At 68.3% G+C, this 114344-nt stretch carries 109 protein-coding genes and 4 tRNA genes (2 of these 113 cut by a window edge); 25 read left to right on the top strand and 88 right to left on the bottom strand.

Annotated features, from left to right (window positions below):
- Positions 1-1908: the 5' portion of an acetyl/propionyl/methylcrotonyl-CoA carboxylase subunit alpha gene (locus ACQ5DX_RS17505; protein ID WP_430333774.1), read on the bottom strand. The gene continues 126 nt to the left of window position 1, outside the view; 1908 of the gene's 2034 nt are visible here — the first part of the coding sequence; its start codon is at positions 1906-1908; its stop codon lies beyond the left edge, outside the window.
- An 8-nt stretch (positions 1909-1916) separates the two neighbouring features.
- Complete coding sequence (locus tag ACQ5DX_RS17510) at positions 1917-3395, bottom strand: carboxyl transferase domain-containing protein (RefSeq protein WP_430335721.1); 1479 nt, start codon at positions 3393-3395, stop codon at positions 1917-1919.
- Positions 3396-3592: 197 nt separating this feature from the next.
- On the opposite strand from ACQ5DX_RS17510, the gene ACQ5DX_RS17515 reads away from it, so the two are divergent.
- On the top strand, positions 3593-4249 hold the full coding sequence (locus ACQ5DX_RS17515) for an SACE_7040 family transcriptional regulator (RefSeq protein WP_430333775.1): 657 nt from the start codon (positions 3593-3595) through the stop codon (positions 4247-4249).
- Positions 4250-4258: 9 nt separating this feature from the next.
- Here the strand turns inward: ACQ5DX_RS17515 and ACQ5DX_RS17520 are convergent, their stop codons facing one another.
- From ACQ5DX_RS17520 to mftA, 22 genes are all read right to left on the bottom strand, one after another.
- Complete coding sequence (locus ACQ5DX_RS17520; protein ID WP_430333776.1) at positions 4259-6190, bottom strand: acyl-CoA dehydrogenase family protein; 1932 nt, start codon at positions 6188-6190, stop codon at positions 4259-4261.
- 203 nt (positions 6191-6393) lie between these two features.
- Positions 6394-6657, bottom strand: coding sequence for a GlsB/YeaQ/YmgE family stress response membrane protein (locus ACQ5DX_RS17525; RefSeq protein ID WP_430333777.1), 264 nt, complete (start codon positions 6655-6657; stop codon positions 6394-6396).
- A gap of 117 nt (positions 6658-6774) precedes the next feature.
- Complete coding sequence (locus tag ACQ5DX_RS17530) at positions 6775-7887, bottom strand: NDMA-dependent alcohol dehydrogenase (protein WP_430333778.1); 1113 nt, start codon at positions 7885-7887, stop codon at positions 6775-6777.
- A gap of 38 nt (positions 7888-7925) precedes the next feature.
- Positions 7926-9425: an aldehyde dehydrogenase family protein gene (locus tag ACQ5DX_RS17535; protein WP_430333779.1), complete on the bottom strand. Its 1500-nt coding sequence runs from the start codon at positions 9423-9425 to the stop codon at positions 7926-7928.
- A 106-nt stretch (positions 9426-9531) separates the two neighbouring features.
- Complete coding sequence (locus tag ACQ5DX_RS17540) at positions 9532-11169, bottom strand: sigma-54-dependent Fis family transcriptional regulator (protein WP_430333780.1); 1638 nt, start codon at positions 11167-11169, stop codon at positions 9532-9534.
- An 18-nt stretch (positions 11170-11187) separates the two neighbouring features.
- Complete coding sequence (locus ACQ5DX_RS17545; protein ID WP_430333781.1) at positions 11188-12843, bottom strand: AMP-binding protein; 1656 nt, start codon at positions 12841-12843, stop codon at positions 11188-11190.
- Positions 12844-13000: 157 nt separating this feature from the next.
- Positions 13001-14323: an MFS transporter gene (locus tag ACQ5DX_RS17550; RefSeq protein WP_430333782.1), complete on the bottom strand. Its 1323-nt coding sequence runs from the start codon at positions 14321-14323 to the stop codon at positions 13001-13003.
- Positions 14324-14439: 116 nt separating this feature from the next.
- On the bottom strand, positions 14440-15096 hold the full coding sequence (locus tag ACQ5DX_RS17555) for a YoaK family protein (protein ID WP_430333783.1): 657 nt from the start codon (positions 15094-15096) through the stop codon (positions 14440-14442).
- 63 nt (positions 15097-15159) lie between these two features.
- A complete protein-coding gene (locus tag ACQ5DX_RS17560; RefSeq protein WP_430333784.1) occupies positions 15160-15708 on the bottom strand; it encodes a hypothetical protein in 549 nt (182 codons plus the stop codon).
- 110 nt (positions 15709-15818) lie between these two features.
- Entirely contained in the window at positions 15819-17342 is a 1524-nt protein-coding gene (gene exaC / locus ACQ5DX_RS17565; RefSeq protein ID WP_430333785.1) for an acetaldehyde dehydrogenase ExaC, read from the bottom strand.
- 110 nt (positions 17343-17452) lie between these two features.
- A complete protein-coding gene (locus ACQ5DX_RS17570) occupies positions 17453-18778 on the bottom strand; it encodes a GAF domain-containing protein (RefSeq protein ID WP_430333786.1) in 1326 nt (441 codons plus the stop codon).
- 62 nt (positions 18779-18840) lie between these two features.
- Positions 18841-20319: a mycofactocin dehydrogenase MftG gene (gene mftG / locus ACQ5DX_RS17575; protein WP_430333787.1), complete on the bottom strand. Its 1479-nt coding sequence runs from the start codon at positions 20317-20319 to the stop codon at positions 18841-18843.
- Positions 20320-20321: 2 nt separating this feature from the next.
- The gene (mftF, locus tag ACQ5DX_RS17580) at positions 20322-21719 is read right to left on the bottom strand and encodes a mycofactocin biosynthesis glycosyltransferase MftF (protein ID WP_430333788.1); all 1398 of its coding nucleotides are present in this window, start codon (positions 21717-21719) and stop codon (positions 20322-20324) included.
- 73 nt (positions 21720-21792) lie between these two features.
- Positions 21793-22473 carry a mycofactocin biosynthesis peptidyl-dipeptidase MftE gene (gene mftE / locus ACQ5DX_RS17585; RefSeq protein ID WP_430333789.1) on the bottom strand — a complete coding sequence of 227 codons (681 nt, stop codon included), beginning with the start codon at positions 22471-22473 and terminating at the stop codon, positions 21793-21795.
- A 37-nt stretch (positions 22474-22510) separates the two neighbouring features.
- The gene (locus ACQ5DX_RS17590; RefSeq protein ID WP_430333790.1) at positions 22511-22738 is read right to left on the bottom strand and encodes a hypothetical protein; all 228 of its coding nucleotides are present in this window, start codon (positions 22736-22738) and stop codon (positions 22511-22513) included.
- A gap of 17 nt (positions 22739-22755) precedes the next feature.
- Positions 22756-24714 (bottom strand): mycofactocin system FadH/OYE family oxidoreductase 2, encoded by a 1959-nt coding sequence (locus ACQ5DX_RS17595; RefSeq protein ID WP_430333791.1) that lies wholly within the window; start codon positions 24712-24714, stop codon positions 22756-22758.
- Positions 24715-24725: 11 nt separating this feature from the next.
- Positions 24726-25538 (bottom strand): mycofactocin-coupled SDR family oxidoreductase, encoded by an 813-nt coding sequence (locus ACQ5DX_RS17600; protein WP_430333792.1) that lies wholly within the window; start codon positions 25536-25538, stop codon positions 24726-24728.
- A 9-nt stretch (positions 25539-25547) separates the two neighbouring features.
- Positions 25548-27479, bottom strand: coding sequence for a mycofactocin system FadH/OYE family oxidoreductase 1 (locus tag ACQ5DX_RS17605; protein ID WP_430333793.1), 1932 nt, complete (start codon positions 27477-27479; stop codon positions 25548-25550).
- Between the two features lie 25 nt (positions 27480-27504).
- The gene (mftD, locus tag ACQ5DX_RS17610) at positions 27505-28683 is read right to left on the bottom strand and encodes a pre-mycofactocin synthase MftD (protein ID WP_430333794.1); all 1179 of its coding nucleotides are present in this window, start codon (positions 28681-28683) and stop codon (positions 27505-27507) included.
- Positions 28684-28771: 88 nt separating this feature from the next.
- Positions 28772-29989: a mycofactocin radical SAM maturase gene (mftC, locus tag ACQ5DX_RS17615; protein ID WP_430333795.1), complete on the bottom strand. Its 1218-nt coding sequence runs from the start codon at positions 29987-29989 to the stop codon at positions 28772-28774.
- A 97-nt stretch (positions 29990-30086) separates the two neighbouring features.
- Positions 30087-30407, bottom strand: coding sequence for a mycofactocin biosynthesis chaperone MftB (gene mftB / locus ACQ5DX_RS17620; RefSeq protein WP_430333796.1), 321 nt, complete (start codon positions 30405-30407; stop codon positions 30087-30089).
- The gene (gene mftA / locus ACQ5DX_RS17625; RefSeq protein WP_107983694.1) at positions 30392-30484 is read right to left on the bottom strand and encodes a mycofactocin precursor MftA; all 93 of its coding nucleotides are present in this window, start codon (positions 30482-30484) and stop codon (positions 30392-30394) included. The genes mftB and mftA overlap by 16 nt, the downstream gene beginning before the upstream one ends.
- Positions 30485-30608: 124 nt before the next feature.
- Between mftA and mftR the strand changes: the two genes are divergently transcribed.
- From mftR to ACQ5DX_RS17650, 5 genes are all read left to right on the top strand, one after another.
- Positions 30609-31250 (top strand): mycofactocin system transcriptional regulator, encoded by a 642-nt coding sequence (gene mftR / locus ACQ5DX_RS17630; protein ID WP_430333797.1) that lies wholly within the window; start codon positions 30609-30611, stop codon positions 31248-31250.
- Positions 31240-32043, top strand: a complete 804-nt coding sequence (gene mftM / locus ACQ5DX_RS17635; RefSeq protein WP_430333798.1) for a mycofactocin oligosaccharide methyltransferase MftM — start codon at positions 31240-31242, stop codon at positions 32041-32043. The genes mftR and mftM overlap by 11 nt, the downstream gene beginning before the upstream one ends.
- A gap of 159 nt (positions 32044-32202) precedes the next feature.
- Positions 32203-33258, top strand: coding sequence for a 2Fe-2S iron-sulfur cluster-binding protein (locus ACQ5DX_RS17640; RefSeq protein WP_430333799.1), 1056 nt, complete (start codon positions 32203-32205; stop codon positions 33256-33258).
- Between the two features lie 266 nt (positions 33259-33524).
- Positions 33525-33887, top strand: a complete 363-nt coding sequence (locus tag ACQ5DX_RS17645) for an SPW repeat domain-containing protein (RefSeq protein ID WP_430333800.1) — start codon at positions 33525-33527, stop codon at positions 33885-33887.
- Positions 33888-33939: 52 nt separating this feature from the next.
- Complete coding sequence (locus tag ACQ5DX_RS17650) at positions 33940-34548, top strand: TetR/AcrR family transcriptional regulator (protein ID WP_430333801.1); 609 nt, start codon at positions 33940-33942, stop codon at positions 34546-34548.
- Between the two features lie 15 nt (positions 34549-34563).
- On the opposite strand, the gene ACQ5DX_RS17655 is transcribed toward ACQ5DX_RS17650, so the two are convergent.
- Positions 34564-35331: a glutamate racemase gene (locus ACQ5DX_RS17655; RefSeq protein WP_430333802.1), complete on the bottom strand. Its 768-nt coding sequence runs from the start codon at positions 35329-35331 to the stop codon at positions 34564-34566.
- A 46-nt stretch (positions 35332-35377) separates the two neighbouring features.
- Positions 35378-36580, bottom strand: a complete 1203-nt coding sequence (locus tag ACQ5DX_RS17660; RefSeq protein WP_430333803.1) for an NAD(P)/FAD-dependent oxidoreductase — start codon at positions 36578-36580, stop codon at positions 35378-35380.
- Positions 36581-36800: 220 nt separating this feature from the next.
- Here ACQ5DX_RS17660 and ACQ5DX_RS17665 point away from each other — a divergent pair, with 220 nt between their 5' ends.
- From ACQ5DX_RS17665 to ACQ5DX_RS17690, 6 genes are read left to right on the top strand one after another with little or no spacing between them, the layout of a single operon-like run.
- Entirely contained in the window at positions 36801-37289 is a 489-nt protein-coding gene (locus tag ACQ5DX_RS17665; RefSeq protein ID WP_430333804.1) for an Asp23/Gls24 family envelope stress response protein, read from the top strand.
- Complete coding sequence (locus ACQ5DX_RS17670) at positions 37286-37612, top strand: hypothetical protein (RefSeq protein WP_430333805.1); 327 nt, start codon at positions 37286-37288, stop codon at positions 37610-37612. The genes ACQ5DX_RS17665 and ACQ5DX_RS17670 overlap by 4 nt, the downstream gene beginning before the upstream one ends.
- A complete protein-coding gene (locus ACQ5DX_RS17675; protein ID WP_127915643.1) occupies positions 37609-37788 on the top strand; it encodes a DUF2273 domain-containing protein in 180 nt (59 codons plus the stop codon). The genes ACQ5DX_RS17670 and ACQ5DX_RS17675 overlap by 4 nt, the downstream gene beginning before the upstream one ends.
- Positions 37781-38740: a DUF6286 domain-containing Asp23/Gls24 family envelope stress response protein gene (locus tag ACQ5DX_RS17680; protein WP_430333806.1), complete on the top strand. Its 960-nt coding sequence runs from the start codon at positions 37781-37783 to the stop codon at positions 38738-38740. The genes ACQ5DX_RS17675 and ACQ5DX_RS17680 overlap by 8 nt, the downstream gene beginning before the upstream one ends.
- On the top strand, positions 38737-39354 hold the full coding sequence (locus ACQ5DX_RS17685; protein ID WP_430333807.1) for a hypothetical protein: 618 nt from the start codon (positions 38737-38739) through the stop codon (positions 39352-39354). Before ACQ5DX_RS17680 ends, ACQ5DX_RS17685 begins: the two co-directional genes overlap by 4 nt.
- Before the next feature lie 13 nt (positions 39355-39367).
- Entirely contained in the window at positions 39368-39991 is a 624-nt protein-coding gene (locus ACQ5DX_RS17690; protein WP_430335722.1) for a pentapeptide repeat-containing protein, read from the top strand.
- Here ACQ5DX_RS17690 and ACQ5DX_RS17695 read toward each other — a convergent pair.
- Positions 39988-40365, bottom strand: coding sequence for a YybH family protein (locus ACQ5DX_RS17695; protein ID WP_430333808.1), 378 nt, complete (start codon positions 40363-40365; stop codon positions 39988-39990). The two genes, ACQ5DX_RS17690 and ACQ5DX_RS17695, sit on opposite strands and share 4 nt — an antisense overlap.
- Before the next feature lie 104 nt (positions 40366-40469).
- On the opposite strand from ACQ5DX_RS17695, the gene ACQ5DX_RS17700 reads away from it, so the two are divergent.
- Positions 40470-41354, top strand: a complete 885-nt coding sequence (locus ACQ5DX_RS17700; RefSeq protein WP_430333809.1) for a LysR family transcriptional regulator — start codon at positions 40470-40472, stop codon at positions 41352-41354.
- A gap of 98 nt (positions 41355-41452) precedes the next feature.
- On the opposite strand, the gene tuf is transcribed toward ACQ5DX_RS17700, so the two are convergent.
- From tuf to ACQ5DX_RS17735, 7 genes are all read right to left on the bottom strand, one after another.
- Complete coding sequence (gene tuf / locus ACQ5DX_RS17705) at positions 41453-42643, bottom strand: elongation factor Tu (RefSeq protein WP_430333810.1); 1191 nt, start codon at positions 42641-42643, stop codon at positions 41453-41455.
- A gap of 89 nt (positions 42644-42732) precedes the next feature.
- Entirely contained in the window at positions 42733-44835 is a 2103-nt protein-coding gene (gene fusA, locus ACQ5DX_RS17710; protein WP_430333811.1) for an elongation factor G, read from the bottom strand.
- Positions 44836-44985: 150 nt separating this feature from the next.
- Positions 44986-45456: a 30S ribosomal protein S7 gene (gene rpsG, locus ACQ5DX_RS17715; protein ID WP_005518273.1), complete on the bottom strand. Its 471-nt coding sequence runs from the start codon at positions 45454-45456 to the stop codon at positions 44986-44988.
- On the bottom strand, positions 45456-45830 hold the full coding sequence (rpsL, locus tag ACQ5DX_RS17720; protein WP_003937662.1) for a 30S ribosomal protein S12: 375 nt from the start codon (positions 45828-45830) through the stop codon (positions 45456-45458). The genes rpsG and rpsL overlap by 1 nt, the downstream gene beginning before the upstream one ends.
- Before the next feature lie 320 nt (positions 45831-46150).
- Positions 46151-46678 carry a DUF3558 domain-containing protein gene (locus ACQ5DX_RS17725; RefSeq protein WP_430333812.1) on the bottom strand — a complete coding sequence of 176 codons (528 nt, stop codon included), beginning with the start codon at positions 46676-46678 and terminating at the stop codon, positions 46151-46153.
- Entirely contained in the window at positions 46675-47211 is a 537-nt protein-coding gene (locus ACQ5DX_RS17730) for a DUF3558 domain-containing protein (protein ID WP_430333813.1), read from the bottom strand. The genes ACQ5DX_RS17725 and ACQ5DX_RS17730 overlap by 4 nt, the downstream gene beginning before the upstream one ends.
- 17 nt (positions 47212-47228) lie before the next feature.
- A complete protein-coding gene (locus ACQ5DX_RS17735; protein WP_430333814.1) occupies positions 47229-47855 on the bottom strand; it encodes a TetR/AcrR family transcriptional regulator in 627 nt (208 codons plus the stop codon).
- Positions 47856-48075: 220 nt separating this feature from the next.
- Between ACQ5DX_RS17735 and ACQ5DX_RS17740 the strand changes: the two genes are divergently transcribed.
- Entirely contained in the window at positions 48076-48204 is a 129-nt protein-coding gene (locus tag ACQ5DX_RS17740; RefSeq protein WP_430333815.1) for a hypothetical protein, read from the top strand.
- 58 nt (positions 48205-48262) lie between these two features.
- Here the strand turns inward: ACQ5DX_RS17740 and ACQ5DX_RS17745 are convergent, their stop codons facing one another.
- The 12 genes from ACQ5DX_RS17745 to ACQ5DX_RS17800 form a co-directional block, all read right to left on the bottom strand.
- Positions 48263-49057 carry an enoyl-CoA hydratase family protein gene (locus ACQ5DX_RS17745; RefSeq protein WP_430333816.1) on the bottom strand — a complete coding sequence of 265 codons (795 nt, stop codon included), beginning with the start codon at positions 49055-49057 and terminating at the stop codon, positions 48263-48265.
- 11 nt (positions 49058-49068) lie between these two features.
- Positions 49069-50232, bottom strand: a complete 1164-nt coding sequence (locus ACQ5DX_RS17750; protein WP_430333817.1) for an acyl-CoA dehydrogenase family protein — start codon at positions 50230-50232, stop codon at positions 49069-49071.
- Positions 50229-52235: an acetyl/propionyl/methylcrotonyl-CoA carboxylase subunit alpha gene (locus tag ACQ5DX_RS17755; RefSeq protein WP_430333818.1), complete on the bottom strand. Its 2007-nt coding sequence runs from the start codon at positions 52233-52235 to the stop codon at positions 50229-50231. Before ACQ5DX_RS17755 ends, ACQ5DX_RS17750 begins: the two co-directional genes overlap by 4 nt.
- 9 nt (positions 52236-52244) lie before the next feature.
- Positions 52245-53843, bottom strand: a complete 1599-nt coding sequence (locus ACQ5DX_RS17760) for an acyl-CoA carboxylase subunit beta (RefSeq protein WP_430333819.1) — start codon at positions 53841-53843, stop codon at positions 52245-52247.
- The gene (locus ACQ5DX_RS17765) at positions 53840-54988 is read right to left on the bottom strand and encodes an acyl-CoA dehydrogenase family protein (RefSeq protein WP_430333820.1); all 1149 of its coding nucleotides are present in this window, start codon (positions 54986-54988) and stop codon (positions 53840-53842) included. The genes ACQ5DX_RS17760 and ACQ5DX_RS17765 overlap by 4 nt, the downstream gene beginning before the upstream one ends.
- Positions 54985-56733 carry an acyclic terpene utilization AtuA family protein gene (locus tag ACQ5DX_RS17770; RefSeq protein WP_430333821.1) on the bottom strand — a complete coding sequence of 583 codons (1749 nt, stop codon included), beginning with the start codon at positions 56731-56733 and terminating at the stop codon, positions 54985-54987. Before ACQ5DX_RS17770 ends, ACQ5DX_RS17765 begins: the two co-directional genes overlap by 4 nt.
- Positions 56730-57530, bottom strand: a complete 801-nt coding sequence (locus ACQ5DX_RS17775) for a TIGR03084 family metal-binding protein (RefSeq protein ID WP_430333822.1) — start codon at positions 57528-57530, stop codon at positions 56730-56732. Before ACQ5DX_RS17775 ends, ACQ5DX_RS17770 begins: the two co-directional genes overlap by 4 nt.
- A gap of 110 nt (positions 57531-57640) precedes the next feature.
- A complete protein-coding gene (locus ACQ5DX_RS17780; protein WP_430333823.1) occupies positions 57641-57994 on the bottom strand; it encodes a hypothetical protein in 354 nt (117 codons plus the stop codon).
- Positions 57995-58156: 162 nt separating this feature from the next.
- Positions 58157-59695 carry a DHA2 family efflux MFS transporter permease subunit gene (locus ACQ5DX_RS17785; RefSeq protein ID WP_430333824.1) on the bottom strand — a complete coding sequence of 513 codons (1539 nt, stop codon included), beginning with the start codon at positions 59693-59695 and terminating at the stop codon, positions 58157-58159.
- Positions 59692-60162 carry a MarR family winged helix-turn-helix transcriptional regulator gene (locus tag ACQ5DX_RS17790; protein ID WP_430333825.1) on the bottom strand — a complete coding sequence of 157 codons (471 nt, stop codon included), beginning with the start codon at positions 60160-60162 and terminating at the stop codon, positions 59692-59694. Before ACQ5DX_RS17790 ends, ACQ5DX_RS17785 begins: the two co-directional genes overlap by 4 nt.
- A gap of 151 nt (positions 60163-60313) precedes the next feature.
- Entirely contained in the window at positions 60314-61279 is a 966-nt protein-coding gene (locus ACQ5DX_RS17795) for an NADPH:quinone oxidoreductase family protein (protein ID WP_430333826.1), read from the bottom strand.
- A 72-nt stretch (positions 61280-61351) separates the two neighbouring features.
- Positions 61352-63046 (bottom strand): FAD-dependent oxidoreductase, encoded by a 1695-nt coding sequence (locus tag ACQ5DX_RS17800; protein WP_430333827.1) that lies wholly within the window; start codon positions 63044-63046, stop codon positions 61352-61354.
- 205 nt (positions 63047-63251) lie between these two features.
- Between ACQ5DX_RS17800 and ACQ5DX_RS17805 the strand changes: the two genes are divergently transcribed.
- Entirely contained in the window at positions 63252-64055 is an 804-nt protein-coding gene (locus ACQ5DX_RS17805; RefSeq protein WP_430333828.1) for an acyl-[acyl-carrier-protein] thioesterase, read from the top strand.
- 30 nt (positions 64056-64085) lie between these two features.
- On the opposite strand, the gene ACQ5DX_RS17810 is transcribed toward ACQ5DX_RS17805, so the two are convergent.
- The 17 genes from ACQ5DX_RS17810 to rplJ all read right to left on the bottom strand — a co-directional run bounded on the left by ACQ5DX_RS17810 (position 64086) and on the right by rplJ (position 85910).
- Positions 64086-64739 (bottom strand): pyridoxamine 5'-phosphate oxidase family protein, encoded by a 654-nt coding sequence (locus ACQ5DX_RS17810; RefSeq protein WP_430333829.1) that lies wholly within the window; start codon positions 64737-64739, stop codon positions 64086-64088.
- A 121-nt stretch (positions 64740-64860) separates the two neighbouring features.
- Entirely contained in the window at positions 64861-65061 is a 201-nt protein-coding gene (locus tag ACQ5DX_RS17815) for a hypothetical protein (RefSeq protein ID WP_430333830.1), read from the bottom strand.
- A 147-nt stretch (positions 65062-65208) separates the two neighbouring features.
- On the bottom strand, positions 65209-69168 hold the full coding sequence (locus ACQ5DX_RS17820; protein ID WP_430333831.1) for a DNA-directed RNA polymerase subunit beta': 3960 nt from the start codon (positions 69166-69168) through the stop codon (positions 65209-65211).
- Between the two features lie 133 nt (positions 69169-69301).
- A complete protein-coding gene (rpoB, locus tag ACQ5DX_RS17825; RefSeq protein ID WP_430333832.1) occupies positions 69302-72808 on the bottom strand; it encodes a DNA-directed RNA polymerase subunit beta in 3507 nt (1168 codons plus the stop codon).
- 404 nt (positions 72809-73212) lie between these two features.
- Positions 73213-74022 carry a mammalian cell entry protein gene (locus ACQ5DX_RS17830; protein WP_430333833.1) on the bottom strand — a complete coding sequence of 270 codons (810 nt, stop codon included), beginning with the start codon at positions 74020-74022 and terminating at the stop codon, positions 73213-73215.
- 73 nt (positions 74023-74095) lie between these two features.
- Positions 74096-74725 carry a mammalian cell entry protein gene (locus ACQ5DX_RS17835; protein WP_430333834.1) on the bottom strand — a complete coding sequence of 210 codons (630 nt, stop codon included), beginning with the start codon at positions 74723-74725 and terminating at the stop codon, positions 74096-74098.
- Between the two features lie 40 nt (positions 74726-74765).
- On the bottom strand, positions 74766-76016 hold the full coding sequence (locus ACQ5DX_RS17840) for an MCE family protein (protein WP_430333835.1): 1251 nt from the start codon (positions 76014-76016) through the stop codon (positions 74766-74768).
- Positions 76016-77254 carry an MCE family protein gene (locus ACQ5DX_RS17845; protein ID WP_430335723.1) on the bottom strand — a complete coding sequence of 413 codons (1239 nt, stop codon included), beginning with the start codon at positions 77252-77254 and terminating at the stop codon, positions 76016-76018. Before ACQ5DX_RS17845 ends, ACQ5DX_RS17840 begins: the two co-directional genes overlap by 1 nt.
- A 5-nt stretch (positions 77255-77259) precedes the next feature.
- The gene (locus tag ACQ5DX_RS17850) at positions 77260-78498 is read right to left on the bottom strand and encodes an MCE family protein (protein WP_430333836.1); all 1239 of its coding nucleotides are present in this window, start codon (positions 78496-78498) and stop codon (positions 77260-77262) included.
- On the bottom strand, positions 78498-79505 hold the full coding sequence (locus ACQ5DX_RS17855; protein WP_430333837.1) for an MCE family protein: 1008 nt from the start codon (positions 79503-79505) through the stop codon (positions 78498-78500). The genes ACQ5DX_RS17850 and ACQ5DX_RS17855 overlap by 1 nt, the downstream gene beginning before the upstream one ends.
- Complete coding sequence (locus ACQ5DX_RS17860; protein ID WP_430335724.1) at positions 79502-80566, bottom strand: MCE family protein; 1065 nt, start codon at positions 80564-80566, stop codon at positions 79502-79504. The genes ACQ5DX_RS17855 and ACQ5DX_RS17860 overlap by 4 nt, the downstream gene beginning before the upstream one ends.
- 8 nt (positions 80567-80574) lie before the next feature.
- A complete protein-coding gene (locus ACQ5DX_RS17865) occupies positions 80575-81906 on the bottom strand; it encodes an MCE family protein (RefSeq protein WP_430333838.1) in 1332 nt (443 codons plus the stop codon).
- The gene (locus ACQ5DX_RS17870) at positions 81903-82763 is read right to left on the bottom strand and encodes an MlaE family ABC transporter permease (protein WP_430333839.1); all 861 of its coding nucleotides are present in this window, start codon (positions 82761-82763) and stop codon (positions 81903-81905) included. Before ACQ5DX_RS17870 ends, ACQ5DX_RS17865 begins: the two co-directional genes overlap by 4 nt.
- A 4-nt stretch (positions 82764-82767) precedes the next feature.
- Positions 82768-83562: an MlaE family ABC transporter permease gene (locus tag ACQ5DX_RS17875; RefSeq protein WP_430333840.1), complete on the bottom strand. Its 795-nt coding sequence runs from the start codon at positions 83560-83562 to the stop codon at positions 82768-82770.
- 10 nt (positions 83563-83572) lie between these two features.
- A complete protein-coding gene (locus tag ACQ5DX_RS17880; protein ID WP_430335725.1) occupies positions 83573-84622 on the bottom strand; it encodes an ABC transporter ATP-binding protein in 1050 nt (349 codons plus the stop codon).
- Positions 84623-84884: 262 nt separating this feature from the next.
- A complete protein-coding gene (gene rplL, locus ACQ5DX_RS17885) occupies positions 84885-85268 on the bottom strand; it encodes a 50S ribosomal protein L7/L12 (RefSeq protein WP_430333841.1) in 384 nt (127 codons plus the stop codon).
- A gap of 84 nt (positions 85269-85352) precedes the next feature.
- Positions 85353-85910, bottom strand: a complete 558-nt coding sequence (gene rplJ / locus ACQ5DX_RS17890) for a 50S ribosomal protein L10 (RefSeq protein ID WP_430333842.1) — start codon at positions 85908-85910, stop codon at positions 85353-85355.
- 416 nt (positions 85911-86326) lie between these two features.
- Here rplJ and ACQ5DX_RS17895 point away from each other — a divergent pair, with 416 nt between their 5' ends.
- On the top strand, positions 86327-87928 hold the full coding sequence (locus tag ACQ5DX_RS17895) for an MFS transporter (RefSeq protein WP_430333843.1): 1602 nt from the start codon (positions 86327-86329) through the stop codon (positions 87926-87928).
- An 87-nt stretch (positions 87929-88015) separates the two neighbouring features.
- On the opposite strand, the gene rplA is transcribed toward ACQ5DX_RS17895, so the two are convergent.
- The 12 genes from rplA to ACQ5DX_RS17955 form a co-directional block, all read right to left on the bottom strand.
- A complete protein-coding gene (gene rplA / locus ACQ5DX_RS17900; RefSeq protein WP_430333844.1) occupies positions 88016-88729 on the bottom strand; it encodes a 50S ribosomal protein L1 in 714 nt (237 codons plus the stop codon).
- Between the two features lie 123 nt (positions 88730-88852).
- Positions 88853-89287, bottom strand: coding sequence for a 50S ribosomal protein L11 (gene rplK, locus ACQ5DX_RS17905; RefSeq protein ID WP_031937663.1), 435 nt, complete (start codon positions 89285-89287; stop codon positions 88853-88855).
- A gap of 114 nt (positions 89288-89401) precedes the next feature.
- Positions 89402-90205 (bottom strand): transcription termination/antitermination protein NusG, encoded by an 804-nt coding sequence (gene nusG / locus ACQ5DX_RS17910; protein ID WP_430333845.1) that lies wholly within the window; start codon positions 90203-90205, stop codon positions 89402-89404.
- A 60-nt stretch (positions 90206-90265) separates the two neighbouring features.
- Complete coding sequence (gene secE, locus ACQ5DX_RS17915; RefSeq protein WP_430333846.1) at positions 90266-90778, bottom strand: preprotein translocase subunit SecE; 513 nt, start codon at positions 90776-90778, stop codon at positions 90266-90268.
- Between the two features lie 34 nt (positions 90779-90812).
- Positions 90813-90885 (bottom strand) — tRNA-Trp (locus tag ACQ5DX_RS17920).
- Positions 90886-91047: 162 nt separating this feature from the next.
- Positions 91048-91473 (bottom strand): (3R)-hydroxyacyl-ACP dehydratase subunit HadB, encoded by a 426-nt coding sequence (hadB, locus tag ACQ5DX_RS17925; protein WP_430333847.1) that lies wholly within the window; start codon positions 91471-91473, stop codon positions 91048-91050.
- Entirely contained in the window at positions 91460-91945 is a 486-nt protein-coding gene (gene hadA / locus ACQ5DX_RS17930) for a (3R)-hydroxyacyl-ACP dehydratase subunit HadA (protein WP_430335726.1), read from the bottom strand. The genes hadB and hadA overlap by 14 nt, the downstream gene beginning before the upstream one ends.
- A 153-nt stretch (positions 91946-92098) precedes the next feature.
- Entirely contained in the window at positions 92099-92266 is a 168-nt protein-coding gene (gene rpmG, locus ACQ5DX_RS17935; RefSeq protein WP_031937658.1) for a 50S ribosomal protein L33, read from the bottom strand.
- Positions 92267-92329: 63 nt separating this feature from the next.
- Positions 92330-92402 (bottom strand) — tRNA-Met (locus ACQ5DX_RS17940).
- A gap of 45 nt (positions 92403-92447) precedes the next feature.
- Positions 92448-92520, bottom strand: a tRNA-Thr gene (locus ACQ5DX_RS17945).
- 241 nt (positions 92521-92761) lie between these two features.
- Positions 92762-94258 carry an aldehyde dehydrogenase gene (locus ACQ5DX_RS17950; protein ID WP_430333848.1) on the bottom strand — a complete coding sequence of 499 codons (1497 nt, stop codon included), beginning with the start codon at positions 94256-94258 and terminating at the stop codon, positions 92762-92764.
- A gap of 201 nt (positions 94259-94459) precedes the next feature.
- A tRNA-Tyr gene (locus ACQ5DX_RS17955) sits at positions 94460-94545 on the bottom strand.
- A 168-nt stretch (positions 94546-94713) separates the two neighbouring features.
- Between ACQ5DX_RS17955 and ACQ5DX_RS17960 the strand changes: the two genes are divergently transcribed.
- On the top strand, positions 94714-95205 hold the full coding sequence (locus tag ACQ5DX_RS17960) for a YajQ family cyclic di-GMP-binding protein (protein WP_430333849.1): 492 nt from the start codon (positions 94714-94716) through the stop codon (positions 95203-95205).
- A gap of 87 nt (positions 95206-95292) precedes the next feature.
- Here ACQ5DX_RS17960 and htpX read toward each other — a convergent pair whose 3' ends face one another.
- Entirely contained in the window at positions 95293-96198 is a 906-nt protein-coding gene (gene htpX / locus ACQ5DX_RS17965) for a zinc metalloprotease HtpX (RefSeq protein ID WP_430333850.1), read from the bottom strand.
- Between the two features lie 124 nt (positions 96199-96322).
- Positions 96323-97351: a polyprenyl synthetase family protein gene (locus ACQ5DX_RS17970; protein ID WP_430333851.1), complete on the bottom strand. Its 1029-nt coding sequence runs from the start codon at positions 97349-97351 to the stop codon at positions 96323-96325.
- Positions 97352-97464: 113 nt separating this feature from the next.
- Between ACQ5DX_RS17970 and ACQ5DX_RS17975 the strand changes: the two genes are divergently transcribed.
- Complete coding sequence (locus ACQ5DX_RS17975; protein ID WP_430333852.1) at positions 97465-98751, top strand: geranylgeranyl reductase family protein; 1287 nt, start codon at positions 97465-97467, stop codon at positions 98749-98751.
- 6 nt (positions 98752-98757) lie between these two features.
- On the opposite strand, the gene ACQ5DX_RS17980 is transcribed toward ACQ5DX_RS17975, so the two are convergent.
- From ACQ5DX_RS17980 to menD, 4 genes are read right to left on the bottom strand one after another with little or no spacing between them, the layout of a single operon-like run.
- On the bottom strand, positions 98758-99456 hold the full coding sequence (locus ACQ5DX_RS17980) for a demethylmenaquinone methyltransferase (protein ID WP_430333853.1): 699 nt from the start codon (positions 99454-99456) through the stop codon (positions 98758-98760).
- Positions 99457-99479: 23 nt separating this feature from the next.
- Positions 99480-100217: a phosphatase PAP2 family protein gene (locus ACQ5DX_RS17985; protein WP_430333854.1), complete on the bottom strand. Its 738-nt coding sequence runs from the start codon at positions 100215-100217 to the stop codon at positions 99480-99482.
- 36 nt (positions 100218-100253) lie between these two features.
- The gene (locus ACQ5DX_RS17990; protein WP_430333855.1) at positions 100254-100685 is read right to left on the bottom strand and encodes a DUF3592 domain-containing protein; all 432 of its coding nucleotides are present in this window, start codon (positions 100683-100685) and stop codon (positions 100254-100256) included.
- Between the two features lie 7 nt (positions 100686-100692).
- A complete protein-coding gene (menD, locus tag ACQ5DX_RS17995; protein ID WP_430333856.1) occupies positions 100693-102339 on the bottom strand; it encodes a 2-succinyl-5-enolpyruvyl-6-hydroxy-3-cyclohexene-1-carboxylic-acid synthase in 1647 nt (548 codons plus the stop codon).
- A gap of 65 nt (positions 102340-102404) precedes the next feature.
- Here menD and ACQ5DX_RS18000 point away from each other — a divergent pair, with 65 nt between their 5' ends.
- A complete protein-coding gene (locus ACQ5DX_RS18000; protein WP_430335727.1) occupies positions 102405-103001 on the top strand; it encodes a flavin reductase family protein in 597 nt (198 codons plus the stop codon).
- Positions 103002-103066: 65 nt separating this feature from the next.
- Complete coding sequence (locus tag ACQ5DX_RS18005; protein ID WP_430333857.1) at positions 103067-103891, top strand: siderophore-interacting protein; 825 nt, start codon at positions 103067-103069, stop codon at positions 103889-103891.
- An 84-nt stretch (positions 103892-103975) separates the two neighbouring features.
- On the opposite strand, the gene ACQ5DX_RS18010 is transcribed toward ACQ5DX_RS18005, so the two are convergent.
- Genes ACQ5DX_RS18010 through ACQ5DX_RS18020 form a run of 3 tightly spaced genes read right to left on the bottom strand, consistent with a single transcriptional unit; the run spans position 103976 to position 106112 of the window.
- Positions 103976-104422 (bottom strand): DUF6918 family protein, encoded by a 447-nt coding sequence (locus tag ACQ5DX_RS18010; RefSeq protein WP_430333858.1) that lies wholly within the window; start codon positions 104420-104422, stop codon positions 103976-103978.
- Between the two features lie 47 nt (positions 104423-104469).
- Positions 104470-105411: an o-succinylbenzoate synthase gene (locus ACQ5DX_RS18015; protein ID WP_430335728.1), complete on the bottom strand. Its 942-nt coding sequence runs from the start codon at positions 105409-105411 to the stop codon at positions 104470-104472.
- 56 nt (positions 105412-105467) lie between these two features.
- A complete protein-coding gene (locus ACQ5DX_RS18020; protein ID WP_430333859.1) occupies positions 105468-106112 on the bottom strand; it encodes a PaaI family thioesterase in 645 nt (214 codons plus the stop codon).
- Positions 106113-106195: 83 nt separating this feature from the next.
- Here ACQ5DX_RS18020 and ACQ5DX_RS18025 point away from each other — a divergent pair, with 83 nt between their 5' ends.
- Positions 106196-107089 (top strand): 1,4-dihydroxy-2-naphthoyl-CoA synthase, encoded by an 894-nt coding sequence (locus tag ACQ5DX_RS18025; RefSeq protein ID WP_430333860.1) that lies wholly within the window; start codon positions 106196-106198, stop codon positions 107087-107089.
- A 67-nt stretch (positions 107090-107156) separates the two neighbouring features.
- Here ACQ5DX_RS18025 and ACQ5DX_RS18030 read toward each other — a convergent pair whose 3' ends face one another.
- Positions 107157-108944 (bottom strand): molybdopterin-dependent oxidoreductase, encoded by a 1788-nt coding sequence (locus ACQ5DX_RS18030; protein WP_430333861.1) that lies wholly within the window; start codon positions 108942-108944, stop codon positions 107157-107159.
- 153 nt (positions 108945-109097) lie between these two features.
- Between ACQ5DX_RS18030 and ACQ5DX_RS18035 the strand changes: the two genes are divergently transcribed.
- The 4 genes from ACQ5DX_RS18035 to ACQ5DX_RS18050 all read left to right on the top strand — a co-directional run bounded on the left by ACQ5DX_RS18035 (position 109098) and on the right by ACQ5DX_RS18050 (position 113040).
- Entirely contained in the window at positions 109098-111314 is a 2217-nt protein-coding gene (locus ACQ5DX_RS18035; protein WP_430333862.1) for an acyltransferase family protein, read from the top strand.
- Between the two features lie 74 nt (positions 111315-111388).
- On the top strand, positions 111389-112012 hold the full coding sequence (locus ACQ5DX_RS18040) for a dienelactone hydrolase family protein (RefSeq protein ID WP_430333863.1): 624 nt from the start codon (positions 111389-111391) through the stop codon (positions 112010-112012).
- Between the two features lie 181 nt (positions 112013-112193).
- Positions 112194-112643, top strand: coding sequence for a hypothetical protein (locus ACQ5DX_RS18045; protein WP_430333864.1), 450 nt, complete (start codon positions 112194-112196; stop codon positions 112641-112643).
- 16 nt (positions 112644-112659) lie between these two features.
- Complete coding sequence (locus ACQ5DX_RS18050) at positions 112660-113040, top strand: VOC family protein (protein ID WP_430333865.1); 381 nt, start codon at positions 112660-112662, stop codon at positions 113038-113040.
- 57 nt (positions 113041-113097) lie between these two features.
- On the opposite strand, the gene ACQ5DX_RS18055 is transcribed toward ACQ5DX_RS18050, so the two are convergent.
- The 3 genes in view from ACQ5DX_RS18055 to ACQ5DX_RS18065 are tightly spaced (at most 8 nt apart) and all read right to left on the bottom strand, a layout consistent with a single transcriptional unit that may run on beyond the window.
- Complete coding sequence (locus ACQ5DX_RS18055; protein ID WP_430333866.1) at positions 113098-113451, bottom strand: hypothetical protein; 354 nt, start codon at positions 113449-113451, stop codon at positions 113098-113100.
- Positions 113452-113453: 2 nt separating this feature from the next.
- Complete coding sequence (locus ACQ5DX_RS18060) at positions 113454-114185, bottom strand: ABC transporter ATP-binding protein (RefSeq protein ID WP_430335729.1); 732 nt, start codon at positions 114183-114185, stop codon at positions 113454-113456.
- A gap of 8 nt (positions 114186-114193) precedes the next feature.
- On the bottom strand, positions 114194-114344 hold the 3' portion of the coding sequence (locus tag ACQ5DX_RS18065; RefSeq protein WP_430333867.1) for an ABC transporter ATP-binding protein. Its footprint extends 593 nt past the window's final position; 151 of the gene's 744 nt are visible here — the last part of the coding sequence; its start codon lies off the right edge, out of view; the stop codon is at positions 114194-114196.

Below are 114344 nucleotides of genomic sequence, written 5' to 3' on the forward strand. Positions count from 1 at the left end.
GTCGATCGGCGCGGTGAGCGTGTGTTCCATCTTCATGGCCTCGACGACCACGACGGCGGTCCCGGCGGCCACCGCGTCACCCGAGGACACGGACACCGCGATGACCGTGCCGGGCATGGGACTGGTCAGCTCGGCCTCGCCGGCGTGTGCGTCGGCGCCCCGGACGCTGGCCTCGCGCAGTTGCGAGACGATCCAGGTTCCCCCGTCGCCGGCCAGCCACAGGGTCCCGTCGTCTTCCGCGAGGCGGTAGGTCGTGCTGCGGCCGTCCAGCACGACGGTGAGGTCGTCGCCGTCGAGTCTGGCTGCGAGCGTGTGGTTCTCCCGGTCCTCGATCCGCACGACGGCGTCCTCGGGTGTTCCGGTGACCAGGACGTGCTCGGTGCGCTCCCCTGCCCGCAGGCGCAGCGACAGCGGATGCGCGCCCCCGACGCGCCACCCCGTGGGCGCGTCCCACGGATCGGCACCGGGGCGGGTTCCCAGGGCCCACAGCCCGAGCCAGTGGTGTGCGGCGGCCGCGAACAGGATGTCGTCGCCGACCTCGGACGCGTGGAAGTCGGCGACCCGGCGGTCGAGCAGGCCCGTGTCGAGGTGCCCGGCGCGGACGTCCTCGTCGGCGAGCAGGAACCGAAGGAAGTCGATGTTGGTCACCACACCGAGAACTGCGGTGTCCGCCAATGCTCGGTCGAGGCGTCGCAACGCCTCGGCGCGGTCGTCGCCGTGGGCGATCACCTTCGCCAGCATCGGGTCGTAGTCGCTGCCGACGACGGTTCCGTCGCGCAGTCCGGAATCGACACGCACTCCGATACCGGACGCATCACGGAGCCCCAGGACCGTGCCGCCGGTGGGCAGGAAGCCGCGGGCGGGATCCTCGGCGTAGACGCGGGCCTCGATCGCGTGGCCGGTGAGGGTGACGTCGTCCTGGGTGAAGCCGAGCGGCTCCCCCGCGGCGATCCGCACCTGCCACTCGACGAGGTCGAGGCCGGTGACCATCTCGGTGACCGGATGCTCCACCTGCAGACGGGTGTTCATCTCCATGAAGAAGAACTCGTCGGGCCGGTCGGCGGAGACGATGAACTCCACGGTTCCAGCCCCGGCATAGTCGACGCTGCGGGCGGTGTTGCACGCGGCGGCGCCGATCCGGGCGCGGGTCTCGGCGTCGAGCAACGGCGACGGCGCCTCCTCGATCACCTTCTGGTGCCGGCGCTGCAGACTGCACTCGCGCTCGCCGAGATGGACGACATTGCCGTGCGTGTCCGCGACGATCTGCACCTCGATGTGCCGGGGCCGCAGCACGAACCGCTCCAGGAAGAGGGTGTCGTCGCCGAACGCCGACGCCGCCTCCCGGCGCGCGCTCACCAGCGCGTCGGCGAGGTCCGCGGGGTCCTCGACCAGCCGCATGCCCTTGCCGCCACCACCTGCGGACGGCTTCACGAGGACCGGGTAGCCGATGTCGTCGGCCGCGGCGATCAGATCGGCGTCGGACAGGCCCGGCTTCGCGATACCCGGCACCACCGGCACGTCGAACGCGGCCACCGCGTTCTTGGCGGTGATCTTGTCGCCCATCACCTCGATGGCCCGTGCCGACGGACCGAGGAACGCGATCCCCGCGGCCTCGCACGCCGCCGCGAAAGCGGTGTTCTCGGAGAGGAATCCGTAACCGGGATGGATCGCCTGCGCGCCCGTGCGCTTCGCGGCGTCGAGCACCCGATCGATGTCGAGATAGCTCTCGCGCGCCGCGGCGGGCCCGATGAGCACCGCGGTGTCGGCCTCGAGCACGTGCCGAGCGCCGGCGTCGGCCTCGCTGTAGACGGCCACCGAGCGGATGCCCATGCGGCGCAGCGTGCGGATGACCCGGACCGCGATCTCACCGCGGTTGGCCACCAAGATCGTGTCGAACTGTGTAGTCATGTGTCCCCTCACATCCGGAAGACGCCGTAGGAGACGGGCTCGAGCGGCGCGTTCGCGCACGCCGACAGCGCCAGTCCGACAGCGGTTCTGGTGTCGGCCGGGTCGATCACACCGTCGTCCCACAGCCGTGCGGTCGAGTAGTACGGGTTGCCCTGGGCCTCGTACTGGGCCCTGATGGCGTCCGGGTCCTTGCCGGATCCGACCGCGCCGAGCACCGACGCGGCCTGCTCGCCACCCATGACGGAGATGCGCGCGTTGGGCCACATCCACAGGAAGCGCGGCGAGTACGCGCGCCCGCACATCGAGTAGTTGCCCGCCCCGTACGAGCCGCCGATCACGACGGTCAGCTTCGGCACCCGCGCGCATGCGACCGCGGTGACCATCTTGGCCCCGTGCTTGGCAATGCCGCCGGCCTCGTACTCGCGGCCGACCATGAAGCCGGTGATGTTCTGCAGGAACAGCAGCGGGATGCTGCGCTTGTCGCACAACTCGATGAAATGGGCGCCCTTCATCGCGGACTCGGCGAACAGCACGCCGTTGTTCGCGACGATCCCGACCGGGTGGCCGTGGATGCGGGCGAACCCGGTGACCAGCGTCTTGCCGTACTCGGCCTTGAACTCCTGGAAGTCCCCTCCGTCGACCAGGCGCGTGATCACCTCACGCACGTCGTACGGGATGCGCGGGTCCGTCGGGACCACGTCGTACAACTCACTCTGGTCCGCGACCGGCGCGACCGTCTCGGCCACATCCCACGGCCGGGGTGCGCGCGGACCGAACGTCGACACGATGTTCCGCACGATGCGCAGCGCATCGCGGTCGTCCTCGGCGAGATGGTCGGTGACACCGGAGACCTTCGAGTGCAGGTCGCCGCCACCGAGTTCCTCGGCGGTGACCACCTCACCGGTGGCCGCCTTCACGAGCGGCGGACCACCCAGGAAGATCGTGCCCTGGTTGCGGACGATCACCGCCTCGTCGCTCATCGCCGGTACGTACGCGCCACCCGCGGTGCACGATCCGAGGACTGCCGCGATCTGCGGAATCCCCTTGGCGCTCATGGTCGCCTGGTTGTAGAAGATGCGGCCGAAGTGCTCACGGTCCGGGAAGACCTCGTCCTGCATGGGCAGGAACGCGCCGCCCGAGTCGACGAGGTAGATGCACGGCAGGTTGTTCTGCAGCGCGATCTCCTGCGCCCGCAAGTGCTTCTTGACCGTCATGGGGTAGTAGGTGCCGCCCTTGACGGTGGCATCGTTCGCGACGATCACGCACTCCCGTCCGGAGACGCGACCGACGCCGCCGATGACGCCGGCGCCGGGGCACTCGTCGTCGTACATGCCGTTCGCGGCGAGTGGGGCCAGCTCGAGGAACGGGCTGCCCGGGTCGAGCAGCGTGTCGACCCGGTCCCGCGGCAACAGCTTGCCGCGGGCCACGTGGCGTTCGCGTGAGCGTTCACTGCCGCCACGCGATGCGATTGCGAGGCGCTCGCGCAGCTCTGCCGTGAGCTCGAGGTGCTGATCCCGATTCGCGGACTGCGACGGGGTCGACGAGAGGGTGCTGGGGCTTGTCACGGCACCGTCCTTCCGGAGGTTCCCGATACACTGATTTGAGTTAATCCCGACTAACTGAAGCTTAGGTTATCCGTGATTAACTGAGTTGTCCAGACCACATTGCACAGGGAACGTGACACATGACCGATCTCGGAGCCCGACCGGGCGAAACGGAAGTCGACGACGACCGGCCGACGAACCGTCGCAGCCGCGCGAAGGCCGACCGACGGCGGGAACTGCTCAGCGCCGCGGCGCGGCTGATCGCCGAGCGCGGCTTCCCCGGCGTGCGGCTCGAGGACCTCGGTGCGGCGGTGGGCATCAGCGGGCCGGCCGTCTACCGGCACTTCCCCAACAAGGACGCCCTGCTGGTCGAGCTGCTCACCGACATCAGCGAACGACTGTTGGCCGGAGGCACGGACGTGGTCGAGCGGGTGCCCGATCCCGTCGCGGCGCTCGGGGAACTCGTCGAGTTCCATCTCGACTTCGCGCTCGGGGAGCCGGACCTGATTCGCGTCCAGGATCGTGACCTGCACTCGCTGCCCGACGACGCGCGGCACAGCGTCCGGCAGACCCAGCGCCGGTACGTCGAGATCTGGGTGGACGTGCTGCGCCGGATCGACCCGGGACTGGATGCGACCCGCGCCCGGATCGCCGCGCACGCGACGTTCGGGCTCATCAACTCCACCCCGTACAGTGCGGTGGCCCCGTCCGCCGAGGGGAAGGCGGACGGGGACCCCACCCGCGCGGTGCTGCGGCGCATGGCACTCGCGGCGCTGTCGCCGGGCACCGAGTCGTGACGAGCGTCGTCACCGTGCCGGTGGGATGAACCGCCGCGCCACGTTCTCCTCGGCCGAGGGTCCGGGCTCCCACCGTGCGATCCAAGGCCCGGTGCCCTCGCTCTGATCGACGACCCCGGCCTCGAGCCAGGTGTAGCTGTCGTCGAGCACGTTGCGGCTGAGCCGGGCGTCCGAGTCGTCGCAGTTCTTCCACAACGCGGAGAACAGCGCGTCCACGCGGAGCCTGGACTGCCGGCAGAACGCGTCGGCCAGTTCGTGGGCCGTCTCCCCGCCGCCGAGGTCGGCGTCGGGTTGCGTCTGCGCCCGCACACACGCGGCCGACATGGCGAACAGTTCGGCGCCGATGTCGACGATCCGCCCGAGGAAGCCCTGCTTCTTCTCGAGCGCGGCCTGCCAGCGCGCCATGCCGTAGAAGGTGCTGCGCGCGAGTCTGCGGGACTGCCGTTCGATGTACCGCAGGTGCGTGGCCAGCCCGCCGAACTCGCCGTAGGACGTGGGCACGGTGCCCTTCCCGACCACCAGTTGCGGCAGCCACCTGCCGTAGAACCCACTCGCGCCGGCGGCCGCGCGAACCTTGGTCCGTAGATCGGACTTCGGGTCCGCCAGGTCCCCGGCGGCGGCCAGGTGGGGATCCACCGCCTCACGGGCGATCAGCAGACGCATGATCTCGCTGGAGCCTTCGAAGATCCGGTTGATGCGCACATCCCGCACCACCTGTTCCACGGGCACGGCCCGTTCCCCGCGCGCCGCAAGGGATTCCGCGGTCTCGTAGCCGCGGCCGCCGCGAATCTGCACCAATTCGTCCGCGATGATGCCACCCATCTCGCTCGACCACAGCTTGGCGAGCGCGGCCTCGATGCGGATGTCGTTGCGCCCCTCGTCGGCCATCTGCCCGGCCAGCTCGAGGACCGACTCCAACGCGTACGTGGTGGCGGCGATGAACGCGATCTTCTTCGCCACGGACTCGTGCCGGCCGACCGGCTTGCCCCACTGGACCCGCTCCCGGGACCACTCCCGCGCGATCTTCAGACTCCACTTGCCGGTGGCGGTCGCCATGGCCGGGATCGCCAACCGGCCGGCATTCAGGGTGGTCAGGGCGATCTTGAGGCCCTCGCCCTCTCGGCCGATCAGGTTCTCGCTCGGCACGCGCACCTTGTACATGCGGGTCACGCCGTTCTCGATGCCGCGCAGGCCCATGAAGCGGTTGCGGCGTTCGACGGTGATGCCGGGAGAATCCGCCTCGACCACGAAGGCCGAGATGCCGCCGCGGTGTCCGTCGCTCTTCGGCACGCGGGCCATCACCACCAGCAGTTCGGCGACCACCCCGTTGGTGGTCCACAACTTGACGCCGTCGAGTTCGTAGGCGGCACCGTCCTCGACCGGGATCGCGGTGGAGGCCAGCCGCGCCGGATCCGACCCGACGTCCGGTTCGGTGAGCAGGAAGGCCGATACGGCGCCCCGCGCACAGCGAGGCAGGAAGACCTGCTTCTGCTCCTCGGTGCCGGCCAGTTTCAACGGCTCGGGGACGCCGATCGACTGGTGCGCCGAGAGCAGGGCGGCGAGGCTCGGGTGCACGGAGGAGACCAGCATCAGCGCCCGGTTGTAGGCCACCTGGGACAGCCCCAGCCCGCCGTACTTCCGGTCGATCTTGAGCCCGAAGCAGCCGAGGTCGGCGAAGCCCTTGACGTACTCGTCGGGGATTCGCTCATCGCGTTCGATCACCGCGCCGTCGAGGGTTCGGCAGTACTCCTGCAACCGAACCAGGAACTCCTCCGTCCGCGCGTTCTCCTCGCGGGTCGGCCGCGGAAAGGGATACACCAGGTCCAAGGGAAACCGCCCGAGGAACAACTCACCGGCGAACGACGGTTTGTCCGTACCCGCCCGCGCCTCCTCGGCGACCGCGCGCGCCTGTTCCTCCGTCACCTGTACGGGCTGCGTCATGACCTGCCTCCTTGCCGAGTACTCCTGGTAGTCACTGGTTACCCGGCAGTAGGGGTTCGAAACCTCGGCGTCGACCCCGTAAAGTGCGGTGGCCCCGTCCACCGAGGGGAAGGTGGACGGGGATCCGACCCGCGCGGCGGTGCGGCGCCTGGCATCGGCCGTACTTCCGCCGGGGCACGACCTGGCGATCAGGGGCGTTCGGGTCAGGTCCGCCGACTGGTGAACGACGTGTATGCCAACGTCAGCACCACCGCGACCGCGATGCTGATGATCCAGCGCCACCAGTCGATGCCCGGGGTGTTCCCCGTGTCGCTGATCAAGCCCCACACCCAGTAGCCGATCAGGGCACCGATGATCCCGATGACGACGGTGACTATCCAGCCCATCGCCTGTTTGCCCGGAATCACGAGGCGGGCGAGCACGCCGATGACCGCGCCGAAGATGATCGTGCCGATGACCTCACCCATGTGGGGCTCCTTCCATCCGCCCCCATCGGTGCGGAGACACTTCCGCCCTGGTTCGACGGTACGTTTCCCGACGAGCCAGGGCGAAAGGTCACGAAGATCGTTGCGCGAGCGAGTCCGTCACTGCCCGTGCACGATGACTCCGCGGATGTTCTTGCCGTTACGCAGGTCCTCGTAACCCTGGTTGACGTCCTCGAGGGAGTAGCTGGTGGTGACGAGCTCGTCGAGCTTGAGCTCGCCCTGGTCGTACATGCGCAGCAGTCGGACGATGTCGTACTGCGGATTGGCCGAGCCGAACAGAGTGCCCTTGATCGTCTTCTCGTTGAGCGTCAGATCGGCGCCTGAGACGTGCACCGTCAGCTTGGTCGGGTCGGCCAGGCCGGTGATGACGACGGTGCCGCCCTTGCCGATCACGGCGGTCGCCGCCGCGACCACTTCCTCGTCGACCGTGCCGGTCAGGATCAGGGCCTGATCGGCACCCTGACCCCAGCTCAACTCGTTGACCTTCACCGCGGCTTCCTCCGCGGTCGCGAAGGCGTGTGTGGCGCCGAACTTCAGCGCGGTCTCCCGCTTGAACGCGAGCGGGTCGACGACGACCACGTACCGGGCGCCGGCCTGTACCGCGCCCTGCACGGCGTTGATACCGAGGCCACCGATGCCGTACACGACGACGATGTCACCGGCCCGGACTCCGCCGGCGTACACCGCGGTCCCCCACCCCGACGGGACGCCGCAGCCGACGAGGACCGCGGTCTCGAGGGGCAGCCAGTCGTCCACCTTGACGACCGAGTGCTGCGAGATCGTGGCCCGCTCGGCGAACGTGCCCAGCATGCACATGGCACCGAAGTCGCTTCCACCGGAATGGAATCGGAACGTCCCGTCGGGCATCGAGCCCTCCAGGATCGTCGCGCCCATGTCGCACAGGTTCTGGCGTCCGGTGGCGCAGTAGCGGCAGGTTCCGCAGTTGGGGATGAAGCTGCACACGACGTGGTCGCCCGGCTTGACCTTGGTGACGCCGGGGCCGACCTCCTCGATGATGCCGGAGCCCTCGTGTCCGCCCACGATGGGATAGCGCGGCGGCAGGTCGCCGTCGGTCAGGTGCAGGTCCGAGTGGCACAGTCCCGCCGCGGTGTACTTGATGAGCACCTCACCGGGGCCGGGGCCGTCCAGGTCGAGTTCCATGATCTCGAACGGCTTTCCGGCCTCGAGCAGAACAGCGGCCTTGGTCTTCATGGGTTCTCCTTGAGAGTTCGAAGGTGCGGGCGGAAACGTCAGAGCGCGACGTTGACGGCTTTGGTCTGAGTGAAGGCATCGATGCCGGACGCGCCGAGTTCGCGCCCCCAGCCGGACTGCTTGTAGCCACCGAACGGCATCGCGGTGTCGAAGCCGTTGTACTGGTTGATCCACACCGAGCCGGCCTGCAACCGGCGCGCGGTGCGGTGCGCCTTCGAGATGTCGCGGGTCCAGATACCGGCGGCCAGTCCGTAGATGGAATCGTTGGCCGCACCGACGATTCCGTCGTCGGCATCGAACGGCATCGCGGCGACGACGGGCCCGAAGATCTCCTCCCGGACCACGCTGAACTCCGGCTTGACGTCGACCAGCACGGTCGGCTCGACGAAGTATCCGGTGTCGCCCCAGCGCTTGCCGCCCGTCAGTGCCCGCGCACCGTCGGCGAGGCCGTCCCGGAGGTACCCGGTGACCCGTTCGAACTGCTCCTGCGAGACCAGCGGACCGAGCTCGGTCGCGGGGTCGAGTCCGGGGCCGATCTTGACCTTACTCGCGGCCTCGGCCACCGCCTCCGTGAAGCGCTCGAAGATGCTGTCCTCGACGTAGAGTCGGGTGCCGGCGACGCAGCACTGTCCGTGGTTGAACAGCCAGGCGTTCAGCGAACCCTGCACCGCCGCATCGAAATCCGCGTCGGCGAACACGATGTTGGGACTCTTGCCGCCGAGCTCGAGGGACACCTTCTTCAGATTGCCCCTGGCGGCGTCGACGATCCTCTTGCCGACCTCGGTGGACCCGGTGAAGGCAACCTTGTCGACGTCGTCGTGCGCCGACAGCGCGGCGCCGGCGTCGCCGAAGCCGGGCACGATGTTGACGACGCCGGGCGGGAATCCGGCCTCCTCGAAGACCTCGGCGAGCATCAGCGCGGTGAGCGGCGTCTGCTCGGCGGGCTTGAGGATCACCGTGTTGCCGGCAGCGAGTGCGGGCGCAAGCTTCCACGACGCCATGAGCAGCGGGAAGTTCCACGGCACGATCAGCCCGCACACCCCGACGGGCTCGCGCAGCGTGTAGGCGTGGAACTCGCCGCCCGGCGCGAACGGCATCGACACGTTGACCGTGCTGCCTTCGATCTTGGTGGCCCAGCCCGCGTAGTAGCGGAAAACGTCGGCAGCCCACGCCGTGTCGACCGCGGATGCGATCGCGGCGGACTTGCCGTTGTCGAGAGCCTCGAGCTGCCCGAACTCGGCCGCACGCTCGGTGAGCAGGTCGCCCACTCGCCAGATGAGACGCTCACGCTCGTTGGGCTTCATCGAGGCCCACGGCCCCTCGTCGAATGCGCGGCGCGCGGCCCGGACGGCGCGGTCGATGTCGGCGGCCTCGCCGTGTGCGACGTCGGCGAGGCGCTCGCCGGTCGCGGGATCGTGCGTGACAAACGTGCGGCCGGACGCCGCGTCGACGAACTCACCGCCGATGTACAGCTGCTTGGTGCCGGCGAGGAACTCGCGCACCCGCGGTGAAACCGACTGCTCGGCAACGACAGTCATGCCACAACCTCCTGAACGATGCATGTGATGCGGAACACATCCATCGTGCTTCGGGTGGGCGGTCGTCAACTGTTCAAGGTTTGGACAGCGATTCGGCGCGAAGCGGTCAAACGGTGATGTCGAGGGCCCGGATCCGGCTGTAGAGCGTGGTGCGGCTGATCCCGAGCCGCGCCGCGGCGTGCACCTTGTTGCCGTGGCTCTCCCGGAGCGCCTCGATGATCGCGTCGCGCTCGGCACGATCGCGGCCGCCGAGGCGAGCCACCCGTCCGGGCGCGCGGTAGTCCTCGGGGAGATCCTCGATCCGGACCGCCGCCCCGCCCCGATCGGGAAGGCTCGCGAGGACCGCGCGCAGCTCGACCAGATTGCCCGGCCAGGTGTGCTCGGACAGCGCAGTCATGGCGCCGGGGCTCAAACGCATTCCGCCGCGGTCGATCTCGGTGGCGATCGATCCGACGAGCGCCGCCAGCTCACGGAATCGCTGACGCAACGCCGGAACCGTGACCTGTGCGCCGCAGCGCGCGAGCAGGTCCCGCACGACCGGGCGAACCGTCTCGACCGGGTCGGACGTGAACACCGGTCGCGGTCCGTCGGCGCGGGCGGCGAGCGAGGCCAGCAGCGCGACGACGGGATCCGGGGCGAGGTGGACGTGTTCGACCAGGAGGTACCCGGATTCGGCCTCGGCATGCGCGAGCAACCGCGCACACCAATCCCGCTCCCCCTCCGCGACGATGTGCGCAGCGTCCACCGTCACGATCGGTCCCACCGCGAATTCCCTTGCAGCCCAGCTTCGCCCACTACCGGGCTCCCCGACGATCGCGAGAGCACCGGCACTGGATCGCAGCTCGTGCAGCCGGGCACGCAGACGCGACGTCGCATCCTGTGGCGTGGCCCTGCGCCGCACGGGCGGCCGGGTCTCGTCCACGTCGAGCAGGAACAGCGCACCGCTCTCGGCGCCGGCGACCCGGTCGATGCGCAGCCCGGTGCGTCCTCCAGCGGACAGCATGAAATCCAGGCTTCTCGACTCGCCCGCGGGCACGTTGGCCGCGAGTGTGCGCAGCGCAACATGATCGCTCGCGTCGAGCAGTTCGACCGCGGCCTTGTTGGTGAGCATGATGTCCTGGCCCATCGCGGCCACGGCGACACCACGCTGCCGGGCCGCGATCTGGAAAGCGTCCACCACGCGCCGATCCGATTCCCGCGCGCCCTCGAGAAGCCTGGCCTCGATGTCCCGGACCGCCCGCGCCATGAAGGGCACGAACAACGGATTCGCCGTCTTCTCCGTCGCGGTGATGTCGAGGATGCCCTCGATCCGGCGGGTGACCGGATGCACGATCGGTTGTCCGTAACAACTGAACTGGCGAAACGACTCGAGGAAGTGCTCGTCGCGGTGGACGACGATCCCCTGACGCACCTCGAGCGGCGTTCCGAGCGCGTTCGTGCCGTACGTCTCCTCGGAGAGCGCCACACCGGGTAGAACCCCGACACCCTCCATCGCAGCCTTCATGGCATCGGAGTCGAACACCCGTGACACGACGCGACAGTCTCGGTCGACCAGCAGGATGCCGCATCCGGTGCCGGACAGCTGCACTCGCAGCTCGTCGAGCACCGGCCGGGCGGCCTGTAGGAGCCGCCCGGCCGAGTCCGACGGATCGAGCAGCGTCGGTTCGGGCACCCGCGCCGGGTCGATGCCACTGAGCTGTGAACGCTTCCAGGACAGTTCGATTTCCGGCCGCAAACCGTGCACCGCCGCTACTCCTTCCGGTCAGGCCCGATCGATCAGTTCGATCGACATCTCCCGCATCTCGATCTTGCGGATCTTGCCGGTGACGGTCATGGGGAACTCGTCCACGAGGTGGACGTAGCGGGGGATCTTGTAGTGGGCGAGCTTTCCGGTGCAGAACGCGCGCAACGACTCGGCGTCGAGGGGCGCTGCGCCCTCGCGCATCCGGATCCACACCATCAGTTCCTCCCCGTACTTGTCGTCGGGGACGCCGATCACCTGGGCGTCGAGGACGTCGGGGTGGGTGTAGAGGAATTCCTCGATCTCGCGTGGGTAGACGTTCTCACCACCGCGGATCACCATGTCCTTGATCCGGCCGGTGATCGCGACGTAGCCGTCGGTGTCCATCACCCCGATGTCGCCGGTGTGCATCCACCGCGCGGAGTCGATCGCCTCGGCGGTCTTGTCCGGGTTGTCCCAGTAGCCGAGCATCACCGAGTACCCGCGGGTACACAACTCACCCGGCTCGCCGCGCGGCACCGTCAACCCGGTCGCGGGGTCGACGATCTTCACCTCGAGATGCGGCCCCACCCTCCCGACGGTCGATACCCGCTGGTCGATGGTGTCGTCGCGGCGGGTCTGCAGCGACACCGGCGACGTCTCCGTCATCCCGTAACAGATGGACACCTCGGCCATGCCCATCCGCTCGATGACCTGTTTCATCACCTCCACCGGGCACGGCGAGCCGGCCATGATCCCGGTCCGCAGGCTCGACAGGTCGTAGGCTTCGAAGTTCGGGTCGGCGAGTTCGGCGATGAACATCGTCGGCACCCCGTACAGCGACGTGCAGCGTTCGGCCTGCACCGCCGCCAACGTCGCGGAAGGGTCGAACGATAGACCGGGAATCACCATCGCGGCCCCGTGGCTGGTGCAGGCGAGGTTGCCCATCACCATCCCGAAGCAGTGGTAGAACGGCACCGGGAGGCACACCCGGTCCTGTTCGGTGTACCCGCACAACTCGCCGACGAAATAGCCGTTGTTGAGGATGTTGTGGTGACTGAGCGTCGCACCCTTCGGGAAACCCGTTGTCCCCGAGGTGTACTGGATGTTGATCGGGTCGTCGGCGGAGAGCGTGGCCTGCGCTCGGGCAAGCACGTCACGGCCGTCGCCGAGGGCCCGGCGCCCGTTCTCGAAGAGCTCGTCCCACTCCGCGTCGCCGAGCAGCACGACGTGCTCGAGCGCGGCGCACTCCGGCCGCACCTGCTCGATCATGGCGCCGTAGTCCGACGTCTTGAACGACGGCGCCGCGATCAGCATCCGGATCCCGGCCTGGTCGAGCACGTACTGCAACTCGTGCGACCGGTAGGCGGGGTTGATGTTGACCAGGATCGCGCCGATCTTCGCCGTCGCGTACTGCACCATCGTCCACTCCGCGCAGTTCGGCGCCCAGATCCCGACCCGATCGCCCTTCCCGATCCCGATGCCGAGCAGCCCGGCCGCGACCGCGTCCACGTCCGCGGCCAACTCGCGGTAGGTCCACCGGCGTCCCGAACCCCGATCGATCAACGCATCCCGGTCGCCGTGCGCGGCGACCGTCCGATCGAAGTTGTCACCGATCGTGTCGCCCAGCATCGGCGCATCCCACGTTCCCGACGTGTAACTCGGCAGTGGTGCGTGCAGCGAAGCGGTTGTGGTCATCGTTTCCTCTCCAGGCGCCGGGGCCCGGCACCCACGGGGAAGCCCGGCGGCACCGGCCTCCCCAAAGTACTCGCGGAGTGTGATCTAGGACATAGTCGCGGGTCGGGGGCGTCGCCAACTGTTCAGAGTTCGAACACCCCCGACCCGGAAGGGTGGGTCAGAGCGCGCGGTCCTTGGTCTCGACCAGCGCCTTGGTGCACACGAAGCTGATGACACCCAGCACCGCGAGCATCAGTCCGATCGCGAAGCTGCCGAAGGACGAGGCCAGCGGTGCCGCGATCAGCGGCGGGATCGCGCCGCCGAGCACCCCGGCGAGGTTGTAGCCGAGTCCGGCGCCGGTGTAGCGGTAGCGGGTGTGGAACATCTCCGGCAGCAGGGCTCCGCACGGTCCGTAGGCCATGCCGAAGATGGCGAGCGTGACGCACATGCCGACGACGAAGGCTGCCGCGGACCCGGTGTCGAGCAGCGGGAACAGCACCAGCGCCCAGATCACCGCGAGCACGCAGGAGATCATGATGACCCGGCGCCGGCCGATCCGGTCGGAGTACAGCGCCGAGACGACGATGGCGCCGCCGAAGACGATCGCCGCGACGATACCGACCGTGAGCACGAACGGGCGGCTGAAGCCGAGCGTCTTGGTTCCGTAGCTGGTGAGGAACGCGGTGCCCATGTAGAAGAGCGCGAACAGCGTCGCGAGCGCACCACCCGAGAGCAGGATCTCCTTGGTCTGGTACCGCCACGCGTCGAGGAAGGGCAGCGTGCGGGGACCCGATGCGGCGTCGTCCGCCTGCTGCGCCCGGAACACCGGCGTCTCCTCGATGGCCAGTCGCATGTACAGCCCGATCGCGACGAGGACGATGGAGAACACGAACGGCACCCGCCAGCCCCAACTGAGGAACGTCTCGTTGGCGTCACCGAAGACCGCACCCGTGATGATGAATGTGCTGCTGGACAGCACGAACGCGACGGCCGGACCCAACTGCGGGAACATCGCGTACAGCCCGCGCTTGCCCGGCGGCGCGTACTCCGCGGTGAGCAGGGTCGCGCCCGCCCACTCCCCACCGACGGCGAAGCCCTGACCGAAGCGCAGCAGCACGAGGATGATCGGCGCCGCGACCCCGATCGTCGCCGCGCCCGGGAGCAAACCGATGAGCAACGTCGAGATGCCCATCAGCAGGAGCGTCGAGACGAGGGTCTTCTTGCGACCGATCCGGTCGCCGTAGTGCCCGAACAACATTGCGCCCACGGGCCGGGCGACGAACGCCACCGCGAAGGTCGCGAACGACGCGACGGTACCGGCGGTGGAACCGAGCGCAGGGAAGAACACCGTCGGGAAGACCAGTGCTGCAGCGGTTCCGTAGATGAAGAAGTCGTAGAACTCGATCGTCGTTCCGATACAACTCGCGACGGCCACCCTGTGCACGCTGGTGCGCGGGGAGGCTGCGATCGCCGAGCCGACCGATGGCGACACTGTCGTCATGGATCCCTCTTCTCGAGCCGAGCGCGACGCCCCGATTGGCGTCAGCGACTGCGAGGAAAGGTAGTGATCTGGGTCACCTACCAACTACCCCCGAAAGGGGGTGGAAGTGATCCGGGTCACCCCCGGGTCGGGACGGGAGGTGACATCCGGGCGAGGAGAAACGCGAGTACCGCTGCCCACAACGCCGCCAACCACAACGCGTTCAAGCCGAGGAAGCGATGCGCGACCGCCCCGAGAGTGGCGCCCAGAACCATGGCCGACCACAGCAGAAAGTGCCGGACCCACCCCCATCGTTCGCCGCCCGTCAGGGCGGTGACGAGACGCTGTCCCATCTTCACGAGAGTGCCGGTCATGTAGGTGAGGCTGATGCTCACCTCACCCTCGCGCTCGAACGTCGCGTTCTCTGCACCCATCGCGAGCACGATCAGCGCGATCGTGACGGGGGTGGCATCCAGAAGGTGGGCCGTCGCGGCAAGGACGAGGAAGGTGGTGACGAGCGCCAGCACCGCCGGACGGTGACGGCGCCCGGCCGTCCGGCCTGTGAAGGATCCGGCCATCACACCGAGCACGAACAGTGCGACGATGCCGGCGCCGGTGAGCGCGGTACCCACCAATCCGTCGCCCAGCGAGACCGCCAGCTTGGTGGAGTTCCCACTCATGAACGACACGAAGTATCCACCGAGCGTGATGAATCCCATCGCGTCCACGAACCCCGCCAGGGCGGAAAGGAATACCGCGACGACCGCGACGCCGCGGGGGTAGTGCAGCACCATGCCTGGAACATAGTCCCGCACCCGCCCGGTGACGGGCGGGTGGTCACTGTGTCGGGCGGCGGACTACTCCTCGTCGAGTCCGCACGCGCCGCGCAGCTCACGCGCGATCTCGCCCCACACGGTGGCGTACGAGGCGATTCCCGGGGCGGCGATCCACTCGGTCTCGCCTGCCTTCACCTTCAGCAGCGCCTCGGCGAACAGATCCTGGTAACGCGACAGGCGCGGCACGAACGCCGAGACGTCGTCGAACACGTCCTGGGCCTGCTTGTCGAGCGCCGCGAGGGCGTCGACGTCGGCAGCGGCGGTGGCCTCGCGCAGCGGCCCGTCGAGCTCGAGGAAGCGCTCGTGGATCTCGGCGATGGAGTCCTCGTCGATCGAGACGCGCTCGGCGTCGAGCTGATCGCCGAGTTCGGTCAGGCCCGCGTCGGTCAGCGCGAACGTGCCGTCACCCGTCTGCTCCGCCTTGCCCTGCGTGAGCAGCGCGTCGCGTGCCGCCTCCGCGGACGCGACGGCGACCCCGAGTTGCGCCGCGAGGACGTCGGCCGTGACCTGTCCCTTCAACCGGATCGTCTGCAACAGTGCCAGTTCGTCGACGTTGCCCGCGAAGGCCATCGTGTACTCCTCGTGTTCTCGAAACGTGTCCCTCGAGAACCTACGCGAAGTCCAGCACTGTGCGGCCGTCGACCACAGCCAGGCGTCACCGACCCGTCCGCGCGGGTGGCTCAGAAGAAGCCCTGCGACTTCGACGTGTAACTGACGAGCAGATTCTTCGTCTGCTGGTAGTGGTCGAGCATCATGTGATGGTTCTCGCGGCCGATACCGGACTGCTTGTATCCGCCGAACGCCGCGTGCGCCGGATAGCGGTGGTACGTGTTGGTCCACACCCGGCCGGCCTGGATGGCACGTCCGGCGCGGTAGGCGACCGTCCCGTCGCGGGTCCACACCCCCGCCCCGAGCCCGTAGACGGTGTCGTTGGCGATCTCGATGGCCTCGTCGAAGTCGCTGAACGACGTCACCGACACGACCGGACCGAAGATCTCCTCCTGGAAGATCCGCATGTCGTTGGTACCGGTGAAGATCGTGGGCTGGACGTAGAACCCGCCGGCGAGGTCGCCGTCAAGCTCGGCTCGCTCGCCGCCGGTGACCAGACGAGCGCCCTCGTTCTTGCCGATCTCGATGTACGACAGGATCCTCTCGAGCTGAGCGCTCGACGCCTGCGCGCCGATCATCGTCTCGGTGTCGAGCGGATTGCCCTGCCGGACGGCCTTGGATCGGATCTTCGCGAGCGCGAGGAAGTCGTCGAAGATGTCATCCTGGATCAGCGCGCGCGACGGACACGCGCACACCTCACCCTGGTTGAGCGCGAACATCGTGAAGCCCTCGAGCGCCTTGTCCTGGTAGTCGTCGGCGGCGGCGAGGACGTCGGAGAAGAAGATGTTGGGGCTCTTGCCACCCAGTTCGAGGGTGGCCGGGATCAGGTTCTGCGCGGCGTACTGCATCACCTTCCGGCCCGTGGTGGTCTCACCCGTGAACGCGACCTTCTTGATCCGGGGGCTCGCCGCGAGCGGCCGACCGGCCTCCGGCCCGAATCCGTTGACGACGTTGAGGACTCCCGGCGGGATCAGGTCGCCGATGATCGACAGGAGGTAGAGCACCGAGGCCGGCGTCTGCTCGGCGGGCTTGAGCACGACCGCGTTTCCCGCCGCCAGGGCCGGCGCAAGCTTCCAAGCCGACATGAGGATCGGGAAGTTCCACGGGACGATCTGCCCGACGACGCCGAGCGGCTCCCGGAAGTGGTAGGCGACGGTGTCGGCGTCGATCTCCGACAGCGTGCCCTCCTGCGCCCGGATCGCGCCCGCGAAGTACCGGAAGTGGTCGATCGCGAGCGGAATGTCGGCGCGGAGGCATTCGCGGATCGGCTTACCGTTGTCCCACGATTCGGCCAACGCGAGCCGCTCGAGGTTCTGCTCCATCCGATCGGCGATCTTGTGCAGGATCAGCGCCCGCTCGGCCACCGACGTCCGCCCCCATGCGGGCGCCGCGGCGTGGGCCGCATCGAGTGCGAGTTCGATGTCCTCGGCGGTGGAACGCGGAACCTCACAGAACGTTTGACCGGTCACCGGAGTCGGATTCTCGAAGTACATTCCCTTCACCGGCGCGACCCACTCGCCGCTGATCCAGTTGCCGTACCGCGATTCGAAGGACATCAGGGCGCCGGGCGAACCGGGACGCGCATAGATGGTCATCGAGGCTCCTGTCTGTGCTGCCACCCCGCCGAGGTGGTGTGGCACAGGAACCCTAGTCGGACATACGTTGCAAATACGTTGCCGAAGCGGTCACGACCGCGCGGCGGCCGCTAGCGCCACGCGCTCCCGCCGAACCGCCGATCGAGCAGACGCACGTGCGCCTCGACCTGCGCGTGCAGCGCCGAGGCGGGGTCGAGCGTCAACAGGTACGCCGCCCACGCCGCCAGGTCCTGGCGGCCGTGGATCGAATTGGTCCACTTCGAGAGCAGCTGGGTGTCCCCCGCCCGCAGCACCGTCGCCCGCATCCGCGCGCGCAGGTCGTCACGGACCTCGGTGACACCGGGCGCGTCCGATCCGGCCAGGACCGGACCGTCGTACAGGCGCAGCGCCGACGAGACGTCGCCGCGGTCGAGGTACGACCGCACCTCGCCGACGTCGGACTCGAGTGGCGTGAGCAGACGGTACGGCCGCGAACCGAGCCGCTCCGCCCCGAAGACCTTTCGTAACCTCGACATCTCGGCGCGGACGGTCACCGCGTCGAGTTCGTCCTCGTCGAGCAGCACCGCGAGATGATCCGCGCCCAGCCCCTCGGGATGCTCGGCCAACAGCAGCAGGATCTCGGCGTGACGCCGCGGCAGTTCGTGACGTTCGCCGTCGACCACCAGTGCGGGGCGCTGTGACCCCAGAACCTCGAGCCGCGGGGTCGACGTCGTCGCCGGCCGCGGCAACGCGAGTGCCTGTAATCGGAGTTCGGCTTCGACCGCCACCGCCGTCGCGCGAACGAGGGCGAGCGCCTCGGGCACCGCGACCCGCGGGCCGCCGGTGATGTCGAGCGCACCGATGATCCGACCGGTTTCCGGATCGTGGACGGGCGCTGCCGAGCAACTCCATGCGTGCATGGCCCTGTTGAAGTGCTCTGCCGCGAAGATCTGGACGCTGTGGTCGAGCGCGAGTGCGGTGCCGGGCGCGTTGGTGCCCACGCGGTCCTCGCTCCAGTCCGAGCCCTCGACGAAGTTGATGTCCAACGCCCGATCCTTGGCCGAGGAATCACCCTCGATCCATAACAAGCGACCGTTGGCATCGCTCATCGCGACGAGGAGACCGGTGTCGGTGGCGTCCTCGACGAGCAGCTTGCGGACGACCGGACGGATCGCTGCGAGCGGATGCCGGGCGCGGTACTCTTCGAGCGCCGTCCCGTCGAGCACCACCTCGTCGTCGATGAGGTCGGGGCTGACGCCGTTCCCGCGGCTGCGCACCCACGACTGATGGACCACGTCACGCACGGTTTCGGCCTCGGCCTGGGGTTCCGTGTCGACCTGCGTGGACTCGACGAACTGCTGGTGGGCCCACGAGTTGCGTTCGGCGAGCACGGCGACGTCATCGCCGGGCCGCACCGCAATCCACGGATTGCGCGGCCCGGGTTCACGCTGTGCCATCGGCGCCTCCGTCTCGCACCAATCCCGCCTACCACCTCAAAGTTGCGCCAACTGTAGCGCTTTCAGAGGAAGGTACTGGCACGTTCGGCCACCATGACGGCGGTGGCGTGTGGTCCGCGGCTCGGGACCGACGGCAGGATCGACGTGTCGACCACGAACAGCCCGTCGATTCCGTGCACTCGGCACCGATCGTCGACCACCGACGAGTCCTCGCCGGAACCCATTCGACAGCTCCCGGACAGGTGCAGCGAGGTGCCCAGATGATCGGACAGCCACGCATCGGACATCTCGATCGGTTCGGGGTCCAGGAGTCGACTCATCGGTCCCCTGGACATGAGGTCGGCGGCGTGGATCACCGCCTCGCGCAGCGCCCGCCGGTCGTCGGCGGACTCGAGGTAGCGGTACGACACGCGCGGCGCATCCGCCGGGTCGGCCGATACGAGGCGGATCTCGCCGCGGCTCTGCGGTTTCATCAGCACGACGCCCAGGCACGGCTGGCCGATCCCCGACCCCGGAATGAGGTCACCGAACGACGCTGTGTAGGGGCGTATCTCGATGTCGTCGGTGTTCAAGGTCACCTGCAGGGCGGGCGTCTGCCGGGTCCGCGGGACCGGACGCCGGTACCGGTACGGCACCACCACCTCGGGGTGATCGGTGAACTGCGCGCCCACCGCCGGTAGGTCCGCGACCACCGGGATCCCCAGCTCCGACAGGTGCCGAGCGTCGCCGACACCGGAGAGCATCAACAGGTGTGGGGTCGCGACGGCGCCGGCGGTGAGGATCACCGTCGACGTGTGGATCATGCGCACGGTGGAGTCGGTAGCCACCTCGAGCCCCACGACCCGGGCGCCGGAGAACAGGACACGGGTGACGGTGGTGTCGGACCGGATGGTGAGGTTGGGCCGGTCGAGGTTCGGCAGCAGGTAGGCCGACGCCGGTCCCACCCGGACGCCTCCCCTGATGTTCAACGGCACCGGACCGATCCCGTGCGAGCCGGGGGCGTTCTTGTCGGGGTCGTCGGGATGGCCGGCGGCGTGGGCGACGTCGGCGAAGGCGGCACTGATCGGATGCCACTGTTCCGGTGGTTCGCGCCGGACCGGGATCGGACCGCTCGCACCGTGATAGGGACCGGCGAAGTCCGCATCGGTCTCGATCGCCTTGAAGAACGGCAGGACGTGCTCGTACGACCACGACTCCGGCCAGTGGTCGAAGTCCTCCACCCGCGCCCGCTGGAAGTAGCCGCCGTTGACCGCGCCCGAACCACCGAGCACCCGGCCGCGGGCGATCCATCCCGACCGGCCGCTGGTCAACTCCACGGGGTACGGCCAGATCCAACGGCTGTCCGGCCCCACCGGCAGCACGCCCGCGTCGACCAACTCGGGCGGGAACTCCGCGGGAATGCGATGGCCCGGGCCCGATTCGACGAGTACGACGGTGCGGCTGGGGTCCTCGCTGAGCCGGCCGGCGAGGACGCTTCCGCAGGAGCCGCCGCCCACCACGACGACATCCGCCGATTCCGGGACCTCGGTGGTCGATACCACCGTCAGTTGCCGATGCGGGGCTCGAGCGCCCGCAGGTCCCGGGCGCGGATGGCACCCTGCCAGAGCCCCGTTCCGTACGCGACGTCGTCGAGGCGCTTGTACACGGTGTGGCGCACCGGGCCCAACCCGCCCGGCTCCCGGTGCGTCGCCCAGTCGACGACGCCCTCGGTGACGGCCACCGCCACCGCGAGTCTGCGGACGCGTCGGGAGACCAGCATCGCCAGCAGGGTGATCGGCCAGTACGAGCGCCACATGGCGGACGCGAGTTGCCACGCACCGTTCCCGAAACCACGCGCAGCCAACGCCGTCGCGATCCGGGTGGGCTGGTCGAGATCGGCGAACGTGCGGCGCAGGCGCAGCACCGTGATCAGGACCGTCGCGAGGCCGGACAGGAGCCCGATCCGGGTGCAACTCGCGGCGGCCAGAACGGACATCAGCGTCCACTTCGACATCGCGACCGGCGGAACCATGCCGTCGTGCCGCGCCGCGAGCGGGGCCGCGCCGGTGCCGTAGAACATCTTGCGGGTGAACCACTTGCGGAACGAGACGCGATGGTCGTGCGCAACGTGCGCGACCGGTTCGTAGCGCAGCCGCCAGCCGGCCTCCTGCAGCCGCCAGCACAGGTCGACGTCCTCGGCGACGTGCATCGACTCGTCGAATCCCCCGGTCTCCACCAGCACGTCGCGGCGCACCAGCATCGCTGCGCTCGGCACGTACGACACCGGGCTTCCGGACCGGACCGCGGCCTCCTTGCGGCCGAGGTCGAGGGACGACCGCGTGTGCTCGTAGCGGGCCAGCGCAGCGCCCTCCGGCTCGAGCGCGACGATGCGCGGCGCCACCAAGGCGACGGCCGGATCGCTGAAATGTCCCAGCATGCGCTCGAGCCATCCCGTCCGCGGGACCACGTCCGAGTCGAGGAACGCCACGAACGGCGTTTTCGCAGAACGGAATCCGGTGTTGCGTGCCGCGGCGGGGCCGCGGGACCGCTCGTGCCGCAGGAGCGTCACGCGCGCGGAGCACTCGGACAGCTCGGGCAGCTCGACCGGGACGGTCGATCCGTCGTCGACCACGACGACCTCGAGGCCGCGGAGCACGCGGATGAGGCGCGCAATGCCCTCGACGTTGTCGCGCAGCGGCACGACGACCGTGACGTCGCTCGGGGACGGCGTGCTCATCGGTCGCGGGTTGGCGATCCCGGAGTCGAGCAACCGGCGCGCGACGACGGCCGACTGCGAATCCACGACTTCGAGGTAGCCGTCGCCGATCATCCGGGCCGCGGCCGGTGCGAGCTTCAGCATACGTGTGGGCGAGCCGCCGATGAGGACCCGACCACCGGAGTAGGCGCGCACCTTGGGATCGATACGGATCCCGAACCCGTCGGGCAATCGCGGTTCGTGCATCACACGATGGTAAGGGCGAATCGGACGTTGGGCAGAACTTGCCGCAAAAAGCCCGGACGTATCACCACACCCGTCACACGATTCGCCCGTCGGGCCGCGGCGACCAGCCCGAGACCGCCCTGCGGGCCCGGACGATGAGGTCGTCGAACAACCGCCGCCCCTCCTCCGCGGAGGCGCCGGTGGGATCCCCCAGGACCCCGTTCGCGGTGGCCGCGAGCATGCCACCTGCCCGCAACGCCGGCATCAATTCGGCGATCGGCGCGGTGTTGCCGACCTCCGCGCGGCCCAGCTCGACGTCGTCGGGTGAAAGATGCAGCAGCAGGGATGTTTCTGTCCGCCCGGCATGCGCGTCGGCGCCCGGCACCGCGCACGGAAGCCAGGCGACGTCGCGCCCCTCGTACCGCAGCAGTTCGACGGCCTTCACCAGCGCGGGACCGTTGCCGCCGTGCCCGTTGACGAACACGACACGCCGCGCCCACCGACACGCCGACCGGCCGTACTCGACGAGCAGCATTTCCAGCGCGGCGCTGCCGAGCGAGATCGTCCCGGCGAACCCCTCGTGCTCGCCGCTCGCGCCGTACTCGATCGCCGGCGCGACCACGACACCGGTGAGGGCGCGTGCCACCGCCGACGCGATCCGGGTGTCGGTGTCCAGCGGAAGATGAGGACCGTGTTGCTCGAACGAGCCGACCGGGACCGCGACCGTCAGTTCGTCGCGCGCGACATCCGGCCACGGGGTGCGGGCGAGGTGCATCGCACGATCGTATGCGGGCGCGCCGTCCGGGACGGATTCAGTCGTGGACGTTGTCCGCGAGCAGCGTTCGGAAATCGGGAGCGAGTTGCACGACCGCGTTGCCGTTGTCGTGATCGACGAGCCGAACCGTTCCGTCGGCGGCAATCCACATGGGGTTGCCGGAACCGTCGTCGGCGATCACGACACCGTCGACGAGGGAGCCGTATGCCTCACGCGCCCAGGCGGTCAACTCGAGGCAGCTCTCCCGTCCGAGAAGCGCAATCACCGCGCAGCCCGAACCGTCTACACCGAGACCGCGACGCGATGCCCTTCGAGCACCGCGGCATGCGATCGCCGAGGCGTCACCGCATCCCCGATCCGGTGCACCTCGAACGGCAGTGAATCGCTGCCCGACAACGCCTTCCACAATCCGTCCTCGGGTTCCTGATGGATCGCACAAACCACCCAGTCGAACGCGGCTTCGAACTCGGTACCGGTCAAGTGGTTGGCCAACGTCACCGGCACGCCGTCGGCTCCCCCGTCGGCCCCGCTCACCGCGACGTCGGTCCACTGCTCGATGCCGGCGCGGTGCGCGCGCTGCAGCCACCCCTCCATGTCCAGGGTGATCCCGAGGTCCTGGCCGACGATCATCCCCGGAGTGCAGATCGTCACCGCACAACCGCGGGCCGCCAACGTCTCCGCCACCGACGGTCCCTGCTGGAAGCCCAACTCGTCGACCACCAAGACCCGGCCGGCCGGCGCCGCCGCACCCTCGAGCACCTCGCGGGCATGCACCACACGCGGGCACTGCCCCGCCCACCAGGGACGCACCGGACGCGCACCCGTCGCGACCACCACGACGTCCGGTGACTCCCCGAGCAGCGATTCGACCGTCGCCTCGGTGCCCGTCACGACCTGCACGCCGCGGTGCGCACACTCGCGCTCGAGATTCCGCACCAGATCACCCAACTCGCCACGGCCCGCCGCCGACGACGCCACTCTGATCTGCCCGCCCACGACATCCGCCCGCTCGAACAGCGTCACGTGGTGCCCGCGCTCGGCCGCGGTCGCTGCCGCCGACAGACCGGCCGGCCCACCACCGACCACGACCACTCGACGGCGGCGCAACCGCGGCGTCGGGAGCGGCACCGATTCTCTTCCCGCACGCGGATTCTCGACACATCCGAGCCAGCGGCCCAGCCCCATGCGGCCGACGCACTCCTGATTGCACGACAGGCAGGTCCGGATCTCCTCGTCGGCGCCGCGCCGCGCCTTGTCCACGAACTCCGGGTCCGCGATCTGGCCGCGCACCACACCCACCAGGTTGCAGCGACCGTCGGCGAGCGCCCGTTCCGCCTCGGCCGGCTCCTTCAGTCGTCCCACGCCGATCACCGGCAGTCGGACCGCGTCGCGGATCGCCTCGGAGATGTGCAGCGCGTACCCGCGCGGTGTCGCCATGGACGGCTCCACCAGGTGCAGCGTCGCGGTGGCCATCCCCATGGTGGTGTTGACGTAATCGACGGCGCCCGTCGCCTCGACCAGGCGTGCAGTCGCGGCGGCCTCGTCCAGCACGACACCGCCGGCCACCTGCTCGTCGCCCGAGAGACGCACGCCCAGAACTGAATCCGACCCGATCTCCGCGCGTATCGCGGCGATCACCTCGAGCAGGAACCGCGCCCGGTTCTCGATCGGGCCGCCGTAGTTGTCGGTGCGCTGATTCGTTCCCGACGCCAGGAACCCACGGATCAGCGACGACTGCGAGCACTGCAACTCGACGCCGTCGAACCCACCGTCCCGGCAGTGCCGCGCCACCGCCGCGTAGCCGTCGACCAGTTCGGCGATCTCGGCGCGGTCGAGGGCCTTGGGCACCTCGCGGAACAGCGGATCGGGCACGGGGCTCGGCGCCCACAGCGGGCGCCGCGAGTACATCCCCGAACCCTGCCCGCCGTTGTGGTTGAGCTGCGCGAGGATCACCGCGCCGTGACTGTGCACGGCGCGGGTGATCGCTCGATAGCCGTCCACCACCTCGGGCCGGTAGCCGTGAATCACCTTCTCGTACGGCCAGTCCGACGGGTGGACACACTGCTCCTCGGTGATGATCATCCCCACCCCGCCCGCAGCCCGCGCCGCGTAGTACGCGGTGTGCTGCTCGGTCGGCAGGCCGCCGCGCGCGCTGTTGGTCAGGTGCGCGGTGAACACCAACCGGTTCCGCAACACATGCGGCCCGAGGCGGAGCGGGGAGAACAACCGTGGATGACGCATTCGGCTCGGCGTCAGACCTTGGTGTTGCCCTGGTCCAGCGCGACCTGGCTCGCGGTGACCGTCTTGGAGCCGTCACCGGCCAGCCACATCACCGCATCCGTGATGTCGTCGGGATCGGCGATCGGCTTCTCGGTGAGGATCGGAGCGAAGCTCGCGCCGTAGTGCGGGTGCTTCTGCAGGATCACCAGGCTGCCCTGATCGGTACCCATGGGCGTGTTGACACCGTACGGGTGGATCGAGTTGACGCGGATGTTGAACTCGCCCAACTCCTTCGCCGCGGCCTGCGTAAGACCGACCAGACCGAACTTCGACGCCGCGTAGTGTGCCTGCCCCGGCAGACCCTTCATACCGGCCACCGAACTGACCAGGATGATCGAACCACCACGGCCGCCCTCGATCATCGCCGGCACCGCCGCCTTCAGGGTCTTGAACGCGCCCGTGAGATTGATGTCGATCAGGGTCTCCCACTGCTCGTCCGACATCTCCCAGAAGCGGTTCCAGTTGCAGATGCCCGCGTTCGCGATGACGACGTCGAGCCTGCCGAACTGCTCCACACCCGCATCGACAACGGCCTTCAGCGCGGCGCTGTCGCGGACGTCGGCCTCACGGGCGTAGATCTTTGCACCCTCGGCCTCGACGAGGCGGACGGTCTCCGCGAAGTCGTCTGCCGTCGCCGCATCGTAGGTGCTGTCGTCCGTGACGCTCTTGCACACGTCCACCGCGATGATCGCGGCGCCCTCCCGCGCCAAGCGCACCGCGTGCGAGCGGCCCTGGCCGCGCGCCGCACCGGTGATGAAGGCGACCTTGCCGTCGAACTGTCCCACAGTGATCTCCTATCCCGTGACTACCTCGTATTGCGACATGGATATCGCCGCGAGACGTCCCTCGCGGACGGCTTCGAGGACGGTCCGGGGCGCGATGCAGTCGCCCACCCTCGCCACATCCTCGCTGTCGGTCAACTGTTCGTTCGGCAGCGGATGCGAACAGTCCACCATCACCGAGCACGGTACGCCGAAACGTTCACCCGTGAAGCGGTTCTCCAGCAACACTTCTCCGGCCGCCGCCGACACCGGGATTGCGGCGAGATGCACCCCGATCCCGGCGCTGCGCACCCGCCGATTCGCACCCACCAGATCGCCGGTGGGGCCGAGCCGCGATCCGATCAGCTGGTCGGGCGTCGCGATCGCGACGTCGCGGCCGCACCGCGCCGACGACAACGCGACGGACACCGCAACGGGGCCGCCGACCGGATCGAACACGAGCACCGGGCCGGGCGCGAGCACCACCGATCCGGAGAGCACCTCCGAAGCCGTCGTGGCCTGCACTCCCGGTCCCACGGGACACGGTGCCGGACGGGGCCTGCTGCCCGTCGCGAGCACGATCGACGTGTCGGTCGCGGCGTCGAGATCCCCGGCACCCACCTCGAGATCGACACGGACCTCCACGCCGAGCCGACGACACTCCGCCTCGAGCCAGTCCGCGAGCATCGCCAGGCGTCCGCGGCCGGCCGCAGCGGCGGCCGTTCGGAGCATGCCACCGAGCCGATCAGTCTTCTCCGCCAACGTGACCCGGAAGCCGCGCTGCGCGAGCACGCGGGCGGCCTCGAGTCCGGCGGGCCCGCCACCGACCACCAACGCGGGACCCGCGGCGGCGGTCTCGAGCGGCTCCGGATCGACCGTCTCGAACCCTGCCGACGGGTTGCCGATGCACGTCACCACCGGGTTACGCGGATCGCGGACCAGGCACGTCTGGTTGCACAGCACACACGGACGCGGCGACCGCCCCTCCCGCACCCGGGTGACCAGGTCGGGGTCGGCGATCTGCGCACGCGTCATCTCGACGAGGTCGGCGACACCGTCGTCGAGCGCCTGCCGCGCGAGATCGGCGTCGACGACGCTGCCCTGCAGCACCACCGGCACCCGTCCGTCGACGGCGGCGCGGACGTTCCGGCACAGATCGACGATGAAGCCCGGTTCGGTGTGGCCGTCCGGCCGGTAGGACGCCGACGAGTACGGCCCACCGCGCACCACCACGAGCAGGTCCAGCGAATCGGCCAGCGCGCGAGCCTGATCGGCTGCCAGCTCAGGGGTCACGCCGTCCCACGGTGCCTGCTCGTCGCAGCTCAGCCGCAGGGCGAGAATTCGGTCGTCGCCCAGTTCGCTGCGGACGGCCGCGATCACGTCGCGGGTGAGACGCAGCCGATCGGCGCCGTACGCGTCGGCGCGGCGATTGGTCAGGCCCGAATGGAACTGGCGCAGCAGCGACGACGCCCCGGCGTCGATCTCGACGCCGTCGACGTCCGACGCCGCCGCGAGTGCCGCGGCCGCCCGGAATCCCTCGATCACGGCCGCGATCTCGGCGGGTTCCATCTCCATCGGCAGTTCCCGCGAGACCGGATCGGCGAACCTCGACGGCGCCCACAGCGCCGATTGCGACCACGCGCTCGAGCCCTGCAATCCGGTGTGCCCCAGCCCCGCGAGGACCAGAGCGCCGTGTGGACGGCACGCCGCCACCACGTCCCGCCAGCCCGAGCCACAATCCGCTGCCAGCGGCGCGCGCTCGTACGGCCAGTCGCTCGGGTGGACCGACGCGGCCTCGGTGACGATCAGTCCGGCACCACCGCGGGCACGTCGCGCGTAGTACGCGACGTGCCGCGGTGACAGCGTGCGGTCGTCACCGAGGTTCGTCTCGTGCGGACCGAACAGCACCCGGGACGGGGCGGTGCGCCCGGCCAGGGTGAACTGCTCGGTGAGCGTGCTGCGCATCGCGTCAGGTTCGACGCGTGCAGGTCTAGCCGACGCCCAGGTCGCGGCGGAAGCCCTCGGGGACCACCAGGTCGTTCGGGCTCAGGTCGTGAATCGACTTGTGGCCCAAGCCCAGAATCGCCGAGTCGATGCCGCCGCGCAGGATGTCGAGGACGTTCTCGACACCGGCCTGACCGTTCGCCGAGAGGCCCCACAGGTAGGCGCGGCCGATCATGACGGCCCTGGCGCCGAGCGCGAGGGCCTTGACGACGTCGCTGCCGCGGCGGATGCCGCCGTCGAGCAGGACCTCGACCTGGTCGCCGACGGCCTCGGCGATGGCCGGCAGCGCACGGATCGGCGCCGGAGTGCCGTCGAGGTTGTTGCCGCCGTGGTTCGACACCGAGATCGCCGAGACACCGGCGTCCACGGCGCGCTTGGCGTCGTCGACGCGCATGACGCCCTTGAGCATGAAGGGCCCGCCCCACTGCTCACGCAGCCACGCGACGTCCTCCCAGGTGGGAAGGGGCGTGCCCATCCACTGCCCGTACGCGCCGAAGAACGTGGGCGCCGCCTGGCCCGGAGCGGTCAGGTTCGGCGTCGTCAGATCCGGCACCTTGCCCGTCTTGGCGAACTCCCACAGCCACTTCGGGCGGGTGATGCCCTCGGGGGCGAACTGGAACATCGCCTTGAGGTCCATCTTCTCGGGGATGGACGGGCTGCCCCAGTCGCGACCGTTGGAGAAGGACCAGTCCAGGGTGATGATCAGGCCGGTCGCGCCGGCCTTGCGGGCCCGCTCCATGCGCTGCAGGAGGGTGTCCCGGTCGCCCACCCAGTACATCTGGAAGAAGGTCTGCGGGTTGGCGGCCGCCACCTCCTCGACGGACTTGCTGGCGAACGAGCTCAGTCCGATCGCGGTGCCACGCGCCGCGGCGGCGCGGGCGACGGCGACCTCGCCGTCCGGGTGCACTGCCTGCACGCCGGTCGGCGAGATCATCACGGGCATCGAGATGGGCTGCCCCATCACGGTGGTCGACAGATCGCGCTCACCGGACAGGCCGGCAACGTGCGGGGCGAACCCGAGCTCGGAGAAGGCCGCGATGTTGTCGTCGACGGTCAGCCCCTTCTCGGAACCGGCGACCAGTGCCGCGTACACCGACTTGGGCAGGCGCTTCTTCGCCCGCCGTTGCGCCTCGGCGACCGTCTCGAACCACGTGCTCTTGGCCATAACACACTCTTCTTTCGATCAGGGGGTGTGGCCGAATGTCACATGCGTTCAATTGGACTGAACGCATGTGACATTCGGCCATCGGGAACTACATCCCGGCAAGCGGATTTTCGTCGCAGATCTTGGCCGGAGGACGGGTCAACAGGGTGAGCGGCACCGGCGCCTGGGGCGTGCGACGCTCGGCTCGCTTTCCGGTGCGTGAGTGGTCCTGGCTGGACTTGGGCACCGTCCGCTCGGCCTCGAGAGCCGACGCGCCGTAGCCCTGCACGCACTCGGGGTCCGGGCCGTCCATCGGCAGGCCCGTGAAGAACTTGGCTGCCATGCAGCCGCCACGGCACGAGTCGTAGTGGTCGCACTTGCTGCAGGCTCCCCCGGTCTGCGGCGACCGCAGATCCTGGAAGAGCTCGGAGTGCTGCCACACCTGCTGGAAACCGCCGTCCGAGACGATGTTTCCGGCGAGGAACTGGTCGTGGATCGCGAAGGGGCACGCGTAGACGTCGCCGATCGGGTCGATCAGGCACACCACGCGGCCGGCGCCGCACAGGTTCAGGCCCGGCAGTGCGTCACCGTAGGCCGACAGGTGGAAGAACGAGTCACCCGTCAACACGCCCTCGCCGTTGGCGACCAGCCAGTTGTACAGCTCGCGCTGCTGCTCCTGGGTGGGATGCAGGTCGTCCCACACGTCGGCACCGCGGCCGGACGGACGCAGCCGCGTAATACGCAGCGTCGCACCGTACTTGTCCGCGAGCGCCTTGAACTCGTCGAGCTGGCTCACGTTCTCGCGGGTGACGACGACCGAGATCTTGGCGTCCCTGAACCCCGCCTCGGAGAGGTTCTCGAGCGCCCGGACCGCCATCGCGAACGAACCCGGCCCGCGCACAGCGTCGTTCACCTCGGCGGTGGCGCCGTCGAGCGAGATCTGGACGTCGACGTAGTCGCTCGCCGCCAGGCGCTCGGCCACCTTCTTGTCGATCTTGACGCCGTTGGTGGAGAACTTCACGCCCACCTGATGTGCGGTGGCGTAGTCGACGAGCTCCCAGAAGTCCGAGCGCACGGTCGGCTCGCCGCCACCGATGTTGACGTAGAAGACCTGCATGCGCTGCAGCTCGTCGATGATCGACTTGCACTGCTCGGTAGACAACTCGCGTGGGTCCCGCCGCCCCGAGGACGACAGGCAGTGCACGCAGGACAGGTTGCACGCGTAGGTGAGTTCCCACGTGAGGCAGATCGGCGCATCGAGGCCGAGTTCGAATTGGTCGACCAGTCGCCCCACCTGGGGGGCCGGCGGCTCGAGAACTGAGGTCATGGCTGAAATCCTCGAATCAGGCTGAATCCGCGGAACAGAAGGTCTGGAAATTCAGTGATGTCTGGTTGGGTGCAGAACGTGAATGGAAGGTCGCAGATCAGGACGGCACGATCATGTGCGAGTCGGCCAGCGTCTGGAGGGCGCGCAGATACGGCGGTGCCGCATCCTCCTCGACACCGTGGGCCTGGAGCGCTGCCCGGACATTCGGGTGCTCGGGCAGGGCTTCGACGATCGCGACGATGGTCCGGTTCTTCAGGAACGAGAGCTTGCGCGTTCCGAAGTGGTAGAGCAGCGCCCCGAAGGGTTCGGGGCGCAGCGCCACCTGCGGGTGAAGCTTCCACGCCGCGTCGAGATCGATCGTGCCAACCGACGAACTGCTGCCGGCGGCTTGTTCGGACACGATCAGTACACGCCGCACATGCCGTCGATGGAAACCTCTTCGACGAGCGACTCCTCGACGAGCTGGCTCTCGGTGACGTTGTCGCGATCGGACATCGATTCCTCCTCCAAAATCGGACCCCGGAACTGGAGTCAGAGCCCAAAGTGACTGCTTCACTGTGACTCGGTTCACCACTGTAATGGCATCCGGTGCACAATGACTAGTGAAGGAGGTCACAGAGTGCGCACCCGTAGGAACCCGTCGTCGCGAATCGGTCGAAGACCGACGACCACACGCGACCGCATCGCCGCGGTCGGGATCGACCTGTTCGCCGCCCGCGGGTTCGACGACACCAGCGTCGACGACATCGCCGAGGCCGCCGGTATCGCACGTCGTACGTTCTTCCGGTACTTCCCGTCCAAGAACGCGGTCCCGTGGGGCGATTTCGACGCGCACCTGTCCGAGATGCGCACTCTGCTCGCGGAGATACCCGACGACACACCGCTTCTCGACGGCCTGATCTCGGCGCTGTTGGCGTTCAACACGTTTCCACCCGAGGTGGCCGCGGCCCACCGCGAACGGATGCGACTGATCTTCGTGGTCCCGGCCCTGCAGGCGTACTCGGTGGTGATGTACGACGGCTGGCGCCGGGTGATCGCCGAGTACGTCGCACGCCGCATGCGACTCGCTCCCACCGATCAACTCCCCCGCACCGCCGGGTACCTGCTGCTCGGCGTCGCACTCGGGGCCTACGAGACGTGGCTGACGGACGACTCGCTCGACCTGCTCGACCTGCTCGCCGAGGGCAGCCGCATCCTCTACACCAGCCTCAACGACATCGACGCACCTCTGCCGAACGGGACCGCCCACCATGACGCTTGATTCGCTCGCCCCCTGCGCACCCGGCCTGTGGTCACACGACCACGTCACCGTCGAGCGCATCCCGAGCGGCCCCATCACACTCACCCGCACGGGCGACGCCCTGCACGTGCGGCACTCGCTCGGACCCGAGTCGCTCAGCGAACGCCTGGTGGCGGAGGTGACCGCGTCGATCGGCGACGCCGACTTCGGCCAGACCGAGTTCGAACTGACGATGGTGGGACTGGTCCGCTCGACGGTGCCCGACGCCCTCGAGTCGTGGACCGTCTACTACCGCAACTCGCTGGGCGAGCTACTGGACGGCACCGCCGACTTCGCCCCGATCCACGACAAGGCCGCCGAACTGGTCCGCGGCAGCGTGCTCGACCTGGGCTCCTGCTTCGGCTTCCTGCCGCTGCGCCTGGCCGGCGCCGGCGTCCCGGTCACCGCGACCGACATCCTGCCGGGCACGATGACCCTGCTCGACGCCGTCGCACCTGCCCTCGGACTGAACGTCGACACCGTGGTGTGCGACGCCGCGAACGTGCCGGTGCCCGACGACAGCGCCGACACCGTCACCGCGATCCACCTCCTCGAGCACGTCGACCCCGACACCGGGGCCGCCGTCGTCGCCGAGGCGTTGCGGATCGCTCGCGAGCGCGTCGTGGTCGCGGTGCCCTACGAGGACGTGGCGACGGCGTGCCACGGCCATGTGCGTACATTCGACGCCGCCGCCCTGCGGGCGCTCGGGGCCTCGACCGGTCGCCCGTTCGAGGTTTTCGATCATCACGGCGGCTGGCTCGTCCTCGAGGCCTGAGTTCTCGAGCGTCCGATTCGGGCCTCGAGCACGCTCCCGATCAGCGGGAGCCGGAATCGGAGAATTACGATCGCCCCGGTAGCGTCGCTACGCTGCTACGCTGAAACTAGAACACGTTCTAAACGTTCTAGGCTGATCCACGAGAGGACCAGAGTTCGCATGACCACTATCGATGTGCCGCACAGCTCTCGATCCGCGGTGCTCACCGTGTCCGGGGTGATCGAGGAGACCCCCGACGCGCGGTCGCTGGTCTTCGACGTCCCCGCGGACATGAAGAGCAAGTTCCAGTACAAGCCCGGCCAGTTCCTGACGCTGCGCATCCCGAGCGACCAGACCGGTTCCGTCGCCCGCTGCTACTCGCTCGCGAGCTCGCCGTTCACCGACGACGCGCCCAAGGTCACCGTCAAGCGCACCGCCGAGGGCTACGGCTCCAACTGGCTGTGCGACCACGTCTCGGTGGGCGACCAGATCGAGGTGCTGCCCCCGGCCGGCATCTTCACGCCGAAGTCGCTCGACCACGACTTCCTGCTGTTCGGCGCGGGCAGCGGCATCACGCCCGTCATGTCGATCCTCAAGTCGGCGCTGACCGAGGGCAAGGGCAAGGTCGTCCTGGTCTACGCCAACCGCGACGAGAACTCGGTGATCTTCGCCGCCGAGCTGCGCGAGCTGGCCGCCAAGCACTCCGACCGGCTGACGATCATCCACTGGGTCGAGTCGCTGCAGGGCCTGCCCACCGCCGCGCAGTTCGCGTCGCTGGCGGCACCGTTCACGTCGTACGAGGCCTTCATGTGCGGCCCCGGCCCGTTCATGGACACCGTCCACGCGGCGCTCGCCGACGCCGGCATGCAGCGCGCGCAGGTCCACGCGGAGATCTTCAACTCGCTCAGCGGTGACCCGTTCCAGGACGTCGAGCTCGAGGAAGTCACCGCGGAAGAGGCTGCCGACGCCGCGACCGTCGAGATCGAACTGGACGGCGAGACCCACAGCCTGAGCTGGCCGCGCAAGCAGACGCTCGTCGACATCATGCTGTCGAAGGGCCTGGATGTGCCGTACTCCTGCCAGGAGGGCGAGTGCGGCTCGTGCGCCTGCACCGTGCTCGAGGGCGAGGTCTCGATGGAGCACGCCGGCGTCCTCGACGAGGACGACATCGCCAACGGCTACATCCTGGGCTGCCAGGCCAAGCCGGTGAGCGATCACCTCAAGATCGAGTTCTGACACTCGGCATTCGTTTCGTAGCAGGGCCCGACTCCGCCGTCCGGTGGGGTCGGGCCCTGCTGCATGCGCCCATCCCGGGTGTGGCCGAATGTCACACCGGTTCAGTCCAACGGAACGCATGTGACATTCGGCCACACAACCGTGGCTCGAACGGCACAAACCCGTGATCCGAGTGCAATCCGGACAATATTGATCGGCCGGTCAGTCAGCGTGACACTGAAGCCGAGGACACGATCCTCTGTCACTCACTCCCGAGGAGGCGGGTCATGAAGGCATCAACTCGTTGGCAGGATTACGCGGCCGTCATCATCGGCGCGTTCGCTGCGCTGTCACCGCTGTGGCTCTCGACCAACACCGGCGCCCGATGGTCACTGATCGTGCTGGGCGTGCTGGTCGCTCTCGCCGGCCTGGCGCACATGGCCCGGCCCGGCATGGCGGCGGTGGATTACGCCATGGGCGTGCTCGGCGTTCTGCTGTTCATCTCCCCGTGGGTCATGAACTTCCACGCGATGAGCGGGGCAGCATGGACGGCCTGGGTCGTCGGCGCGCTGACCGTGGTGGTCTCCGTCGTCGGAATGCCCGCGATGAGCGCACGCATGCACGGACACGGAGGGCTGGCGGCGCATTGACGGCACGAACGACACGCGAACGCACGACCCACTGACAGCAGGGAACCTCGCCATGCCGCACCGTCGGCGGAGCGCCCGGATCGGCGGGGACGCGCGCGAGAAGATCCTCAACGCCGCCGAGACCCTGATCGCCGACCGCGGCTTCGACGCCACCTCGACAGCCGCGGTCGCCGCGGCCGCCGGGGTCCCGAAGGGCCTCGTCTTCTACTACTTCCCCACCAAACCCGACATCCTCACGGCACTGCTCGCCGAACGGCTCCCCGCCGAACCCCTCGACGACATCACTCCCCTGGTCGCGCCGGGCGATCCGGCGCGGAGTCTGGTGAACCTCGACGACGCACTGAACCTGCGCTACCACGACTCGTCGGTGATGCGGGTGATCATGTGGCGCGAGGCCGAGACCCACCCCGACGTCCGCGACTACCTGCGCCGGTTCCGCTCGTACATGCACGACGTGACCGTCCGGATTCTGCAGGCCAGCGCGGTGTCCCCGGTGCGCCCGGGGACCCTGCGGGCGTGCGCCAACGCGTGGGTCGCCGCGATGTTCTCGGCCGCCAACAACGACCGGATTCGCGACCTCGACGACATCCCACGCCTGCACCACGAGGAACTCGACACCGTCGCGCAGGTCGTGGCCGCCGGGATGGCCCGGCTGGGATGAGGAAGGAGCGCCGGCTCAGCGGGAGGGCGCCGCGAGCAGCAGACGTCCGGCGTCGAAGCCGGCCGCACTGACAGGCAGCTCACCGCGAGTCCCACTCAGTAGGACCTCGACGGTGCCGTTACCGGTCGAATCGCGCCCCAGGGCGTCGATACGCCGCAGGGTCTGCGCCGCGACGGCCTCGGCGCTGTCGAACAGCACGACGCCGTCGGGCAGGTGCGCCGCGATCTCGTCCGCCACCAGCGGGTAATGCGTGCAGCCGAGCACGACGCCCGTCACGTCGCCGGGTGTGTGGGCGGCCGCGGCGGCGATCGCCGCCCCGACCGCCTCGATGTCGCCCCGGTCGATCGCGTCGGCGAGACCGTGGCACGCCACCCCTACGACCGAACTGCCGTTGGCGAACTGCTTCACGAGGTTCGCCTGGTACGCGCTGGCCGTGGTGGCGGCCGTCGCCCAGATGGCGACCGAATCGCACATCGCCGCGGCCGGCTTGATCGCCGGCACCGTGCCGATCACGGGGATCTCCGGCCCCAGGTCGGCGCGCACATGATCAAGCGCCGTCACGCTCGCGGTGTTGCACGGCAGCACCACGACCTCGGCACCGCGGTCGACGGCCCGGCGGGCAGTGTCGACGACACGATCGATCACCCACTGCTCGTCCCGCGGGCCCCACGGCGCCTCCTCCGGGTCGAGGGAGAGCAGCAGGTCGAGGTCCGGACGTAACCGCCGCAACCACGCAGACGTCGGGAGAAGTCCGAGACCCGAGTCGATGAGCGCAACGATCACCCGACAAATCTAGCCCGGCGGCGTCCTACCGGGTCGGGCAGGCGGGTCAGGCGGGGGTGGACTCGAGCAGTTCCGCGATCGGCGCGCCCGCCGCGATCTTGCCGCGCATCTTCATCACCGCGCCGGCCGAACCGAGGCCGACCACCGCCGTCAGCACGCCGTCTCGCGAGTAGTACGCGACGAACTTGCGGCCGTCGTCCTTGATCATGTGGACGTCGTCGTCGGACGACACCGTGCCGAGGGCCTGGATCTTGAGTCCGTACTGGTCGCTCCAGAAGTACGGAACCTGCGCGGGCGCACTCGGGTCGCCCGTGCCGGTGATCGCACCCGCAAGGATCTTCGCCTGGTCGCCAGCGTTGCTCCAGTGCTCGACGCGCTTGTGCCCGCCGGCCTCGTGCCGCCACGCCGCGACATCGCCGACGGCCCACACGTGCGGATCGTTCGTGCGGCCCACCTCGTCGCACAGCACCCCGTTGTCGAGGTCGATGCCCGAGCCCTCGAGCCACCCGGTGACCGGCACCGAGCCGATACCGATCGCGACGACGTCGACCGCCAGTTCGGTGCCGTCAGACAGCACGGCCCCGCTGACCCGCCCGTCGCCGGTCAGCGACGCGAGCCCCACCCCTGCCCGGACGTCGACGCCCTCCTCGGTGTGCAACCGTCCGACGAGCGCGCCGATCTGCTTGCCCAGCACCGACGCCAGCGGCGCCGGCTGCGGCTCGACGAGCACGACGTCGAGTCCCATTCCGCGCATGCTGGCCGCGAGCTCGCAACCGATGAAACCGGCACCGACGACGAGCGCGCGGGCACCCTCGCGCAGGTCGGCGCGCAGCGCGCGGCTCTCGTCGACCGAGCGCAGCACGTGGACGCCGTCGAGGTGCGGCAGGCCCGGGATGCGACGCGGGCTGAGACCGGTGGCGACGACGAGCTCGCCGTACGCGATCTCGCTGCCGTCGGCGAGCAGCAGCGCGCGACGCTCGCGGTCGACCCCGGTCGCGGCGGTTCCCAGGCGCAGCTCGACGCGCTGCTCGTCGTAGAACTCCTGCGGGCGCAGAGTCGTGTCGTCGTTCTCGCCGCGGACGACCTCCTTCGACAGCGGCGGCCGGTCGTACGGCAGGTGCGGCTCGTCACCGACGACGACGAGTTCGCCCTCGTACCCGAACTGTCGCAGCTCCTCCACTGCGCGGACGGCGGCCAGTCCGGCCCCGACGATCACGACCGGACCGACGGTCTTGTCACTACTGGTCATCCCTTGCCAACCCCTCCGTCACCACACCGGACACGTCCTCCGGGCGCCCACACGGGCACACCACAGTTGGAACATGTTCTACCAAATTCGAGGGGTATCGGGTACCTGCCCGTTCGCGCGGGCACCACCGCTGCGCGTCGTACCCCACGCGGTGAGCGCACTCACTACAGTTGGACACGAACCGGGCCGACGCGGGAACGGCACCGGACGAGGAGCGACGATGACCAGTGAGCCGGGTGCAGGTGTTTCGGGCACGGAGGGCGGACGAATCCGATTCGGCGGGTCCACGCCCGAACTGATCGACTCGCAGGGCAGGACGATCATCGCCGACGCGGTCGTCGCGAAGATCGCGGGAATCGCCACGCGGGAGATCAGCGGCGTCTACGACGTCGGCGGCGGCACGGCCCGCGTCGTCGGGGCACTGCGCGATCGCATCCCGGGCGCCCGGGTCAACCACGGTCAGGGTGTCGCGGTCGAGGTCGGCGAGAAGCAGGCCGCGATCGACATCGGCATCGTCGCCGAGTACGGCGTGGCCCTGCACGAACTGGCCGCCGGGATCCGGCGCAACGTCATCGCGGCCGTCGAGAACATGACGGGCCTCGAGGTGACCGAGGTCAACATCACCGTCTTCGACGTCGTCCTGTTCGACGAGAACGAACCGGGCGCCGGCGACACCAAACCGGGCGACACCAAACCGCGAGTCCAGTGACCGAGCCTGCGACGCAATCACTTTCGACGGCCGAACGCGCCGCCGCCGCGGCACTGGCCGTGCCGGGAGTGGCCGGACTGCACGGCGGCGAGTTCGGCACCGTCGCCACCTATCTCCCCGGACGGCGCGTCACCGGCATCCGGATCGACGACGACGCCTGCGCGGTGCACGTGACCGCGCGCTACCCGGCCGACCTGTTCGCGACCGCCGAACGCGTCCGCGCCGTCGTCCGCGAGGTCGTGGACGTGCCGGTGGACGTGACGATCGAGGACGTCATCGAGAACCCAGACAGCACAGCCGACCAGACAGGACCAGGGAAATGACCAGCACGGGCATGGGACTGATCGCGGGACTTCTCCTCGCGCTCGCCGGAATCCTCGGCGGCTTCAGCGGTTTCGTATTCGCGGTACTCCTCGGCGCGGTCGGGATGGCGATCGGTGCCCACCGGGACGGCCACCTCGACCTCGGGGCCCTGCTCCGGTCGCGCGGCCGTGGCTGACCCCGACACCACCACCGCACCGGACGACACGACCGACGAACCGGGCGCGCGTGGACGCCTGATCATCAAGGACCGGGCCATCGCGAAGATCGCCACCACCGCGGCCCTCCAGGTACCCGGCGTCGTGCAGCAGGGCGGCGGGCTCACCCGATTCACCGGCCGCGACCTTCCCCGTGCCGACGTCTCCACCGGCGCCCGATCCGTCGCGGTCAACCTGTACCTCGGCGTGCGTTGGCCGTGCGACGTCGCCGAACTGACCCGGAGGGTGCACCGCGAGGTCGGCGATCAGGTGGAGAACCTCACCGGCATGCCACTGCACCAGCTCGGCGTCCTCGTCGCCGGCACCGACTGTGCGGCGCCGGGCGACCCCGACGAGTGCCCCGCACCGCGGCCCGCACCGGACGTCGTCGCGCCCCGGACCCCGACGGCCGCGCCCGCCGCCGTCCCCGCGGCCGTCGCGATCGCCGTCGGACTGCTGGCACTGGCCGCGGTCGCGGCCCGGGAACTGCTGATCGCCCGCGGGGCGATATCGGGCGCGCCGTGGTTGCGCAACACCTTCGAATGGATCGGCCGCCTGCACTGGGAACAGTGGCTCGTGCCCGTCTCACTGGCCGCGCTCGTTCTCGGCGTCCTGTTCGTGCTGCTCGCGCTGGCACCGCGCACCCGCACGCACGTCCCGGCGCGGATCGGCGCCGACGCCCCGGCCGTGTGGCTGCGACCGGTCGACGTCGCCCGGATGTGCAGCGCGCGGGCCGGGACGGTCGCCGGCGTGCTCTCCGCGCACACGACCGTGGACCGCCGCCGCGCGACCGTCCACGTCGTCGCCGCGCCCGACCGCCCGACGGGCGAGCTACGCGACGTGGTCGCCGACGCTGTCCGAGACTCGCTGACAGTCCTCGACCGGCCGCTCAAGCTACGCGTGCGGGTCCGACGCACCCGGGGCGAATCGTGAAGCGCGGCGCGGCGGCACTCAACCGCCTGCTCGTCCTGATCGTCGGGCTGGCGCTGGCCGCGGCCGGGGCGGGCGCCCTCGCCTGGGATCGCGGCGTCCAGACCGTGCGGGGCGCGGTGTCCCACCTCGACCGTAACCGGGTCGCCGCGGTGCCCGACGAGCCCTGGTGGCACTGGGCACTCGCCGGGACGATCGCCGTCGGCGTGATCCTCGGTGTCGTCGTGCTCGTCGTCGACCTGGCCCGCCGGCGCGCCGCCCCCAGCACGATGCTCGAGACCAGCACCGACACCGCCGTCGCGATCGACCTCGGCCCGATCGCGGACGGGGTCGCCGTCGAACTGGCACGGCTCCCCGGCGTCCGGCGCGCCCGCGGGCGGGCGGTGTCCGACCGCGGGCTGGACACCATCCAGGTCACTCTCGACGCCGACCCGCACTGCGACATCGCCGCGCTCGTCCGGGACGCCGAACGCATCGGCGCGACCACGACGTCGGCGCTCGGGGGGATCGCCGTCGCCGACGTCGCCGTCCGCGTCCTGCTGCACCTCGACCGCGCCGACCACCCGCCTGTCCCGGCACCCGCCGAGCAGACCGCTCCCGCCGACGGTGGAGACTGACCGGGTGGACGACATGCAGCCAGACCTGACCGCCGACGACACCGAGTTCGAGCGCGAGGACTTCTCCGACGCCTGCTTCGCCGGCGAGACGTGGCGCCGCCGCACCTACATCGGATGCGACTTCCGGGACACCGACCTGTCCGGGATCCTCACCGAGTCCGTGACGTTCACCGACTGCGACTTCACCGGCGCCGACCTCACCGGGTCGCGGCACGTCGGCTCCGCGTTCCGCAACTGCCACTTCGAGTACACGCGCATGTGGGACAGCACCTTTCAGCACTCGAGCTTCATGGGATCGGTGATCCGGGACTCCCGGATCCGCCCCCTCACGCTCGAAGAGGTGGACTTCACGCTGGCGTCACTGGGCGGCGTCGACCTGCGCGGTGTCGACCTGTCGGGCTGCCGGCTGCGCGAGGCCAACCTGGTTGCCGCCGACCTGCGCAAGGCGATCCTGCGCGACGCCGATCTGACGGGCGCCCGCACCGCCGAGCTGCGGCTCGACGACGCCGACCTCGAGGGCGCCCGCGTCGACCCGTCGCTGTGGACGTCCGCGACGCTCACCGGCGCCGCCATCGAACTGTCACAGGCCGTGAGCTTCGCGGCCGCCCACGGGTTGCGCGTCGCGGTCGGTGACTAACCGGCGGCGCCGGGTGTGACGAACTCCGGCTGATCGAGCACCCGCAGCCAGCTGCCGTCGGGCTGCCGGCGGACGACCTGTGCCCGGGCTCCGGCCCCGTCGCGAGGCGGCGTGGAGGTCAGCGCGAGATCGCCGCTCACCAACGTCGGGAGTGGCGGCTCGGGTTCGAAGCGCGGCGCATGACTGAGCACCTGCGCCCACAACGCCCGGATCGCCGCCCGTCCCACCGTCATCGACCCCGGCGGGTACGCCATGACCGCGTCCTCCTCGTACAGCGCAGCTACGCCGTCCGCATCGCCGGCATTGGACCGCTCGACGAACAACCGGGTGAGGTCCTCGGGCGTCATGGCCTTCTCGAGCTGGATCTTCGACATGTGGGGGTTTCCTCTCGCACGAACCGGAATCGACAAGACCAGCATCGAGCCGCACAGATCAGAAGTCCAACAGATAGTTCTTCTCAGAACTAGAATCCAGAGTTATGGAACTGCGCCAGCTCGAGTACTTCGTCGCCGTGGCGGAGGAAGCGAACTTCACCCGCGCCGCCGCACGCGTGCACATCAGCCAATCCGGCATCAGCGCACAGATCCGGCAGCTCGAGAACGAACTGGGTGCACCCCTGTTCGACCGGTCCAACAGGATTGCGACGCTCACGGCCGCGGGCGAAGCCGCCCTGCCCCATGCACGTGCCGCGCTCACCGCCGCCGGGACCGTGCGCGAATCCGTCGACGACGTGAATCAGCTCGTTCGCGGACGACTCGCGGTGGGGATGGTCACCGCCTGTACCGTGACACCCCTCTTCGACGCCCTCTCCGCATGCCGGCGCACGCATCCCGGCGTCGTGATCGACCTCGTCGAGGACAACTCCGATCGGCTCGTCGACCGCGTGCGCGCAGGCTCACTCGACCTGGCCCTCGTCGGGGTGGCGGAGCAACCGCCCGCCGATCTCGCCTCGCTCACGATCGTGTCCGAGCACCTCGTCGCGGCCGTTCCCGCCGGGCATCCACTGACCACAGTGCCGGACGCGCGACTGGCCGACGTGTGCGAGCACCCGCTCATCGTCATGCCCGCCGGAACCGGCATCCGCACCGTGCTCGACCTCAGCTGCGCCGGGCTGTCCACCACCCCGCACATCGCGATGCAGGCCAGCGCTCCGGACGCGGTCGCGGATCTTGCGCAGCGGGGGCTCGGGGTGGCGATCCTCAGCGAGTCGATGGCCGCCGCCTACCCGGGCCTCGTCCCGGTCGGCATCCGGGACGCCGACATCGCGGCCGTACTGGCACTCGTCTGGCGCCCTGCGCCGTCCCCGGCGCTGCGCGCGCTGCTGGACCTGACGCGACGCGCATTCACCGTCCCCGCCGCCTGACCCCGACTCCCGCCCGGACATCCCCTGAAACGCCGAATGGCGCCCACTCCCGAAGGAGTGAGCGCCATCGACGGGATCAACCGTCAGTGATCAGAAAATCACTTGACGATCTTGGTGACGCGACCGGCACCGACGGTGCGGCCACCCTCACGGATCGCGAAGCGCAGGCCCTCGTCCATGGCGACCGGCTGGATCAGCACGACGGACATCTCGGTGTTGTCACCGGGCATGACCATCTCGGTGCCCTCAGGCAGGGTCACAACGCCCGTCACGTCAGTCGTACGGAAGTAGAACTGCGGACGGTAGTTGTTGAAGAACGGCGTGTGGCGGCCGCCCTCGTCCTTGGACAGGATGTACGCCTGGCCCTCGAACTCGGTGTGCGGGGTGGTGGTGCCGGGCTTGACCACAACCTGGCCACGCTCGACGTCCTCGCGCTTGATGCCACGAACCAGCAGACCGACGTTGTCGCCGGCCTGGCCCTGGTCGAGCAGCTTGCGGAACATCTCGATGCCGGTGACCGTGGTCTTGGTGACATCGGGACGGATGCCGACGATCTCGACTTCCTCGTTCACGTTGATCACGCCGCGCTCGATACGACCGGTGACGACGGTGCCACGACCGGTGATCGTGAAGACGTCCTCGACCGGCATCAGGAACGGCTTGTCGGTCTCACGAACCGGATCCGGGATGGAGTCGTCGACAGCCTGCATGAGGTCGACGATCGACTGAACCCACTTCTCGTCACCCTCGAGGGCCTTCAGAGCCGAGATCGGGATGACCGGAGCGTTCTCATCGAACTCCTGGCCGGCCAGCAGTTCGCGGACCTCCATCTCGACGAGCTCGAGGATTTCCTCGTCGTCGACCATGTCGGCCTTGTTCAGGGCGACGAGGATGTAGGGCACGCCGACCTGGCGAGCGAGCAGCACGTGCTCGCGCGTCTGCGGCATCGGGCCGTCGGTGGCGGCCACGACCAGGATCGCGCCGTCCATCTGAGCCGCGCCGGTGATCATGTTCTTGATGTAGTCAGCGTGACCCGGAGCGTCGACGTGCGCGTAGTGGCGCTTCTCCGTCTGGTACTCGACGTGGGAGATGTTGATCGTGATACCACGAGCCTTCTCCTCCGGCGCCTTGTCGATCTGATCGAAAGCGAAGCTCTCGTTCAGGTCGGGGAACTTGTCGGCCAGCACCTTGGTGATCGCAGCCGTGGTGGTGGTCTTGCCGTGGTCGACGTGACCGATGGTGCCGATGTTCACGTGCGGCTTGGTCCGCTCGAACTTCGCCTTCGCCACTGGATGTCCTCCTGGACTGATTGTGCTTGCGGTATGCAGCAGTGCGGTTGGTTATTACGTTGGTCGTGCTTCGGCCGACGAAACCGAGGTTACTCGCCGGTCGCCTTGGCGATGATTTCCTTCGAGACGTTCGCGGGAACCTCTGCGTAGGAATCGAACACCATGGAGAAGTTCGCACGGCCCTGGGTCTTCGACCGCAGGTCACCGATGTAACCGAACATCTCCGAGAGCGGAACCAGCGCCTTCACGACACGGGCACCACTGCGTTCCTCCATGGCCTGGATCTGGCCACGGCGGGAGTTGAGGTCGCCGATCACTTCACCCATGTAGTCCTCGGGCGTGGTGACCTCGACAGCCATGAGGGGCTCGAGAATGACCGGGCCGGCCTTGCGGGCGGCTTCCTTCAGCGCCTGCGAACCGGCGACCTTGAAGGCCATTTCCGAGGAGTCGACGTCGTGGTAAGCGCCGTCGAGCAGGGTCAGCTTCAGGTTCACGAGCGGGTAACCGGCGAGAACACCGTACTGCATCGCGTCCTGCGCACCGGCGTCGACCGAAGGGATGTACTCGCGCGGAACGCGGCCACCCGAGACCTTGTTCTCGAACTCGTAGCTCGCGCCGTCCTCGCCCACGAAGGGCTCGAGGGCGATGATGACCTTTGCGAACTGGCCCGAACCACCGGTCTGCTTCTTGTGGGTGAACTCGTGCTTCTCGACCGGCTTGGTGATGGTCTCACGGTACGCAACCTGCGGCTTGCCGACGTTGGCCTCGACCTTGAACTCGCGACGCATACGGTCGACGAGGATGTCGAGATGGAGCTCGCCCATGCCGCCGATGACGGTCTGGCCGGTCTCCTCGTCGAGCTCGACCGAGAAGGTCGGATCCTCTTCGGCGAGCTTCTGGATCGCGGTGCCCAGCTTCTCCTGGTCGGACTTGGTCTTGGGCTCGATCGAGACCTGGATGACCGGGTCCGGGAACGTCATCGACTCGAGGACGATCGGGTTGTCCTGCGCGCACAGGGTGTCACCGGTCGTGGTGTCCTTCAGGCCGATCATCGCGTAGATGTGGCCCGCGACGGCCTCGTCGACCGGGTTCTCCTTGTTGGCGTGCATCTGGAAGAGCTTGCCGATGCGCTCCTTCTTGCCCTTGGTCGCGTTGAGGACCTGGGCACCCGGCTCGACACGACCCGAGTAGACGCGCACGAAGGTGAGCTTGCCGAAGAACGGGTGCGCAGCGATCTTGAAGGCCAGGGCCGAGAACGGCTCGTCCTTGCTGGGCTTACGCGTGAGGATGGTCTCCTCGTCGTTCAGCTTGTGGCCCTCGACCTCACCGATGTCCAGCGGGTTCGGGAGGTAGTCGATGACCGCGTCGAGCATGGGCTGAACGCCCTTGTTCTTGAACGCGGAACCACACAGCACCGGGTACAGCTCGGAGTTGACCGTCATCTTGCGGATGGCGCCCTTGATCTCCTCGACCGTGAGCTCCTCGCCGCCGAAGTACTTCTCCATGAGAGCTTCGTCGGACTCGGCAACGGTCTCGAGCAGCTTCTCGCGGTACTCGGCAGCCTTGTCGGCCAGGTCCGCGGGGATCTCCTCGATGGTGGGCTCAGCACCGGTCGGCACGACGCCGCGCCAGGTGATGGCCTTCATCTCGACGAGGTCGACGACACCGTCGAAGTCGTCCTCGGCACCGATCGGCAGCTGGAGAACCAGCGGCTTCGCGCCGAGGCGATCGATGATGGTCTGCACGGTGAAGTAGAAATCCGCGCCCATCTTGTCCATCTTGTTGACGAAACAGATGCGGGGGACGTCGTACTTGGCAGCCTGGCGCCAGACCTGCTCGGACTGGGGCTCGACGCCTTCCTTGCCGTCGAACACTGCGACAGCGCCGTCGAGGACGCGCAGCGAGCGCTCGACCTCGACCGTGAAGTCGACGTGGCCGGGGGTGTCGATGATGTTGATCTGGTTCTTGTTCCAGAAGCAGGTGACGGCGGCGGAGGTGATGGTGATACCACGCTCCTTCTCCTGCTCCATCCAGTCGGTGGTCGACGCACCGTCGTGGGTCTCACCGATCTTGTAGTTCACACCGGTGTAGAAGAGGATGCGCTCGGTGGTGGTGGTCTTGCCGGCATCGATGTGCGCCATGATGCCGATGTTGCGGACCTTGTTCAGGTCGGTCAGCACTTCCTGTGCCACAGGATTCTTCCCCGCTCGTTGATCGTGTCGGCCCTTCTGGGGCCACGTCTCTTTTTCTTGTCAGCCGGCCCGGTGACGGAACCGACACAGTAGTGACAACGCCAGGCCGGGGGTTTTGGTGCCCGGAGGCTCCCCCGGCCTGGCGTGGTATCACCAGCGGTAGTGCGCGAACGCCTTGTTGGCTTCAGCCATCTTGTGGGTGTCCTCGCGACGCTTCACGGAAGCGCCCAGGCCGTTGCTCGCATCGAGAAGCTCGTTGGCGAGACGCTCGACCATGGTCTTCTCACGACGAGCACGCGAGAAGGTCACCAGCCAGCGCAGGGCCAGCGTGGTGGAACGGCCCGGACGAACCTCGACCGGAACCTGGTAGGTGGCGCCACCGACGCGACGGCTGCGGACCTCGAGGGCGGGCTTGACGTTGTCGAGCGCGCGCTTGAGGGTGACGACCGGATCGGTGCCGGTCTTCTCGCGAGCCTGCTCGAGGGCACCGTAGACGATGCGCTCGGCGGTGGACTTCTTACCGTCCAGCAGGATCTTGTTGACGAGCTGGGTGACCAGCGGCGAACCGTAGACCGGATCCGCGACGAGCGGCCGCTTGGGAGCGGGACCCTTACGAGGCATCAGCCCTTCTCCTTCTTCGCGCCGTAGCGGCTACGCGCCTGCTTGCGGTTCTTGACACCCTGGGTGTCGAGAGAGCCGCGGATGATCTTGTAGCGCACACCCGGGAGGTCCTTCACACGACCGCCGCGGACGAGCACCATCGAGTGCTCCTGCAGGTTGTGGCCCTCACCCGGGATGTAAGCGGTGACCTCGACGGAGCTGGTCAGGCGCACACGGGCGACCTTCCGCAGCGCGGAGTTCGGCTTCTTCGGGGTGGTGGTGTACACGCGAGTGCACACGCCACGACGCTGCGGGCTGCCCTTCAGGGCCGCGGTCTTGACCTTGGCGGCCTTGTCGCGGCGGCCCTTGCGGACCAGCTGGTTGATGGTTGGCATGTACCGGCTTTCTTCGTTGGTTCCAGACTGCTCACACGAGCAACCCTGGCTGTTCTGAAATTAGGGATCCATCGGTTGGGGCAAGAAAGCTGCTGCCCCGCACCCACCCCGCGCGTGCACACGAGGTCGGGCGTGTCGCGTACCCCCACACAGGCAACCGGATGCTCGTACCTGCAGAAACCTCACGGAGACTCCAGAAACACGCGCACGCCAATGCCTCGCATAGGCACACAGATCGGCCCGAACACGTCGGACACGACCCCCAACGATACCTGGCGGCTCCATTCGAGGTCAAAGCGGGGCCGGGGGTCGAGCGATTGTCAAGCGCTGAGGTGGAGCGTGAGTTTCACCAGCGTGGCCGCAGCCTCACACGGATCGGGATGTCCCCCGCTCCGGTACTGGACCCACCACCCGATCACCCCCGAGACCGGGCTGCCCGCCGCGATCCCACACGCGCCGGGATCCCCCGGCGGCCGCGAGAGCACGGCGCGCCGGCCGTCGACGGTCGTGTCCTCGACCGCGTAACCGAGGCGCTGCGACGTCTCGCGCTCGACGTCGAGCGTTCCCGTTTCGAACCAGTTGAACGTGACCCGCGTCGGACCGGCCGGGCCGTCCACCGACCAGCGGCAGATCGCACCGAAGAAGCCGCGTTCGATCGCGCCACCGCCGACGGCGTCGGCGATCTGTTCGGGTTCGACGGCGTCACACTCGGTGAGGAGGGCCGCGTACGCGGACGACGAGCCGGGCGCGGTCGCCCCCTCCGGCACCGGCGTCCCGCCGACGGTGGCGCCGCATCCCGAGAGCGCCAGGACGCCGACGACCGCGGCGGCCGGAATCGTGCGCCTCACTTCTGCGCCCTCTCGACCGTGAGTTCGGCGAGCTGCCGGGCCGCCCGACACGGATCCGCGGTCGGCGCGGCGCCGGCGTACGAGATCGACCAGTGCACGAAATCGTCGCCGAACTGCACGCCCAGCTCGCACAGCCGACTCGAGAGAGAAGAGACGAATCCGGGGTGGGCGCCGATCTCGACGTCGGTCGCCGGGCGGCCGATCAGCTCGCTGCCGGCGCGTTCGCGTCCGATCGGGCTGCCGCGGTACCAGGAGAAGGAGACGTGCGGGGAACCCTGCCCGTCCTGCACGGACGACTGCCACTCGCAGCCGACGGAGTTGCGCACGACCGTTGCGAAACCGGGAACCCCGAACGCCTTCGCGACCTCGTCGTCGGTGACCGACCCGCATTCGCCGAAGAACGGGCCGGCGTCACGCGTGGTCGACGCCGCCGCGTCCCCGAGCGAGCGCTCGTCGGCTCCGGAGCCGCCGCAGCCGGTGAGCAGCAGGACGGCGGCCGCCGGGAGCGCACCCACGAGCAGCTTCTTCGGCATGGAGCGGCACTGTACCGCTACAGCAGAGGAGCAGCGGGCGACGGCGCACCGGCGATCGAGCCCAGCGCGGCATCGAGTTGCGCCGCCCAAGCCCGCACGATCTCGGCGCGCCGCCGCGAGTCGTCGGTCAGGACGTCGGCGAGGCCGAGGCCGCGGGCGAGATCGAGAGTGGCCTGGACGAGCCCCCGAATCGCAGGATCGGAGTCATCGACGCCAAGGCTCTCGACGGCGGTGCGGTGCGCGACGCGACCGAATCGCTCCTCGAGCGGGAGGACCCGCGCCCGCAGTTCCGGGTCCGCGGCCGCAGCGGTCCACACCTGCAGCGCCGCCTTGAACAGCGTGCCCGTGTAGTAGTCGACGAGCCGAGCGACCACGGCCTCGGTTCGGCCAGCGCCCTCGGGCAGCGCGGTGACCTCGCGGTGAGCCTGATCCATCCGGCTGTCGAACATGAACTCGAGCGCGGCGGTGATCAGGTCCTCACGAGTCGGGAAGTGGTGCTGCGTGGCGCCCCGCGAGACGCCGGCCCGCTGCGCGACGACGGCGACCGTCGTGGCCGACCAACCGAACTCGGCCAGGCAGTCGACGGTCGATTCGAGGAGTCGGTGCCTGGTGAGGCGACTCCGGTCCTGTTGTGGTGCGCGCATCCTGTCGCTCTCCTGTCGTCCGCTCCGGTGTCTTCCGGCCGTTGTGTGGCGTGTGGCTACTGCCTTGTGGGCGGTAGCTGCAGGGCCCCGAGTAATCAATCTGTAAACGAAGGTAAGCTTCGTCACAAGTTCATTGCAGAACGGCCTCGAACACGTTACTAATTCTGCAAGGAAGGGTTACCTTCCTTTCTTTCTCACCTCAACTCACAGGAGCAAAATCATGGGTTCTGCCGAGCTCGTCGACTTCTTCGACTTCATCACCGACTTCGCCGGCTACGCCAGCGACCTCATCGGCGCCCTGAGCTTCTTCGCCGGTTCGCTCGACACCGTTTCGAGCATCTTCGGCTGAGCCGACGCCTCGACGACTGTGGGGTCCGTTCCGAGATGGAACGGACCCCACGTTCGTTTCAGCCGTCGACGGACCACCCCGGCGCCCGTTTCTGCAGGAACGCCGTCATCCCCTCGATGGCCTCCTCCGAACCGAACAATCGGGCGGACTGTGCCGCCAACTCGTCCGCGTAGCGATCGAAGTCGGCGAGCATCCGCATCGTCGTGAGCTTCTTGGACTCGGCCAGTCCCTGCGGCGAACACTTCCGCAGCGCCGTCCCCAACTCACGCACCGCCACCGGCGCATCCTGAACGGCCTCGCTGACGAGGCCGATCGCCTCCGCCTCGTGCGGACCGAACTTCTCCCCCGTCAGGAAGTAGCGTCCGGCCGCGCGGGCGGTGAGTCTCGGAATCACCGTGAGCGAGATGATCGACGCGGCGAGCCCGAGGCGCGCTTCGGTGAGTGCGAACGTGCTCTGCGGCCCGGCCACCGCGATGTCGCAGGCCCCGACCAGCCCCATCCCGCCGGCCCGGACGTGCCCGTCGACCTGGGCGATCACCGGCTTGGGTAGCTCGACGATCGCCCGCAGCAGCTCCGTCATCTGCGTCGTGCGCACGGCCGCGAGTTCTGCCGGATCCGCGCCCGCGGACGCACTCGCCTCCCACAGGTCCGCCCCCGCGCAGAACGTGGTGCCGGTGTGAGTGAGCACGACCGCGCGCACCGCGTCGTCGTCCGCCGCGTCCGCCAGGCCCCGCCGCAACTGTTCGACCAGCCTGCCCGAGATCGCATTGCGGTTGTGCGGCGAGTCCAGGGTGAGCGTCGCGAGGCCGTCGGCCACGTCGTACCGGACGAGACGATCCGTCGTATCCGTCATGTCGGCCACCGTCAGTAGGACTTGGGCAGGCCGAGCGAATGCTGGGCGACGAAGTTGAGGATCATCTCGCGGCTCACCGGCGCCACCCGGGCTATCCGGGCGGCCCCGAGCATCGCGGACAGGCCGTATTCCTTGGTGAGCCCGGCGCCGCCGTGTGTCTGGATCGCCTGGTCGAGAGTCTTGATGCTGGCCTCGGCGGCCGCGTACTTGGCCATGTTCGCGGCCTCGGCTGCACCGAAGTCGTCGCCGCTGTCGTAGAGCGCGGCCGCCTTCTGCATCATCAGTTTCGCCAGTTCGAGTTCGATCTTGCACTGCGCGAGGGGATGCGCGAGGCCCTGGTGGGTACCGATGGGCGTCTTCCAGACCGTGCGCTCCTTCGCGTACTTCACACCGGCCGCGAGCGCCCAGCGCCCCATCCCGATCGCCATCGCCGAACCGAGGATGCGCTCGGGATTCAGGCCCGCGAACAGTTGCATCAGCGCCGCGTCCTCGGAGCCGACGAGCGCGTCGGCCGGCAGTCGCACGTCGTCGAGGAACAGCGTGAACTGGTGATCGGGCTCGACGATGTCCATCTCCATCGGCGTGGCGACGAAGTTCTGGGCGTCGGTGGGCACGATGAACAGTGCCGGCTTCAGCTTGCCGGTGCGGTGGTCCTCGGTGCGCGCGACGATCAGGACCGCGTCGGCCTGGTCGACCCCGGAGATGAAGACCTTGTTGCCCCGCAGGATCCAGTCCTCGCCGTCGCGGCGTGCGGTGGTCGTGATCTGGTGCGAGTTGGAACCGGCGTCGGGTTCGGTGATGCCGAACGCCATGATCTTCGACCCGTCGGCCAGCGCGGGGAGCCACTCCTGCTTCTGCGCGTCGGTGCCGTACTTGCCGATGATGGTGCCGCAGATCGCAGGCGAGACCACGACCAGCAGCAGCCCGGCGCCCTGCGCCGCGAGTTCCTCCTGCACCAGGGCGAGTTCGTAGATGCCCGCTCCCCCGCCGCCGTACTCCTCGGGCAGATTCACGCCGAGGAAGCCGAGCTTGCCGGCCTCGTTCCACAGTTCGGTGAGCGGTTCACCCTTGCGCGCCTTGGGCAGGACGTAATCGACGTAGTTGAAGCGCTGCGCGAGCTTGGACACCGCCGCGCGCAGTTCCTTCTGCTCCTCCGTCTCGATGAAGCTGCTCATGCGGTTTCCCCTTCTGCCACAATTGGTTCGACGATTGCCAGGATCGATCCGACGTCGACCTGACGGCCGACCTCGACGGGTAGTTCGGTGAGCACACCGGACGTGGGCGCCTTGACGGTGTGCTCCATCTTCATGGCCTCGAGCCACAGGATCGGCTGGCCGGCCTCGACGTGATCACCCACCGCCGCCGCCAGCCTGATCACCGCGCCCGGCATGGGCGCCAGCAGCGAGCCCTCCGCGACGACGCTCGACGGGTCGACGAAGCGCGCGAGCGCGGTGAGCGTCACCGGACCGAGCGGCGAGTCGACGCACACGCGGTCGCCGTAGCGAGCGACGTCGAACCGGCGCTGCAGCCCGTCGACGTCGAGCACCACCTGGTCCGGTGTGGACGAGACCAGCGAAACCCCGTCGTAGTCTTCGGCACTCATGCCCGACCGGGTGAGCAGGTAACGGACGTCGTGCTCGCCGTGCACCCCGGCGTACCGCTTGATCTGCGGCTGCGACGACAGGTTCCGCCAGCCGCTCGGCAGTCCGCCCAGCACGGGCGCGGCGGCGCGGTTGCCGGCGGCGTCGGCGACCGCGGCCGCGAGGGCCGACAGCCTCTCGGCGTCCGCATCGGCGAGAGGACGTGCCAGGACGTCGAGTCCGTGGGTGTCGAAGAACGCGGTGTCGGTGTCGCCCGCGAGGAACGCCGGGTGCCGCAGGACGTTGACGAGCAGGTCGCGGTTGGTCTGCAGACCGTGCAGGCGGGTGCGGGCCAGCGCCGACGCGAGCACCTGCGCGGCCTGCGCGCGGGTGGGCGCGTACGAGACGACCTTGGCGAGCATCGGGTCGTAGAAGACGCTCACCACCGAACCGTCCCGGACACCCGAGTCCAGGCGTACCCCGGTACGGTCGAGCACCTCGAACTCGACTGTGTTGCCGGGCAGTTCGATCCGCTCGATCGTGCCGCTCTGCGGCCGCCATCCGTGCGCGGGGTCCTCGGCGTAGAGCCGGACCTCGATGGAGTGCCCCCGGATCGCCGGCGGCTCGGCGGGCAGCGCGGCGCCGCCCGCGACCTGCAACTGCAGTTCGACGAGGTCGAGTCCGGTGGTGCACTCGGTGACGGGGTGCTCCACCTGCAGACGCGTGTTCATCTCCAGGAAGAAGAAGTCCCCCTCCTCGTCGGCGAGGAACTCCACGGTGCCGGCGCCCTCGTAGCCGATCGCGTTCGCGGCAAGTCGCGCCGCGTCGAACAGCCGAGCGCGCATGGCAGGGATGCGTTCGACGAGCGGCGACGGCGCCTCCTCGACCACCTTCTGGTGGCGGCGCTGGATCGAGCATTCGCGCTCACCGACGGCCCACACGGTGCCGTGCCGGTCGGCCATCACCTGGACCTCGATGTGCCGTCCGGTCTCGAGGTAGCGCTCGCAGAACACCGTCGGGTCGCCGAACGCGGACTGCGCCTCACGGCGGGCCGCCTCGATCTCGTGGGGCAGCGCCGACAACTCGCGCACCACGCGCATGCCGCGGCCGCCGCCACCGGCGGACGCCTTCACGAGCACCGGGAGATCGGCCTCGGTGACCGCGGCGGGGTCGAGTTCGGCGAGGACCGGAACCCCGGCCTCGGCCATGATCCGTTTGGACTCGACCTTCGAGCCCATCAGCGCGATCGCCTTGGCGGGCGGCCCGATCCAGGTGATCCCGGCCGCCTCGACGACCTGCGCGAAATCGGCGTTCTCCGAGAGGAATCCGTACCCGGGGTGGATCGCGTCGGCCCCCGCGGCACGGGCGGCGGCGACGATCGCGTCCGCCCGCAGATACGTCTGGGCGGGCGTCGCACCCGGCAACCGGACCGCGGCGTCCGCGGCGGCGACGTGCGGGCTCGCGGCGTCCGGATCGGAGAACACCGCGACGGTGCCGACACCGGTGCGCCGGCACGTCGCGAACACCCGGCGGGCGATCTCGCCGCGGTTGGCGACCAGGACGGACGTGATGGTGGAGTTACTCGCAGTAGTCGTCACAGGTCTCACTCACATCCGGAAGACGCCGAAGTTCTCGGTGCCCTCGATCGGGGCGGTGGCGATGGCCGACAGGCACATCCCCACCACCGTGCGGGTGTCGCGGGGGTCGATGACGCCGTCGTCGTACAGGCGCCCCGAGAGGAACATCGGCAGCGACTCGGCCTCGATCTGGTTCTCGATCATGGCCCGCATCCCGGCGTCGGCCTCGGCGTCGAACACCTGCCCGCGCGCCTCGGCGGCGGCGCGGCCCACGATCGAGATGACGCCCGCGAGCTGGGCGCCGCCCATCACCGCGGACTTGGAACTGGGCCACGCGAACAGGAACCGCGGGTCGAACGCGCGCCCGCACATGCCGTAGTGGCCGGCGCCGTACGACGCGCCGAGCAGGATCGAGATGTGCGGCACGGTCGAGTTGGCGACCGCGTTGATCATCATCGACCCGTGCTTGATCATCCCGCCCTCCTCGTACTCCTTGCCCACCATGTAGCCGGTGGTGTTGTGCAGGAACAGAAGTGGCGTGTTCGACCGGTTCGCGAGCTGGATGAACTGGGTGGCCTTCTGCGACTCCTCGCTGAACAGGACACCGCGCGCGTTGGCCAGGATGCCGATCGGGTAGCCGTGCAGTTCGGCCCAGCCCGTCACGAGCGACGATCCGTACATCGGCTTGAACTCGTCGAAGTCGGACCCGTCGACGATGCGGGCGATCACCTCGCGCGGGTCGAACGGGATCTTCAGATCCGACGGCACGATGCCGAGCAGTTCCTCGGGGTCCTCGAGCGGTTCGATCACCTCGGCCCGCGGCGCCGGTCCCTGCTTCTTCCAGTTCAGGCGTCGGACGATGCTGCGGCCGATGCGGATGGCGTCCTGCTCGTCGAGGGCGAAGTAGTCGGCCAGGCCGGACTTGCGGGCGTGCATTTCGGCGCCACCGAGGGATTCGTCGTCGGACTCCTCGCCGGTCGCCATCTTCACCAGCGGCGGCCCGGCCAGGAACACCTTGGACCGTTCCTTGATCATCACGACGTGGTCGGACATGCCGGGAATGTAGGCGCCGCCGGCGGTGGAGTTGCCGAACACGAGCGCGACGGTGGGGATGCCGGCCGCCGACAGCTGCGTGAGGTCGCGGAACATCCGCCCGCCGGGGATGAACACCTCCTTCTGCGTCGGCAGGTCGGCGCCGCCGGATTCGACGAGGGAGATCACCGGCAGTCGGTTCTGCACGGCGATGTCGTTGGCGCGGAAGCCCTTCTTGAGGGTCCACGGGTTGGACGTGCCGCCCCGGACCGTCGGATCGTTCGCGACGACGAGACATTCGACGCCGCTGATCACCCCGATGCCGACGATCGTGGACGCGCCCACCGGGAATTCGGTGCCCCACGCGGCGAGCGGGGACAGTTCGAGCAACGGCGAGTCCGGGTCGAGCAGCAGTTCGATGCGCTCGCGCGCGAGCAGCTTGCCCCGCTTGTGATGCCGCTCGACGTACTTCTCGCCGCCACCGGCCAGGGCCTTCGCGTGCTCGACCTCGAGCTCGGCGAGCTTGGCGGTCATCGACTCCACCGCCGACGCGTACTCCGTCGATTTCGTGTCCAGTGCGGACTTCAGGGTCGTCACGACTGGTACCCCAATCGCTTGGCCGCCAACGAGGTCAGGATCTCCGTGGTCCCGCCCCCGATTCCCAGAATGCGCATGTCCCGGTACTGCCTCTCCACTTCGCTTTCCGCCATGTAGCCCATGCCGCCGAACAACTGCACGGCCTGGTTCGCCACCCATTCACCGGCCTCGACGGCAGTGTTCTTCGCGAAACACACCTCGGCGACGAAGTCCTCGCTCGACGTGAGCGAGCGTTCGACGAGGGTGCGGGTGTAGACGCGGGCGACGTCGATGCGCCGCGTCATCTCGGTGAGGGTGTTCTGCACCGCCTGCCGCGAGATCAGCGGCCGACCGAAGGTCTCGCGGTCGCGGCACCACTGCAACGTCAGGTCCAGGCAGCGCTGCGCGCTCGCGTACGCCTGCGCGGCCAGCGCGATGCGTTCGGTGAGGAACGCCTGCGCGATCTGCACGAAGCCCGAATTCTCCTCACCGACGAGGTTTTCCACCGGCACCCGGGCGTCGACGAACGCCAGTTCCGCGGTGTCCGACGCCCGCCAGCCCATCTTGTCGAGCTTGCGCGCCACCTCGAAACCCGGTGTGCCCTTCTCGATCACGAGCAGCGACACCCCGCCGGCACCCGGACCGCCGGTGCGCACCGCGGTGACCACGAAGTCGGCGCGGACTGCGGACGTGATGAACGTCTTGGCGCCGTTGACGATGTAGTGGTCACCGTCCCGCACCGCGGTGGTCCGCAGGTGCCCGACGTCGGAGCCGCCGCCCGGTTCGGTGATCGCGAGCGACCCGATCTTCTCGCCCGCGAGGGTGGGGCGCACCCACCGGTCGATCTGCCGCGGGTCGCCCGCGGCGACCAGGTGCGGCAGGGCGATCCCGCACGTGAACAGCGACGCGAACAGCCCGCCGGACGCCCCGGCCTGGTGCATCTCCTCGCAGATCAGGACGGCGTCGACCAGGTCGCCGCCGTCGCCGCCCACCTCCTCCGAGAAGCCGGCACCGAGCAGCCCGAGCGCGGCGGCCTTGCGGTGCAACTCCCGCGGGATCTCGCCGTCACGCTCCCAGTCGCCCAGGTTCGGAAGGATCTCCTGCTCGACGAAACCCCGGACCGTCTTGCGCAGCTGTTGCCGCTCGGGGGTGTCCCACACACTCATGCGTGTCCTTCCTGAAGTTCGTCGGCGTAGTCGGGAACGAGATCGGTGGGGATCTCGAGGTGCCGGGACCGCAGCCACTCGCCGAGGCCCTTGGCCTGCGGGTCGAAGCGGGCCTGCGACGCGACGCCGCGGCCGAGGATGCCCTCGATCACGAAGTTGACGGCGCGCAGGTGCGGCAGGACGTGACGAGTCACGTTCAGGCCCTTGGCCTCCGGCAGCATGCGCTTCAGCTCGTCGACGGTGAGCGCGTGGACGAGCCAGCGCCACTGCTCGTCGGTGCGCACCCACACCCCGACATTGGCGTTGCCGCCCTTGTCGCCGCTGCGGGCGGCCGCGACGGATCCGAGCGGCACGGTCACCGAGTCGTCCGACATCGACGGCTCCGGCAGCGGCGGCTCCGGGACATCCTCGAGCGCGCGGGTGACGACGCTCGGTGCGATGTCGACGCGACCTCCGTCGGGCAGCACCGCGACGTGCGGCACCTGGCCGGCGTCGACGTAGCCGGGGGTGAACACCGCGTACGGCTGTCCGCTCGACGGCGGTGCGGTGAGCGTGAACCCGGGGTAGCTCGCGAGGGCGAGTTCGACGGCCACCGACGAGAACGCACGACCGACGACGTTCGGGTCGGTGTCCCTGACCGTGCACCGCAGCAACGCGCTCGCGGCCTCCTCGGTGTCGGCGTCGGGGTGGTCGGTGCGCGCGAGCGTCCAGTCGAGTTCCTGCGGCTCCACCTGGAGCCACGAATCCATCTGCCGCCGAACCAGTTCGGCCTTGGCCTCGATGTCGAGGCCGGTGAGCACGAACGTCGCCTCGTTGCGGAATCCGGCGAGGGCGTTGAGCGACACCTTGTACTGCGGCGGCGGGGCCTCGCCGGTGACGCCGGAGATGCGGACGCGGTCGGGGCCCGCGTCGGAGAGCACCACCGAATCCATGCGGGCGGTGACGTCGGGGTTCGCGTAGCGGCCGCCGGTGATCTCGTACAGCAACTGCGCGGTGACGGTGTCGACGGTGACCGCTCCCCCGGTCCCGGCATGCTTGGTGATGACCGACGATCCGTCGTCGTGGATCTCGGCGATCGGGAAGCCCGGGCGGGTCAGGTCGGGGATCTCGGTGAACCACGAGTAGTTGCCGCCCGTGGCCTGGGTACCGCACTCGATCACGTGACCGGCCACCACGGCACCGGCGAGCCGGTCGAAATCGTCTCGCGCCCAGCCGAAGTGCGCTGCAGCGGGCCCGACGATCACCGAGGCGTCGGTGACCCGGCCGGTGACGACCACGTCGGCGCCGGCGTTCAGGCACTCGACGATCCCCCACGCACCGAGGTACGCGTTGGCGGTCAGCGGTGTGGTGTCGCGGTCGAGGCCCAGTTCGCCGACCCGCGCGATCAGGTCGTCGCCCTCGACGTGCGCGATCCTCGCGTTCAGCCCCAGCCGGTCGTTCACCTCGCGCAACGCGTCGGCCAGCCCGGCCGGATTCAGGCCGCCGGCGTTCGCCACGATTTTCACGCCGCGGTCGAGCGCGAGTCCGAGGCAGTCCTCGGCCTGCCGCAGGAACGTCTTGGCGTAGCCGCGCGACGGATCCTTCATCCGGTCCCGACCGAGGATGAGCATCGTGAGCTCGGCGAGGTAGTCGCCGGTCAGGTAGTCGAGCTCGCCACCCTCGAGCATCTCCCGCATCGCCGAGATGCGGTCGCCGTAGAAGCCGGAGCAGTTGCCGACCCGCACCGGCGCCGAAGACGCGGTCATCGGGCCACCTCCGTCCGAGCCGAGTCCCGGCCGGTACCGGGCGGGCCCGCGAACGCCTGCGCGATGTCGAGCCACCGGTCGGCGTCGGCCCCCGTCGCCCGCAGCGCGGTGTCCGCGCGATTCAGGCGCTGCGTGACGAGCAGGCAGAAGTCCTCGGCCGGGCCGCTCACCCGTTGCGTCGCGTCCTCCGACCCCCACGCCCAGACGGCGCCGTCGGGCGCGGTGAGTTCCACCCGGAACTCCTCGGCCGGTGGGGTGAGTTCGTTGACGCTGTACGCGAAGTCGCGGGTGCGAACACCCAGGCGCGCAATGTGCTTCAGCCGCGCGGTCGGTTCGGTCGACGCACCGAGCGCGTCGGCGACGTCCCGCCCGTGCGCCCACGTCTCCATCAGGCGTGCGGTCGCCATCGAGGCCGCGCTCATCGGCGGCCCGTACCAGGGCAACTTGGTGCCGGCCGGGACGTCGAGCAGCACCTGCGCGAGTCGGGCACGGACCTCGCGCCAGTCGGCCAGCAGTTCCCGCGGCGGACGCCGCGCCTCCGCCTCGGCACCCTCGTCGACGAAGCCGTACGGGTTCTTCCACGCCTCGGTGAGCTGCGCGGCGAATGCGTCCGGATCGGTGGCCGCCATCAGGGCGGCCCGGTCGGTCCACGCGAGATGACCGATCTGATGCGCGACGGTCCAGCCCACGGCGGGTGTCGGTGTCGCCCACCGATCGTCGGGCAGGTCCGCGACGAGGGCGTCGAGCACCTCCCCCTCGGCGCGAAGGTCGTCGACGATCTTGTTCACGTCAGCCACATACCCCTCCTCGAATGCTGAGACCAGCATCACATCGAGTCGGGCAAAAATCAAGCATGCATGCTTGTTTATTCCGGGCGCGCGTCGACGCAGACCCGCTGCCGCCCAGGTCAGGCGCTCAACGCGGTCGCTGCACCCCAATCTCGCCGGCCGCCACTCAGCGACCAACCGAAATCGGGCGTGCGAGTGACCGCATGCTGCCGCTCGATCGCAAAGTTCGTGACCGGAAGACGCTCCACCAGATCGGGATCGGCCAGCGTATTTCCCGCGACGCCCTGCTCGAACATCGAGAAGGCGGTGTGGTTGACCGATTGGACAGCGACCTGCAGCGCTGTGAGAGCGGTGGCATGCGGACCGAATTCGGCGAGGGTGTGACCGCCGTCGACCGTGGTGCCGACCACCGCGTAGTAGTGCCAGTGCGAAGTGTTGTCCGGGTTGTGCGCGACGCCAGGCTCTTCAGCCATGATCGCCCCTTCCCTACTCGAGGCTCCTGTCGCGACGATAGAACCCGCCCCCGACAAGATCGCGCCGACGCGCCGACGTGACCTCGAACGATGCAGAAGGGCCCCCGTGCGAACGAATCGCACGGGGGCCCTTTGTCCGAGAACTCCGAAGAGTGCCGAATATCAGTGCATCATCACCGGCTGAACTTCCTCGGTCGTCGGCGTGGTGCGCCGGCGCGGCAGGAAGAACGCGGGGATCAGCGTGCACAGAACGAGCACGAACGCGACCGTGAACGTGTTGCCGAAGGCCTCGGCCGCCGCACCCAGGATGTGTTCCGGCATGCCCGGGGGCTCCGAGGCCACAACCTGGTCGAAGTGCTGCGCCATGACCGTCTCGTTCGTGAGACCGCGGTCGAGGAGCTGGTTCGTCAGGATCACGGACATCGTCGCGGTACCGATCGAACCGGCGGTCTGCTGGACGATGTTCATCAGCGTGGAACCGCGGGCGATCATCTCGTTCTTCAGCGTGACCATGGCGGCCGTCATCAGCGGCATCATGGTGCAGCCCATGCCGAGACCCTGCACGAACAGGGAGCCGAGCAGCAGCCAGTACGGCGAGTCCGAGGACAGCTGGGTGAAGGAGAACATGCCCAGTGCGATCAGCGGCAGACCCGTCAGCACGATCCTGCCCGGACCGATCTTGTCGACCAGCCGGCCGGCGATCGGCATCGTCACCATCGCACCGATACCCTGCGGCGCGAGCAGCAGGCCCGCGGCCAGCGTGGACTCACCGCGCACCTGGATGAAGTAGCTCGGGAACAGCAGACCCGCACCCATGAACGCGACGATGAACGTCGAGGTGGTGAGCACCGCGACCGTCAGCTGCCGGTTCTTGAACAGATGCAGGTCGATCAACGGATGATCCTTGCGGAGCGCGTGGAACACGAATCCGATGATCAGCACGAGTCCGATACCGGCCGTGACCAGGACACGGGCCGAGGCGACGGTGCCGGTCTCCGGAATCGACGACACACCGAACAGGAACAGCGCCAGACCGGGCGAGAGCAGCAGCATGCCGACGAAGTCGAATGCCTGCGACGGGCTCGGATTGTCCTTGGGCAGCAACTTGAACGCGGCCGTCAGCGCGACGATGCCGACAGGCAGGTTGATGAGGAAGATCCAGTGCCAGCTGGCGGCGTCGATCAGCCAGCCACCCAGGATCGGACCGCAGATCGGGCCCAGCAGCATCGGGATACCGAGCACAGCCATGACCCGGCCGACACGCTCCGGACCCGCCGCGCGGGTCATGATCGTCATACCGAGCGGCATGAGCATGCCGCCACCGAAGCCCTGGATCACGCGGAACAGGATGAGCGTCTCGATGTTCCAGGCAAAGGCACACAGCACGGAACCGATCACGAACAGCACGAGGGCCGACATGTACAGCCGCTTGGTGCCGAACCGGTCGGCCGCCCAGCCCGTGATCGGGATGACGGTGGCCAGCGCCAGCGTGTAGGCGGTCATCGTCCAGGCGACAACCGCATAGGTCGTGTCGAACGTTTCGATGAACTTCGGCACCGCGACGCTGACCACGGTGACGTCGAGGATGGACATGATGGCGCCGAGCACCACCACGGAGGCGATCTTGAGGACCGCGCCGTCGATCTTGTCCGACTCGGGCGCCCCGGGTTGGGGTCCGGCCGGCGAGTTGGGCGTCGTCATGTACAGAATTCCTGACTTCGGACCCGCAGGGCGTCGCCTGCGAGTATCGGTTTAAGGGCCTCGAGCAACCGCCTGCGATCCGGCTGATCCAGCCGTCCTGCGAACGCGCGGAGCTCGTCACGCTTGTCCTCGAGATGACGGGAGGCCAGGGTTCGCCCGGACTCCGTCAGCGAGACCCGTTTGATCCGGCGATCGTCGGGGTCTTCACGGCGCTGTACCAACTCCTGACACACCAACTGGTCGATGTTCCGACCGGCAGCGGCCACCGACATCCGAAGACACTCGGCGACCTCGTTGATCGCGATCGGCTCCCCGTGCTGCGCCAGCACGAAGAGCGCGCGAACCTGAGAGAACGACAGGTCCATCGCGACGAGGGTGTCCATCGACTCGGACTCCCCCATGCCCAGAAGACGCATGATGAACTCCTCGAGCACGTCGTAGACCTCATTCGGAGTCACATCTGCCACGAAGGAAATAGTAGCGACTGCGCAACTATTGCAACAACGCAAGAATGCTCGGTCCCCACCCGAATTCGCGGCTCGTCAACGACACCACGAGCCCCCGACGTGCAGCAACACATTTTCCGCGCAGGAACGCGTCAGGTGATGAGGAACACACTCACTCCTGTACGAGCACGGCCTTCCCGAGGACTCGGCCGGCCTCGAGGTCCGCAAGCGCGTCGGCGGCCGACGCCAGCGGATACCGCGCCTTCACGATCGGACGCAGCCCGGCGCGAACGTGCTTCACCAGCGCGGCATGCGTCTCCGCGAGCGCCGACGGCTCGTGCCGCAGGAACTCACCCCACGCCGCGCCGACGATGCTGATGTTCCGGAACAGCACCCGGTTGACCTTCACGGACGGGATGCCCCCGCCCGCGAAACCGATCACGACCAACCGGCCCTCCGGCGCGAGCGCCCGCACCGCGTCGTCGAACGCGTCGCCTCCGACCGGATCGACCACCACGTTCGCGCCGCCTCCCCCGGTGAGCTCACGCACCCGCGTCGCCCAACCGTCGGTGAGCCGCACGATGTCGTCGGCGCCGATCTCACGCAGGAAGTCGTCGGCACCGTCACGACGCACCACCGCGATCACCCGCGCACCGTGCGCCTTGGCCAACTGGATCGTCGACGTCCCGACGCCGCCCGCCGCACCGAGGACCGCGACGGTCTCCCCCGGCTGCAACTTGGCGCGGCGCCCCAGCGCGAACTCCATGGTCTGGTAGTTGATGATCAGCGACGCCGCCTCGTCGAACCCCAACTCGTCCGGGATCGGCAGTACCAGCGCGGGATGCACGGCGACCCGCTCGGCGTAGCCACCGAGGCTCGACACCGCGAGCACCCGCTGTCCCGGCTCGAATCCGCTGCCCTCGGGGGCGCTGACGACGACACCCGCCACCTCGGTGCCCGGCACGAACGGCGGTTCCGGACGCAACTGGTACTTGCCGTAGCTGATCAGCAGGTCCGGGAAACACACCCCACTGGCCTTCACGTCGATCAGGACCAGACCCGTCGCGTCCGGTTCGGGCACGTCCCGCACCACCATCGCCGACGGCCCCGCCAGTTCCGTGACAACCACTGCGCGCACTTCCCACCTCCGAATCCGCCGGGCCGGCATCTCTGGTGGACGCGGTGCCCTCGCCGTGACGCTACCCGGAAGCTACCCGCCGAACAGCCCGCGGCGCCTGCGACCGACGGCCACCATCTCCGCGGTGTCGGTCATCTTCACGCGCGGCCGCCCCGCGGCCAGGCCCCGGCTGCGTTCCACCCGATCGATCGCGTCCCAACCGCGTCGCGAGACCCGCTCGGGCTGTCGACTCGCCAGCAGCTTGCCCAGTTCCTTGCGCCCTCCTGCGGGCGCCGGCAGCCGCCGCGCCTCGAAGTCCTCGACGATCTTTGCCACCGTCTCCTTCGCACACGCCTTGTTGGTGCCGATGACGCCGTTGGGGCCGCGCTTGATCCACCCGGTCACATACACGCCCTCGAGCGGTTCGCCCGCGCCGACGACGACCCGACCGCGGTCGTTCGGGATCACCCCGCGGCGGTCGTCGAACGGGACTCCCGCGAGCGGCCGCCCTCGGTAGCCGATCGAACGGAGGACCAGCGAGGCCTCGATGTGCTCGGTGCGCTCGGTCGGCTCGGCGGCGAGCGCACCGGATGCGTCCTCGACCAGTTCGTTGGCGACGACCGCCAGCCCCGCCGCCCGGTCGGCGCCCAGGACCTCGGTCGGCGACGACAGGTAGCGGAACACGATCCGCTTGTTGCCGGCCGTCGGCGTGCGCTGCGCGAACTCCTGCGCCAGACGCACCTTCATCAGCATCGCCGGCTCGGCGGCGGCGCTGTCGATCAGCGCCCGCGATGCGGGGTCGAGTTCCACTTCGGCCGGGTCGATCACGACGTCCACGCCCGGCAGGTCGCCGAGAGCCAGGAATTCGGGATTGGTGTACGCGGCCTGCGCCGGTCCGCGCCGACCCAACAGCACCACCTCGCGAATATTGCTGCGCCGCAACGCCTCGAGTGCATGGTCGGCGATGTCGGTCTTCGCGAGGTCGTCGGGATCCATCGTGAGGATGCGGGCGACGTCGAGCGCCACGTTTCCGTTGCCGACGATCACGGCCCGCTCCCCCGACAGGTCGAACGTGCGGTCCGCGTAGTCGGGGTGCCCGTTGTACCAGGCGACGAACTCGGTCGCGGCGTGGCTGCCGGGCAACTCCTCGCCGGGGATCCCCAGCGCGCGGTCGCTCGACGCACCCACCGCATAGATCACCGCGTGATGATGGCTCAGCAGGTCGGCGTGGCTGACATGCTTGCCCACCTCGACGTTGAGGTGAAACTGGAACGCCTCCCGCCCCAGGGACCAGTCGAACATCTCGGTCACGACCTTGGTGCCCGGATGGTCCGGTGCGACACCCGCCCGGACCAGCCCCCACGGCGTCGGCAGCTTCTCGAACATCTCGACCTCGACGTCGGAGCGCTTGAGCAACTCCTCGGCGGCGTAGCACGCGGCCGGTCCGGCGCCGACGATCGCGACGCGGAGCGTGCCCAGGTCGCGGACCGGCGGCGCAGCGGGCGTCAGTGGAATCCAGCCCGGCTGCAGCGGGCGACGCACGTAGTAGTCGGCATTGATCTCCCGGTACCGCTCCAGCGACTCGGTCAACTGGTCCTCGGGGAAGATCGCGTTCACGGGGCACGCGTCGACGCACGCGCCGCAGTCGATGCACGCCTGCGGCTCGATGTAGAGCATCTCCGTGGTCGCGAACTCCGGCTCCTCCGGCGTCGGGTGGATGCAGTTCACGGGACACGCCGAGACGCAGCTCGCGTCGTTGCAGCACGCCTGGGTGATGACGTAGGCCATTTCGATTCCCGCCCTTCGCGCGTCCGGGCGTGATGGACGCCCGCCGCAGCCACCGATGTGACAGACTTCATGTGACGTTGAGTTACAGCTACGGGACTGTACTCGGACCCCGGCGGCGAAACAAGCATCGTCCCCGGAATCCGGGGACGGCTCGTCCACGACCTGCCACAATCGCTGGCGACAACCGCCGAACCGAGGGAACACCGTGGCCTCCGAGCAGATCGTCCCCGCAACGCACATCGTCACCGCACCGCATGTCCTGGCGCCGCCCCCGCCGGCCGACCGGTGCTTCGAGACCACCCGACCCATCCGCACCGCGGACGTGGACAGCGCCTACCGCCTGCGGCTCGACGGCATCGCCCGCTACCTGCAGGACATCGGCAGCGACAACCTCGCCGCGTTCGGATTCGACGACACCGATCCGCTGTGGATCGTCCGACGCACCGTCATCGACGTGCTCCGACCGGCAGTCTGGCCCGACCGGATCCGCCTACGCCGCTGGTGCGCCGCGCACTCGACCCGATGGTCGGCGATGCGCGTGCAGGTGACCGGCGACGAGGGCGCCCTGATCGAGACCGAAGGATTCTGGATCAACATCGGCACCGAGACCGGCATGCCCGCGCGAATCAGCGACGGCCTGCTCGAGAGCCTCGCGAGCACCACCGACGAGCACCGGCTCAGGTGGAAGCCGTGGCTGCCGACGACCGCGCCGGCCGAGGACGATCAAGAGGACGACGCCACCCCGGACCGAACTTTCCATCTGCGGACCACGGACATCGACCCGTTCAACCACGTCAACAACGCCACCTACTGGCATGCGGTCGAGGAATGCCTGGCCGACCGACCCGACCTGCACGAGGCGCCGTACCGCGCCGTCGTCGAGCACTTGAGCCCGATCTTCGCCCGCGACCACGTCCACCTCCGCACTCGGTCCGACGACACGTCGCTTTCGGTGTGGTTCCTCGTCGAGGGCGAGGTGCGCGCGGTCGCGAGGATCGAGACGTTGTAGCGATCGGGCTCGCGCGAATGCAGGCTTCGGCTACTGGCGCGCGAAACCGCGCTCGGCGGCGACGCCGAAATAGTCGCCGCCCTTGCGCGCGGGATTGTCCGCGCCCCACTCGCGGCCTCGATCGACCGGCGTCATCCGCGGAATGTGCCTGCGGCAGTGGATGTACGCCTCCTCGACATCGACGAGGACCCAACGTTCCGCACGATGTCCGCGCACTCGCTCCGCCGGCAGATCGGGGTGCGCGAGGCGGACGTCGTCGTCCGACACGATGCGTGCAGTGCCGTTGACGTGCAGGCCGATCAGGTCGGTGGCGAAGTCGGCCATGAACATCCCGATGTGCGGGTTCTCGACGATGTTGCCGAGGCTGGCCAGGACTCCGTTGCCCTGATACTCGGGGTAACCGATCTTCCCGTCGGAGAAGACGTGCGCGAAGCCGGGCGGGCCGGCCCGCATCGACACGTCGCACGAGCCGTCGGCCGCCGAGGTGCCGATGAACAGCAGCTCCATCCGCTCGACGAACTCGATCATCGCGGGGGTCAGTCGCGTGCACATCTGACGGGCGTAGAAGCGGTCGGCGCGGGCAGATGTACCCAACTCGTCCTGCATCATCTGCTCGCCGTAGGTACCACCCGCCGCCGTTTCGCAGATGGCCTGTCCGGTCGAGGTTCGATCATCGGTGGACATCGTCGTTCTCCTTGCGCGAGAACCGTGGAGCTGTCACCTCCCAGGCTCCTGCCCACTTCCGACGGCCACCAGCGACCCTGGGTGGAAATTCTCGCCACCCAGGGTTCGGAGACTCAGGACACTAGAACACCTTTTTCGCTACGACGGCGAGACCGGCGACGATCAGTGTCACCAGCAGCGCGGTCCCGAACCCGGTGAGCCACCACAGAACACCGAACACGACGATCGCCGGCGCCGCGACGATGAGTGCAATGGTCGGGCTCTCGCGGACGACCTCGACCGCGGTCTGGGCCTTGACCCGGTCGATCTTCTTCCCAGCCATCTCGCCTCCGAATAATCCGATTAGTCCGGTATCGCCTTCGGTTTCAGGATACGCAGTGGTACTCCATCCAGAATGCACGAAGGTCCCGCCCCTGGTGGGGACGGGACCTTCGTGTCGGACAGTTCTACCGGTTACCGGTAGCTACGACTAGCGGTAATCGCTGCCGAAACCGTAGTCGTCCAACGGAACAGCGGCGCCGGTACCGGTGCCGAAGCCCTCCGGGCTGTAGTACTGGTCGTCGTACGACGGAACCGCATACGCAGCCGCGCGCGCCTCCTCGGTGGGCTGAACCTGGATGTTCCGGTACCGGTTGATGCCGGTGCCGGCCGGGATCAGCTTGCCGATGATCACGTTCTCCTTCAGACCGATCAGCTTGTCCGAGCGGCAGTTGATCGCCGCATCGGTCAGCACTCGAGTGGTCTCCTGGAAGGACGCGGCCGACAGCCACGAGTCGGTCGCCAGCGACGCCTTGGTGATACCCATCAGCACCGGGCGGCCGGCCGCGGGCTCGCCACCCTCGGCGACGACGCGACGGTTGGACGCCTCGAACTCCGCGCGCTCGACCAGCGAGCCGGGCAGGAACTCCGTCGAGCCCGAGTCGATGATCGTGACGCGACGCAGCATCTGGCGCACGATGACCTCGATGTGCTTGTCGTGGATCGACACACCCTGGCTCCGGTACACCTCCTGGACCTCGTTGACGAGGTGGATCTGCACCTGACGGGGGCCCATGACACGCAGCACCTCGTGCGGGTCGGCAGCACCTTCCATGAGCTGCTGACCGACGTCCACGTGGTCACCGTCCGCCAGCAGGCGCTCGGTGCCGTCGTCGTGCTTGAACACGCGCAGACGCTGACGCTTCGAGAGCTTGTCGTAGACGACCTCTTCGCCACCGTCGTCCGGGACGATGGTGATCTTGTAGAAGCGGTCGCCGTCCTCGAGCTGCACCCGGCCGGAGACGTCCGCGATGGGCGCCTTGCCCTTCGGGACGCGGGCCTCGAACAGCTCCTGGACACGCGGCAGACCACCGGTGATGTCGGCCGCGCCGGCCGCACCACCCTGGTGGAACGTACGCATCGTCAGCTGGGTACCGGGCTCACCGATCGACTGCGCGGCGACGATACCGACGGCCTCGCCGATGTCGACGAGCTTGCCGGTCGCCATCGAGCGGCCGTAGCAGGTGGCACACACACCGGTCGCCGTGGTGCAGGTGAGCACCGAGCGGACCTTGACCTGCGTGATACCCGCCGTGAGCAGCGCGTCGATCGCCGGATCGCCCAGGTCGTGACCACGCTCGACGATGACGTTGCCGTTCTCGTCGACCGCGTCCGCGGCGAGGGTACGAGCGTACGTCGAGGTCTCGACGTGCGCGTCGCGGATGATCGAGCCGTCGGCCTGCTTCTCCGCGATGTGCGTGACGATGCCGCGCTCGGTGCCGCAGTCGACCTCGCGGACGATGACGTCCTGCGAGACGTCCACCAGACGACGGGTCAGGTAACCCGAGTCGGCGGTGCGGAGAGCGGTATCAGCCAGACCCTTACGAGCACCGTGCGTGTTGATGAAGTACTCGAGAACCGTCAGGCCCTCCTTGAAGGAGGACTTGATGGGACGCGGGATGAACTCACCCTTCGGGTTCGTCACCAGACCCTTCATGCCGGCGAGCGAGCGAACCTGAGTCATGTTGCCGGCCGCGCCGGACTTCACGATCATCGGGATCGGGTTGTCGTCGGGGAAGTGGGCCTCCATGGCCTTACCGACCTCGTCGGTGGCCTCGGACCAGATCTTGACGAGAGCACTGTTGCGCTCGGCGTGGTTGAGCGCGCCGCGCTGGTACTTCTTCTCGATCTGATCGGCCTGCGCCTCGAACTGCTCCATGATCTGAGCCTTCTCCGGCGGCACGAGGACGTCGGAGATCGAGACCGTCACGCCGGAACGGGTGGCCCAGTAGAAGCCGGTGTCCTTCAGCTTGTCGACGGTCTGCGCGACCACGATCATCGGGTAGCGCTCGGCGAGATCGTTGATGATCGTCGCCTGACGCTTCTTCGGCATCTGCTCGTTGATGAACGGGTAGTCCGCCGGGAGCAGGTCGTTGAACATGACGCGGCCCAGCGTGGTCTGGGTGGTCCAGGCGTCGCCGTAGTTCCAGCCCTCGGGGAACAGCTCCGCCTCGACCTCGCGCGGCGGACGCTGATGCGTCAGACGCACCTTGATGTTCGCCTGCACCGACAGCACACCGCGGTCGACTGCCATCTGAGCCTCGGCCGGGGACGAGTACACGCCCTGCTCGGCCTGGCCGTCGTTGGCGGCCTGGTATGTGCCGACCGCATCCTCGACCTCACGGGTCAGGTGGAACAGACCGGTCACCATGTCCAGACGCGGCATGGCGAGCGGACGACCCGACGCCGGCGACAGGATGTTGTTCGACGACAGCATCAGGATGCGGGCCTCGGCCTGCGCCTCCGCGGACAGCGGCAGGTGCACGGCCATCTGGTCACCGTCGAAGTCGGCGTTGAAGGCCTCACACACGAGCGGGTGCAGCTGGATGGCCTTACCCTCGACGAGCTGCGGCTCGAACGCCTGGATGCCGAGGCGGTGCAGCGTAGGTGCACGGTTCAGCAGCACCGGGTGCTCGTTGATGACCTCTTCGAGGACATCCCACACCTGCGGGCGCTGACGCTCGACCATGCGCTTCGCGGACTTGATGTTCTGCGCGTGGTTGAGGTCGACCAGACGCTTCATGACGAACGGCTTGAACAGCTCGAGCGCCATGAGCTTCGGCAGACCGCACTGGTGCAGCTTGAGCTGCGGGCCGACCACAATAACGGAGCGACCGGAGTAATCGACGCGCTTACCGAGCAGGTTCTGACGGAAGCGGCCCTGCTTGCCCTTCAGCAGATCGGACAGCGACTTCAGCGGACGGTTGCCCGGGCCCGTGACGGGCCGGCCACGACGGCCGTTGTCGAACAGCGCGTCGACGGACTCCTGCAGCATCCGCTTCTCGTTGTTGACGATGATCTCGGGGGCACCGAGGTCGATCAGTCGCTTGAGGCGGTTGTTGCGGTTGATGACGCGGCGGTACAGGTCGTTGAGGTCGGACGTCGCGAAACGGCCACCGTCGAGCTGGACCATCGGGCGCAGCTCCGGCGGGATCACCGGAACGGCGTCGAGGACCATGCCCATCGGCGAGTTGCCCGACTGCTGGAACGCGGCCACGACCTTGAGGCGCTTGAGAGCACGCAGCTTCTTCTGGCCCTTGCCACTACGGATGGTCTCGCGCAGCGACTCGGCCTCGGCCTCGATGTCGAAGTTCCGCATGAGGATCTGGATGGACTCCGCGCCCATCGCGCCGGTGAAGTACTCGCCGTAGCGGTCGACCAGCTCGCGGTACAGCGACTCGTCGACGATGAGCTGCTTGACGCTCAGCTTGGTGAAGGTGTTCCAGATCTCCTCGAGCCGGTCCAGCTCACGCTGGGCGCGGTCACGGAGCTGACGCATCTCACGCTCGCCGCCGTCCTTGACCTTGCGGCGGACGTCGGACTTGGCACCCTCGGCCTCGAGCTCGGCAATGTCGGCTTCGAGCTTCTGGGCGCGGGCCTCGAGATCGGCGTCGCGCTGGTCGGCGACGGTCTTCTTCTCGACCTCCATCTCGGCCTCGAGCGTGGAGAGCTCGTTGTGGCGGAGCTCCTCGTCGACACCGACGATGACGTAAGCCGCGAAGTAGATGATCTTCTCGAGATCCTTCGGAGCCAGGTCCAGCAGGTAGCCGAGGCGGCTCGGCACACCCTTGAAGTACCAGATGTGCGTGACGGGGGCCGCGAGCTCGATGTGGCCCATGCGCTCACGACGCACCTTCGCGCGGGTCACCTCGACGCCGCAGCGCTCACAGATGATGCCCTTGAAGCGGACACGCTTGTACTTACCGCAGTAGCACTCCCAGTCCCGGGTGGGGCCGAAGATCTTCTCGCAGAAGAGGCCGTCCTTCTCGGGCTTGAGCGTGCGGTAGTTGATGGTCTCCGGCTTCTTGACCTCACCGTAGGACCAGTTGCGGATGTCCTCCGCGGTCGCGAGACCGATGCGGAGTTCATCGAAGAAGTTGACGTCGAGCACGTAACTTCCTTTCCCCAGAGGGATTGCGGATCAGCGGTGGAGGTCCGCTTTTCCTGACTGCCAATTCAAATGTGCTCTAGCGCCCCCGGGCCGTGGGTGCCGTGGGCGTCCCCACGGCCCGGGGACCGTAAAACTAGTTCGCGAGATCGTCCACGGTCGCGGCCTCGTTCCTGGACAGGTTGATGCCCAGGTTCGCGGCGGCACGCTCGAGGTCCTCGTCGTCGCCGTCGGCCATCGCGATGGCTGCGCCGTCCGAGGACAGCACCTCCACGTTGAGGCACAGCGACTGGAGCTCCTTGAGGAGCACCTTGAAGGACTCCGGGATGCCCGGCTCGGGGATGTTCTCGCCCTTGACGATGGCCTCGTACACCTTCACGCGGCCGACCACGTCGTCCGACTTGATGGTGAGCAGCTCCTGCAGGGTGTAGGCGGCGCCGTACGCCTGCATCGCCCAGCACTCCATCTCACCGAAGCGCTGGCCACCGAACTGGGCCTTACCGCCGAGCGGCTGCTGGGTGATCATCGAGTACGGACCGGTCGAACGCGCGTGGATCTTGTCGTCGACCAGGTGGTGCAGCTTGATGATGTACATGTAGCCGACCGACACGGGGTACGGGAACGGCTCGCCCGAGCGACCGTCGAACAGCGTCGCCTTGCCGTCCGGGCCCACCATCCGCTCGCCGTCACGGTTCGGCAGCGTCGAACCGAGCAGACCGGTGAGCTCGTCCTCCTTGGCACCGTCGAACACCGGCGTGGCGATGTTCGAGTCGGCCGGGGCGGACAGCATCTCCTCGGGCAGGCTCTCGGCCCAGTCCGGACGGGAGCCGTCGCCCGCGATCTGGACGTTCCAGCCGGTCTTGCCGATCCAGCCCAGGTGCGTCTCGAGCACCTGACCGATGTTCATACGACGCGGAACACCGTGGGTGTTCAGGATGATGTCGACCGGGGTGCCGTCGGGCAGGAACGGCATGTCCTCCTGCGGGAGGATCTTGCCGATGACGCCCTTGTTGCCGTGGCGGCCGGCGAGCTTGTCGCCGTCCTGGATCTTGCGCTTCTGGGCAACGTAGACGCGGACCAGCTCGTTGACGCCCGGAGGCAGATCGTCGTCGTCCTCGCGCGAGAACACGCGGATGCCGATGACCTTGCCGGACTCACCGTGCGGCACCTTGAGGGAGGTGTCGCGAACCTCGCGGGCCTTCTCGCCGAAGATCGCGCGCAGCAGGCGCTCCTCCGGGGTCAGCTCGGTCTCGCCCTTCGGGGTGACCTTGCCGACCAGGATGTCGCCGTCGCGGACCTCGGCACCGATGCGGACGATGCCGCGCTCGTCGAGATCGGCGAGGACCTCGTCCGAGACGTTCGGGATGTCCCGGGTGATCTCCTCGGCACCGAGCTTGGTGTCGCGGGCATCGATCTCGTGCTCCTCGATGTGGATCGAGGTGAGGACGTCCTCCTCTACGAGGCGCTGCGACAGGATGATCGCGTCCTCGTAGTTGTGGCCCTCCCACGGCATGATCGCCACGAGCAGGTTCTTGCCCAGCGCCATCTCGCCGTTCTGGGTGCAGGGGCCGTCGGCCAGGACCTGTCCGGACTCGACGCGCTGCCCCTCGTCCACGATCGGACGCTGGTTGGCACACGTGCCCTGGTTGGAACGGGCGAACTTGCGCAGACGGTACGTCTTGCGGCTGCCGTCGTCGGCCATGACGGTGACGTAGTCGGAGGAGATCTCCTCGACCACACCGCTCTTCTCGGTGACGATGACGTCGCCGGCGTCGACCGCGGCACGCAGCTCCATGCCGGTACCGACCAGCGGCGCCTCGCTGCGGACCAGCGGCACCGCCTGACGCTGCATGTTCGCGCCCATGAGGGCACGGTTGGCGTCGTCGTGCTCGAGGAACGGAATCATCGCGGTCGCGACGGAGACCATCTGACGCGGCGACACGTCCATGTAGTCGACGTCGGAGGACGAGACGAACTCGACCTCGCCGCCCTTACGACGGACGAGGACGCGGTCCTCGGTGAAGTGACCCGACGAGTCGACCGGCGAGTTGGCCTGCGCCACGACGTGGCGGTCCTCCTCGTCCGCGGTCAGGTAGTCGACCTGGTCGGTGACCTGGCCGTCCTCGACCTTGCGGTACGGGGTCTCGATGAAGCCGAACGGGTTGACCCGCGCGTACACCGACAGCGAGCCGATCAGGCCGATGTTCGGGCCTTCAGGGGTCTCGATCGGGCACATGCGGCCGTAGTGCGACGGGTGGACGTCTCGCACCTCGAGGCCGGCGCGCTCACGGGACAGACCACCGGGGCCCAGCGCCGACAGACGACGCTTGTGGGTCAGGCCCGACAGCGGGTTGTTCTGGTCCATGAACTGCGACAGCTGGGAGGTTCCGAAGAACTCCTTGATCGCGGCGACGACCGGGCGAATGTTGATCAGGGTCTGCGGCGTGATGGCCTCGACGTCCTGGGTCGTCATGCGCTCGCGAACCACGCGCTCCATGCGGGACAGGCCCACGCGGATCTGGTTCTGGATGAGCTCGCCGACGGTGCGCAGACGACGGTTGCCGAAGTGGTCGATGTCGTCGACCTCGACCGGAACCTCGACGCCGCCCGGAGCGGTCATCATGTTGTCGCCCGCGTGCAGGCGCACGAGGTACTCGATCGTGGTGACGATGTCGTCCTCGGTGAGGGTCGACGCCTCGATCGGCAGGCCCATGTTCAGGCCCAGCTTCTTGTTGATCTTGTAGCGGCCCACGCGAGCGAGGTCGTAGCGCTTGTCCTTGAAGAACAGGTTCTCCAGGAGGGTCTGCGCGCTCTCCTTCGTCGGCGGCTCACCCGGGCGCAGCTTGCGGTAGATGTCGAGCAGCGCCTCGTCGGTGCCGGCCGTGTTGTCCTTCTCGAGCGTGGACATCATGATCTCGGAGAACCCGAAACGCTCGGTGATCTGCTCGGTGGTCCAGCCCAGCGCCTTGAGCAGCACGGTGACCGGCTGACGGCGCTTGCGGTCGATACGGACACCAACGGTGTCACGCTTGTCGACGTCGAACTCGAGCCATGCACCACGACCCGGGATGACCTTGACGCTGTGCAAGGTCTTCTCGGTGCTCTTGTCGATCGAATCGTCGAAGTAGACGCCCGGCGAACGGACCAGCTGCGAGACGACGACGCGCTCGGTGCCGTTGATGATGAACGTGCCCTTGGCGGTCATCATCGGGAAATCACCCATGAAGACCGTCTGGCTCTTGATCTCACCGGTGTTGTTGTTGATGAACTCCGCGGTGACGAACAGCGGCGCCGCGTAGGTCATGTCCTTGTCTTTGCACTCGTCGACCGAGGCCTTGACTTCGTCGAAGCGCGGGTCCGAGAAGGACAGGGACATCGACCCCGAGAAGTCCTCGATCGGCGAGAGCTCGGCCAGGATCTCGTCGAGACCACCGACGACCGCTCCGTCGCCACGCGCGGCTGCGCGCTCACGCCAGCCCTGCGAGCCGATCAACCATTCGAACGAATCAGTCTGTAGATCGAGGAGCCCTGGGACTTCGAGAGGTTCACGAATCTTCGCGAACGAGACCCTCTTCGGGGCTCCGGGGATTCCGGCAACTGCCTTGGTCTGGCTAGAGACTGCCAAGATGCGTCCTTCCAGCACCTCACGCGGGCCGCTCTTGCTGGTGCGACCGCCGCTGTATCTGCTTCTTCATGTGGGGCGAATTCGCTGGTCACAACCCGAACGAATCCTCGCCACCGAAACAGGAAGTGGATCACTTCACCGCAGTGAGGTCGAGAGGTGGACAGGAGGCAGCCAGCGCAACGTCCAAAAGTACACCCAAACCCAGTAGATGTCGAGTCGGGCAGCAGAAAGGACACCCCGAGCGGGCGCCGCACGCGGAAGACCGCGTGAATGTTCACGCATAGAGTGACGCGTGATGATCGTCGCGTCAAGCCTAGTCCCGGTGTTTCGACTCGAAGTGGCTTTCGGTCTCATCCGGGAGGATTCGGGGCAGTAGGGCGTCGGGCGACAGCTAGGCGCTGACCGATCTGTCGAGCGCCCGACTACTGATCCGCAATGTCAGACAATAGCCACACGCCGTCCACTTTTTCCATCTGAACGATCAACGGACCCGACGCACTGTCCTGAGCGACACCGTTCGCCTCGGCACTGACGGTCATGTTCACGATCAATTCGGCCCGGTCACGGTCCAGAACCTTGACCCCGACATCGCTCAGTTCGACGGCGGTGCTCGTCCCGGACTGCTTGACCGCCGAAACCGTGGGATCCACCGTCTTGTCGAACTCGGATCGCATCTTCTCGGTCAGCACACCCCGCGCCTTGTCGGGGTACTGGTCGATCGTGTCGGGGGCATACGCGTACAGCGTGGTCAGTGCGGCGCGAGTGGCCTCCGTGACCTCCGACGTCGTGGCGATGTCGACGTACGCGGTGTTACTCACCTGTGCACCCGGCCGGAACGCGGCCACTACCGCGAAGGCTGCGGCGACCACGGCAACCGCACCCAGGACCGTGACCAGGCGCCAGCTCAGCCGCCCGCGCTCGGCGGCCACGTCCGACGCGGCGGGCTCGACATCCTCGACGCCGGCGACGCGGGGCGTCTCGGTGCTCTCCTCGACGGCAGGTGCCTCTTCGAGGGCGGCTGTGGGCTCGTCGATGACGGCCGGCGCCTCTTCGAGGGCGGCTGTGGGCTCGTCGACGACGACCGTGGTCTCGTCGATGACGCCAGGGCTCTGCTCGACGACGACGGCACCCGACGTCGCGGCCGCGCCGACGCCGGGGCGATCCGCCGTGCCGGCGATCTTCGGTCGTCGCTGCGGCGTGTTCAACCTGGTGTTACGGCGAATGGGAGGCACTGGAGAACTCCTTCCAACGGGCGCGACGCCACCGCAGGCGACGTCGACCCGGATCGGGCAGGGCTGGTTGGCGCTACTGGCCGTCGGCGTCGGGCTCCGGCGTGGCCGATCCGGCATTCGGATCCGCCGGCGGCGCGGGGGCGGGCGACTGCGCGGCCGACTCGTCGAGGACGGCGGCGTTGCCGAGGTTCACGGACTTGGATGCGCGCCACACGCCGTCGTCGCCCTCGTCCATCGTCAACCGCATGGTCACCCGAACCTTGCGCGACGACTGGTCGGGCCACGTCGTCGTCGTGGCCAGCACGACGACCGCATCGGCGGTGCCGTCGTCGACGTTCAGCGAGGTCAGGGTCGCCCCGAGCACCTCGGCGGTGCTGCGGGCACCGGTCTGCTTCGTCTGCTGGGTGAGCTGGTCCTTGGTCGAGTTCAGATCGTCGACCAGCCCGCCGGTGATCGACGACTCGATGTTCGAGAACGACTGGTCGAGGTTCGCGGCGTCGAACGAGTTGAGGTTGATCGCCGCCTGGCGGGCGTCGGACAGCGCCGACTCACGAGCGTCCGCCTTCGGCTTCTCCACGAACGCGGCGCGCGCCCATCCGACGCCGAACCAGCCGGCCGCCACCAGGGCACCGACGAGGAGCACGATCACCAGCGCGGTCGCCGCGACGAGGGCCTTACTGTTCTTGGTCGTGGTGTCCGTCACACGGCAACCTTACTCTCGGGTAACGAATGCTTGCCGATCGCTACTGGACCGGCACGACGCCCATCAGCGTCGCGAGCTGGGTGGCGATCGGGTTGAGGTTCAACTTGTCGGGGTCGACCTTCGGAGTACTGTCCCACGGCTGCGGGGTGTTCGGGTCGGCGTAGATGATCCGTTCGGCACTGCGGACACCGGTCGGGTTGCCCTGTTCGACCGCGCACCGCACCTTCGTGTTGAACGGGAAGTCGTCGACGGTGTCGTCGAAGTTCGGGTTCTGGGCCTTCATCTGCGCCAGGATCTCCTGCGTGCCTTCGTACCCCTTGGTGCAGGGCACCGGGTTGTCGGTCTCGAGGACGAGCCCGAAGTGGATGGTGCCGTCACCGGGTGCGACGGCCGACGCACCCGCCGACAGTGCCGGCAGGAACTGGAAGAACGGCTGCAGCGCGATCGACCGCGGCGCGAGGGTGGTCAGGGTCGTGTTCAGGTTGGTCAGGTCCGTGGTGAGAGCGTCGCCGCTGGTCGCCACGACCTTGCCGACCGTGTCACTCGCGTCCTTGCCCGTGCCGATCAGTCGCCGCACGTCGGGGTCGCTCGACTTCAGTTGCGCCGCGATCTGCTCGAGGCCGTCGCTGAACTGGCGGATGGCGCCGGACTGATCAGCCTGCGTGTCGAACACCGTCCGGCCGTCGCTGATCAGCGTGAGCGTCTGCGGCAGCGCCTCGTTCGCGGTCTGGGTGAACCGGCCGAGCGAATCGACCAGGACCTGCAGGTCCTCCCCCTTGCCGGTGAACGCTCTGCCCAGTTCCACGACGGTCGTGTGCAACGCATCGGTGGGCACCGACCGGGCCAGGCTGTCGACGCTGCCGATCAGGTTCTCGACCGGAATCGGCGTCGACGTGTTCGGTTCCGTGATCACCGAACCGTCGACGAGGTACGGCCCCTCGTCGGTGTCGGGCTGCAGGTCCACGTACTGCTCACCGATCGCGGACCGGTTGGCGACCACGGCCTTCGCCGACGCCGGGATCTTCGGCGCGCCGTTGCTGATCATCAACGCGACCGACACGCCGTCCTCGGTCAGCGCGAGGTCCCCGACCCTGCCGACAGGCACGCCGCGATACGTCACCTCGGCGTTGGTGAAGATGCCGCCGGAAGTCGCGAACTCCGCGTCCACCTGGTACTCGCCGAACCCGAGGAGCGTGTCGAGCCGCACGTACTTGGCACCGACGTAACCGATGCCGAGTACCGCGACGACGATGAACGCCACCAGCTGCCACCTGGCCAGACGCGAGACCATTACTCACCCACCCCCAGCTGCCTCAGGAACGCATCGAACGGGTTCTGTTGCGCGGCCAGCGGTGCGGACACCGGTGCGGTGCCCGGCTCCGGGACCGGATTCGGGACGATCGGCGGCAGCGGTAGCAGCGAGACCGTCGGCCAGCCCGGCCGTGCGCCGTTGCCGTTGTAGTACGGGTTGCTCGGGTTCACGGGCACCGGCGGACCGTACTTCGGCGGGTAGTACACCGGGTCGGGCTTGCCGACGCCGAGGTTGGACAGCACGTCACCGATCTGCAGGTCGATCGACAGGAACACGTTCGACATGCCGCCGTGGATCGACGGGATGATCGAGTCCGGAAACGGGAACGTGGGCACGATCGGAGCCGACGTGATGATGTCCGGCGTGGCCGCGCCGAGCTGCTGCAGCGTCGGCCGCAGCGCCCGCAGATCGGCGATCAGGTTGTCCTTCGACTGGTTGATGACGTCGGTGCCGACCTGACCGAGCCGGTCCACCTGCGAGAGCATCTGCACCAACTGAGGACGCTGCTCGGCGAGGATGTTCACTCCCTCCGGGAGTTCGTCGAGGATCTTCTCGAGCTTGCCCGTCTGGTCGCTCACCCGCGTGCTGAGCGTGTCGAGACCGTCCAGCGCCCGGGTGATCGAGTTGCGCTGTTCCTCGAGCCCGGCGATCAGGGTGTTCGCCTGCTCCAGCAGCCCGCGCACCTTGGTCTCCCGGCCGTCGAGCGCCTTCTCGAGCTCCGACACGATCGGCTGCAGCTGTGCGACGCCGCCACCGTTGAGCAGCAGCGACATCGCGCCGAGTACCTGCTCGATGTCGGTGGCGTGCCGCGTGCGATCCACCGGGATCGTGTCGCCGCTCGCGAGTCGCTGGCTCGACGGATTGTGCTCCGGCGCCGAAATCGCGATGAACTTCTCGCCCAGAAGATTCGACTGCTGCACCTCCGCGACCGCGTTGGCGGGCAGGTCCACCGAACTGTTGACCAGGGTGTCGACCTGCGCCGTCCAACCGTCCGACGCCACCTCGATGCTCTCGACCCGACCGACCGGAACGCCGTCGACCTTGACGGTCGACTGGGGCACGAGGTCCAGCACGTCGTCGAACTCGATCTTCACGCGCATCGGATCGCTGCCGATGTCGGCGCCGCCGGGCAGCGGGACCGAGTAGATCCCGCCGCATCCAGTCGCGAGCGCGAGCACGCACACGCCCGCAGCGACCCCCGCGACCCTCGTCCGCACAGTCCTCACGGCGTGCCCCCCTGAGTTCCGCCCAGCCGCGGCGACGGCGTGCCCGGCACCGTGCCGGGGACCGTGCCGCGCTGCTGGTTGTCGCCGCTCAGGATGCCGAGCGGCAGGTTCAGCGTCGGAGTCTTCACACCGGCGGTCAGCTGATCGGTGACCGCCTTGCAGTTCTCGATGACCGGCGCCATCTGCCGACCCAACGCCTCGAACCGCGGATCACCGGGCATCAGCTTCGCGACGTCGATCAGCTTGCAACCCAGACCGAACGGATCCTGCAGGTCGGGAAGGTCGACGCGCATCTGCAGCGTGCCCGACTCGGCGTCGTGCGCATTGACCAGGTTGCTGATCGCCAGCGGAATCGTCACGAGCGCCTCAGCGAGCGCATCTCGCTGATCGGCGATCGTCTGGGTGACGGTGGTGAGCCCGTCGAGGTTCTGTGCGAGCAGATCGCGGTTGTTCTCGATGAACCGGGCCACGTCACCGAGCGCGAGCGACAACTGGTTCAGCGCCAGTCCCAGATTCTCCTTCTCCCCCGCCAGGAACCCGCTCAGGTCGGCCAGCTGAGTGTTGAACTGGCGCACCTGCGTGTCGTTCGCGGCGAGGGCGCTGACGAACACCTGCAGATTCTTGACCGTGTCGAAGATGTCGGCGCGGGAGTCGGACAACGTGCGCGCCGCCGCCGAGAGCTGCGTGAACGTGTTGCCGAGCGCGTCGCCGTTGCCGTCGAGGTTCGCGGCCGCGGTGTCGACGAGATCCGACAGCGCGCCGTCCTTGTTCGCACCGTTGGGACCCAGCGCCTCCGACAACTCGGTGACGCTCGCATACAGCTCGTCCACCTCGACCGGGGTGGCCGTGCGCCCCCGCGGGATGGTCGCGTCCCGGTCCATCTTGTCGCCGCCCGTGTAGGCCGGCGTGAGCTGGATGTAGCGGTCGGAGACGACCGACGGCGTCACCTGTACGGCCTTCGCGTCGGCCGGAATATCGACGCCCCGTTCGACGGTCATCGTCACCTGCACCTGCTCGCCCTGCGGAACCACCGAGTCGACCGTGCCGACCTTCACGCCGAGGACGCGCACGTCGGAGCCCTCGTAGATGCCCACCGACTTGTCGAAGTACGCGGTGATCTTCGTGGTGCCGGCGTTCTGGAACACCCACCACAGCACGCCCGCCACGACGATCGCGACGGCCGCGATGAGCGCCACCGGAATCCACTTGCGGGTGCCGGCCCGAGTCTCACTCATCAGTTACCCCCCAGGGTGCGGAAGGGCTCGCGGTATCCGGGGATGTCCGGCAGCCCGGGCGGCGTCAGGTTCGTCACGACGGTGTCGAACCATCGACCGTTGCCGAGGACGTTGGCGTAGATCCGGTAGAACGGCGCGGCGTACTCGAGCGTCTTGCTCACGTTCTGTTGGTTCGCGTTGAGAATGTCGATGACACCCTGCAGCTGGGTGAGCGCGGGGGTGATCTGCGCCTCGTTGTCTGCGACCAGCCCGGTGAGCTCCCGCGACAACGTCTGGGTGCTGGTGAGCAGCTGACCGATGGCCTGCTGGCGGGTGTTGAGCTCCGCCAGCAGGGTGCCGCCGTTGGCGAGGATCTTCTCGAACTGATCGTTGCGGTCGGCGAGAATCTTCGACGTCTGCTTGGTCGCGTCGAACAGCGTCTTCAGATCCTGGTCGCGCTTGGCGATCGTCTCCGACAGCCGGGCGACGCCGTCGAGCGAGCCGCGGATCTCGTCCGGGGTCCCCGCGAACGACTGCGACAGCACCTCGAAGCTCGACGCCAGCTGGGTGGTGTCGATCTGCTCGAGCGTGGTCGCCGCGTCGCTGAACGCGTCGATGACGTCGTACGGCGACGTGGTCCGCTCCAGCGGGATCGGCGTCCCCGGATGGAGCACCTCGGTGCCACGCGGATCGAGCGCCAGGTACTTCTGCCCCAGGATCGTCTTGATCTGGATCGACGCGGTGGTCTGGTCCCCCACCCACGCGTCCTTGGTCTGGAACGTCACGAGCACCCGGTCACCGGCCAGATCCACGTCGGTGACCTTGCCGATCTTTACGCCGGCCACACGCACCTCGTTGCCCGGCTTGAGGCCCGCGGCCTCCGAGAACTCGGCGGTGTACTGGTTGGCAGCGCCGACGATCGGCAGGCTGTCGAGGAAGAACGCCGACATGGTCGCGAGCAGGATCACCACGATGCCGAGGGCACCGGTGACCGCGGGATTGCGCTTCTTGGGCTCGTAGCTGGTCACTGGCCACCGTCCGCGTAGCAACGGGGAGCTGCGTTGGTGTAGATCGGCTGGTTCACTGTCGGCAGATTCGTCGGCAGATTCAGCTGCGGCGCCGTACCCGGTCCGGCGACGATGTCGATGCCGCACAGATAGAACTGGAACCACGAGCCGTAGCTGCCGGCCCGGCCCAGCTTCTCCATCTTCACCGGCAGGTTCGCCAGGACCTTGTTCACGTCGGCGCTGCGCTCGTTGACCTGAGTCGCCACCGAGTTGAGGCCGGCGATCGAGCCCTGGATCGAGGGGCGCGTCGGCACCAGGAGGTCGGCCGTCGCACGCGTCAGATCCGACAGCGACTGCACCGACTGGCCGATCACGCCACGGTCGGCGTTCAACCCGCTCACCAGGCGCTCGGTGTTCACGATCAGCTGGTCGACCTGCTCGTCCCGCTTGTTGACGGTGTCGAGCACCCGGTTCAGGTTGGTGACCAGTTCACCGATCACCTTGTCCTTGTCCGCGATCGTGTTCGTCAGGGACGCGGTGTTCGCCACGAGGTCCTCGATGGTTCCGCCCTCCCCCTGGAAAACCTGGATGATCTGGTACGACAGCTTGTTGACGTCGTCGGCGCTGAGCGTCTGGAACAGCGGCCGGAAGCCGTTGAACAGCGTCGTGAGATTCACGGCCGGTTTGGTCCGGTCGAGCGGGATGGTCTGGCCCGCGGTCAGCTTGTAGCCCTGCTGTCCGGTGCCCTGTTCGAGCGCGATGTACCGCTGGCCGACCAGGTTGCGGAACCGGATCGTCGCCGTCGTGCTGGCCGGCAGCCAGTCCCGGTCGGTGACCGCGAACTCGACCTGCGCTTCCCGGTCGTCGACGATCTCGATCTTGGTGACCTGGCCGACGCGGACACCCGCGATGCGGACCTCGTCGCCCTTGTTCAGCGACGTGACATCGGTGAAACGGGCGTTGAACCTGGTTCCCCCCGTGGAACTGGTGTTCGCGATCGTGAGCGCGAGGAAGCTCGTTGCAAGGATCGTGACGACCGCAAAGATCACGAGTTTGGTGAGTGGCGCGGCCACCCCTCGCAGCTGTCGCTTCACTTGACGCTCACCTCCTTTCCACGCAGTGCCGGTGCCCCGATCGTGGTGGTCCACGACGGCACGTCTTCCGGAGCCGTGCCGGTGGCCTCGCCGTACACGACCGCCAGCGTGTCGCGCTCGAGCTGCGAGCCCGCGTACGTCACGCCCGTCGCCGGCAGCACCGAGTACTGCGGAGTCGGCAGGTCGGGGATGTTCTGGTCACCCGCATTGCGGGTCGGGACCTGGTACGAGCCGTCGTGGATCGAACCGCCCGGGTACTGGCCGATGTCGGTGCCCAGCGGTGGCGGGTCGTAGCAGCGCGGCCCGCGGGTGTCGATGAGCCGGGGCTCGTCCTGGTTGGGCAGGTAGCGACCGCGCGGATTGACCAGCTCGATCGTCGCCCGCGCTCCCGGCAGGTCGGAGCCCTCACCGGTGATCGCACCCGACCGCCGCATGACGTCCGCGAAGTTCTTGAACGTGCAGCTGAACGTCCCGGAGAACCGCGCCAGGATCTCGAGGGCCTCCCGTGAATCCGCCGCGATCGAGATGAGCGAATCCCGGTTGGTGGTCAGCAGGTCCGCGGTGCTGGAACCGGTCGAGGTGACCGAGGCCATGAGCGCGTCGACGGAGCTGCGCTCCTGGACCACGGTGGCGTTGGTGGTGCGCAGGTTGTCGAGCGCGTCGATCAACTGCGGGGCGGCGTCGGAGTACGTCTGTGTGAACGTCGCGAAGCTCTGCAGACCGGCCGTGAGGTCGGGCATGCGGGTGTTGACGCCCGCGAAGATCGTGTCGAGCTGGTCGAGCGTGACGCCGAGTTGCTCGCCCCGACCGTCGAGCGCCTGCGACAGTGCACCGAGCGTCGACGCCAGGCTCTCGGGAGGTATCGCCTGGAGCAGCGGTAGCAGACCGTCGAGCATCTTGCCGAGCTCCACCGCGTTGCCGCTCGCGTCCTGGTAGATGGTGCCGCCGGCCTGGATGGGATTGGGGCTCGGATTCTCCGGGATGACCAGGTCGACGTACCGCTCACCGAACAGCGTCTTCGGCAGCAGGCGGGCGGTGGCGTTCGACGGGATCAGCTCGGCCTTGTCCGGCTCGATCGCCATGACCGACGTGACCTTGCCGTCGTCGGTCGACGCCCCGCGCACCTCGCCGACGATCAGGCCGCGAACCTTGACGTCGGCGTTGCGCGGCAGCGCGTTGCCGACGGAGTCGGTCACGAGATCGACCTCGACCACCGACTTGAACGTCTTGTTGTAGCTCGCGATCGTGCCGCCCACGAACAGGGCCAGAACCAGGAAGAACACGAGTCCCAGAATGCGGCGGCGCAGCTTCGACGGTGTCTCGATCATCCGGCCACCCGCACCGTGGTCGTCGTTCCCCAGATCGCGAGGCTCAGGAAGAAGTCCAAGACCGCGATGGTGACGATGGCGGTGCGCACTGCATGGCCGACCGCGACGCCGACGCCGGCCGGGCCGCCGCGGGCGTGGAACCCGTAGTAGCAGTGGATGAGGATCAGGACGAAGGCGAAGACCAGCACCTTGCCGAAGGACCACAGCACGTCCTCGGGCGGCAGGAACAGGTTGAAGTAGTGGTCGTACGAGCCGGTGGACTGGCCGTTGAACACGGTGCTCACGACGCGCGACGCGAGGTACGCGGCGAGCAGGCCCACGATGTACAACGGGATCACCGCGACGAATCCGGCGATCATCCGGGTGGTGACGAGGAACGGCACGCTCGGCACCGCCATCACCTCGAGCGCGTCGATCTCCTCGGAGATCCGCATGGCGCCGAGCTGCGCGGTGAATCCACAGCCGACCGTCGCCGACAAGGCCAGGGCCGCGACGATCGGCGCGATCTCACGGGTGTTGACGTATGCCGAGAGGAAGCCCGTCAGCACGGAGCTACCGATCTGGTCCAGGGCGGCGAAGCCCTGCAGGCCGACGACGACACCGGTGAAGCCCGACATCATCACGATCACACCGATGGTGCCGCCGATCACGGCGAGCGCGCCGCTGCCGAACGTGACCTCGGCCAGCAACCGCAGCATCTCCTTGCGGTAGCGGCGGATCGTGCGCGGTGTCCATGCGATGGCCCGCGAGTAGAACGACATCTGCTCGCCGGCATTGTCGAGCACGTCGAGTGGCTTGCGCGCCCAGCGCCGGGCCCGCATCAGTGCGTAGTCTCCCCGTCCCCGTGCGATCGTCATCGGCTCATGCCCCCTTCGCCGGAACAATCTGCAGGTACACCATGGTGAGGATCAGGTTCGCGAAGAACAGCACCAGGAACGTGATGACGACGGCCTGGTTCACCGCCTCACCGACTCCCTTGGGTCCGCCCTTGGGCGTGAGCCCCTTGTAGGCAGCGATCACGCCTGCGATGACACCGAAGATCGCCGCCTTGACCTCGGCGATGTACAGGTCGGGCAACTGCGCGAGCGCCGAGAACGACGCGAGGTAGGCACCGGGGGTACCGCCCTGGAGGATGACGTTGAAGAAGTAGCCACCCGCGATGCCGACGACCGAGACCAGCCCGTTGAGCAACACCGCGACCAGCACCATCGCGAGGACCCGCGGCACGACCAGGCGCTGGACCGGGTTGATGCCGAGGACCTCCATAGCGTCGATCTCCTCGCGGATGGTCCGGGAACCGAGGTCGGCGGTGACCGCCGATCCGGCGGCGCCCGCAATCAGCAGCGCCGTCACGATCGGACTGCCCTGCTGGATCACGGCGAGAACGCTGGCGGCACCCGTGAACGCCTCCGCGCCCAACTGCTTGATCAGCGACCCCGTCTGCAACGACACGACAGCGCCGAACGGGATCGCGACGAGCGCGGTCGGCAGGATCGTGACGCTCGCGATGAACCACGCCTGTTCGATGAACTCCTTGAACTGGAACGGCCTCTTGAACGTGTTGCGGACGACGTCGACGAACAGCTGGACGATGTGACCGGCCTGCGTCAGCGCCCCGATGACCGGCTTCGTCAGCGAAGTGCGGGTGCCCCCCATACGCGGTCCCCTAACCGTGTCCGAGGGTGGACTGTCCGAGTCCTCCGTCGTCGTATGTGGGAAGCACCTGGGTGGCCTGGTCGTCGCCCATGCTCGCGAGGATGCCCTGCTGCGCCTCGTACGGCAGGGTGTGCAGGATCTGGCGGACGCGGGCCTGGCGGCGCGCGACGGCCTGGCGCTCCGGAAGGCCCGGGGTGGCCAGCATCTGCGGCACGACGCCGTAGACGTCGTCGGTGCCGCCGTGGTGATGCCCGGCGTCGACGAGCGCCTGCTCCTGCGCCATCTGGGCCTCGTCCTTCTCCTCCGACATGCCGATCGGGCCGATCTTGGAGCCGTTGAGGAACTGGTGCACGACCGGTTCGTCGCTGGTGAGCAGCACCTCGCGCGGGCCGAACATGACGAGCTGCTTGCGGAACAGCATGCCCAGGTTGTCCGGGACGGTACGGGCCAGGTTGATGTTGTGCGTCACGATCAGGATCGTCGCGTCGATCTGTGCGTTGATGTCGATCAGCAGCTGACTGAGGTAGGTGGTGCGGACCGGGTCGAGACCCGAGTCCGGCTCGTCGACGAGGATGATCTGCGGGTCGAGGACCAGCGCGCGAGCGAGGCCGGCGCGCTTGCGCATACCACCGGAGATCTCGCCGGGGAGCTTGTTCTCTGCGCCGATCAGACCGTTGAGATCCAGCTTCTCCATGACGATCTGGCGGATCTCGGACTCGGACTTCTTGGTGTGCTCACGCAGCGGGAAGGCGACGTTGTCGTACAGGTTCATCGAGCCGAACAGTGCGCCGTCCTGGAAGAGGACACCGAACAGCTTCCGGATCTCGTACAGCTCGCGCGAGGTGCACTGCAGAATGTCGGTCCCGTCGATGACGATCGACCCCTCCTCGGGCCGCAGCAGACCGATCAGAGACTTGAGGAACACCGACTTACCGGTACCGGACGGGCCCAGCAGCGCGCTGACCTCTCCGGCCGGCAGCGTGAGCGTCACGTCCTGCCAGATCTTCTGAGAGCCGAAAGACTTCGTGAGTCCCTCGACTGCTACCTCGACTCCCACCATTACCTCCTGCGTCAAGCGCGTCCCCCCACGTGGGCCCACTGTGGGTTGCGTCACTCTATCGCATCGATGTGTTATCCGTGACACCGGATCCTACTGGTGAGTAAGTATCACCACAACCCGGCAGTCGCGACGACCCGGACATCAGAATGGCGCACGCCGCCCGCCGGCGCTGGACAACGGCAAAACGACGAAAAGGGCCGCCCCCGAATCGGGAACGGCCCTTCTCGCGATGCTTCGTCAGGAAGCAGCGCAGAGCAACGTCTTACTTGACGGTGATCTTCGCGCCGGCGGCCTCGAGCTTCTCCTTGGCGGCGTCAGCCGCATCCTTGGCAACCTTCTCCAGGATCGCCTTCGGAGCGCCCTCGACGAGGTCCTTGGCTTCCTTCAGACCCAGGCCGGAGACGACCTCACGGACGACCTTGATGACCTGGATCTTCTTGTCGCCGGCCGACTCGAGGATGACGTCGAACTCGTCCTGCTCCTCAGCAGCCTCAGCGGCAGCCGGGGCGCCGGCAACGGCGACGGCGACCGGAGCAGCAGCGGTGACCTCGAAGGTCTCCTCGAACGCCTTCACGAACTCCGAGAGCTCGAGCAGGGTGAGCTCCTTGAACTGGTCCAGCAACTCTTCGGTGGTGAGCTTCGCCATGGTGGCGTCCTTCCTCTTAAGTCCTGTGTCGCCGATCCGCGACCGGACAGGTGGTGATGGTTGTGATGCGCAGGTGCGGATCAGCTATTCGGCAGCGGCGTCGGCGGGAGCCTCGACGGCCCCACCCTCCGCAGCCTTCTTCTCCTGCAGCGCGGCAGCCAGACGGGCCACCTGCGAAGCGGGAGCGTTGAACAGGCCAGCGGCCTTTGCCAAGTTGCCCTTCATCGCGCCGGCGAGCTTGGCCAACAGGATCTCGCGGGACTCGAGGTCCGCGATCTGGTTGACCTGATCCACGGACAGCGCAGCGCCGTCCATGTACCCGCCCTTGATGACGAGTGCCTTGTTGTCCTTCGCGAAGGCCTTCAGGGCCTTCGCAGCGTCGACCGGCTCGCCCTTGATGAATGCAATGGCGGTCGGTCCGACGAACAGGTCGTCAAGGCCCTCGACGCCCGCCTCAGCGGCGGCACGCTTGACCAGGGTGTTCTTGGCGACGGAGTAGGTGGCACCCTCTCCGAGAGCGCGTCGCAGCTGCGTCAGACTCGTGACCGACAGACCACGGTATTCCGTGACCACGGCGGCGGTCGAGTCCTTGAACTGCTCGGTGATTTCTGCAACTGCAGAAACCTTCTCAGGCTTTGCCATACTTCGCCTCCTCTCGTGACAGTCGTTGTTCCACTTCGGGCCGTGACATGCAAAACGCCCCGGTGCAGGGCACACGGGGCGTACACGAGGAGATCCATCCACCGGCCGAAACCGGGCGCAGACAAACATCCCCCACCTCGTCCTCCTGCGTGGGCCGCCGGGCAATCCCGGACCTTCAACCGATTCCATTACTGGGCACGGTGACCAACGGTCTTGGGTAGAACAGTTTTCGGGGCGGAAATCGCATCGAGCACCGAATTCCAACGAGCAGCCTAACGAAGCGGCGCCCGGGACGCAAAGTAATCCGGATCCGAGCACACTCTTTGTGCCGAGCCTCACATTCCATGCAGATCGTGCTCGACGTCGCAGTTTTGAACGTAACCGTGAGTTACATGTAATCGGCTAGGTTTTCGGCCATGACTCTCACGACCCCCGCCGTCACAGACACCGGTCCGGGACGCCGACGCCGGTTCCTCGCTCTGGCCGTGATCTGCCTCGCCGAACTACTCGTCGTTCTCGACAACACGATCGTCAACGTCGCGCTGCCGTCGATCGGGGTCCAGCTGCGCACCGACGTCAGCGGCCTCCAGTGGGTGGTAGACGCCTACACACTGACCTTTGCCGGCCTGCTCCTCGCGTGCGGCAACCTGGGCGACCGGCACGGCCGTCGCCGCGTCATGACGATCGGCCTCGTCGGCGTCGCCGCGATGTCCGTCCTCGGCGCGTCGGCTACCTCACTCGGACAGGTGATCGCGGCCCGTGCGGCGATGGGCGTGTTCGCGGCAGCCGTCTTCCCGGCGACGCTCGCCCTGATCATCAACATCTTCACCGACGTCCGCGAGCGAGCCCTGGCCATCGCGGCGTGGACCGCGATGGCCGGCTTCGCGATCGCGATCGGTCCCGTCTCGGGCGGATGGCTCCTCGAACACTTCTCGTGGCACGCAGTGTTCTGGATCAACGTCCCCGTTGCGTTGATCGTGCTCCTCGCGACCATGCTGCTGGTTCCCGAGTCCAAGGCGTCGTCCGTCGGCCGCCTCGACGTCGCGGGCATCGTGACATCCGTCGCCGGCATCACCGGACTGGTGGGGGCCGTCATCGAGGCGCCCCGTCACGGCTGGCTCTCCCCCGTCACGCTCTGCACCGCCACGGCGTCGATCGTCGTCCTCGTCGGCTTCGTGGTGTGGGAACTACGCACCCCGGCGCCGATCCTCGACATGCGGCTGTTCCGGGTCCGACGGTTCTCTCTCCCGGCCCTCGCGATCGCCGTCGCCTACTTCTCGATGTTCGGGTTCCTGTTCCTCATCACGCAGTACTTCCAGGGCGTGCGCGAGTACACGCCGCTCGAGTTCGGGATCGCGTCGCTCCCGTTCGCGGTCTCCGTCGCGGTGGGTGCGCCGATCGCGACGTTGCTGGCGCAGCGGATCGGAACGACGGCGGTCCTCGTCTTCGGCCTACTCCTGACCGGTCTCGGGCTGTATCTCGGCGGTCAGGTCGATATCGACAGCAACTACCTAACCGACGTCCTGCCCTCGATGGTGTCGATGGCGCTCGGGCTCGCGATCGTCCAGGGACCGGCGACCGAGTCGATCATGTCGTCGCTGCCGCTCGACGAGGCCGGTGCCGGCTCGGCCGTCAACGACACCACCAGAGAGGTGGGCGGAACCCTCGGCGTCGCCGTCCTCGGATCGATCGTCGCGTCCTACTACGTCGGAAAGATCTCCCCGATCATCGACAACGTCCCCGCTTCCCTCATGAACGACGACGAGAAGAGCTTCGCGCGGGCCACGATCCTCAGCGTCCTCGAGATCCGCAATCGCGAGATCCCTGCGATGTTCGAACCGGCGCGCGAGCAACTGATCACGACGATGAAGACCGCAGTTCTGCAGGGGGCGCATGCGGCGTCACTCGTCGCGACGAGCGCCGTCGTGCTGTGCGCGGTCGTCGTCGCGATCTTCCTGCCCTGGGCGCCCGCCGCGGGACGCGGGGCAATGCTCGCGTGGCGGCGCGAACAGGATTGAGGACCGAGTCCGGAGAACGCCGAAGGCCGGCACAGAGAGAACTCTGTGCCGGCCTTCGATGTCGATCAGGTCGCGAGATGTCGCGACTTACTCGCCGTCCTCGAGGAGGTTGCGGGTACGGTTCGGGTCCACCGGGATGCCCGGTCCGGTGGTGGTCGAAACCGTGACCTTCTTGACGTAGCGGCCCTTCGCCGACGACGGCTTCGCACGCAGGATCTCGTCCAGCGCAGCGCCGTAGTTCTCGACCAGCTTGGCCTCGTCGAACGACGCCTTGCCGATCACGAAGTGCAGGTTGGCCTGCTTGTCGACGCGGAAGTTGATCTTGCCGCCCTTGATGTCGGCAACAGCCTTCGCGACGTCCGGCGTAACGGTGCCGGTCTTCGGGTTCGGCATCAGGCCACGCGGTCCGAGGACGCGAGCGATGCGGCCGACCTTGGCCATCTGGTCCGGAGTGGCGATCGCGGCGTCGAAGTCGGTCCAACCGCCCTGGATGCGCTCGATCAGATCCTCGGAGCCCACGGCGTCCGCACCGGCGGCCTCGGCCTCGGCGGCCTTCTCGCCGACGGCGAACACGACGACGCGCGCGGTCTTACCCGTGCCGTGCGGCAGGTTGACCGTGCCACGAACCATCTGGTCCGCCTTGCGGGGGTCGACGCCCAGACGGACTGCAACCTCGACGGTCGCGTCCATCTTGCTCGACGAGGTCTCCTTGGCCAGCTTTGCAGCCTGCAGGGGGCTGTAGAGCTTGTCCGCGTCGATCTTCTCAGCGGCGGCGAGGTATGCCTTGCTGCGCTTTGCCATTTCTTCTGTCCTTACGTCTCACCCTGGATGTCCGGGTGAATGGTTCAGTTGTGGTGCGGGCCTGGCCGGCCCTCCCACGGTGGAGGATCAGCCCTGCAGTATCAGTGCGGGGCTTCGCTGCACTCAGCCCTCGACGGTGATACCCATCGAACGCGCGGTGCCGGCGATGATCTTCGCGGCGGCGTCGATGTCGTTCGCGTTGAGGTCTTCCTGCTTGGTCTTCGCGATCTCGCGCACCTGATCCATGGTCACCGTCGCGACCTTGGTCTTGTGCGGCTCGCCGGAGCCCTTCTGGACACCAGCAGCCTTGAGCAGCAGCTTGGCGGCCGGCGGGGTCTTCAGCTTGAAGTCGAAGGTCCGGTCTTCGTAGACGGAGATCTCGACAGGGATCACGTTGCCGCGCTGGGACTCAGTCGCCGCGTTGTAAGCCTTGCAGAACTCCATGATGTTGACGCCGTGCTGACCGAGCGCCGGACCCACGGGCGGGGCAGGGTTAGCCTGACCAGCCTGGATCTGAAGCTTGATGAGCCCTGCGAGCTTCTTCTTCTTGGGGGGCATCTTCGTTCCTTGTTCTTACTGGGTGTGTTTCTTGCGTACTGCGTGCAAGTTTGTGTGCGTCCGGGAGCGCCCGCGCCTACGGTGTCCGGCAGCGGACGGCCGCTCGGGACGGTGCTAGATCTTCGAGACCTGGTTGAAGGACAGCTCCACCGGGGTCTCACGACCGAAGATCGACACGAGGACCTTGAGCTTCTGCTGCTCGGCGTTGACCTCGCTGATGCTCGCCGGAAGGGTCGCGAACGGACCGTCCATGACGGTGACCGACTCGCCGACCTCGAAGTCGACCTCGATGACCGGCTTCGCGACAGCGGGCGCGGAGACCTCGCCACCGGCAGCGGCAGCAGCCGCGGCAGGCTTCTTCTGGCCCTCCTGCGGCATGAGGAACTTGACGACCTCGTTCAGCGTGAGCGGCGACGGACGCGAGGTGGCGCCGACGAAGCCGGTGACGCCGGGGGTGTTGCGAACCGCGCCCCACGACTCGTCGTTCAGTTCCATGCGGACCAGGATGTAGCCGGGCAGGATCTTGCGGTTGACCTGCTTGCGCTGGCCGTTCTTGATCTCGGTGACCTCTTCGGTGGGAACCTCCACCTGGAAGATGTAGTCGCCGACGTCGAGGTTCTGGACTCGGGTCTCGAGGTTGGCCTTCACCTTGTTCTCGTAACCGGCGTACGAGTGGATGACGTACCAGTCACCGGGCGCGCGCCGCAGCGCAGCCTTGAACTCGGCGACGGGATCGACTGCTTCCTCGGGAGCTTCCTCCGCCACGGCACCGTCCTCGACCTGCACGTCGGCAGCGTCAGCAGTGTCGTCCTCAACCGTCTCGTCGACAGACACAGCGCCTTCGGTGTCTTCGGTTACCGCCTCGGCCGAAACGCTCTCCTCGGCCAGAGCCTCGTAGTCGTTCTCGGGGGTGCTCACTGGAGGCACTCTTCCTCTCGTCAATCACATCGTTCGGGAACGCCGACGGGCGCGCCCGAGTTAGCCGAACAACCAGCTGACGCCCTTGATGAATCCAAGATCGAGGAGGCTGATGAACGTCACCATGAAGGCAACGAACACGAGCACAACACTGGTGTAGGTGATCATCTGCTTACGATTCGGCCAGATGACCTTACGGAGCTCGGCAATCACTTCCCGCAGGAAGCGACGAATCCGCTTGAAGATGTTCTCCGTGCGGGGCTTGTCCGCCTTACGGGGCTTCTTGGCGCCCGACTGCGACTCCGAAGAGGACACGGAGCGCGACTTGGTCGACTTGACGGAGGATGCGGCAACCGCCTGCTTCACCGCCTCGACGGGCTCTGCGACATCGGCGCCGGCGCGGCGCGCGGTGCGCTTTCCGCTGGGCTTTCCTGCTGGGGCCGCACTCGTGGGGCTCTCTTCAGCAGTGACCTGGCCGTTCGTAGGCTGGTCGGAAACGGCCGATTCGTCGACAGGGCCGGAGTCCGCAGACTCGGGAGTGCCGTCGTCGCGCTTACCGCGCTCCTCGCTCACCGTCGTTCCTCTCAGTCGCTGGCCGTTCCGGGTGCAGGGGCGACAGGACTTGAACCTGCAACCTGCGGTTTTGGAGACCGCTGCTCTGCCAGTTGAGCTACGCCCCTTTGTCGACCGATCGAACTGGTCGACCTATCTGGGTTCACATGACATGCGCGCTACCCCCAACCGGGCTGTTACCAGCACCGTAGGGCAGCGCGCAGCGCCTGAGTAACCCCAGAAACTCTAGTGTACTTCAATGCCCGGATCAAACCCAATCCGCTCGACACTCAGGCCAAACGGACTGTTGCGGTGGCTCGCCCGAAGATCTTGCGACCCTCGGATCGTGCCACGATCGCGACTACTGCGGTCTTGCTCTCGGCGTCCACCGACTTGACCTTGCCGGTGAACTCCACTTCGGCAGCCTTGTCGGCCGCCACATACACCGGGCTGGTGAACCGAACGTTGTATTCGGCCACGGCACCCGGATCGCCGAGCCAGGACGAAACGAATCCGCCACCCAGACCCATAGTGAGCATCCCGTGGGCGACGACGTCCGGCAAGCCGGCCAGTCGGGCCACGTGATCGCTCCAGTGGATCGGGTTGGGATCGCCCGACACGCCGGCGTAGTTGACGAGATTGCCACGGGTCAGCGTGACGACGCGCTCGGGCAGTTCATCGCCGACGGCGACGTCCTCGAACCTACGGAGCGACATGCATCATCACATCCTTGACCGCGTGTGCGATGTTCTCGTCCACTTCACCCCCGGAGCGCGCGACGAGCGTGGTCCAGGTGGTCTGGACCAGTTCGCCGTTCACATCGGAGATGACGTTCTTGGTGACGATGATGTCACTGCCGGCTACCTGACGGAACGATTCCAGGTAGACGTCGCAGATCAACCGGTCGCCGGCCTTCAGCGGCCTGTGGAACACGAGCCGCTGATCGGTCTGCATGATCTGGCTGAGGTCGTAACCGGTTACGACCTCTTCGAACAGCTTGCGCTGGGCGATCATGCCGACAATCGACACGAAGGTCAGAGGCGCGACGAGGCCGTCGTAACCGAGGCCTCGTGCAGCTTCCTCGTCGTGATGAGCGGGATGATTGTCGAGCACCGCGCGGGCGTACTCGCGAATCTTCTCCCGGCCGATCTCGTAGAAGTCGCTCACGCGATAGTGGTGTCCGACCATCGCGGCCGCGTGCGCGGCGGGGTCGAGGACCACTTCGGCCTCTCTCACGACTGTTTCTGTCACAGCGAAACTCCCCTGCCCTGCTAGACGCAACAACTTCCGTTAGGGCAGTGTGACAGTGAACCTAACGCGCGAGCGCCGACTCCGAGAGAATTACTTGGATTCGCGATGCGCCTGGTGAGTTCCGCAGTTCGGGCAGAACTTCTTCAGCTCGAGGCGATCAGGATCGTTGCGGCGGTTCTTCTTGGTGATGTAGTTGCGGTGCTTGCACACCTCACAGGCCAAGGTGATCTTCGGCCGAACGTCAGTCGAGGAGGCCACTGTGATGCCTACTTTCGCGTGAATCTGATCAGGAAACGATCAGGGTGGATCATTCGTCTTGTGTAGCGATGGCCGGACTTGAACCGGCGACACAACGATTATGAGTCGTTTGCTCTACCAACTGAGCTACACCGCCTCGGTGTCGAGTGTCGCGCGAAACCGGCGACACCACAATCCAGCGAGCCCCCTGACGGAATCGAACCGTCGACCTTTTCCTTACCATGGAAACGCTCTGCCGACTGAGCTAAGGGGGCGTGGCTCTGCTGCGCATCCCTGCGCGCTGAAGCCTCCAGAAGATTACACAGACCTTCGCTCGAGAAACAAATTTGCAGGTCAGGGCCCGTAAATTGCGGCCCATCGGCGCGCAACGCGACCGGATCGGTGACAGCACGCGCGCGCCGGCCGGGTCCGGGCCGACCGGCCACGCGTTCGATCAGACGTCGAACTGCGTGGCCGGCGGCCAACCGGGGGCCGGTCAGGGGTGGTGGACGGCGCTCACCACGCGCCCGACACGTTCGACGGCAGGGAGTCCATGAGCACGGTCTTGGCCTCCAGGTAGGGCTGGAGGCCGTCGAGGCCGCCCTCGCGGCCCATGCCGGACTGCTTGAACCCGCCGAACGCGATTCCGAAGTCGGTCCTGAACCCGTTGTGGCCGACCGTGCCGGAACGCAGCTGCCGCGACACCGCCCAGGCCCTGTCGATGTCGTCGGTGAACACCGACGCGTTGAGGCCGTAGATCGTGTCGTTCGCGATGTCGACGGCGTGCGCCTCGTCGTCGGCCGCGATCACGCTGACGACCGGCCCGAAGATCTCCTCCCGGGCGATGGTCGAGTCGTTGTCGACGTTGCCGAACACCGTCGGTTCGATGAAGAAGCCGCGGTCGAGGTGGCTGGGCCGCCGCCCGCCGGTCACCAGGACCGCCCCCTCCTCGCAACCCTTCGCGATCAGTCCCTCGACCTTGTCGCGCTGGCGTGACATCGCCAGGGGCCCCATCTGGGTCTCGGGATCGAACGGGTCCCCGACCCGGATCGCCGACATCGCGGCGCCGAGCGCCTCGGTGAACTCGTCGTGACGGTGGCGACTGACGACGATGCGCGTGAGCGACGCGCACACCTGCCCGGTCATCAGCCGCGCCGACTGCGCGATGGACTGCGCGGCCGTCGCGAGGTCGTAGTCGTCGAGGATGACGCCGGCCGACTTGCCGCCCAGCTCGAGGGTGCAGCGGGCGATGCGCTCGCCGCACAGCGACGCGATCCGACGCCCGGCGGCGGTGGATCCGGTGAAGGTGACCTTGTCGATGCCCGGGTTGCGGACCAGCAGTTCCGACACCTCCCGGTCGGCGGTGACGACGTTGACGACGCCGGCGGGCAGTCCGCACGCCTCGGCGATCTCCGCGAACGCGTACACGGCACCGGGCGCCTCGGGGGACGCCTTGATGACGACGGTGCAGCCCGCGATCAGGGCCGGGGCGACCTTGTTGGCGAGCAGGCCGAGCGGGCTGTTCCACGGAATGATCGCGGCCACCACACCGACCGGCTCGCGGACGAGTAGACCGACGCCCTGGCCGGAGCTGGGCCGGCGCTGCGCGACCCACTCGTAGTTGTCGGCGAGGCCGGCGTAGTAATCGAAGACGTCGCCGGAGCCCGCCGAGGCGTGGGTGGACACGGCGGCGAGGATGCCCATCTCGCTGGTCCAGATCCGGCCCAGCTCGGCGCTGCGCTCCCGGATGGCGGCGCCGATCGCCTGGAGGTACGGCGCGCGTTCGGCGTGGCTCATGCGCGGCCACGGACCGCGGTCGAATGCCGCGCGGGCGGCGTCGACGGCGCGCGACATGTCCGCGGCGTCGGCCTCGGCGACGGTGAGGAACACGTCCTCGGTGGCCGGGTTGACGACGTCGAATCGGGCACGCGTGGACGGCTCGACCCATTCGCCACCGATGAACAGCTTTCCGGGGTGCTTCAGCGTCTCGTTCGCATCGATCAGACCTGTCATCGGGGAATCGGCTCCTTCGCGCATCCGCGCGCCCGCCCTGTGACGAGCGCCACTTCCACGGGACGCTAGAGATTCCCGGGGCGAGACAGACCACCCGGTCTCGCCCAGTGGGATGGGTCACACGGACGGCGATGCGCGCGGAGGAGTGGAGGAGGCCCGAAAACAGTTCAGCCCCGACCCTTTTCAGGGTCGGGGCTGATCTGGTGGCAGGTGTAGGATTCGAACCTACGTAGGCGTAAGCCGACGGATTTACAGTCCGCTCCCATTGGCCGCTCGGGCAACCTGCCTGGTGTTCGCGACCAGAGCACCTCGGCGCTCTGACGCGTATCGAAGAATACAACGAACTCCCCCCAGATACGCAAACCGGGTGGATACGGGCGGTTGCGAACCGATAGCGTCAGGGCAACCCACCGCTGTCCGGGGTGGGGTCGACCGCTATGGATTTGGAGTGCCCAGTGGCTGATTCGTCCTTCGACGTTGTGAGCAAGGTTGATCGTCAAGAGGTGGACAACGCTCTGCATCAGGCTGCGAAGGAGTTGAGCACCCGGTTCGACTTCCGCAACACCGGGGCGAGCATCGAATGGTCCGGCGAGGAGACCATCACGCTGACCGCCGACACCGAGGAGCGCCTGAAGGCCGCGCTCGACGTGTTCAAGGAGAAGCTGATCCGCCGCGACATCTCGCTCAAGGCGTTCGACGCCGGCGACCCGGCGCAGTCCGGCAAGATCTACAAGCTGAGCGGTTCCCTGGTCCAGGGCATCAGCAGCGAGAACGCCAAGAAGATCTCGAAGAAGATCCGCGACGAGGGGCCCAAGGGCGTCAAGGCGCAGATCCAGGGCGAGGAGCTCCGTGTGAGCAGCAAGAAGCGTGACGACCTGCAGGCCGTCATCGCGCTGCTCAAGAACGAGGACTTCGGGATCGCCCTGCAGTTCGTCAACTACCGCTAGAACCAACCGCGGTACGCGCCGTCGAACGTAGGCCGCACGCCTTCCCGCCGAAGCGGGGACGTGTGCGGCCTATGTCGTCGGGCCGCCTCAGTGCTCCCGGTAGGTGGGCGGGAGACCGCCGTCGGACGGGCCGCCACCGGCCATCTTCTCGAGACGCGCGATGCGGTCGGCCATGGGCGGATGCGTGGAGAACATCTTGCTGACGCGGTCGCCGGTGCGGAACGGGTTGGCGATCATCATGTGCGACTGCGCCGCGATCTTCGGCTCCGGCGGCAGCGGCGCGGCCTGCGTGCCCCGCTCGAGCTTGCGCAACGCCGACGCGAGCGCCAGCGGATCCCCCGTCAGCTCGGCCCCGGACTGGTCGGCCTGGTACTCCCGCGACCGGGACACCGCGAGCTTGACGACCGTCGCCGCGATCGGCCCCAGTAGCGAGACCAACAGCAGCGCAATCGGATTCGCGTTCTGGCCGCCACGTCCGCCACCGAACATGTTCGCAAAGATCGCCATGTTCGCCAGACCCGAGATGACGGCCGCCATCGCGCCGGCCACCGACGAGATCAGGATGTCGCGGTTGTAGACGTGCGAGAGCTCGTGGCCGAGCACCGCCCGGAGCTCGCGCTCGTCGAGGATGTCGAGGATGCCGCTCGTGCAGCACACGGCCGCATGCCGCGGATTGCGGCCGGTCGCGAACGCGTTGGGAGCCGCGGTGGGGCTGATGTACAGCCGCGGCATCGGCTGGTGGGCCGCGGTCGCGAGTTCACGCACGATCTTGTAGATGACCGGCGCCTGCACCTCGGTGATGGGCTGGGCGTGCATCGCGCGCAGCGCGAGCTTGTCGCTGTTGAAGTACGCCCACGCGTTGGTCGCGACGGCCAGGATGATCGAGAAGATCAGGATGTTGCGGTTGCCGAAGAGCGATCCGATGAAGATGATCAGCGCCGACATTCCGACCAGCAGGCCGAACGTCTTGGCACCGTTTGCGTAACCGTGCACCACTCGCCTCTTCCCTGTGCACCGCCACCGGGACCCGGGCGGCTCCTACCAAGACAACGAACCAGCCCGGGAATGCGGTTCCCGGGCTGGTTGGAAGGCTACTTCAGAAGACGGTCGACCCGGCTCATCCCACGCGTTCGACGGTGTACCCGACGAGCCGCACCAACGCCTCGTTGGCCGGGCCCTGCGGCAACTGGGCCAGCTCGGTGCGGGCCCGGTCGGCGTACTCGCCGAGCTTCGCCTTGGCCGCGGCCATGCCCGGCGAGCGGTCCAGCAACGTCAGCGCCTCGGCCAGGTCGGCGTCGTCGGTGACGGGGCCGTCGAGCAGTTCACGGAGGCGATCGGCGTCGGCGCCCTCCTCGCGCAGCGCGTACAGCACGGGCAGCGTGTGGACACCTTCGCGCAGGTCGGTGCCGGGGGTCTTGCCGGACTGCTCGGACGCCGACGAGATGTCGATGATGTCGTCGGCGATCTGGAACGCGGTGCCGACGGCGTCGCCGAGGCGCTCGAGGCGGGCGATCTGATCGGCGTCGGCGCCGGAGAAGGTGCCGCCGAAGCGTCCGCTGGCCGCGATCAGCGAGCCGGTCTTCTCCCACACGACCTTCAGGTAGTGCTCGACCGGGTCCTGATGCTCGCGGGCGCCGATCGTCTCGCGCATCTGCCCGGTGACCAGCTCCGCGAAGGTCTCGGCGATGATCCGCACGGCCTCGGGGCCGAGCGTCGACACCAGGCGCGACGCGTGCGCGAACAGGTAGTCGCCGGCCAGGATCGCGATGCTGTTGCCCCACCGCGCGTTGGCGCTGGGGGCGCCGCGGCGCATCGCGGCCTCGTCCATGACGTCGTCGTGGTACAGCGTGGCCAGGTGCACGAGCTCGACGACGGTGGCCGCCGTGACGACCGCGGGGTCGGAGCCCTTGGGGCCCAGCTGCGCGGTCAGGACGGTGAACAGCGGACGGAACCGCTTGCCGCCGGCCTTCGCGAGGTGCAGCGCCGCCTCGGTGAGGAAGTCCTCACCGTCGGACAGCTCGCTGACCAGAAGCTCCTCGACGCGGGCGAGCCCGTCGCGCACGACGTCCGCGAGCTGCTGGTCGCCGAGATCGACTCCGGCGACGACAGTGCTCGACTCCTCAGTGCTCACGATGTCAGTACTCATTCCTGTAGTCGGTGACGCCTCGGTAACCACGGTAGTGAACCTAGCGGTATAAGCGGCCGCCGCCGAACCTGCCCTCGCCGCGAGGCATTACCTCAGCCTGAGAAGATACTGGGGTGGTGGCCGAACATTTCCCGACCGCAGGGTCCAGCGATGCCCCGAACCCGTCCCCGAATCCCCCGACGCACACGAAGGTACTGGTCGTCGGCGCTGGTCCGGCCGGTTCCGCGGCGGCGACGTGGGCCGCGCGCGCCGGCCACGACGTCCTCCTCGTCGACGCGGCGACGTTCCCCAGGGACAAGACGTGCGGTGACGGCCTGACACCACGCGCGGTCGCCGAGCTCGACCGCCTCGGGCTGGGCGACTGGATCCGCGAACGCACCGTCAACCGTGGGCTGCGGCTGACCGGGTGGGGTCGGGAGCTGGAGTTGCCGTGGCACGACGGCACCCTGCCGACGGTGGGCAGCGCGGTCCCCCGTGCCGAACTCGACGACCGCCTGCGGAGGACCGCGGTGGAGTCGGGTGCGCGAATGGTCCAGGGCGCCAAGGCCGTCGGCGTCGAACGTGACGGCGACCGGGTGCGCGCGGTGACGTTGAAGACGGCCGACGGGACGCACACGGTCGCATGCGAGAAGCTGATCGTCGCCGACGGTGTGCGTTCGACACTCGGCAAGCAGCTGGGCCGCGAGTGGCACCGCGACACCGCGTACGGGGTCGCGGCACGGGCGTATGCGACGTCGGGTCGGCACGACGATCCGTGGATCACGTCACACCTGGAGCTGCGCGACGGCTCCGGCGCGCTGCAGCCCGGCTACGGGTGGGTGTTCCCGCTCGGGACCGGCGAGGTCAACATCGGCGTCGGCACGCTCGCGACCGCCAAGCGGCCGGCACCGGGCGCGCTGCGGCCGCTGCTCGACCTGTACGTCGCACAGCGGCACACCGAGTGGCAGCTCGACGGCGGGGCGCATTCGGTGGCGTCGGCGCTGCTGCCGATGGGTGGTGCGGTGTCGAACGTCGCAGGCCGCAACTGGGCGCTGATCGGCGACGCGGCTGCATGCGTGAACCCGCTCAACGGTGAGGGCATCGACTACGGGCTCGAGGGCGGTCGCCTGGTGGCCCGGGTCCTCGACGACGCCGACCTCACCGAGGTGTGGCCGGCGATCCTGCGGGACCGCTACGGCCGCGCGTTCTCCATCGCGCGCCGGCTGGCAGGCCTGCTGACGCTCGCGCGGTTCCTGCCGGCGTCGGGTCCGGTCGCGATGCGTTCGCGCGCGATGATGACCGTCGCGGTGCGGGTGATGGGCAATCTCGTCACCGACGCGGACGCCGACGTCGTCGCCCGCGCGTGGCGGACGTCCGGCGCGGCGTCGCTGCGGCTCGACTCGCGGCCGCCGTTCAGCTGAGGTTCTCTAGCGCGTCGCGCGGTGCAGCGCGACGATCCCGCCGGTGAGGTTGCGCCACTGCACGCCCTGCCAGCCGGCGGCCTCGATGCGCTTGGCCAGCTGCTCCTGCGTGGGCCACTCGCGGATCGACTCGGCGAGGTAGACGTAGGCGTCGGGGTTGCTGCTGACGGCGCGCGCGACCCGCGGCAGCGCCTTCATCAGGTATTCCATGTAGACGGTGCGGAACGGCCCGAACACCGGGGTCGAGAACTCGGACACGACGAGGCGGCCGCCGGGCTTGGTGACACGGGCGATCTCGCGCAGGCCGGCGTCGAAGTCGGAGACGTTGCGCAGGCCGAACGAGATGGTGGCGGCGTCGAACACGCCGTCGGCGTACGGCAGGTGCATGGCGTCGCCGGCGACCATCGGGACCTGGCGGCCGATGCCCGCCTGGAGCATGCCCTTGGAGAAGTCGGTGGCCACCACCCAGGCGCCCGAGCGACCGAGTTCGACGGTGGAGACGCCGGTGCCGGCGGCGAGGTCGAGAACCCGCTCCCCCGGCTTCAGGTCGAGGGCGGCTCGCGTCGCCTTCCGCCAGCTGCGGTCCTGGCCGAAGGACAGGACGGTGTTCGTCAGGTCGTACCGCTTGGCGACACCGTCGAACATGGACGCGACCTCGTGCGGATCCTTCTCGAGCGAGGCCCGCGATCCGTGTGTTTCTGCCACGACGGAAGACGCTACCAACCGGCTCACGCCTCGATGTCCGCTGCCGGGCTGTCCGCCTCCCGGCTCGCCCCGGGGCTCGCCTCCGGGCTCATCTCGGGGCTCGTCTCGGGGCTCGTCTCCGACGATCCACGCCGGCCGAGCATCCGGGCCTTGCCCCGCGCCCACGGCACGAGCATCACGACGACCGCGACCGTCACCGACGACCCGAGGACCGCACCGGCCAGGACGTCGTGCGGGTAGTGGACGCCCTGCAGGACCCGGGCCAGGCCAACGAGGATGCCGAGCGCGAGCACGAGCCACCGCTGCAGCGACGACAGCATCTGCCCCGACGCGAGCACGATCGCGGTCGCGAGACCGATCGCGATGACGGTGTGGTTGCTCGGGAACGACCAGTCGCCGACCGCCGGGCAGTCCGGCAGCGCCACCTGGGCGCGGCACGGCCGATCCTCGCCGACCAGCGACTTGACCACCTCGCTGAGCACGTAGGCGACGACCACACCGAACCCGCCCATCAGCAGGTCTCCGAGGTACGGCGATCGAGTGCGCCACATCTGCGCGGCGAGCACCGCGAACAGTGCGACCAGCACGAGCAGTCCCACGTCGGCGACCAGGCCGACGCCGGGCAGGTCCGCCGTGTGCGGGACGATCGCGCGATAGATCGCCGCGCTGACGTCGCGCAGCAGGTACAGCGCCACCACGACGACGGCGGCGCCGATCAGCATCATTCCCGCGCGCTCGGCGCTCCTCGAACTGGTTCGCATTCGATCCAGGATAGAAACCCTTCCTGAGTGAACTTCTCAGGAACTCCCGGAACCGTCGCTCCGGGCCCGCCGGCGCAGGACCAGGAGCACCGGCAGCGCGACGAGCCACGTCACGACGATCACCGATCCGGCGGGCACGATCGCGACCCGCGCGTCGCGTCCGGCGACGCGGACGAGGTCCGGGTCGGCGCGCGAGTACTCGACGTCGATGCGCTGACCGGCGGTCAGGTTGGTCGGATAGAGCACGCCAAGTTTCGGATTGTGGGTGACCCCGTCGGGTGTGACGAAGCTGACCGCCGACCGCAGCGATCCTGCCGACAGCACCTCCGCGGTCGCGGTGCCCATGTCCGACTCGATGGTCCGATCGTTGCGCCACGCCGCCAGCACGAGCAGGACCGCCAGCACCGAGATCCCGACCGCCACGGCGACGGCGCCGACCTGCGCCCGACGCGCGGTGCGGGAGCTCACGAGCGCCTCACAGCTGCGCCCGGACCGCGGCGTGCAGCTCGCGCAGGCCGGACCGCTCGGTGGCCACCTCGAGCACGCGGATGCCGTCGTTCGGCTCGATGAGCGCGGCCGCGAGGTCGGGCAACGTGACGTGGAAGTGCGGGATGCGGTACGCGGCGCACAGTGCGGCCAGGTCCATGCCGTGCGGTGTCCCGAACACGCGCTCGAACACGCCCGCGTACTGCGGGTCGCCCTGTTCGAGCAGTTCGAAGATGCCGCCGCCGTCGTCGTTGGCGACCACGATCGTCAGGTCGGCCGGGCGCGGCTCACCGGTGCCGATGAGCAGCCCCGACGCGTCGTGCAGGAACGTCAGGTCGCCGAGCAGCGCGACGGTGCGGCCCTCCGCCTCGTACGCGAGCGCCGCGCCGACCGCGGTGGAGACGGTGCCGTCGATGCCGGCGACGCCACGGTTGGACAACACCCGCAGGCCGGGGCGCGGATAGCTCACCAGGGCGGCGTCGCGCACCGGGTTGGACGCCCCCAGCAGCAGCTGATCGCCATCGGCGAGCGCGTCCATGATCGCGGCCGCGACGTGCAGGCCGGTGGTCTTCGGGTGCGCTGCCAGCTGAGACCGCACAGCCTTGTCGGCATGCTCGGACAGCTGCCGGCAGCGCGCGATCCACGCCGGATCCGGCTCGCCGGACACCACGGCCCGGGTGCCGGTGGCCCGCACGTTGCCGGACACGTCGGGCCAGCGCGGCCCGGTCGTGAGCGCGTACACCGCGACGGACGGATCGGCGAGGAGCTTCGAGACCGGACGGTGCAGCGTGGGCCGGCCGGTGATGATCGCCTGACGCGGCTTGAGCTGCGGCAGCGCGAGCGGGTGCAGCGGCAGCCCGTGCATCGGCGCGGTCGGCTCGGCCACGGTCGGCAGACCCGCGAGCTCGGGCCGGTAGGCGGCGCCGTGCCCGGAGATCACGACCGTGTCGGGGGTGATGTCGAGGTCCATCGGGACGTCGAGGGTGGCGTGCGCGGTCGTAGTCCAGGCCGAGCCGTCGGGGCGCCCCTCAGGCACCGGGCCCTGCGCGTGGATGTCGGGCACGAGCGGCTCGCGCAGCGGGATGTCGAAGTGGACGGGTCCGGCATTGCCGGAGCGGGTGCCGCGGGCCGCGGCGAGCACCCGGCACACCGCCGAGCGCCACTGGCTGTTCTGTTCGTCGAAGCGGATCCCGCGCAGCGACTCGTCGCCGGCCTCCTCCGCGAGCCCGAGGCTGATGGCCGCCCGCACCTGGCTGCCGAACAGCCCGAACTGCTCGACGGTCTGGTTGGCGCCGGTGCCGAGCATCTCGTACGGGCGATTGGCGCTGAGCACGATCAACGGGATCCGCGCGTAGTTGGCCTCGAGCACGGCCGGGCCGAGATTCGCGACCGCGGTGCCCGACGTCATCACGACGGGGACAGGCAGACCGCTCGCGGCCGCGAGACCGATCGCGAGGAAGCCGGCGGTGCGCTCGTCGATGCGCATGTGCAGGCGAATCCGTCCCGCGTTGTCGGCCGCCTGCAGCGCGAATGCGAGCGGCGCGTTGCGCGAACCCGGGCAGAGCACGGCCTCACGTACCCCGCCGCGGATCAGTTCGTCGACGACGGCGGTGGCTTGTGCAGTGGACGGATTCACGCCTTCCAGATTGGCAGACGCGACGGTCGCCGCGCCGCGAGGGGGCTGCCACGATGGTCGACATGGTGCGCACGATCTTCGACCCGGCCGACAACGATCCGGGCCACTTCTACAAGGTGCTGACCGCGTCGGTGGTGCCGCGGCCGATCGCGTGGGTGTCGACGCTGTCCGGCGACGGCGTGCCCAATCTGGCGCCGTACAGCTTCTTCACAGTGGCGAGCGCGAGCCCCCCGGTGGTGCAGTTCACGTCGGTCACCCGCAAGGACAGTCTGCGCAACATCGAGGCGACGCGCGAGTTCGTGGTCAACCTCGCGACCGAACCGATGGTCGAGAAGGTCAATGCCAGTTCGGCACCGTACGAGCCGGGCACCGACGAGTTCGCAGTCCTGGGCATCGCGAGCGAGCCGAGCGAGCGCATACGCCCGTCGCGGGTCGCCGACTCCCCCCTCGCGATCGAGTGCCGGCTGCGTCAGGTGATCGAGGTGGGTGAGTCGTTCGTCGTGATGGGTGACGTCCTGGCGGTGGCGGTGCGGCCGGAGGCGATCGCCGACGACGGCCTGCCCGCGTTCGCGGCGTTGGCGCCGCTCAGCCGCCTGGGCCGCGACGAGTGGGGCATGACCCCGCCGGTCCGCCGCCTCCCCCGCCCGGGCCGACCAGGATGACCCACCGGAGCCTCGGCCGTATTAGGGTTGGCTAAACTACCACCGGATTCGCGGGACGGAATGCCATGGCCAAACGCTCCAAGTTCGTCAAACCCGAACAGCGCGAGATCATCTCGGCGCACGTGTTGGGCAGCAAGCGGATCAGCCCCAACTTCGCGCGCGTCACGATCGGCGGCGACGGCCTGCAGGGGTTCATCCCGATGGGCTTCGATCAGTGGTTCCGGATGTTCATCCCCGATCGGGAGCAGACGGACTTCCGGCTGCCCCATTCCGCCGGCAGCCTGTGGTACGCGCAGTTCAAGCTGATCCCCAAGGACGCACGCCCGGTGCTGCGCAACTACACGGTTCGCGAATTCCGCCCCGCCGGAGGCGTTTTCGGCGACGGCCCGGAACTCGACATCGACTTCGCGTCGCACGGCGACCTCGGTCCGGCGTCGGCGTGGGCCGACGCGTGTGCGCCGGGCGACCCGCTAGGCCTGCTCGACGAGGGCCTGATCTACAACCCCACCCCCGACGCCCGCTGGCACCTGCTGGTGGGTGACGAGAGTGCGCTGCCCGCGATCGTCGGCATCCTTCGCTCGGTCGATTCCGCGCTGCCCGTGCGGGCGTACATCGAGATCGCCCACGCCGACGACCGGCAGGACGTGCCCGTGAGCGACAAGGTCGAGGTGCACTGGCTGGTACGCGAGGATGCGGCGGCGCGGCCCGGCGCGCTGGCCCTGTCGACGGTCATCGCCGCGGACTTCCCTGCCGGCCCGTTCTACACGTTCGTCGCCGGCGAGAGCGATCTCGCGACCGGCGTGCGGCGTCACCTCGTCGCCGACCGTCACGTGCCCAAGTCCGACATCGCCTTCACCGGCTACTGGCGCCGGGGCCGAGCCGCTTATTGACACAGCGGGCACGCCGCGTACTGAATCCCCGAAACGACTGTGGGCCCGCCCGGATCACCGAGCGGGCCCACTGTTCGCCGTCGACTAGGCGGCGTGCTTCTGCACCAGATCGCCCAGGCGCGGCAGCGCCTCGACGACGTGCTTCTTCGCCGACGGGCGCAGCGTCGAGTAGACCTTCTTGATCGCGCCCTTGTCACTGCCCTCGATGCGCTCGTCGGTGACACCCAGCAGCGCGTCGGCCGCGGCATCGCTGCGGGCGACCAGGAACGCGGAGAAGCTGCCCTCACCGCTGGCACTGAACTCCTGCCAGAACGGTTCGAGGCGCGCGACGAACGCCGGCAGCAGCCCCTCGATGGCGTCCGGCACGATCGACGGGCCGACCTTCTTGACCGCCGCGTAGCCGCCCTTCAGCGCGAGTCCCGACGCACCCTTCTTGTCAGAGACCTCCGCGTCGACGAGCGCCTCGACGTCCGCGAGAACCGCGGGCATCCGTGCGTCGTCCAACAGGGTGTCGTTCAGCGCTGCAACCACTTCCAATGCCTCCGTATCGACTGTTCCGTATCTGGCCGGGCACGACACTATACGAGGTCGGCACCCTCGTCGGCGGCGAGCAGTTTGTAACAGCGGCGCAGCCGTGCGAGCCACCACTCGGCGCGCTCGGCAGAAGCGGCCAGTTCGGTCACGCGGGCCGGGTCCGGGACGACCGGGCGCGCGTCCAGACAGCCGTCGGACATCTCCCGCGGCGCAGCGACATCGGCGTCGAACAGCCCGCCCGTGCCCAGGCCGCACGCGTGCCTCAGACCGGGCAACGCGGCCGCGGCGGCGAGACCCGCGCCCATTCCGACAGCGGTGTCCAGCGCGCTCGACACCACCACCGGGACACCGTGACCGGCGAGTTCGTCGGCCAGCGCGAGCAGCCGACGCATCCCACCCAGCGGCGGCACCTTGACGACGGCGACGTCGGCGCCGCCCGCGCGCACCACCCTGAGAGGGTCCTCGGCGCGCCGGATGCTCTCGTCGGCGGCGATCGGGACATCCGGCAGTCGGCGGCGGACCTCGACGAGTTCCGGCACTGTCGCACAGGGCTGTTCGGCGTACTCGAGCGGGCCGTCGGTGGTGAGGGCGGTGAGCGCGGTGACGGCGTCGTCGACGCTCCACCCGCCGTTGGCGTCGACCCGCACGTTCGGGATCTGCGCGCGGACGGCGTTCACGCGCGCGACGTCCTGTGCGAGGGTCTGTCCCTTCTCGGCGACCTTCACCTTCGCGGTCCGGGCGCCGGGGAACCGGGCGAGGATCTCCGGTACCCGCTCCGGTCCGATCGCGGGCACGGTCGCGTTGATCGGGACCCGCTCGCGCACCGGCGTCGGCGGGCCGAGCCACGCCGCCTCGAGCCCGGCGCGCAGCCAGTGCGCGGCCTCCGCGTCGTCGTACTCCGGGAACGGCGCGAACTCTCCCCACCCGGCCGGGCCCTCGAGGAGCACGGCCTCGCGAGTGGTGATGCCGCGGAAGCGAACCCGCATGGGGAGGCTCACCACTCGGGCTCCGTCCAGGACGTCGGAGAGCGCGGGGAACGCTGTCACGGCTGGCCCGGCAGTAGCTGGACCATGAGCGCCTCGCAGTCGGCCAGGACCGTGCCGTCGAGGTCGCGCAGTTCGGCGGTGCAGAAGATCTTGCGGCCCTCGACCCGGTCCACGCGCCCCTCCACCACGAGTTCGGTCTCGATGGGCGTCACCTTGCGGTAGTTGACGTGCAGGTACCCGGTGCGAGCGATGGGATGCCCGGAGGCGTGGACGATCATGCCGAGCAGGTCGTCGAACAGCAACGCGACGGTGCCGCCGTGGGCGGCGCCGTTGCCGCCACGGTGGTACAGCCGGAACACCCCGCGCGAGCGGACACCGTCGGCGGCGACCTTCTCGAACTGCCACGGCAGCAGCAGCAGGCTGCCCCGCCCGGGTAGCTGCGAGTTGAATCCGGCCGGCGACTTGCCTTCCGGCACTCGGTACGGCGCGATCAGCTCGGCGAGCGCCTCGGCCTGTGCGATGGCCTGCTCGGCGACGTCGTCGGGGATGTGCGTCGAGACCGCGAGGTCCTGCAGCTGCCGGAACGACTCGACGAACCGCCCGAAGTTCGGGCCCGCCTCGACCGGCGTGAACACCGGGAATCCGCCGTGATGTTCGTGGATGTCGTTGCCGGCAGCATCCGTCTGCACTCCGTCGCTCATCTCTGCACGGTAGCGCCGTGGTGGGGCGGTTCCGGGGCCAGGTGCTCCCCGACACACCGGCGGCCGGGGCCTATCCTCGCTTCGTGACCTTCAACCCGCAGCTCTGGAGCCCCGTCCCCGGTTTCGAGGACCTCACCGACATCACGTACCACCGTCATGTCACGGAGGGCATCGTCCGCGTCGCGTTCGATCGCCCCGAGGTGCGGAACGCGTTCCGCCCGCACACCGTCGACGAGCTGTACCGCACGCTCGACCATGCCCGGATGACGTCCGACGTCGGCTGCGTCCTGCTCACCGGCAACGGTCCGAGCCCCAAGGACGGCGGCTGGGCGTTCTGCTCGGGCGGCGATCAGCGCATCCGTGGCCGCAGCGGCTACCAGTACGCGAGCGGGGAGACCGCGGAGACCGTCGATCCGGCGCGTGCCGGACGCCTGCACATCCTCGAGGTGCAGCGCCTGATCCGCTTCATGCCGAAGGTCGTGATCGCTCTCGTCAACGGCTGGGCCGCCGGCGGCGGGCACAGCCTGCACGTCACGTGCGACCTCACGCTGGCGTCGCGTGAACACGCCCGCTTCAAGCAGACCGACGCCGATGTGGGCAGCTTCGACGGCGGCTACGGCAGCGCGTACCTCGCGAAGATGGTGGGCCAGAAGTTCGCTCGCGAGATCTTCTTCCTCGGCGACACCTACACCGCCGAGGACATGCACCACATGGGCGCGGTCAACAAGGTCGTCGACCACGACGAGCTCGAGAACGTCGCGATCGAGTGGGGCACGAAGATCAACGGCAAGTCCCCGCAGGCGCAGCGCATGCTCAAGTACGCGTTCAACCTGCAGGACGACGGCCTGGTGGGCCAGCAGCTGTTCGCCGGCGAGGCCACCCGTCTGGCGTACATGACCGACGAGGCCGTCGAGGGCCGGGACTCGTTCCTCCAGAAGCGCGACCCCGATTGGTCGCCCTATCCGTGGTACTACTAGCAGTCGGCTTTGCCGGTGGTGATTTGCGGATGCGCGGTCACCACCGGCGACGGCCGGTCAGGGCCCGTCAGAGCGACTGCCGGTAGCCGTAGTACTCGTGGTCCTCGTTGTATCCGCCGTGGCCGCCGCCCACTTCGGAGAAATGGCGCACGAACTCGATAGCGGCCACCCATTTGACGTGTTTGAAGCCGTGCTGCAGTTCGTTGCGCAGTCGTAACGGCGCCCCGTGTCCGTAGGTGAGGGGCGCGTCGTTCATGTCGTACGCGAGCATCGTCAGGTGATGACTCATCTGCTCGATCGCGTGGGCGTCGTAATACGTTCCGCCATCCGAACCTTCGGCGAGAGAGTAGAAGACGACCCATTTCGCCTCGGGCAGTGGCCGCACGAGATCCAGCAGAGTCTGCATCGACACCCCGCCCCATTTCGCGACCCCGGACCAGCCCTGGATGCAGAAGTGCTGGGTCGTCTGTTCGTGGTACGGCAGCGCGTGCAGATCCGTGAGGGACAGCTCGGCGGGGTTCTCGACGAGCCCGAAGATCCGTAGCCGGTAGTTCCGGAATTCCGTGTCGAACATCTTCTTGTACTCGTCGCTGTCCGGATAGGTTCCGTTGTGCCACAAGTACGGCGAGATGTCCTTGTCGGTGTAGGCCCCTGGCTCCGCGTCCGCGTATTCGAACAGCCGTTGCGCCGGCCCGATCAACGCATACCCGACTCGCTGCACGACCCGTGGATGACGGAAGGTGAACGGAGTGGCCGCAACCCACCCGAGGACGACGACGACCATCGCGACCATGAAGACGCCGAAACCGATCCAGCTGTCGTCGTCGCGACCACCGAACATGTGGTTGAGGTTCCGCAGCGCGCCCGTGGTCACCACGAACGTCACGTGGATGACGATGAACTGAAGGAACCACAGCATCACGAGGAAGTGGATCGAACGGCCCAACTGAATGTTGAGAGGCTTGCTGATCCAGGTGAACCGCGTCGACAGCGCCGGCGACATCGCCAGACCGCTGAGGATCGCCACCGGTGCGACCACGAACACCGTCACGAAGTACGTGAGCAACTGCAGGCTGTTGTAGGCCACCCAGCCGTTCTCGGTGGGCCAGTCCAAGGACAGATACTGGATGAGAACGGTCACCGCGTTCGGGAAGACGTCCCAACTGGTCGGAACCAGATGCCGCCACTGCCCCGTCGTGAAGATCAGAACGAAGAACACCACCCCGTTGACCAACCACAGGACATCGGCGCCCAGGTGCCACCACCTCGCCAGACCGATCGAATGTCGGATGCCGGGAAGCCCGACCTGGCCCGGCAGCCCGACCGAGTCCTCCTTCGCGGTCCACAGCGGGTCGTCCGGCACCCGGTGCTGGACGCGTAACCACTCCTTTCCCGGAGTGCAGTTCCGGGTGAAGTACAGCCGCGGATGATCGACGAAGATCTGGATGCCCGACCGAAGGATGAACGTCATCAGGAACAGGTTGAAGAAGTGCTGCCACGCAACCCAGGCCGGGAAACCCGGGTGCGCCTCGAGCTCCGGCGGAACGGTGGTCCCGGGATGGCGGGTCATGAAGTCCTGGACAGCCGGGATGTCGTGCAATCCCTTTCCGATGGCGACCGCCGTGATCAGCACGACGAAACCGATCGGCAGGAGCCACAAGACGTTGAACCATTTGTCCCTACCGACGCGCAGACGCGGCGCGATCCCACCCGTGTGCGGGATCCGGCCGGCCCACGTGTCCGGATTCAGGGCATCGGATCCAGGCTCGAGCCTCGGCCGACGATCGGATAACGACTGCGCGCCCGCCCCGGACACGGCACCTGGATCAGGGGCAGGTCGATCGACAGTGCCCATGTGATCGACGTTACCCGCGTCGGGGTGATGTAGGCATGCTCCCCGATCGGCTCGGGGGGGAACGTCCCGATTGTGGTGATACGCCCCCTCGGGCGGCGTCGAGGCGCGGCGTGGCTGGCGTGATCTCGATCACCCGCTGGCATCATGACGCGCATGCCGCAGCCGAACCGCGGCGCTTCGACCGATCTGTCACCGTCGCCGGCTCCACCCGTGGACTCCGCGGGCGCCGAGGAGGTACCCGGTCCCGTCGACGTGCCGCCCGACAAGGGATTCCGCCCCGACATCGAGGGCCTGCGGGCTGTGGCGGTGCTGGCTGTCGTCCTCTTCCACGCGGGCGTACCCGGGATCGCCGGCGGGTTCGTCGGTGTGGACGTCTTCTTCGTCGTCTCCGGCTTCCTCATCACCGGGCTGCTCTGGCGGGACGTGGCGGCTACCGGCACCGTCCGGGTGGCCAGGTTCTACGGCGCCCGTGCCCGCCGGCTGCTGCCGGCCGGGAGTTTGGTGCTGATCGCCACCGCGATCGGTTCGGCCCTGCTGCTCCCGCCGCTGCAGGCCCGGGAAGATCTCGGCGACGGGATCGCCAGCGCGCTCTACGTCGGCAACTACCGGTTCGCGCTGCGCGGCACCGACTATCTGGCGGCCGACGCTCCGCCGTCGCCGTTCCAGCACTACTGGTCACTCGGTGTCGAGGAACAGTTCTACCTGCTGTGGCCCGCGCTGATCATCGGCACCGCGTGGCTGGTCCGGCGCTGTCCGGGCCGCACCGGCCGGGCGCCGTCGGCGCTGCCGTACGTGCTGGTCCTGGCGCTTGTCGCGGCCGCGTCGTTTGCGGTGTCGCTGTCGTGGACCCACACGCTGCCGTCGTGGGCGTACTTCTCGCTGCCGTCGCGGGCCTGGGAGTTGGCCGCCGGCGGCCTGGTGGCGCTGTCCGTCCCGCTGTGGCGCCGGCTGCCGGGCGTTCCCGCGGCGGTCGCCGGATGGGGCGGGCTGGCGCTGATCGTCGTCGCCTGCCTGCGACTCGGCGACGCCACGCCCTACCCCGGGACCGCGGCCCTGCTGCCGGTGCTGGGCACCGCGCTGGTCGTCGGTGCGGGCTGCGCGGCTCCCGGGTCGGGCGCAGGACGCGCGCTGTCGCTGCCGCCGATGCGGGCGATCGGGCGGCTGTCGTACTCCTGGTACCTGTGGCACTGGCCGCTGCTGATCTTGGCGCCGGCACTCGTCGGCCACGACCTCGGCCTGTCCGCCCGGCTGGTCACGGTGGCGGTGTCCGTCGGGCTCGCGGTGCTCACGCTCCGACTGGTGGAGAACCCCGTCCGGTTCGCCGCTGGTCTGCGCGACTCCGCGACCCGCAGCCTCGCCCTCGGCGGCGCGGTGACGGCGGGCGCCGTCTGCGCCTGTCTGGTGCTGCTGCTGGTGCGGCCGGTCCCGATCGGCCACGGGGTCGCCGCAGCGGCGTTGACGGTCACCGCTCCGACGGAGCCCGCGCCACCCGCCGCCGACCCGCACGACGTCGCCGTGCAGGAGTTGACCGCGCAGGTGCAGGCCGCGGTCGCGGCCTCGGCCGGGCTGGGCGCCGTCCCGTCGAACCTGTCCCCGCCGCTGGCGGACGCGTCGGCCAGCGTGCCCGAGGTGTTCGTCGACGGCTGCGTGCGGTCGTGGCTCGAGGTGGGGCAGGACGAGTGCGCGTCGGGAGACACCGCCTCGCCCACGACAGTGGCGCTGGTCGGCGACTCGCACGCCGCGATGTGGAGTCCGGCGCTCGAGCCGGTCGCCGAGCAGCGGCACTGGCGACTGGAGAGCCTGGGCAAGGTCACCTGCCCGCTGGTGGACCTGCCGCTGACCAGCCCGTATCTCGGCCGCGAGTACACCGAGTGCGAGCAGTGGCGCGGCGAGGTGGTCTCCCGCCTGCAGGCCGAGCGGCCACAGCTGATCGTGCTGAGCATGTCCCGTCGGTACGGCGGCGACTTCGGCTTCACCATGTACGGACCCGAGTGGCAAGGCAGCCTGACCCGCATGGTCGCGCAACTGCACGCCACCGGGGCACACGTGCTGGTCCTCGGACCGGTGCCGGATCCGCATTCGACCGTGCCGACATGTCTGTCCGCGCACCTCGACGACGCCACGGACTGCTCCCCGCAGCGAGCGGCGGCGATGAACGCGTCCGGCATCGCCGCCGAGACCGCGGCCACAGTGGCCGGCGGCGGGGAGTACGCCGACCTCACCGACCTGTTCTGCACTGCCGACCGCTGCCCGGTCGTCGTCGGCAACGACCTGGTGTTCCGGGACGACAACCACCTCACGATCGAGCACGCCCAGGCCCTGTCCCCCGTCATCGCCGCACTCGCCGACCGGGCCCTCGCCGACGGCTGAGCCGCGCACGTTCGAGATCGGTCCAAGACCCGATTCGCCTTGGGTCCGCCCGCGATCGGGTGTGCAATGGACAGGTGAGCACCGAGACGACGTTCGCGGTGGACGGCGTGCGCCTGTCGGGTGCGCTGACCGACCCGACCGGCGAGCTGCCGGTGGTCGTGTTCGCGCACGGCAGCGGCAGCGGCCGGTTCAGTCCGCGCAACCGGTTCGTGGCCGAACTCCTGCAGGACGTCGGCCTGGGCACGCTGCTGTTCGACCTGCTCGCCCCCGACGAGGAGGGCGACCGTCGGCTGGTCTTCGACATCCCGCTGCTGTCGGCGCGGCTCACCGAGGTCACGACGCAGCTGCGAGAGCGGGCACCGTCGATCGCATACTTCGGCGCGAGCACCGGTGCGGCCGCGGCCCTGCACGCGGCCGCCGCGCCGGACGCCGACATCACCGCGATCGTCTCCCGCGGCGGACGCCCGGACCTGGCCGGGTCACGGCTGTCGGCGGTGCGGGCGCCGACGCTGCTGCTGGTCGGCTCCCTCGACACCACCGTGATCGAACTGAATCGGCAGGCGGCGAAGCTGCTCGAGTGCGAGCACGAACTCGAGATCGTGCCGGGCGCGACGCACCTGTTCGAGGAGCCGGGCACCCTCGACGTCGTCGCGGATCGGGCGCGCGACTGGTTCGTCTCGCACGGGCGACGATCGTGACCGAACCCTCCCGGCCCGTGCGGCGATGGCGGCTGCCGCGACGAGAATGCCGACGCGCCAACGCCGTCCGCGGAGGGTCCGTTCCCGGTCGACAGCCGCGATCGATCCCCCACCACCGAGGCCACTGCCGACTTCCAATCATTGTGTGACTCTCTCGATTCCCACCAGGCACACTGGATCCATGACCGTCGACCGCGAGCAGCCAGCACCGGAGCATCGCCGCCCGGAAGGGGCCAAGGACGCCACCGTCGAAGCCGTGGGCAAGCTGTCGGAGGCCCTCGAGACGGTCGAGCAGGCCCGTGGCCATCTGTACGCGTTCCATCAGTTGATGGGGCGGGCGGATCGGCAACTCGGCGAGGCCGTGGAAATGCTGATCGAGTCCGGGCATCCTGCGAGCGCAGATCGGCTGAGGACGTCGATGGTGGGCCGCAACGTACTCGAAGGCCGGTGGACGTTCCAGGTCGTCGAGGAGTTCGACGACGGGTACTGGTCCGAGTTCCGTGAACACGAGAAGGCGGTCCGCGAAACACTGCTCCGCGGGCGCCGGCACCTGTACGAGGCCGAGATGAAGGAAGCCCTACGCACCCGGGGCCGCCCGGGCCACGAGGCGCGGCCCGGTCGGGAGCAGTGACACAGGAGGAGAGAACGTGGAGATACTCAGCAGCAGGACGATTCTGCGTCCCCGGGACTACGAGGTGACGTTGGCGTTCTACCGCGATGTTCTCGGCCTCGCGATTGCGCGCGAATACCCCGGTGGGACGGTGTTCTTCGCCGGGCAGGGACTGATCGAGGTGACGTCGCACGGCGGCACCGAACTGGAGTCCCGCTTCGCGGGCGCACTGTGGATGCAGGTCCGGAGCCTGGCGGATGCGCAGACCGAACTGATCCGAGCCGAGGTGCCGATCGTGCGCGAGGCCCGCAAGGAACCGTGGGGGCTGCACGAGATGTGGATCGCCGATCCGGACGACGTCCCGATCGTGCTGGTGCAGATCCCGGAGGATCACCCGATCCGCCGCGACCTGCGCTGAGACGACGGCAACGGCCGGGCACCCCGTCGTGGGTGCCCGGCCGTTGTCTCGACTTGCCTACTTGGACAGAGCCGCAGCGATCTGGTCGGCCTGCGCCTGGCCCTCGTGCAGCTGACGGAGCAGCCACAGCCGCAGGACCTTGGCGACCGCGCCCGCGAGGTACAAGGCGGCACCGATCACGGTCACGGCGAGGAACGCGGTGGCGAGGATCTGGTACGACGAGATGTCGCGCAGGTCGTCCAGGGTCAGCGACGAGATGTAGACGACGAATGCCGCGACGGCACCCACGATCATCAGGACCAGGCCCGTGATGCGGACGGCACCGTCGCCGCGGGACTGGCCCGTCTTGAGCTTGAGATCCGCGACGTCGGACTTGAACTGGGCGCGACGCTCATCTGCGAGAGTGGTCATCGTCATCCTCCTAGGTAGCTGTTGGAAAGTTCGTTCTCGATTTCGTCGGGCGCACCGACGCGGACCACTCGTCCGTGGAGCATGAGCGCCGCCCTGTCCGCGATGGGCAGTACGGCGCGGGCGAACTGCTCGGCGACCAGGATCGTCAGTCCCTCGTCTACGAGCTGTCCGACGATGTCGTACATCTGGGAGACGATCCGCGGGGCCAGACCCATCGACAGCTCGTCGAGCAGCAGCACGGTGGGGTTGGTGCCCAGTGCCCGGGACAGCGCCAGCATCTGCTGCTCGCCGCCGGACATCGAGCCGGCGAGCTGGTTCTTACGCTTGCCGAGGATCGGGAACCGGGTGTACGCGATCTCCTCGAGCTTGCGCAGCTCCGAGCCGGTTCCCGTTGCGATCCACAGGTTCTCGTGCACGGTGAGGTTCGCGAAGATGCCGCGGCCCTCCGGGATCGAGCACACGCCCAGCTTCGCCAGGTCGGAGGCCTCGGCACCGTTGACGCACCGCCCCGCGAGGCGCAGTTCGCCGTGGGTGACCGGAAGGATCCCCGAGCAGATCTTGAGCGTCGAGGTCTTGCCGCCGCCGTTCGGCCCGAGCAGCGCCATCACGGTGCCCGGCTCGACGGCCAGATCCACACCGTGCAGGACCTCGATCGGACCGTATCCGGCTCGGACACCGGCCAATTCGAGCAAGGGGGTGGGCTCGCCCTGCGGCGCGACCACCGCGTCGGTCATCTCTGCGGTCACACCGCCTCCTCTGCCGTGCCGATGTAGGCGGCGATCACCGCCGGGTCGCTCTGGACCTGTTCCGCGCTGCCCGACGCCAGGATGGCGCCGTAGTCGAGCACGTGAATGTGCTTGCACAGCTTCATCACCAGCGGGATGTCGTGCTCG

The sequence above is a fragment of the Rhodococcus sp. ACT016 genome, assembly GCF_050477185.1.
In the GTDB taxonomy this organism is placed as follows: Bacteria; Actinomycetota; Actinomycetes; order Mycobacteriales; family Mycobacteriaceae; genus Prescottella.

Excerpts from the sequence above, each read along its gene's own strand:
- ACQ5DX_RS17515 (WP_430333775.1), top strand. The coding sequence starts at position 3,593 with ATGACCGATCTCGGAGCCCGACCGGGCGAAACGGAAGTCGACGACGAC.
- ACQ5DX_RS17520 (WP_430333776.1), bottom strand. The coding sequence starts at position 6,190 with ATGACGCAGCCCGTACAGGTGACGGAGGAACAGGCGCGCGCGGTCGCC.
- ACQ5DX_RS17525 (WP_430333777.1), bottom strand. The coding sequence starts at position 6,657 with ATGGGTGAGGTCATCGGCACGATCATCTTCGGCGCGGTCATCGGCGTG.
- ACQ5DX_RS17530 (WP_430333778.1), bottom strand. The coding sequence starts at position 7,887 with ATGAAGACCAAGGCCGCTGTTCTGCTCGAGGCCGGAAAGCCGTTCGAG.
- ACQ5DX_RS17535 (WP_430333779.1), bottom strand. The coding sequence starts at position 9,425 with ATGACTGTCGTTGCCGAGCAGTCGGTTTCACCGCGGGTGCGCGAGTTC.
- ACQ5DX_RS17545 (WP_430333781.1), bottom strand. The coding sequence starts at position 12,843 with ATGACCACAACCGCTTCGCTGCACGCACCACTGCCGAGTTACACGTCG.
- ACQ5DX_RS17550 (WP_430333782.1), bottom strand. The coding sequence starts at position 14,323 with ATGACGACAGTGTCGCCATCGGTCGGCTCGGCGATCGCAGCCTCCCCG.
- ACQ5DX_RS17555 (WP_430333783.1), bottom strand. The coding sequence starts at position 15,096 with ATGGTGCTGCACTACCCCCGCGGCGTCGCGGTCGTCGCGGTATTCCTT.
- ACQ5DX_RS17560 (WP_430333784.1), bottom strand. The coding sequence starts at position 15,708 with ATGGCCTTCGCGGGCAACGTCGACGAACTGGCACTGTTGCAGACGATC.
- exaC (WP_430333785.1), bottom strand. The coding sequence starts at position 17,342 with ATGACCATCTATGCGCGTCCCGGTTCGCCCGGCGCCCTGATGTCCTTC.
- ACQ5DX_RS17570 (WP_430333786.1), bottom strand. The coding sequence starts at position 18,778 with ATGGCACAGCGTGAACCCGGGCCGCGCAATCCGTGGATTGCGGTGCGG.
- mftF (WP_430333788.1), bottom strand. The coding sequence starts at position 21,719 with ATGCACGAACCGCGATTGCCCGACGGGTTCGGGATCCGTATCGATCCC.
- mftE (WP_430333789.1), bottom strand. The coding sequence starts at position 22,473 with ATGCACCTCGCCCGCACCCCGTGGCCGGATGTCGCGCGCGACGAACTG.
- ACQ5DX_RS17595 (WP_430333791.1), bottom strand. The coding sequence starts at position 24,714 with ATGCGTCATCCACGGTTGTTCTCCCCGCTCCGCCTCGGGCCGCATGTG.
- ACQ5DX_RS17605 (WP_430333793.1), bottom strand. The coding sequence starts at position 27,479 with ATGCGCAGCACGCTCACCGAGCAGTTCACCCTGGCCGGGCGCACCGCC.
- mftD (WP_430333794.1), bottom strand. The coding sequence starts at position 28,683 with ATGGCCAAGAGCACGTGGTTCGAGACGGTCGCCGAGGCGCAACGGCGG.
- mftC (WP_430333795.1), bottom strand. The coding sequence starts at position 29,989 with ATGACCTCAGTTCTCGAGCCGCCGGCCCCCCAGGTGGGGCGACTGGTC.
- mftA (WP_107983694.1), bottom strand. The coding sequence starts at position 30,484 with ATGTCCGATCGCGACAACGTCACCGAGAGCCAGCTCGTCGAGGAGTCG.
- mftM (WP_430333798.1), top strand. The coding sequence starts at position 31,240 with ATGACGCTTGATTCGCTCGCCCCCTGCGCACCCGGCCTGTGGTCACAC.
- ACQ5DX_RS17640 (WP_430333799.1), top strand. The coding sequence starts at position 32,203 with ATGACCACTATCGATGTGCCGCACAGCTCTCGATCCGCGGTGCTCACC.
- ACQ5DX_RS17645 (WP_430333800.1), top strand. The coding sequence starts at position 33,525 with ATGAAGGCATCAACTCGTTGGCAGGATTACGCGGCCGTCATCATCGGC.
- ACQ5DX_RS17650 (WP_430333801.1), top strand. The coding sequence starts at position 33,940 with ATGCCGCACCGTCGGCGGAGCGCCCGGATCGGCGGGGACGCGCGCGAG.
- ACQ5DX_RS17660 (WP_430333803.1), bottom strand. The coding sequence starts at position 36,580 with ATGACCAGTAGTGACAAGACCGTCGGTCCGGTCGTGATCGTCGGGGCC.
- ACQ5DX_RS17665 (WP_430333804.1), top strand. The coding sequence starts at position 36,801 with ATGACCAGTGAGCCGGGTGCAGGTGTTTCGGGCACGGAGGGCGGACGA.
- ACQ5DX_RS17675 (WP_127915643.1), top strand. The coding sequence starts at position 37,609 with ATGACCAGCACGGGCATGGGACTGATCGCGGGACTTCTCCTCGCGCTC.
- ACQ5DX_RS17690 (WP_430335722.1), top strand. The coding sequence starts at position 39,368 with ATGCAGCCAGACCTGACCGCCGACGACACCGAGTTCGAGCGCGAGGAC.
- ACQ5DX_RS17695 (WP_430333808.1), bottom strand. The coding sequence starts at position 40,365 with ATGTCGAAGATCCAGCTCGAGAAGGCCATGACGCCCGAGGACCTCACC.
- ACQ5DX_RS17700 (WP_430333809.1), top strand. The coding sequence starts at position 40,470 with ATGGAACTGCGCCAGCTCGAGTACTTCGTCGCCGTGGCGGAGGAAGCG.
- rpsG (WP_005518273.1), bottom strand. The coding sequence starts at position 45,456 with ATGCCTCGTAAGGGTCCCGCTCCCAAGCGGCCGCTCGTCGCGGATCCG.
- rpsL (WP_003937662.1), bottom strand. The coding sequence starts at position 45,830 with ATGCCAACCATCAACCAGCTGGTCCGCAAGGGCCGCCGCGACAAGGCC.
- ACQ5DX_RS17730 (WP_430333813.1), bottom strand. The coding sequence starts at position 47,211 with ATGCCGAAGAAGCTGCTCGTGGGTGCGCTCCCGGCGGCCGCCGTCCTG.
- ACQ5DX_RS17735 (WP_430333814.1), bottom strand. The coding sequence starts at position 47,855 with ATGCGCGCACCACAACAGGACCGGAGTCGCCTCACCAGGCACCGACTC.
- ACQ5DX_RS17740 (WP_430333815.1), top strand. The coding sequence starts at position 48,076 with ATGGGTTCTGCCGAGCTCGTCGACTTCTTCGACTTCATCACCGACTTC.
- ACQ5DX_RS17745 (WP_430333816.1), bottom strand. The coding sequence starts at position 49,057 with ATGACGGATACGACGGATCGTCTCGTCCGGTACGACGTGGCCGACGGC.
- ACQ5DX_RS17750 (WP_430333817.1), bottom strand. The coding sequence starts at position 50,232 with ATGAGCAGCTTCATCGAGACGGAGGAGCAGAAGGAACTGCGCGCGGCG.
- ACQ5DX_RS17765 (WP_430333820.1), bottom strand. The coding sequence starts at position 54,988 with ATGAGTGTGTGGGACACCCCCGAGCGGCAACAGCTGCGCAAGACGGTC.
- ACQ5DX_RS17770 (WP_430333821.1), bottom strand. The coding sequence starts at position 56,733 with ATGACCGCGTCTTCGGCGCCGGTGCGGGTCGGCAACTGCTCCGGCTTC.
- ACQ5DX_RS17780 (WP_430333823.1), bottom strand. The coding sequence starts at position 57,994 with ATGGCTGAAGAGCCTGGCGTCGCGCACAACCCGGACAACACTTCGCAC.
- ACQ5DX_RS17785 (WP_430333824.1), bottom strand. The coding sequence starts at position 59,695 with ATGACGACGCCCAACTCGCCGGCCGGACCCCAACCCGGGGCGCCCGAG.
- ACQ5DX_RS17800 (WP_430333827.1), bottom strand. The coding sequence starts at position 63,046 with ATGGCCTACGTCATCACCCAGGCGTGCTGCAACGACGCGAGCTGCGTC.
- ACQ5DX_RS17810 (WP_430333829.1), bottom strand. The coding sequence starts at position 64,739 with ATGTCCACCGATGATCGAACCTCGACCGGACAGGCCATCTGCGAAACG.
- ACQ5DX_RS17815 (WP_430333830.1), bottom strand. The coding sequence starts at position 65,061 with ATGGCTGGGAAGAAGATCGACCGGGTCAAGGCCCAGACCGCGGTCGAG.
- ACQ5DX_RS17840 (WP_430333835.1), bottom strand. The coding sequence starts at position 76,016 with ATGGTCTCGCGTCTGGCCAGGTGGCAGCTGGTGGCGTTCATCGTCGTC.
- ACQ5DX_RS17850 (WP_430333836.1), bottom strand. The coding sequence starts at position 78,498 with ATGAGTGAGACTCGGGCCGGCACCCGCAAGTGGATTCCGGTGGCGCTC.
- ACQ5DX_RS17865 (WP_430333838.1), bottom strand. The coding sequence starts at position 81,906 with ATGATCGAGACACCGTCGAAGCTGCGCCGCCGCATTCTGGGACTCGTG.
- ACQ5DX_RS17870 (WP_430333839.1), bottom strand. The coding sequence starts at position 82,763 with ATGACGATCGCACGGGGACGGGGAGACTACGCACTGATGCGGGCCCGG.
- ACQ5DX_RS17875 (WP_430333840.1), bottom strand. The coding sequence starts at position 83,562 with ATGGGGGGCACCCGCACTTCGCTGACGAAGCCGGTCATCGGGGCGCTG.
- ACQ5DX_RS17880 (WP_430335725.1), bottom strand. The coding sequence starts at position 84,622 with ATGGTGGGAGTCGAGGTAGCAGTCGAGGGACTCACGAAGTCTTTCGGC.
- rplL (WP_430333841.1), bottom strand. The coding sequence starts at position 85,268 with ATGGCGAAGCTCACCACCGAAGAGTTGCTGGACCAGTTCAAGGAGCTC.
- rplJ (WP_430333842.1), bottom strand. The coding sequence starts at position 85,910 with ATGGCAAAGCCTGAGAAGGTTTCTGCAGTTGCAGAAATCACCGAGCAG.
- ACQ5DX_RS17895 (WP_430333843.1), top strand. The coding sequence starts at position 86,327 with ATGACTCTCACGACCCCCGCCGTCACAGACACCGGTCCGGGACGCCGA.
- rplA (WP_430333844.1), bottom strand. The coding sequence starts at position 88,729 with ATGGCAAAGCGCAGCAAGGCATACCTCGCCGCCGCTGAGAAGATCGAC.
- rplK (WP_031937663.1), bottom strand. The coding sequence starts at position 89,287 with ATGCCCCCCAAGAAGAAGAAGCTCGCAGGGCTCATCAAGCTTCAGATC.
- hadB (WP_430333847.1), bottom strand. The coding sequence starts at position 91,473 with ATGTCGCTCCGTAGGTTCGAGGACGTCGCCGTCGGCGATGAACTGCCC.
- hadA (WP_430335726.1), bottom strand. The coding sequence starts at position 91,945 with ATGGTCGGACACCACTATCGCGTGAGCGACTTCTACGAGATCGGCCGG.
- ACQ5DX_RS17950 (WP_430333848.1), bottom strand. The coding sequence starts at position 94,258 with ATGACAGGTCTGATCGATGCGAACGAGACGCTGAAGCACCCCGGAAAG.
- ACQ5DX_RS17970 (WP_430333851.1), bottom strand. The coding sequence starts at position 97,351 with ATGAGTACTGACATCGTGAGCACTGAGGAGTCGAGCACTGTCGTCGCC.
- ACQ5DX_RS17985 (WP_430333854.1), bottom strand. The coding sequence starts at position 100,217 with ATGCGAACCAGTTCGAGGAGCGCCGAGCGCGCGGGAATGATGCTGATC.
- ACQ5DX_RS18005 (WP_430333857.1), top strand. The coding sequence starts at position 103,067 with ATGGCCAAACGCTCCAAGTTCGTCAAACCCGAACAGCGCGAGATCATC.
- ACQ5DX_RS18015 (WP_430335728.1), bottom strand. The coding sequence starts at position 105,411 with ATGCGGGTTCGCTTCCGCGGCATCACCACTCGCGAGGCCGTGCTCCTC.
- ACQ5DX_RS18020 (WP_430333859.1), bottom strand. The coding sequence starts at position 106,112 with ATGAGCGACGGAGTGCAGACGGATGCTGCCGGCAACGACATCCACGAA.
- ACQ5DX_RS18030 (WP_430333861.1), bottom strand. The coding sequence starts at position 108,944 with ATGGGCACTGTCGATCGACCTGCCCCTGATCCAGGTGCCGTGTCCGGG.
- ACQ5DX_RS18035 (WP_430333862.1), top strand. The coding sequence starts at position 109,098 with ATGCCGCAGCCGAACCGCGGCGCTTCGACCGATCTGTCACCGTCGCCG.
- ACQ5DX_RS18045 (WP_430333864.1), top strand. The coding sequence starts at position 112,194 with ATGACCGTCGACCGCGAGCAGCCAGCACCGGAGCATCGCCGCCCGGAA.
- ACQ5DX_RS18055 (WP_430333866.1), bottom strand. The coding sequence starts at position 113,451 with ATGACCACTCTCGCAGATGAGCGTCGCGCCCAGTTCAAGTCCGACGTC.
- ACQ5DX_RS18060 (WP_430335729.1), bottom strand. The coding sequence starts at position 114,185 with ATGACCGACGCGGTGGTCGCGCCGCAGGGCGAGCCCACCCCCTTGCTC.